This window comes from Mesorhizobium argentiipisi (SeqCode), assembly GCF_037179585.1.
Taxonomy (GTDB): domain Bacteria; phylum Pseudomonadota; class Alphaproteobacteria; order Rhizobiales; family Rhizobiaceae; genus Mesorhizobium; species Mesorhizobium argentiipisi.
The window spans coordinates 112,353-224,904 of sequence record NZ_JAPYKO010000002.1; the positions used below are offsets into that span (position 1 = coordinate 112,353).

At 63.7% G+C, this 112,552-nt stretch carries 107 protein-coding genes, 1 tRNA gene, 2 pseudogenes and 1 riboswitch (2 of these 111 only partly in view); of the genes and pseudogenes, 55 read left to right on the plus strand and 55 right to left on the minus strand.

Translation table 11 applies throughout. The features are described 5' to 3' along the window. Together O7A05_RS03465 and O7A05_RS03470 are read left to right on the plus strand one after the other, a co-directional pair. Positions 1–702: the 3' portion of an FIST N-terminal domain-containing protein gene (locus O7A05_RS03465; RefSeq protein WP_415926948.1), read on the plus strand. 525 nt of this gene lie to the left of the window's left edge; only the last 702 of its 1,227 coding nucleotides appear in the window; its start codon lies off the left edge, out of view; its stop codon occupies positions 700–702. A gap of 5 nt (positions 703–707) precedes the next feature. Further along, positions 708–2,042, plus strand: coding sequence for an ATP-binding response regulator (locus O7A05_RS03470; RefSeq protein WP_337091966.1), 1,335 nt, complete (start codon positions 708–710; stop codon positions 2,040–2,042). Positions 2,043–2,101: 59 nt separating this feature from the next. Here the strand turns inward: O7A05_RS03470 and O7A05_RS03475 are convergent. Then, a pseudogene (locus O7A05_RS03475) lies at positions 2,102–2,344 on the minus strand (transposase); the annotation flags it as partial. Between the two features lie 119 nt (positions 2,345–2,463). Between O7A05_RS03475 and O7A05_RS03480 the strand changes: the two are divergent. Continuing rightward, entirely contained in the window at positions 2,464–2,841 is a 378-nt protein-coding gene (locus O7A05_RS03480; RefSeq protein WP_337091557.1) for a hypothetical protein, read from the plus strand. An 82-nt stretch (positions 2,842–2,923) separates the two neighbouring features. Here the strand turns inward: O7A05_RS03480 and O7A05_RS03485 are convergent, their stop codons facing one another. Then, positions 2,924–3,607, minus strand: coding sequence for a response regulator transcription factor (locus tag O7A05_RS03485; protein ID WP_337091558.1), 684 nt, complete (start codon positions 3,605–3,607; stop codon positions 2,924–2,926). Positions 3,608–3,809: 202 nt separating this feature from the next. Between O7A05_RS03485 and O7A05_RS03490 the strand changes: the two genes are divergently transcribed. From O7A05_RS03490 to O7A05_RS03505, 4 genes are read left to right on the plus strand one after another with little or no spacing between them, the layout of a single operon-like run. Next, positions 3,810–4,508 (plus strand): fumarylacetoacetate hydrolase family protein, encoded by a 699-nt coding sequence (locus tag O7A05_RS03490; RefSeq protein WP_337091559.1) that lies wholly within the window; start codon positions 3,810–3,812, stop codon positions 4,506–4,508. Continuing rightward, positions 4,505–5,155 (plus strand): maleylacetoacetate isomerase, encoded by a 651-nt coding sequence (maiA, locus tag O7A05_RS03495; RefSeq protein WP_337091560.1) that lies wholly within the window; start codon positions 4,505–4,507, stop codon positions 5,153–5,155. Before O7A05_RS03490 ends, maiA begins: the two co-directional genes overlap by 4 nt. Continuing rightward, positions 5,145–5,624 carry a DUF4262 domain-containing protein gene (locus tag O7A05_RS03500; protein WP_337091561.1) on the plus strand — a complete coding sequence of 160 codons (480 nt, stop codon included), beginning with the start codon at positions 5,145–5,147 and terminating at the stop codon, positions 5,622–5,624. Before maiA ends, O7A05_RS03500 begins: the two co-directional genes overlap by 11 nt. 55 nt (positions 5,625–5,679) lie before the next feature. Further along, positions 5,680–6,720 carry a zinc-dependent alcohol dehydrogenase family protein gene (locus tag O7A05_RS03505; RefSeq protein WP_337091562.1) on the plus strand — a complete coding sequence of 347 codons (1,041 nt, stop codon included), beginning with the start codon at positions 5,680–5,682 and terminating at the stop codon, positions 6,718–6,720. A gap of 7 nt (positions 6,721–6,727) precedes the next feature. Here the strand turns inward: O7A05_RS03505 and O7A05_RS03510 are convergent, their stop codons facing one another. Continuing rightward, the gene (locus O7A05_RS03510) at positions 6,728–7,591 is read right to left on the minus strand and encodes a DMT family transporter (protein ID WP_337091563.1); all 864 of its coding nucleotides are present in this window, start codon (positions 7,589–7,591) and stop codon (positions 6,728–6,730) included. Positions 7,592–7,692: 101 nt separating this feature from the next. On the opposite strand from O7A05_RS03510, the gene O7A05_RS03515 reads away from it, so the two are divergent. Beyond that, positions 7,693–9,111: an aminotransferase-like domain-containing protein gene (locus O7A05_RS03515; RefSeq protein ID WP_337091564.1), complete on the plus strand. Its 1,419-nt coding sequence runs from the start codon at positions 7,693–7,695 to the stop codon at positions 9,109–9,111. Between the two features lie 23 nt (positions 9,112–9,134). On the opposite strand, the gene O7A05_RS03520 is transcribed toward O7A05_RS03515, so the two are convergent. From O7A05_RS03520 to O7A05_RS03530, 3 genes are all read right to left on the minus strand, one after another. Further along, on the minus strand, positions 9,135–9,632 hold the full coding sequence (locus tag O7A05_RS03520) for a MaoC family dehydratase (protein ID WP_337091565.1): 498 nt from the start codon (positions 9,630–9,632) through the stop codon (positions 9,135–9,137). 175 nt (positions 9,633–9,807) lie between these two features. Continuing rightward, a complete protein-coding gene (locus tag O7A05_RS03525; RefSeq protein WP_337091566.1) occupies positions 9,808–10,236 on the minus strand; it encodes a phasin family protein in 429 nt (142 codons plus the stop codon). Positions 10,237–10,363: 127 nt separating this feature from the next. Further along, positions 10,364–11,659 carry a DUF445 domain-containing protein gene (locus tag O7A05_RS03530; protein WP_337091568.1) on the minus strand — a complete coding sequence of 432 codons (1,296 nt, stop codon included), beginning with the start codon at positions 11,657–11,659 and terminating at the stop codon, positions 10,364–10,366. Between the two features lie 208 nt (positions 11,660–11,867). Between O7A05_RS03530 and rirA the strand changes: the two genes are divergently transcribed. Continuing rightward, the gene (gene rirA, locus O7A05_RS03535; protein ID WP_224511179.1) at positions 11,868–12,329 is read left to right on the plus strand and encodes an iron-responsive transcriptional regulator RirA; all 462 of its coding nucleotides are present in this window, start codon (positions 11,868–11,870) and stop codon (positions 12,327–12,329) included. Here the strand turns inward: rirA and O7A05_RS03540 are convergent. Genes O7A05_RS03540 through hemP form a run of 5 tightly spaced genes read right to left on the minus strand, consistent with a single transcriptional unit; the run spans position 12,326 to position 16,451 of the window. After that, the gene (locus tag O7A05_RS03540; RefSeq protein WP_337091569.1) at positions 12,326–13,114 is read right to left on the minus strand and encodes a heme ABC transporter ATP-binding protein; all 789 of its coding nucleotides are present in this window, start codon (positions 13,112–13,114) and stop codon (positions 12,326–12,328) included. The two genes, rirA and O7A05_RS03540, sit on opposite strands and share 4 nt — an antisense overlap. 7 nt (positions 13,115–13,121) lie before the next feature. Then, positions 13,122–14,222, minus strand: a complete 1,101-nt coding sequence (locus O7A05_RS03545; RefSeq protein WP_337091571.1) for a FecCD family ABC transporter permease — start codon at positions 14,220–14,222, stop codon at positions 13,122–13,124. A gap of 6 nt (positions 14,223–14,228) precedes the next feature. Beyond that, positions 14,229–15,119, minus strand: a complete 891-nt coding sequence (locus O7A05_RS03550; protein ID WP_337091572.1) for a heme/hemin ABC transporter substrate-binding protein — start codon at positions 15,117–15,119, stop codon at positions 14,229–14,231. Between the two features lie 11 nt (positions 15,120–15,130). Then, a complete protein-coding gene (locus O7A05_RS03555; RefSeq protein ID WP_337091573.1) occupies positions 15,131–16,192 on the minus strand; it encodes a hemin-degrading factor in 1,062 nt (353 codons plus the stop codon). Between the two features lie 52 nt (positions 16,193–16,244). Continuing rightward, entirely contained in the window at positions 16,245–16,451 is a 207-nt protein-coding gene (hemP, locus tag O7A05_RS03560) for a hemin uptake protein HemP (RefSeq protein ID WP_040981784.1), read from the minus strand. 198 nt (positions 16,452–16,649) lie between these two features. Between hemP and O7A05_RS03565 the strand changes: the two genes are divergently transcribed. From O7A05_RS03565 to O7A05_RS03580, 4 genes are all read left to right on the plus strand, one after another. Beyond that, positions 16,650–18,866 carry a TonB-dependent hemoglobin/transferrin/lactoferrin family receptor gene (locus tag O7A05_RS03565; protein WP_415926949.1) on the plus strand — a complete coding sequence of 739 codons (2,217 nt, stop codon included), beginning with the start codon at positions 16,650–16,652 and terminating at the stop codon, positions 18,864–18,866. Between the two features lie 7 nt (positions 18,867–18,873). After that, positions 18,874–19,308 (plus strand): hypothetical protein, encoded by a 435-nt coding sequence (locus O7A05_RS03570; RefSeq protein WP_337091577.1) that lies wholly within the window; start codon positions 18,874–18,876, stop codon positions 19,306–19,308. Positions 19,309–19,404: 96 nt separating this feature from the next. Further along, the gene (locus O7A05_RS03575; RefSeq protein ID WP_337091578.1) at positions 19,405–20,403 is read left to right on the plus strand and encodes an energy transducer TonB family protein; all 999 of its coding nucleotides are present in this window, start codon (positions 19,405–19,407) and stop codon (positions 20,401–20,403) included. 64 nt (positions 20,404–20,467) lie between these two features. Further along, positions 20,468–20,782 (plus strand): antibiotic biosynthesis monooxygenase family protein, encoded by a 315-nt coding sequence (locus tag O7A05_RS03580; protein WP_128258047.1) that lies wholly within the window; start codon positions 20,468–20,470, stop codon positions 20,780–20,782. Positions 20,783–20,818: 36 nt separating this feature from the next. Here the strand turns inward: O7A05_RS03580 and putA are convergent, their stop codons facing one another. Continuing rightward, on the minus strand, positions 20,819–24,427 hold the full coding sequence (gene putA, locus O7A05_RS03585; protein WP_337091580.1) for a bifunctional proline dehydrogenase/L-glutamate gamma-semialdehyde dehydrogenase PutA: 3,609 nt from the start codon (positions 24,425–24,427) through the stop codon (positions 20,819–20,821). A 164-nt stretch (positions 24,428–24,591) separates the two neighbouring features. Between putA and O7A05_RS03590 the strand changes: the two genes are divergently transcribed. Further along, the gene (locus O7A05_RS03590) at positions 24,592–25,044 is read left to right on the plus strand and encodes an Lrp/AsnC family transcriptional regulator (RefSeq protein ID WP_126060325.1); all 453 of its coding nucleotides are present in this window, start codon (positions 24,592–24,594) and stop codon (positions 25,042–25,044) included. Here O7A05_RS03590 and O7A05_RS03595 read toward each other — a convergent pair. Further along, complete coding sequence (locus tag O7A05_RS03595) at positions 25,041–26,249, minus strand: cytochrome-c peroxidase (protein WP_337091582.1); 1,209 nt, start codon at positions 26,247–26,249, stop codon at positions 25,041–25,043. The two genes, O7A05_RS03590 and O7A05_RS03595, sit on opposite strands and share 4 nt — an antisense overlap. A 7-nt stretch (positions 26,250–26,256) precedes the next feature. Then, positions 26,257–26,700 carry a FixH family protein gene (locus O7A05_RS03600; protein ID WP_337091583.1) on the minus strand — a complete coding sequence of 148 codons (444 nt, stop codon included), beginning with the start codon at positions 26,698–26,700 and terminating at the stop codon, positions 26,257–26,259. A 157-nt stretch (positions 26,701–26,857) separates the two neighbouring features. Here O7A05_RS03600 and O7A05_RS03605 point away from each other — a divergent pair, with 157 nt between their 5' ends. Further along, complete coding sequence (locus O7A05_RS03605) at positions 26,858–27,775, plus strand: sugar kinase (RefSeq protein ID WP_337091584.1); 918 nt, start codon at positions 26,858–26,860, stop codon at positions 27,773–27,775. Between the two features lie 47 nt (positions 27,776–27,822). Here O7A05_RS03605 and O7A05_RS03610 read toward each other — a convergent pair whose 3' ends face one another. From O7A05_RS03610 to O7A05_RS03620, 3 genes are all read right to left on the minus strand, one after another. After that, complete coding sequence (locus O7A05_RS03610; protein ID WP_337091585.1) at positions 27,823–28,848, minus strand: aldose epimerase family protein; 1,026 nt, start codon at positions 28,846–28,848, stop codon at positions 27,823–27,825. 180 nt (positions 28,849–29,028) lie between these two features. After that, positions 29,029–30,486 carry an NAD-dependent succinate-semialdehyde dehydrogenase gene (locus O7A05_RS03615; protein ID WP_337091586.1) on the minus strand — a complete coding sequence of 486 codons (1,458 nt, stop codon included), beginning with the start codon at positions 30,484–30,486 and terminating at the stop codon, positions 29,029–29,031. Between the two features lie 170 nt (positions 30,487–30,656). Beyond that, positions 30,657–31,607 carry an AEC family transporter gene (locus tag O7A05_RS03620; RefSeq protein WP_337091587.1) on the minus strand — a complete coding sequence of 317 codons (951 nt, stop codon included), beginning with the start codon at positions 31,605–31,607 and terminating at the stop codon, positions 30,657–30,659. 162 nt (positions 31,608–31,769) lie between these two features. Between O7A05_RS03620 and O7A05_RS03625 the strand changes: the two genes are divergently transcribed. The 8 genes from O7A05_RS03625 (at position 31,770) to O7A05_RS03660 (ending at position 39,504) form a co-directional block, all read left to right on the plus strand. Further along, complete coding sequence (locus O7A05_RS03625; RefSeq protein ID WP_224581251.1) at positions 31,770–32,318, plus strand: histidine phosphatase family protein; 549 nt, start codon at positions 31,770–31,772, stop codon at positions 32,316–32,318. Positions 32,319–32,600: 282 nt separating this feature from the next. Beyond that, a tRNA-Ile gene (locus O7A05_RS03630) sits at positions 32,601–32,666 on the plus strand. A gap of 371 nt (positions 32,667–33,037) precedes the next feature. Continuing rightward, complete coding sequence (locus O7A05_RS03635; protein ID WP_337091588.1) at positions 33,038–34,180, plus strand: slipin family protein; 1,143 nt, start codon at positions 33,038–33,040, stop codon at positions 34,178–34,180. A 235-nt stretch (positions 34,181–34,415) separates the two neighbouring features. Next, positions 34,416–34,697: an acyl carrier protein gene (locus tag O7A05_RS03640; RefSeq protein WP_040981809.1), complete on the plus strand. Its 282-nt coding sequence runs from the start codon at positions 34,416–34,418 to the stop codon at positions 34,695–34,697. A 115-nt stretch (positions 34,698–34,812) separates the two neighbouring features. After that, the gene (locus O7A05_RS03645) at positions 34,813–36,000 is read left to right on the plus strand and encodes a beta-ketoacyl-ACP synthase (protein WP_337091967.1); all 1,188 of its coding nucleotides are present in this window, start codon (positions 34,813–34,815) and stop codon (positions 35,998–36,000) included. Between the two features lie 77 nt (positions 36,001–36,077). After that, the gene (locus tag O7A05_RS03650) at positions 36,078–37,349 is read left to right on the plus strand and encodes a beta-ketoacyl-ACP synthase (protein WP_337091589.1); all 1,272 of its coding nucleotides are present in this window, start codon (positions 36,078–36,080) and stop codon (positions 37,347–37,349) included. A 114-nt stretch (positions 37,350–37,463) separates the two neighbouring features. Further along, a complete protein-coding gene (locus tag O7A05_RS03655; protein WP_337091591.1) occupies positions 37,464–38,492 on the plus strand; it encodes a zinc-binding dehydrogenase in 1,029 nt (342 codons plus the stop codon). A gap of 19 nt (positions 38,493–38,511) precedes the next feature. Then, entirely contained in the window at positions 38,512–39,504 is a 993-nt protein-coding gene (locus O7A05_RS03660) for a lipid A biosynthesis lauroyl acyltransferase (protein WP_337091592.1), read from the plus strand. A gap of 1 nt (position 39,505) precedes the next feature. On the opposite strand, the gene O7A05_RS03665 is transcribed toward O7A05_RS03660, so the two are convergent. Beyond that, complete coding sequence (locus O7A05_RS03665; RefSeq protein ID WP_337091968.1) at positions 39,506–39,937, minus strand: L,D-transpeptidase; 432 nt, start codon at positions 39,935–39,937, stop codon at positions 39,506–39,508. A 261-nt stretch (positions 39,938–40,198) separates the two neighbouring features. Here O7A05_RS03665 and O7A05_RS03670 point away from each other — a divergent pair, with 261 nt between their 5' ends. The 5 genes from O7A05_RS03670 (at position 40,199) to O7A05_RS03690 (ending at position 46,647) form a co-directional block, all read left to right on the plus strand. Then, positions 40,199–41,476, plus strand: a complete 1,278-nt coding sequence (locus O7A05_RS03670; protein WP_337091593.1) for an acetylornithine deacetylase/succinyl-diaminopimelate desuccinylase family protein — start codon at positions 40,199–40,201, stop codon at positions 41,474–41,476. A gap of 228 nt (positions 41,477–41,704) precedes the next feature. Then, positions 41,705–43,186 carry an ABC transporter substrate-binding protein gene (locus tag O7A05_RS03675; RefSeq protein ID WP_337091594.1) on the plus strand — a complete coding sequence of 494 codons (1,482 nt, stop codon included), beginning with the start codon at positions 41,705–41,707 and terminating at the stop codon, positions 43,184–43,186. A 28-nt stretch (positions 43,187–43,214) separates the two neighbouring features. Continuing rightward, on the plus strand, positions 43,215–44,162 hold the full coding sequence (locus O7A05_RS03680; protein ID WP_337091595.1) for an ABC transporter permease: 948 nt from the start codon (positions 43,215–43,217) through the stop codon (positions 44,160–44,162). Further along, the gene (locus tag O7A05_RS03685; RefSeq protein ID WP_337091596.1) at positions 44,159–45,028 is read left to right on the plus strand and encodes an ABC transporter permease; all 870 of its coding nucleotides are present in this window, start codon (positions 44,159–44,161) and stop codon (positions 45,026–45,028) included. The genes O7A05_RS03680 and O7A05_RS03685 overlap by 4 nt, the downstream gene beginning before the upstream one ends. Beyond that, positions 45,025–46,647, plus strand: a complete 1,623-nt coding sequence (locus O7A05_RS03690; protein WP_337091597.1) for an ABC transporter ATP-binding protein — start codon at positions 45,025–45,027, stop codon at positions 46,645–46,647. The genes O7A05_RS03685 and O7A05_RS03690 overlap by 4 nt, the downstream gene beginning before the upstream one ends. Positions 46,648–46,651: 4 nt before the next feature. Here O7A05_RS03690 and O7A05_RS03695 read toward each other — a convergent pair whose 3' ends face one another. Next, on the minus strand, positions 46,652–47,137 hold the full coding sequence (locus O7A05_RS03695; RefSeq protein WP_337091598.1) for an NUDIX domain-containing protein: 486 nt from the start codon (positions 47,135–47,137) through the stop codon (positions 46,652–46,654). Between the two features lie 38 nt (positions 47,138–47,175). Then, the gene (locus O7A05_RS03700; protein ID WP_337091600.1) at positions 47,176–47,601 is read right to left on the minus strand and encodes a TerB family tellurite resistance protein; all 426 of its coding nucleotides are present in this window, start codon (positions 47,599–47,601) and stop codon (positions 47,176–47,178) included. A gap of 107 nt (positions 47,602–47,708) precedes the next feature. Here O7A05_RS03700 and O7A05_RS03705 point away from each other — a divergent pair, with 107 nt between their 5' ends. From O7A05_RS03705 to O7A05_RS03720, 4 genes are all read left to right on the plus strand, one after another. Further along, positions 47,709–48,494, plus strand: coding sequence for a TSUP family transporter (locus tag O7A05_RS03705; RefSeq protein WP_337091601.1), 786 nt, complete (start codon positions 47,709–47,711; stop codon positions 48,492–48,494). 52 nt (positions 48,495–48,546) lie between these two features. After that, entirely contained in the window at positions 48,547–48,717 is a 171-nt protein-coding gene (locus tag O7A05_RS03710) for a hypothetical protein (RefSeq protein WP_224715183.1), read from the plus strand. An 83-nt stretch (positions 48,718–48,800) separates the two neighbouring features. Continuing rightward, positions 48,801–49,634 (plus strand): helix-turn-helix domain-containing protein, encoded by an 834-nt coding sequence (locus O7A05_RS03715; RefSeq protein ID WP_337091604.1) that lies wholly within the window; start codon positions 48,801–48,803, stop codon positions 49,632–49,634. An 85-nt stretch (positions 49,635–49,719) separates the two neighbouring features. After that, a complete protein-coding gene (locus O7A05_RS03720; RefSeq protein ID WP_337091605.1) occupies positions 49,720–50,139 on the plus strand; it encodes a VOC family protein in 420 nt (139 codons plus the stop codon). Here the strand turns inward: O7A05_RS03720 and O7A05_RS03725 are convergent, their stop codons facing one another. After that, entirely contained in the window at positions 50,140–51,615 is a 1,476-nt protein-coding gene (locus O7A05_RS03725) for a cobyric acid synthase (RefSeq protein ID WP_337091606.1), read from the minus strand. It abuts the gene before it with no gap. Further along, the gene (locus O7A05_RS03730; RefSeq protein WP_337091608.1) at positions 51,615–52,220 is read right to left on the minus strand and encodes a dimethylsulfonioproprionate lyase family protein; all 606 of its coding nucleotides are present in this window, start codon (positions 52,218–52,220) and stop codon (positions 51,615–51,617) included. The genes O7A05_RS03725 and O7A05_RS03730 overlap by 1 nt, the downstream gene beginning before the upstream one ends. 139 nt (positions 52,221–52,359) lie before the next feature. Between O7A05_RS03730 and O7A05_RS03735 the strand changes: the two genes are divergently transcribed. Together O7A05_RS03735 and mmsB are read left to right on the plus strand one after the other, a co-directional pair. After that, positions 52,360–53,526: an isobutyryl-CoA dehydrogenase gene (locus tag O7A05_RS03735; RefSeq protein WP_337091609.1), complete on the plus strand. Its 1,167-nt coding sequence runs from the start codon at positions 52,360–52,362 to the stop codon at positions 53,524–53,526. A 43-nt stretch (positions 53,527–53,569) separates the two neighbouring features. Then, positions 53,570–54,454 carry a 3-hydroxyisobutyrate dehydrogenase gene (mmsB, locus tag O7A05_RS03740; RefSeq protein ID WP_337091610.1) on the plus strand — a complete coding sequence of 295 codons (885 nt, stop codon included), beginning with the start codon at positions 53,570–53,572 and terminating at the stop codon, positions 54,452–54,454. 322 nt (positions 54,455–54,776) lie between these two features. On the opposite strand, the gene O7A05_RS03745 is transcribed toward mmsB, so the two are convergent. The 3 genes from O7A05_RS03745 to O7A05_RS03755 form a co-directional block, all read right to left on the minus strand. Beyond that, positions 54,777–56,156, minus strand: a complete 1,380-nt coding sequence (locus O7A05_RS03745) for an aspartate aminotransferase family protein (protein WP_337091611.1) — start codon at positions 56,154–56,156, stop codon at positions 54,777–54,779. 206 nt (positions 56,157–56,362) lie between these two features. Next, positions 56,363–58,432, minus strand: coding sequence for a prolyl oligopeptidase family serine peptidase (locus O7A05_RS03750; RefSeq protein ID WP_337091612.1), 2,070 nt, complete (start codon positions 58,430–58,432; stop codon positions 56,363–56,365). A gap of 70 nt (positions 58,433–58,502) precedes the next feature. Further along, the gene (locus O7A05_RS03755; RefSeq protein WP_337091613.1) at positions 58,503–59,663 is read right to left on the minus strand and encodes an MFS transporter; all 1,161 of its coding nucleotides are present in this window, start codon (positions 59,661–59,663) and stop codon (positions 58,503–58,505) included. A gap of 312 nt (positions 59,664–59,975) precedes the next feature. On the opposite strand from O7A05_RS03755, the gene O7A05_RS03760 reads away from it, so the two are divergent. The 5 genes from O7A05_RS03760 (at position 59,976) to O7A05_RS03780 (ending at position 67,720) form a co-directional block, all read left to right on the plus strand. Then, positions 59,976–61,553: a trimethylamine methyltransferase family protein gene (locus O7A05_RS03760; protein ID WP_337091615.1), complete on the plus strand. Its 1,578-nt coding sequence runs from the start codon at positions 59,976–59,978 to the stop codon at positions 61,551–61,553. A gap of 138 nt (positions 61,554–61,691) precedes the next feature. Continuing rightward, complete coding sequence (locus O7A05_RS03765; protein WP_415926950.1) at positions 61,692–62,171, plus strand: endonuclease domain-containing protein; 480 nt, start codon at positions 61,692–61,694, stop codon at positions 62,169–62,171. 15 nt (positions 62,172–62,186) lie between these two features. Then, the gene (locus tag O7A05_RS03770; protein ID WP_337091616.1) at positions 62,187–64,769 is read left to right on the plus strand and encodes a GcvT family protein; all 2,583 of its coding nucleotides are present in this window, start codon (positions 62,187–62,189) and stop codon (positions 64,767–64,769) included. 257 nt (positions 64,770–65,026) lie between these two features. Then, positions 65,027–66,364, plus strand: coding sequence for an ArnT family glycosyltransferase (locus O7A05_RS03775; protein WP_337091971.1), 1,338 nt, complete (start codon positions 65,027–65,029; stop codon positions 66,362–66,364). Positions 66,365–66,379: 15 nt separating this feature from the next. Then, positions 66,380–67,720 (plus strand): M24 family metallopeptidase, encoded by a 1,341-nt coding sequence (locus O7A05_RS03780; RefSeq protein WP_337091617.1) that lies wholly within the window; start codon positions 66,380–66,382, stop codon positions 67,718–67,720. Here the strand turns inward: O7A05_RS03780 and O7A05_RS03785 are convergent. After that, positions 67,688–68,527: a phosphate/phosphite/phosphonate ABC transporter substrate-binding protein gene (locus O7A05_RS03785; RefSeq protein ID WP_337091618.1), complete on the minus strand. Its 840-nt coding sequence runs from the start codon at positions 68,525–68,527 to the stop codon at positions 67,688–67,690. The genes O7A05_RS03780 and O7A05_RS03785 overlap by 33 nt on opposite strands. Before the next feature lie 76 nt (positions 68,528–68,603). Then, a complete protein-coding gene (locus O7A05_RS03790; protein ID WP_415926951.1) occupies positions 68,604–69,626 on the minus strand; it encodes a fatty acid desaturase in 1,023 nt (340 codons plus the stop codon). A 228-nt stretch (positions 69,627–69,854) separates the two neighbouring features. Between O7A05_RS03790 and O7A05_RS03795 the strand changes: the two genes are divergently transcribed. Both O7A05_RS03795 and bmt read left to right on the plus strand, forming a co-directional pair. Beyond that, positions 69,855–70,712, plus strand: a complete 858-nt coding sequence (locus O7A05_RS03795; RefSeq protein WP_224511095.1) for a helix-turn-helix domain-containing protein — start codon at positions 69,855–69,857, stop codon at positions 70,710–70,712. Positions 70,713–70,818: 106 nt separating this feature from the next. Next, a complete protein-coding gene (bmt, locus tag O7A05_RS03800) occupies positions 70,819–71,841 on the plus strand; it encodes a betaine--homocysteine S-methyltransferase (RefSeq protein ID WP_337091619.1) in 1,023 nt (340 codons plus the stop codon). Positions 71,842–71,850: 9 nt separating this feature from the next. Here the strand turns inward: bmt and O7A05_RS03805 are convergent, their stop codons facing one another. The 6 genes from O7A05_RS03805 to O7A05_RS03830 form a co-directional block, all read right to left on the minus strand. Further along, positions 71,851–72,120 (minus strand): hypothetical protein, encoded by a 270-nt coding sequence (locus O7A05_RS03805; RefSeq protein WP_337091620.1) that lies wholly within the window; start codon positions 72,118–72,120, stop codon positions 71,851–71,853. 138 nt (positions 72,121–72,258) lie between these two features. After that, entirely contained in the window at positions 72,259–74,448 is a 2,190-nt protein-coding gene (locus O7A05_RS03810) for a YfbK domain-containing protein (protein WP_337091621.1), read from the minus strand. A gap of 2 nt (positions 74,449–74,450) precedes the next feature. Next, positions 74,451–75,014, minus strand: coding sequence for an RNA polymerase sigma factor (locus O7A05_RS03815; RefSeq protein WP_337091622.1), 564 nt, complete (start codon positions 75,012–75,014; stop codon positions 74,451–74,453). A 290-nt stretch (positions 75,015–75,304) separates the two neighbouring features. Next, positions 75,305–76,036 carry a dienelactone hydrolase family protein gene (locus tag O7A05_RS03820; RefSeq protein WP_337091624.1) on the minus strand — a complete coding sequence of 244 codons (732 nt, stop codon included), beginning with the start codon at positions 76,034–76,036 and terminating at the stop codon, positions 75,305–75,307. Between the two features lie 75 nt (positions 76,037–76,111). Beyond that, positions 76,112–76,831 (minus strand): hypothetical protein, encoded by a 720-nt coding sequence (locus O7A05_RS03825; RefSeq protein WP_337091625.1) that lies wholly within the window; start codon positions 76,829–76,831, stop codon positions 76,112–76,114. An 89-nt stretch (positions 76,832–76,920) separates the two neighbouring features. Next, positions 76,921–78,495 carry a trimethylamine methyltransferase family protein gene (locus O7A05_RS03830; RefSeq protein ID WP_337091626.1) on the minus strand — a complete coding sequence of 525 codons (1,575 nt, stop codon included), beginning with the start codon at positions 78,493–78,495 and terminating at the stop codon, positions 76,921–76,923. A gap of 270 nt (positions 78,496–78,765) precedes the next feature. On the opposite strand from O7A05_RS03830, the gene O7A05_RS03835 reads away from it, so the two are divergent. Further along, positions 78,766–79,464, plus strand: coding sequence for a corrinoid protein (locus O7A05_RS03835; RefSeq protein ID WP_224511077.1), 699 nt, complete (start codon positions 78,766–78,768; stop codon positions 79,462–79,464). Between the two features lie 85 nt (positions 79,465–79,549). On the opposite strand, the gene O7A05_RS03840 is transcribed toward O7A05_RS03835, so the two are convergent. Beyond that, positions 79,550–79,684 (minus strand): entericidin A/B family lipoprotein, encoded by a 135-nt coding sequence (locus O7A05_RS03840; protein WP_041003961.1) that lies wholly within the window; start codon positions 79,682–79,684, stop codon positions 79,550–79,552. 53 nt (positions 79,685–79,737) lie between these two features. Between O7A05_RS03840 and O7A05_RS03845 the strand changes: the two genes are divergently transcribed. Continuing rightward, positions 79,738–80,379 (plus strand): DUF1638 domain-containing protein, encoded by a 642-nt coding sequence (locus O7A05_RS03845; RefSeq protein ID WP_337091627.1) that lies wholly within the window; start codon positions 79,738–79,740, stop codon positions 80,377–80,379. Positions 80,380–80,382: 3 nt separating this feature from the next. On the opposite strand, the gene O7A05_RS03850 is transcribed toward O7A05_RS03845, so the two are convergent. Beyond that, the gene (locus O7A05_RS03850; protein WP_337091628.1) at positions 80,383–81,294 is read right to left on the minus strand and encodes an NAD-dependent epimerase/dehydratase family protein; all 912 of its coding nucleotides are present in this window, start codon (positions 81,292–81,294) and stop codon (positions 80,383–80,385) included. A gap of 123 nt (positions 81,295–81,417) precedes the next feature. Here O7A05_RS03850 and O7A05_RS03855 point away from each other — a divergent pair, with 123 nt between their 5' ends. From O7A05_RS03855 to O7A05_RS03880, 6 genes are all read left to right on the plus strand, one after another. Next, positions 81,418–81,993, plus strand: coding sequence for a DUF4893 domain-containing protein (locus tag O7A05_RS03855; RefSeq protein WP_337091629.1), 576 nt, complete (start codon positions 81,418–81,420; stop codon positions 81,991–81,993). Positions 81,994–82,088: 95 nt separating this feature from the next. Beyond that, complete coding sequence (locus O7A05_RS03860) at positions 82,089–82,871, plus strand: formyl transferase (protein WP_337091630.1); 783 nt, start codon at positions 82,089–82,091, stop codon at positions 82,869–82,871. Between the two features lie 135 nt (positions 82,872–83,006). Then, on the plus strand, positions 83,007–83,309 hold the full coding sequence (locus tag O7A05_RS03865; protein ID WP_041003951.1) for a virulence factor: 303 nt from the start codon (positions 83,007–83,009) through the stop codon (positions 83,307–83,309). Then, complete coding sequence (locus tag O7A05_RS03870; RefSeq protein ID WP_337091631.1) at positions 83,302–83,901, plus strand: methylenetetrahydrofolate reductase C-terminal domain-containing protein; 600 nt, start codon at positions 83,302–83,304, stop codon at positions 83,899–83,901. The genes O7A05_RS03865 and O7A05_RS03870 overlap by 8 nt, the downstream gene beginning before the upstream one ends. Beyond that, positions 83,898–84,992 (plus strand): methylenetetrahydrofolate reductase, encoded by a 1,095-nt coding sequence (locus tag O7A05_RS03875; protein WP_224581293.1) that lies wholly within the window; start codon positions 83,898–83,900, stop codon positions 84,990–84,992. The genes O7A05_RS03870 and O7A05_RS03875 overlap by 4 nt, the downstream gene beginning before the upstream one ends. A gap of 135 nt (positions 84,993–85,127) precedes the next feature. After that, the gene (locus tag O7A05_RS03880) at positions 85,128–86,102 is read left to right on the plus strand and encodes a methyltetrahydrofolate cobalamin methyltransferase (RefSeq protein ID WP_337091632.1); all 975 of its coding nucleotides are present in this window, start codon (positions 85,128–85,130) and stop codon (positions 86,100–86,102) included. A gap of 79 nt (positions 86,103–86,181) precedes the next feature. Here the strand turns inward: O7A05_RS03880 and O7A05_RS03885 are convergent, their stop codons facing one another. Next, complete coding sequence (locus tag O7A05_RS03885) at positions 86,182–86,424, minus strand: hypothetical protein (RefSeq protein WP_337091634.1); 243 nt, start codon at positions 86,422–86,424, stop codon at positions 86,182–86,184. Between the two features lie 89 nt (positions 86,425–86,513). Here O7A05_RS03885 and O7A05_RS03890 point away from each other — a divergent pair, with 89 nt between their 5' ends. Then, positions 86,514–88,583, plus strand: coding sequence for an ASKHA domain-containing protein (locus O7A05_RS03890; protein WP_337091635.1), 2,070 nt, complete (start codon positions 86,514–86,516; stop codon positions 88,581–88,583). Positions 88,584–88,693: 110 nt separating this feature from the next. Here O7A05_RS03890 and O7A05_RS03895 read toward each other — a convergent pair whose 3' ends face one another. Further along, on the minus strand, positions 88,694–89,716 hold the full coding sequence (locus tag O7A05_RS03895) for an acyltransferase family protein (RefSeq protein ID WP_337091636.1): 1,023 nt from the start codon (positions 89,714–89,716) through the stop codon (positions 88,694–88,696). A 338-nt stretch (positions 89,717–90,054) separates the two neighbouring features. Here O7A05_RS03895 and O7A05_RS03900 point away from each other — a divergent pair, with 338 nt between their 5' ends. Both O7A05_RS03900 and O7A05_RS03905 read left to right on the plus strand, forming a co-directional pair. Continuing rightward, complete coding sequence (locus O7A05_RS03900; RefSeq protein ID WP_181174730.1) at positions 90,055–90,240, plus strand: hypothetical protein; 186 nt, start codon at positions 90,055–90,057, stop codon at positions 90,238–90,240. A gap of 309 nt (positions 90,241–90,549) precedes the next feature. After that, on the plus strand, positions 90,550–91,512 hold the full coding sequence (locus O7A05_RS03905; protein WP_337091637.1) for an alpha/beta hydrolase: 963 nt from the start codon (positions 90,550–90,552) through the stop codon (positions 91,510–91,512). A 1-nt stretch (position 91,513) separates the two neighbouring features. Here the strand turns inward: O7A05_RS03905 and O7A05_RS03910 are convergent, their stop codons facing one another. Then, positions 91,514–92,413 carry a LysR substrate-binding domain-containing protein gene (locus O7A05_RS03910; RefSeq protein WP_042645025.1) on the minus strand — a complete coding sequence of 300 codons (900 nt, stop codon included), beginning with the start codon at positions 92,411–92,413 and terminating at the stop codon, positions 91,514–91,516. Positions 92,414–92,634: 221 nt separating this feature from the next. Between O7A05_RS03910 and O7A05_RS03915 the strand changes: the two genes are divergently transcribed. From O7A05_RS03915 to O7A05_RS03925, 3 genes are all read left to right on the plus strand, one after another. After that, positions 92,635–92,820: a hypothetical protein gene (locus tag O7A05_RS03915; protein ID WP_095764923.1), complete on the plus strand. Its 186-nt coding sequence runs from the start codon at positions 92,635–92,637 to the stop codon at positions 92,818–92,820. Between the two features lie 345 nt (positions 92,821–93,165). Continuing rightward, a complete protein-coding gene (locus O7A05_RS03920; protein WP_263483928.1) occupies positions 93,166–93,300 on the plus strand; it encodes a hypothetical protein in 135 nt (44 codons plus the stop codon). 304 nt (positions 93,301–93,604) lie between these two features. Continuing rightward, complete coding sequence (locus O7A05_RS03925) at positions 93,605–94,543, plus strand: GlxA family transcriptional regulator (RefSeq protein WP_263482302.1); 939 nt, start codon at positions 93,605–93,607, stop codon at positions 94,541–94,543. A gap of 20 nt (positions 94,544–94,563) precedes the next feature. Here the strand turns inward: O7A05_RS03925 and O7A05_RS03930 are convergent, their stop codons facing one another. The 17 genes and pseudogenes from O7A05_RS03930 to O7A05_RS04010 form a co-directional block, all read right to left on the minus strand. Continuing rightward, positions 94,564–95,355, minus strand: coding sequence for an ABC transporter ATP-binding protein (locus O7A05_RS03930; protein ID WP_337091640.1), 792 nt, complete (start codon positions 95,353–95,355; stop codon positions 94,564–94,566). Beyond that, a complete protein-coding gene (locus O7A05_RS03935) occupies positions 95,352–96,128 on the minus strand; it encodes an ABC transporter permease (protein ID WP_337091641.1) in 777 nt (258 codons plus the stop codon). The genes O7A05_RS03930 and O7A05_RS03935 overlap by 4 nt, the downstream gene beginning before the upstream one ends. 61 nt (positions 96,129–96,189) lie before the next feature. After that, positions 96,190–97,140 carry an ABC transporter substrate-binding protein gene (locus O7A05_RS03940; protein WP_337091643.1) on the minus strand — a complete coding sequence of 317 codons (951 nt, stop codon included), beginning with the start codon at positions 97,138–97,140 and terminating at the stop codon, positions 96,190–96,192. A 133-nt stretch (positions 97,141–97,273) separates the two neighbouring features. Next, positions 97,274–98,116 (minus strand): DUF1194 domain-containing protein, encoded by an 843-nt coding sequence (locus O7A05_RS03945; RefSeq protein WP_337091645.1) that lies wholly within the window; start codon positions 98,114–98,116, stop codon positions 97,274–97,276. A gap of 75 nt (positions 98,117–98,191) precedes the next feature. Then, entirely contained in the window at positions 98,192–99,133 is a 942-nt protein-coding gene (locus O7A05_RS03950) for a phosphoribosylaminoimidazolesuccinocarboxamide synthase (protein ID WP_337091646.1), read from the minus strand. Between the two features lie 132 nt (positions 99,134–99,265). Next, the gene (locus O7A05_RS03955) at positions 99,266–101,827 is read right to left on the minus strand and encodes a GcvT family protein (RefSeq protein WP_337091649.1); all 2,562 of its coding nucleotides are present in this window, start codon (positions 101,825–101,827) and stop codon (positions 99,266–99,268) included. A 145-nt stretch (positions 101,828–101,972) separates the two neighbouring features. Next, positions 101,973–102,752, minus strand: coding sequence for a hydroxymethylpyrimidine/phosphomethylpyrimidine kinase (locus O7A05_RS03960; protein WP_337091651.1), 780 nt, complete (start codon positions 102,750–102,752; stop codon positions 101,973–101,975). After that, complete coding sequence (locus O7A05_RS03965) at positions 102,743–103,348, minus strand: thiamine phosphate synthase (RefSeq protein ID WP_337091652.1); 606 nt, start codon at positions 103,346–103,348, stop codon at positions 102,743–102,745. Before O7A05_RS03965 ends, O7A05_RS03960 begins: the two co-directional genes overlap by 10 nt. Then, positions 103,345–104,118 (minus strand): thiazole synthase, encoded by a 774-nt coding sequence (locus tag O7A05_RS03970; protein ID WP_337091653.1) that lies wholly within the window; start codon positions 104,116–104,118, stop codon positions 103,345–103,347. Before O7A05_RS03970 ends, O7A05_RS03965 begins: the two co-directional genes overlap by 4 nt. Before the next feature lie 2 nt (positions 104,119–104,120). Then, positions 104,121–104,318 carry a sulfur carrier protein ThiS gene (gene thiS / locus O7A05_RS03975; RefSeq protein ID WP_224511038.1) on the minus strand — a complete coding sequence of 66 codons (198 nt, stop codon included), beginning with the start codon at positions 104,316–104,318 and terminating at the stop codon, positions 104,121–104,123. Beyond that, on the minus strand, positions 104,287–105,291 hold the full coding sequence (gene thiO / locus O7A05_RS03980; protein WP_337091654.1) for a glycine oxidase ThiO: 1,005 nt from the start codon (positions 105,289–105,291) through the stop codon (positions 104,287–104,289). The genes thiS and thiO overlap by 32 nt, the downstream gene beginning before the upstream one ends. Positions 105,292–105,294: 3 nt before the next feature. Continuing rightward, positions 105,295–107,139: a phosphomethylpyrimidine synthase ThiC gene (thiC, locus tag O7A05_RS03985; protein WP_337091655.1), complete on the minus strand. Its 1,845-nt coding sequence runs from the start codon at positions 107,137–107,139 to the stop codon at positions 105,295–105,297. 104 nt (positions 107,140–107,243) lie between these two features. After that, positions 107,244–107,359, minus strand: a riboswitch (TPP riboswitch). Between the two features lie 685 nt (positions 107,360–108,044). Further along, a pseudogene (locus O7A05_RS03990) lies at positions 108,045–108,802 on the minus strand (FkbM family methyltransferase). Then, the gene (locus O7A05_RS03995; protein WP_337091656.1) at positions 108,799–110,031 is read right to left on the minus strand and encodes a hypothetical protein; all 1,233 of its coding nucleotides are present in this window, start codon (positions 110,029–110,031) and stop codon (positions 108,799–108,801) included. Before O7A05_RS03995 ends, O7A05_RS03990 begins: the two are co-directional and overlap by 4 nt. 12 nt (positions 110,032–110,043) lie before the next feature. After that, positions 110,044–111,519, minus strand: coding sequence for an aspartate aminotransferase family protein (locus tag O7A05_RS04000; protein WP_415926952.1), 1,476 nt, complete (start codon positions 111,517–111,519; stop codon positions 110,044–110,046). A gap of 23 nt (positions 111,520–111,542) precedes the next feature. Next, positions 111,543–112,550 carry an NAD-dependent epimerase/dehydratase family protein gene (locus tag O7A05_RS04005; protein WP_337091657.1) on the minus strand — a complete coding sequence of 336 codons (1,008 nt, stop codon included), beginning with the start codon at positions 112,548–112,550 and terminating at the stop codon, positions 111,543–111,545. Then, positions 112,547–112,552: the final stretch of an EamA family transporter gene (locus O7A05_RS04010; RefSeq protein WP_337091659.1), read on the minus strand. 444 nt of this gene lie beyond the right edge of the window; the window shows 6 of its 450 coding nt (coding positions 445–450); its start codon lies beyond the right edge, outside the window; its stop codon occupies positions 112,547–112,549. The genes O7A05_RS04005 and O7A05_RS04010 overlap by 4 nt, the downstream gene beginning before the upstream one ends.

Below are 112,552 nucleotides of genomic sequence, written 5' to 3' on the forward strand. Positions count from 1 at the left end.
GCCATCCACTGGGGGTTGGATGACATCCCGCTGATCGGCGGCTCGGCGGGCGACGACCTGAAATTCGAGACGACCAGTCTGATCTCGAACGGCAAGGTCACTTCCGACAGCGCCATCATCGTGCTGGTCGCGACAGAGATTCCTTTCCACGTCTTCAAGACCGACAATTTCATCCCGACCGACGAGAAGCTGGTGGTGACGGCATCCGACCCCGACCATCGCATCGTGCGCGAATTCAACGCCACCAACGCGGCGGAGGAATATGCGGCCTCCGTCGGCATCGTGCCGCAGACGCTGACGCCGCTGAGCTTTGCCTCGCACCCCGTGGTGGTGAAGGTCGGCGGCGAATATTACTGCCGCTCGATCCAGCGCATGCACCCTGACGGCTCGCTGTCCTTCTTCTGCGCCATCGACGATGGCGTGGTGCTTTCCATCGCCCAACCGAAGAACATGGTCGAAGCAACCCGCGCGGCGCTTGAGGATGTCGAGCACCGGCTCGGCGGCATTGACATGATCCTGGGCTTCGACTGCGTGCTGCGCCGGCTCGATGCCCGCAACCGCCAGGTCCACCGTGAAATTTCGGAACTCTACCAGACCAACAAGGTGATCGGCTTCGGCACCTATGGCGAGCAGTATCGCTCGATGCACCTCAACCAGACTTTCACCGGCATCGCCTTCGGCGAGCGCCAGGCGGCTGAGTGAGCGAGATGCCGCTTCGCGACATCGACGACCTCGAAAGGTTGAAGAAGATCAATGCCGCGTTGGTCAGCCGGGTCGAGCGCTCGATGGACCAGCAGGGCAATGCCTTCTCGCTGTTCCAAACCGCGATTTCGCTGGAAAACCGGGTGCGCAACCGCACCGAGGAATTGCACGCCACGCTGCGCCGGCTCGAGCAGTCGAACATCGACCTCAGCGCGGCGAAGGAGAGCGCGGAACTCGCGAACCTCTCCAAGACCAGATTTCTCGCCGCCGCCAGCCACGACGTGCTGCAGCCGCTGAACGCTGCGCATCTGTCGGTCTCGGCGTTGGCCGAGGTCCAGACCGGCGACGAAGGCAGGAAGCTGGTGCGCCAGGTCGAGCGCTCGCTGGAGACGATGGAAGATCTTTTGCGCACCCTGCTCGACATCTCCAAGCTCGACGCCGGTGTGGTGCAACCGGAAATCGTCGACATCAGCTTGGAGACGCTGTTTTCCTCGCTGCGCTCGGACTTTTTGCCCGAGGCGGACAAGAAAGGCTTGTCGCTGAAGTTCCGGCCGGTCAACGTCGTCGTGCGCTCCGACCGCACACTGCTTAGACGTATCCTGCAGAACATCCTTTCCAACGCGCTCCGTTATACCCGCTCCGGCGGCGTGCTGGTCGGCACCAGGCATCGCGGCGACACCATCCGCATCGACGTCGCCGATACCGGCTGCGGCATCCCCGAAGACCAGCGCGAGGCGGTCTTCGAGGAATTCCACCGCGGCACCTCGACGCTTGCCGATGCCGGGCTCGCCGGCGGGCTTGGCCTCGGCCTCGCCATCGTGCGCCGCATGGCGGCCGCGCTCGGCCACCCGGTAACCTTTTCCTCGAAGGTGGGACGCGGCACCATCTTCCACATCGACGTACCGATCGGCATGGCAGCCGAACCGGTGGCGGCCGTCGCCGACATGGACCGCCCGCGCGGCTACGGCCTGTTCGGCACCAAGGTGCTGTTGGTCGAAAACGACGCCGACGTGCTCTCAGCCATGACCTCGCTGCTGGAGCGCTGGCAGTGCCAGGTGCGTGCCGCCACCTCGACCGACGATGCGCTCGACCTGCTCGGCGACACCGCCTGGGTGCCCGACATCGTCATTGCCGACCAGCATCTCGACGGCGGCGACCTCGGCACCGCGACGATCGCCGAGGTGCGCGACTATCTCGGCCGCCCCGTACCGGCGCTGATCGTTACCGCCGACAGCTCCGAGTTCGTCGCCAAGGCCGCCCGCGCCGCCGGCATAGAGCTGATGCGCAAGCCGCTGAAGCCGGCGCAATTGAGGGCGCTGCTGGCGCATTTGTTGGCTTAGAGAGGCTATCCAATGAACCAGGCTTGTGGGAAGTCGATAGTCCTCTACAGCCTGTTGTCCCGCCAGGCATAGAAATAGCGTTGAACCCTCAAAATCGGCGGAAAGCGGTCCGGCAACGCCCGCCACTGACAGCCCGTTCAGGCGATATAGAGGAGCGCGTCCACAACCGCCCGCAGCTCGGTCGTACGCCTTAGCTCCGGACAGGAACGGCTCGATCAACGCCCATCCCGGTCCGTCATTGCATTTGCATCTCGATGCCCCGTGCGGCAATACTGCCGCCGGGTAGTCTCCGTCCGACGCATATTGTGATTCCGCTCAAATCTAGACAGCTCAAGCGAATCACAACGGACGAGGCCACTCAACAGCGTCCACCCCCAATCTCGAGTTTCGGGTCAGGCTCTTACAGAGATCGGATATTGTAATGGCGACGGAGAAAATCGACAAACCAGAGGATTTCATAAATTCCTTTTCATTCCACGATGTTAGTTTAGATAGAATAAGTATCGATTTCGATAGTCAGACCGCGAAGCTGGCCACACCGGACATGAATTGGAATTACGAAGGCAGCCACGGATATGTTAAGAGACCGTGCAGATTAATATTTGGTGGCACGACCGCGTACTTCATAGATGTTGTTGATTTGGACGGAGTAAGAATAGGAGACATAAGCGCAAACATCATGGGAGATTTGATTTCAGCAAATATTAACCTTAACCTTGGGGGCGGGAGCTCTAGCTGGGGGAGAGATCATGGCAGTATTAGTTTTATGTTTAAAACTCTTGAAATAGCCGACATGTAATTACCATTCTCTGCCGCCACGGGAGTCTATCTCACCGAATGGAACGGAGGAATTACGGTGACAGTGCACTTTTCATCCGCCCTCAAAACCCCGCTTGGTCCCTGAACAGCTCCGCATTGTCGAGCTTCGACACCTCGATCACCGCTTGCGTGCGGCTGTAGACGTTGAGCTTGCGCAAGATCTCCGAGACGTGCGCCTTCACCGTGGTCTCGCCCACCTGCAGCTCATAGGCGATCTGCTTGTTGAGCATGCCCTGGCGCAGCATCTGCAGGACTCTCAGCTGCTGCGGCGTCAGCCTGGCCAGGCGCTGCACCATGTCGGCGCGGTCGGTGCTGTCGGGGTCCGGCGGCTGGCCCTCGTAATTTTCCGGCACATAGACCGCGCCTTCCATCACCGAACGGATGGCGGCGGCGAGATCGCTCTTGCGGGCTGATTTCGGGATGAAGCCGGCGGCCCCGTAGGACAGCGCCTCGGAGATGATCTTCGGCTCCTCATAGCCCGACACGATCACCACCGGCAGCCGCGGGTAGCGGGTCCTCAGTTGCAACAGCCCCTCGAAGCCATGCACGTCGGGCATGCTCAAATCGAGCAGCGCGAGGTCGAACGGCTTGGCGTCGGCAAGAAGCTCGATCGCTTCGCCGATCGAACGCGCCTCGACCGTGTCGACGTCCGGATAGGCCATCTGCACGGCGCTGTGCAGCGCCTCGCGAAACAGCGGGTGGTCGTCGATGATCAGGAAGCGGGCGCGATCGTTGACGGCGGTCATTGCTCAGGATCAGGCATCGGTTCGGTTTCAGCCGGCACAGGATAGTCCCATGAACCATGGCCAGATTATTGGCAAATAGTATACGCCCAATGGTACAGCGCATTGTCACTGAAACGAAAGGCCGATGCGGGACGTCGAGTCTTGCCCGCCCGGCAAAATCGGCGGAAGGTGGGCACGATTCAAGCCAGCGCAGAGAAAAATCATGCCAGAATTCGTCCTTCCGCCGCCGGCGATTGCCTCGGTTGCCGTCACAGGCTCGGCGGAGCGGTTTGCCGTGCGCCGCATCTTCTGCGTCGGCCGCAATTACGCGGCGCATGCGCGCGAACTCGGCAATGACGAGCGCGACCCGCCCTTCTTCTTCACCAAGCCGGCCGACGCGGTGGTCGACAGCGGCGCCGAGATTCCCTATCCGCCTTTGACCTCGAACCTGCATCACGAGATCGAGCTGGTCGTTGCTGTCGGCAAAGCCGGCTTCCGCGTTCCGCGCGAAGACGCACTCGCCCATGTCTGGGGCTATGGCGTCGGCGTCGATCTGACCCGCCGCGACCTGCAGGATCAGGCCAAGAAAGCTGCCCGTCCCTGGGATTGGTCGAAGGCGTTCGACCAATCCGCGCCTTGCGGCGCGCTCGTTCCGGCCGCGAAAACGGGACATCCGGACAAAGGCCGCATCTGGCTTGCCGTTAACGGCGCGGTGAAGCAGGACGGCGACCTCGCCGAACTGATCTGGCCGATCGCCGACATCGTCTCGATCTGCAGCGAGGCGGTCGAGCTTCGGCCCGGCGACCTGATCTTCACCGGCACGCCGGCCGGCGTCGGCGCGGTCCAGGCGGGCGACAGGATCACCGGCGGCGTCGACGGCATCGGCGAGATCGCAGTGACCATCGGGCAGCCGAGGCCATGAGCGACCTCGTCCTTCACAACTACTACCGCTCCTCCACCTCCTACCGGGTGCGGATCGCGCTGGAGATGAAGGGCCTGAGCTACACTTATGTGCCGCACCACTTGCGCCATGGCGAGCATCTCGAGCCCGCCTATCGCGCCGTCAACCCGCAAGGGTTGGTGCCGGCGCTGGTTCTGGACGGCGGCACGCTTCTGACCCAGTCGCTGGCGATCATCGAATATCTCGACGAGATCCAGCCGGAGCCGCCGCTGCTGCCGAAAGATGCGCTGGGTCGGGCTCGCGTCAGGATGCTGGCGCAGATGATCGCCTGCGACATCCACCCGGTGAACAATTTGCGCGTGCTGACCTCGCTGCGCAGTTTGTTCGGCGCCGGCGACGAGGACGTCGTCAACTGGTTCCGGCACTGGGTGAACGAAGGTTTCCAGCCGCTTGAGAAGATTCTGGCTTCGTCGCCTGAGACCGGAACCTTTTGCCACGGGGATGCGCCGAGCCTTGCCGACATCTGCCTCGCCGCCCAGGTTACCAGCAATGCCCGCTTCGGCGTCGACATGGCGCCCTACCCGGTGATTGCGCGCATCAACGCCGCCTGCATGGCGCTGCCGGCGTTCCAGAAGGCTGCGCCGCAGAACCAGATCGATGCCGAATAGGGGAGCCAAAGACGCCGAGGAGGCCAAGGCACTCGCCGACATCGAAGAGTACGGCTGCCATATCCTCTATGTGCTGGAGGAGGACGAGCATCCGCCCTTCGCCTACTCCGTCGGGATCGAGCACAATTTTGGCGTCCCTGAATTGGTTGTGATTGGGCTCAAGCCGGAGCTTTCGCTGATCATCATCAATGAGTACTGCAGACGCGTGCGCGGCGGCGAGAGCTTCCGCGTCGGTGAGCGGGCATCGGGTTTCCTGGGAGGCGGCTTCGATTGTCAGTTCGGTGCGGTCCATCCGGACCACTATCCCGAATATTTCGGTTGGGATATCTGGTTCTACGACGGCCCGGATTTCCGGATTTTGCAGCTAATCTTTCCAACAACCTCCGGCGTTTGGCCATGGGATGCCGAAGCCGACGACTGGCTTCGCAAACGGCAGCGCCTTCTAGACCAACCACCGTTGCCCCCTTAGTTCGGATCGTCGTCCAACCACTTGCCATTGAACCGAGATATATGGAAGCAATCCTATGAAAGCCGTTGTCTTCGAGAAATTCGGCGAGGCGCCGACGATCCAGACCGTGCCCGATCCGAAGCCGGCCGCCGACGGCGTGGTCATAAAGGTCGAGGCTACGGGTCTTTGCCGCAGCGACTGGCATGGCTGGATGGGCCATGACGAGGGCATCACGCTGCCGCACGTCCCCGGACATGAGTTGGCTGGCGTCGTCGTCGCCGCCGGCAAGCAGGTCGGCCGCTGGAAGGCCGGCGATCGCGTCACGGTCCCCTTCGCCGTCGGTTGCGGCCGCTGCTTCGAATGCACGTCGGGCAACCATCAGGTCTGCGAGCATCAGACGCAGCCGGGCTTCACCGGCTGGGGCTCGTTTGCCGAATATGTCGGCATCGAGCACGCCGACACCAATCTGGTGCGCCTGCCCGAGGAGATGGAGTTCGCCACCGCGGCCAGCCTTGGCTGTCGCTTCGTCACCTCCTTCCGGGCCATCGTCGACCAGGGCCGGGTGACGCCGGGCGAATGGGTCGCGGTGCATGGCTGCGGCGGCGTTGGCCTCTCGGCGATCATGATCGCCAGCGCCATGGGCGCCAACGTGATTGCCATCGACCTCACCGACGAGAAGCTGGAATTCGCCAAAAAGATCGGCGCGGTGGCGACCATCAACGCCTCGACGACGCCGAACGTCGTCAAGGCCGTCAAGCAGATCACCAATGGCGGCGCGCATATGTCGATGGACGCGCTTGGACATCCGACCACTTCGTTCAACTCAATCTCGAATCTGCGCCGGCGCGGCCGCCATGTTCAGGTCGGGCTGATGCTTGGCGAGCATGCCCGCCCGCAAGTGCCGATGGACAAGGTGATCGCCTTCGAGCTCGAAATCCTCGGCAGCCACGGCATGCAGGCCTACCGCTATTCCGCGATGATGGACATGATCCGCACCGGCACGCTGAAGCCCGAATTGCTGGTGGGCAAGAAGATCAGTCTCGAGGAAGCGCCTGCCGCGCTGATGGCGATGGGCGGCTTCGAGGGCATCGGCATCGGGGTGGTGACGAAGTTTTAGTAGGCGCTTACCGCGCGAACTTTTTCGCCCCGAACACGCAGGCCACGACGCCAAGCGTCACGACCACCATCATCGGACTGACCTGCTCGTGCAACAGGCTCGCCGCCAGCGCCAGGCCGAAGAAAGGCTGCAGCAGCTGCAGTTGCCCGACGGCGGCGATGCCGCCTTGCGCGAGGCCGCGATACCAGAAGATGAAGCCGATCAGCATGCTGAACAGCGAGACATAGGCAAGGCCGATCCACGCGCCCGAACCGACGGCCGCGAAAGATGGCGGCAGCGTCGCGAAGCTCAACGCCAGCATGACCGGCAGCGACAGCGCCAGCGCCCAGCAGATCACCTGCCAGCCCCCGAGCTTGCGCGACAGCTTGGCCCCTTCGGCGTAGCCCAGCCCGCAGACGATGATGCCGCCGAGCATCAGGCCGTCGCCGACCGGCGAGGCGGTCACGCCTTGCGCCAGGGCAAAGCCGGCGACCAAGGCGCTCCCCAGGCACGAGAACAGCCAGAAGGCCGGGCGCGGATGGTCGCCGCCACGCAGCACGCCGAAGATCGCGGTCGCCAGCGGCAGCAGCCCGACAAAGATGATCGAATGCGCGGAAGTGACATGCTTCAGCGCCAGTGCGGTCAGCAGAGGGAAGCCGACCACGACACCCAGCGCAACGACGGCGAGCGAGATCAGGTCGCTGCGCTCCGGACGTTTCTCGCGGAACAGCAGCAGCATCGCAATCCCGAGCAGACCGGCGATCGCAGCCCTGGCCGCCGTCAGGAAGGTCGGGTCGAAATCCATCACCGCCACCCGCGTCGCCGGCAGCGACCCGCTGAAGATCAGCACGCCGATGAAGCCGCTGAGCCAGCCGTCGAAACTCTTGTCCATGATCTGCTCCGTTTGCGCTTCCGTACGGCGCAGGCCATGGTGTCGCCAGAGACAATGGAGTACAATTCCACAAAACTGTAATGGTCGACAGAGAAGTACAGATGGATGGATCGGGCCCAAATCCCAGCGGTGCCACCCTCGTCGAAACCGTCATGGCGGCAATCCGCCAGCGTATCGCGGCGCGCATGCTGACGCCCGGCGCCCGCCTGCCGTCAATACGGGCCATGGCCAAATCCATGCAGGTTTCGAAATCGACCGTGGTCGAAGCCTATGACCGCCTCGCGGCGGAAGGCACGATCCGTTCGCGCCCGGGCTCGGGTTTCTACGCCGCCGGCCAGCTTGCGCCATTGTCGCTGGCCGAGATCGGCCCTCGGCTCGACCGCGCCGTCGATCCGCTCTGGGTCTCGCGGCAGTCGCTCGAAGCGGGGGAGGAGATGCTGAAACCCGGCTGCGGCTGGCTGCCAGCGTCCTGGATGCCGCAGGCCGCCTTGCGCCGGGCGCTGCGCACCGCTGCCCGTGCCGACGACGTGGCGCTTGCCGATTACGGCACGCCGCTCGGCCTCCCGCCGTTGCGCCAATTGCTAGCAAGGCGCATGGCCGACCATGGCGTCGAGGTCTCGCCGGACCAGATCATGCTGACCGACTGCGGCACCCAGGCGATCGACCTTCTGTGCCGCTTCCTGATCGAACCCGGCGACGCGGTGCTGGTCGACGATCCTTGCTATTTCAACTTCCATGCGCTGTTGCGCGCCCATCAGGCCAAGGTTGTCGGCGTGCCTTACACGCCTTCGGGGCCGGATATCGAACTCTTCGCCGAGGCACTCGCCGAGCACCGGCCGCGCCTCTACATCACCAATTCCGGCATCCACAACCCGACCGGCGCGATCCTGTCGCCGGTCACCGCGCATCGGCTCCTGAAACTCGCCGACCAGGCCGACCTCACCATCGTCGAGGACGATATTTTCGCCGACTTCGAGCACAGCCCTGCCCCGAGGCTCGCGGCCTTCGACGGGCTGCAGCGCGTCATCCAGATCGGCTCCTTCTCCAAGACGCTGTCGGCCTCCGTGCGCTGCGGCTTCATCGCGGCACCAGCCGACTGGATGGAAGGCCTGACCGATCTCAAGATCGCCACTACATTCGGCGGTGCGCGGCTGTCCTCGGAGCTCGTGCTGACCCTGTTGAAGGACGGCAGTTACCGAAAACATGTCGAGCAGTTGCGCACGCGCCTGTCGCGCGCCATGGCCGAGACCGCCGGCAGGCTGAAGGCGATGGACATCACGCCCTGGATCGACCAGCCTGCCGGCATGTTCCTCTGGTGCCGCCTGCCCGACGGTATCGACGCTGCCGATGTCGCGCGCCATGCGCTTTCGGACAATGTCGTGCTGGCGCCCGGCAATGCCTTCAGCCTGTCGCACACCGCCGGCCACTTCATGCGCTTCAACGTGGCCCAGTGTGCCGACGAGCGTATTTTCAGGGTGCTCGAAAAGGCGATAGCCGCGTCTCGTCGCAAGGCCGCATAGTCTGGGCTGGGTCTCAGCAGGCCTTACGCCCCTGCCCGCTTGCGGCGCTCATACATCATCACCAGCGTCTCGGCGGTCAGCGCCGGCTTCTGCTCGCCTTCGATCTCGACGGTGTTGGCCGCCTTCATCAGATACTGGCCGGGGCCGAGATCCTCCATGGAAAGCAGCGTAGTGCGCAGCCTGATGCGCGCGCCGGCCTTGACCGGCGCCAGGAAGCGCACCTTGTCGAAGCCGTAATTGAAGGCGGCCTGGGTATTTTCCGGCACGATGCCCATCTCCAGCGCCAGCGCGCCGATGATCGACAAGGTCAGATAGCCATGCGCGATCGTGGTGCGGAACGGGCTCTGCCGTTTCGCCCTTTCGGGATCGACATGGATCCACTGGTGGTCGCCCGTGCACTCGGCGAACTGGTCGATGCGCTGCTGGTCGACCGTCGTCCAGTCGGACACGCCGAGCTCCTGCCCGGACATCGTACGCAACTGTTCGAAGGTCGGCGGCGTTCTCGGCCGTGTTTCCGTCATTCCGGCTTTCCCATCACTTTTTGCCTGTCTCCCGACCATGAAGCGGCGGCCTCTGTCAATTCGCCGCCCCGCGATTTTCGCCGGTAGAGTTGATGCTTTGGGGCGGGCCGAGAACGCTCGGACGCCTGCGCCGGTTGCATCGCATGTCGGTCGATGGCCCGAATCGCCAGGTAGCCTATTTCTTTTCGTAGCCGGCGCGGATTTCCGCCATCGCATCCCGGATCCGGTCGCGCAGGATCTCGATCGATTCGGTGCTGGATTTGCGCACAAGGTCAGCCACTTCGCTGGCATTCTTCAGCGTCGTCTCGAACGACCTTCGGGCAAATTCCGCCTGCCTGCTCATCAGCTCCTGCGGATTGCCGGGCGTCTGGTAGTTCTGCGCCATCCGCGCGATCTCATGCAGCGCATTCTGTACCATCTCATGCTGCCTCGCCAGCACCGAGGAAGCGCCGGCCGCACCAGCCCTCGCCGACTTTTCCAGGGCTTCGAGGTTCTTGCGGTGATGATCGAGGATCGCCTGGACATCGACATTCGGCAGCTTGAGGTCGCGGCCGAACCTGCTGAACATGTCGAGAAAGGAGTCTGACTCCGGTTGTTTTGCCATGCCCTGCCTCCCGTTTTGCCGCCTTTGCGGCGTCCCCAAGAGCAATTCCAGGAAAGTGTTACGGTTTTCCGCCCGGAATTGCGTAAAGCAAAGAGATAAAGGGAGAATAGTGCGTGCCGGGCCGGCGTCAATTGACGAGGAACAGCCGCTCCGCCGTATAGAGCGCCAGGCCGGCTAGCCCGCCGATGATCATGCCGTTGAAACGGATATATTGCAGGTCCCTGCCGATATTCGTCTCGATCAGCCGCGTCAGCTGCGCCAGGTCCCAGCGCTTGACCTGGTCGGCGATGAATGTCGACACCCCGCTCTTCTGGCTTTCCACGAAGGAAGCCAGCGCCACGACAAAACCCTGGTTCATGTCGGCCCTGATCTGGGCGTCGTCGGCCAGATGCCTGCCGACCTCGACGAACATGTTGGCGAGGTGCTCGCGGATCGTCGAATTCGGCGCATTGGCGTCCTGTTCGATGAACAGGCGCAGGCTTGTCCACGCGTCGCCGGCCAGCGCCCTCACTTCCGGACGGCCGAGGAAATCGCGCTTCAGCTTCTCGGCCCGCCTTGCATATTGCTTCGAGGTCCTGAGCCGTCCGATGAAGCCAAGCGCGAAACCGTCGAATTCGGCGCGCATCGGATGGTTGGGATCGGCCCTGACCTCATCGAGCAGCGAGCCTGCCGAAGCGACGATCTTCTTCAAGAGATAGGCGTCGGCGCGAAACAGGTTGAACAGCGACGGCAGTTCCTCGCGGATCTTTTCGCGCATCGTTGCGAGTGCCTGCTCGTCATTGAGGAAACGCCCGACGACCCTGATGAACTCGTCGAACAGTTTTTGGTGACGGCGATCGTCGGTCAGCGCCGACAAAAGCTCCGCCGCAAGCGGCGCCAGCGGCACCTTTTCGATCTGCTCCAGCATGCGGCTGGTGACGAAGTCGCGCAGGCCGGATTGCTCAACCGCAGTTAGCGTCTGCGGCACCAGCCGCGCGACGAATCGCGACAGGTCGGCGGCGCGTTCGGCATCGGCGAGCCAGTCGGCGACCAAAGCGGCGAAATCGACCTCGGCGAGCTTTTCGCGCACCGGCTCCGGCGCCAGGAAATTGACTTCGATAAAACGACCGAGATTGTCGGCGATGCGGTGCTGGTTCTCCGGAATGATCGCGGTGTGCGGGATTGGCAGTCCGAGCGGCCGCCGGAACAGCGCCACCACGGCATACCAGTCGGCGATGCCGCCTATGGTCGCCGCCTCGGCGAAAGCCGCGACGAAACCGAGCCATGGGTAGCTGCCCTCGAAGGACTTGGCGAGCGCAAAGACGAGGATGGACAGCGCAAGCGCTGCGGCGGCGATGGACTTGGTCCGCCGCAATGCCGAGAGCTTTGCTTGCGCATCGGCGTCGAATCGAACCGGCGCAAGGGCCGGGGCTGACTGTGACATGGAAAGGCCGTTTCCTGTTTGCACCCGCCTTTATCTAGTGGCTGCCCCGCCAAAACGCTTGCTCGAAGCTTGGGAGGCATCGCTGGCCGCCAAAGCGCAGGTATGCACGAAAAGTTGACACGATTGTTCAGCTATGTACCGGTCCAGTCTGGAATTGTTCCAAACTATGGGCCATATTCGGCTCAAGCTAATATTTCGCGAGGATACCATGCGGCTCACGCGCCAGACCAATTATGCGATGCGCATCCTGATGTATTGCGCCGCAAACACCGACAGGCTGAGCCGCATCCCCGAGATCGCCGCCGCCTATTCCGTGTCGGAATTGTTCCTGTTCAAGATCCTGCAGCCGCTGGTCGAGGCCGGCCTGGTCGAGACCGTGCGCGGCAGGAATGGCGGCGTCAGGCTTGGCCGTCCGGCCGAGCAGATCAGCCTGTTCGATGTCGTGCGCGTCACCGAAGAGAGCTTCGCCATGGCCGAGTGCTTCGAGAACGACGCAGCCGAATGCCCGCTGGTCGACAGCTGCGCCCTGAATTCGGCGCTGCGCGAGGCGCTCAACGCCTTCTTCGCCGTGCTTTCCCGCTACACAATCGCCGACCTCGTCGCTGCACGCCCGAATGTGCGCAGCCTGCTCGGCATCGACCTCCTGGAGCAGCGCGCGCCTGCGGCCTAAGCCGCCGATTGCGGCAGTACGAACGGGATATTCCCTGACGGCAGAGCGCCGACCTTCAGCCTGCAGTCGAACACCTTTTCGATCATCTCGTCATTGAGCACATCCACCGGCGAGCCGGCGGCGGCAAGCTCGCCGTTACGCAGCACGAAAATCCGGTCGGCATACATGGCCGTCAAGTTAAGGTCGTGCAGGATCGCCACCACGCCGCCGCCACGCCGGGCGAAATCGCGCGCGATGTTCATGATGATGAGCTGGTGCTTGACGTCGAGGCTTGAGACCGGTTCGTCGAGGAACAGGTAGCGCGGCCGCCCTTCGAGCACCGGCGACCAAACCTGGCAGACCACGCGGGCAAGCTGCACGCGCTGCTGCTCGCCACCCGAAAGCTCCTGGTAGAAACGGCCGGCGAAACCGTCGAGGTCGACGCGCGCCAGCGCCTGCTCGGGCAAACGCGCATCCTCGCCGGGCAGCACGCCGGAGCGCCCGCCGATCAGGCCGAGGCGCACGATCTCGCGCACGGTGAACGGGAAGGACAGCGCCGTGGCCTGCGGCAGCACCGCGCGCAGCGTGGCTGCCTCGACCGGCTTCATCGCCGACAGGTCGCGGTCGTTGAGGGTGACGGTGCCGGTATAGGCAAACTCGCCGGTCAGCGCCTTCAGCAAAGTCGTCTTGCCGGATCCGTTTGGCCCGACGATGGCCGTCACCTCGCCGGGCTGCGCGGTGAAATCGACATGGGACACGATGCGCTTGCCGCCGATCGCCACCGAAATGTCGCGCGCTTCGATCATGGCGAACTCACAGATCAACGACGCCGCGCTTGCGCAGCAGGATCCACAGGAAGAACGGCGCGCCGGCGACCGCGGTGACGATGCCGATCGGCAGCTCGGCCGGCGCGACGATGGTGCGGGCGGCCGAGTCGGCGATGAGCAGCAGCGATGCGCCGAGCAGGGCCGAGGCCGGCAGCAAATAGCGGTTGTCTGGGCCGATCGCGAGCCGCAGCACATGCGGCACGACGATGCCGATGAAACCGATGCCGCCGCTGACCGCGACCGAAGCGCCGACCGCTGCCGACACGCCGACGATGGCCGTATATTTCAGCCGCTGCACCGGAATGCCGAGATGACCCGCGGTCGCTTCGCCCAGCGCCAGCGCGTTGAGGCCTCGCGACAGGAACGGCATCGCCGATAGCGCCAGCAAGATCACCGGCCCAACGGTGCCGATCTTCGGCCATGTCGCGCCGGCAAGCGAGCCGAGCTGCCAGAAGGTCAGGTCGCGCAGCTGCCGGTCGTCGGCCATGAAGATGAGGACGCCCGTGAGCGCCATGGCCAGAGCGCTGATGGCGATGCCGGCAAGCAGCATCGTGGCGACCGACGTCCGCCCCTGGCGCGTAGCGATGGCGTAGAGCAGCAACGTCACCGCGAGCCCGCCGAAGAATGCCGCGAGCGGCAAAGCGAGCGTGCCCAGCGCAAGCGTGACAGGCGCGAGCCAAGTCGTGCCGAGCACGATGATCGCCACGGCACCGAGACTGGAGCCGGCGGAAACGCCGATCAGGCCGGGATCGGCAAGCGGATTGCGGAACAGCCCCTGCATCACCGCGCCGCAGACGGCCAGCGCTGCGCCGATCAGCACGCCGAGCAACACGCGGGGCATACGGATGTCATAGACGATCAGCCGGTCGCGCGCCGCAAGCGCGCCATCCGACGGCGCGGCGCCGGTGAACCAGTCACGGATGATGCGGACGGCCGATGCGTCGGAAGCGCCCGCCGTCAGCGACAGGAATACGGAAAGGACCAGCGCCAGGCACAAAAGCGCGATGACGAACCTTGCTCGCGCCGAGCGATCGCCATCGGCTGCCATCGCCCGGCCCGGCGTGCCTGCTATCGACTGTTCGGCCATGGCCGCTCAGTCCAGGCCCTGGTTGCCATAGAGCTCGACCGCGAGATCGTGGATGGCTTCGGCGGTGCGCGGGCCGAAGCCGAGCAGATAGCCACCCCACATGCTGATCATCTTGCGGTTCGTGCCCGCCGGGGTCGACGCGACGGCCGGGTTGGCAAACAGCTCCTCCTCCGAGATCGGCGGTCCGCCGCCCTTCATCGTCAGGATCACATCCGGTCTGGCGCTGACGATCGCCTCATCCGTCATCGACTTGTAGCCGGAAAAACGCTCGACCGCGTTGACCGCGCCGGCCAGCCTGATAATGCCGTCGGCCGCCGTCTCGCTGCCCGCGGCAAGGATCTTGCCGCCCTGCGTCGACAGCACGAACAGCACCCGCTTGCGCTCGTTGATCGAGGCCGTCTGCTTTTCGGCCGCCATCAGCTTCGCATCCGTCTCCGCGGCCAGCTCTTCCGCCTTGGCCTCGACCCCCAGCGCCTTTCCGACGATGCGGATCTTTTCCAGGATGCCCTCATGATTATAGTGGTCCGGCACCTCGATGAAGGGCACGCTCGACTTCTTCAGCACGTCGACCGCTTCTTTCGGGCCGCTGCCCTGCAGGGCCAGGATTCCGGTCGGATTGACAGACAGGACACCCTCGGGCGACAGCGCGCGCATATAGCCGACATCCGGCAACTTCGCCGCCGCCTCGGGATAGCTGCTGGTCGAATCGCGGGCGACGAGATGCCCCTCCTCACCGAGCGCATAGACGATCTCGGTGATCGAGCCGCCTATGGAGGCGATCCGCGAGCTGTCCGAAAAGACCGTCGTGCCTTCGTCCGCCTTGGCTGGCTGGCTGACGGCAAGCAGGACGCCGAGCATCGGCGCAAGCGCCGCGCGGAAACTGAGAACAAGGCGCATTGGGTGCCACCTCATGCCGCGGTCGGATTGGGAATGCGGGGCAGGTTCTCGGCGAGAAAGCGCCAATCTTCCCGCTCGCCTTCGCGCTCATGGCGCTTGCCGAAGAACTGAATGATCATGCCGCCATTGGCGTCATATGCCTCCAGCGAGGTGACATGGCCGTCCTTGGTGGGCTTGCGCACCGCCCAGACCTCGTGGATGTGGTCGGCCCTCAGATGCAGGTGGAAGGTCTCATCGACCACGTTGATCCACGGGCCCATCGTCTTGACCGATTTGATCGGGCCGGAATGGATCTGAATGCAGCCGCGATTGCCCACGAAGCACATGATCGGCATCTCGCCTGCCGCAGCGTGGTGGAACATGGCGCTGACCGCGTCCTTGTCGAGCAGCCAGGCATAGTCCTGGCCCACCATGCGCACCGCCTCGCGGCGGCTGAGCTTCAGCGTCTTCACCATCCCGAAGAACTGATGCACGTCGGTGAGCCGGCTCCAGCGGTCGCGCAGATCGTCGATCGAGGCACCCCGACCCTGCGTCTCATCCTCCCTTTCCGTTCCGCTTTGGAGGATCGCGACGGTCGGTTCCTGGTTCGACGATTCGAGGCTCGCCACCAGTTTCTGGTAGGCATAGAGGTTGGATGCGGGCCTTAGATGTACCTTGTGGACCGCCTCGCCGGCTGCGTCGAAGAACTGCAGGCTGCGGCGGATTTCGTCGCCGTCGCGCTTTTCGACGGCAAAGCCATGCGCCCAGACTTTCGGGAAGATGCGCAGGTCGATGTTTTCGCCAAGCACCATGGCGTTGTGGTTGCCGGTCACGACCTTGTCGTAGACGCCGATCTTTTCGTGCACGGCGCTTTCATTGCGCGTCAGCGCCATCACCTCGCCGACCGCCTCGAGGCCGGTCAAAAGATCGTTCACACGCGGCTCGACACGGAGAGTGCCGACGCCGCAATGCGCCGCGACCAGCTCCGCTTCCGAAATAGCCAATTGCGCTGAGAGATCGCGCTCCCGCATTTTCGGATTTTCTTCTCGCGCCCGCCGGATTTCCTCCGGCGACGGCTTAACGCGCTGGTCCATATCGTTCACCTGCATTGCCTGATGTCTGCCCGTCTACCGCCCGCGATTGCAGTCACTTGTTGAGGATCAGCTTGCCCTGACGGGTGATCTTCAGGCGGTAGAGGGCACCATGATGCTCGATGCCGATCTCGTGCTCGCCCTGGAAAAGCGTGTTGCTGGAGAGCGTCCTCACCGCCAACGGCACACGTTCGTAACGCATCTGCGTGTCTTCCGGACGGCGAACGCGATAGCGGAAATCGTTGGGATTGTGGGTGTTCATCGGTTGTCCCTTTCCTCTCCGGCCACCTTGGCCGCAGCCTCATAAAATGCCGATTCAATTCTTGACTATAATAGTCATGTTTACTAGTCAGTGCATTACCGGACTAAATGAGTCAACATTTAAGACGCCGGATGTGATTAAAAATGCGAGCGAGCCAACGGCCAGCCAGCTGCGAGCCTGAAAATCTGGAGTTGGGGCATGGAGTTGGTGACTTGGGGACGAACGGGCCTGGCTGGCGATAGCGCGGGGCCGGGCTTCCGATCGATGGCACAGACAATCGCCGCATTGATGGCCGGAGCGGCGGCGATCGCGCTCAGCGCGCCCGCCGCGCAAGCGCAGCAAGCCGCGCAGCCGGCCACCCAGCAGCAGGCCGATCAGAAAAAGAAAGCCGACGAGCAGGCCGCGGCCGAAGCAACCCTGCTCGACAAGATTCTCGTCATCAGCCGCACGGGCGAAACCGCGATCCAGTCGCTTGCCTCGGCCAGTCATGTCGACCAGGAGCAGCTCGACCGCCGCATGGCGACGACGCCGAACGAGATGCTGCTCGGCGTACCCGGTGTCACCGTCCAGGCCGACGCGCGGCGCATCTCTTCGAGCATCAACATCCGCGGCCTGCAGGATTTCGGCCGCGTCGCGGTCATCGTCGACGGCGCAAGGCAGGACTTCCAGCGCTCCGACCACGGCACGCAATCGACCTTCTATGTCGATCCCGAGCTGATCAAATCCGTCGACGTCATCCGCGGCCCGACCGCCAACACCTACGGCTCCGGCGCCATCGGCGGCGTCGTCTTCTTCGACACCAAGGAAGCGGCGGATTTCCTCAAGCCGGGGGAGACATGGGCCGGCTCGCTGACCGGGCGCTATGAAAGCAACGGCAAGGGCTGGACCACCAGCGCCACCGGCGCTTACCGGATCAACGAGAACTGGGACGTTCTCGGCAACATCGTCTACCGCGACTACGGCGACTACAAGAACGGTGGCGGCGACACCGTTGCCGGCACCGGTTTCGACGTGCTGAGCGGTCTGCTCAAGACCACGATACGCCCGACCGAGAACAGCGAACTGAAGCTCGGCTGGGTCGGCTCGAAGGACGGATGGACGGAAACCAGCGGCGGCGTGCCGGCGAACGACGTCGATTTGAAGTCGAACACTTTCACCGCACGCTACAACATCACTGACGACGCCAAGAGCTGGCTCGATCTCCACATCAACACCTCCTACAACAGGACCCTTCTCGACCTGACGACGCTTACCGCGCAGAACCGCTTCGATCCGACCACCGGCCTGCCCGTGCTGCTGCCGGCCGGCTCGCTGTCGACCTTCGATGTCGGCACCACCGGCATCGACATATGGAACACGTCGCGCTTCGAGACGGCGAGCGTCGCCCACGAACTGACCTATGGAGGTGACTGGGTCGGCGACGATGTCGAGACCGGCGGCAGCGCCGGTGGCGACAGCTTCTATACGCCATCGGGCAAGCGCAACGTCTCCGGCGCCTACATCCAGGACAAGCTGACCTGGGAGTGGCTCGAGGTCATTGGCGGCCTGCGCTACGACAATTACAGCCTGAAGGACGACACGAACGAGACGTCCGGCGATAGGGTTTCGCCGCGCATCACCGTCGGCGTCTCGCCCTTCGAAAGCGCCGGCCTGGCCGGCCTGCAATTCTACGGCACCTATGCGGAAGGTTATCGCTCGCCCTCGCTGACCGAGACGCTGATCAGCGGCAACCATCCGGCCGGCGTCAGCTTCCCGTTCCTGCCCAACCCGAACCTGAAGCCCGAGACGGGGAAAACCGTCGAGTCCGGCGTCAACTACAAGCAGAACGACATCATCGAGGGCGGCGACGCGCTGCGGCTCAAGGCAGCCTACTTCCACAATAACGTCGACGATTACATCGAAGGCGTGACGCTCTCGCCGTTCGATCCGACCAGCGGCTGCCCGTTCGGCCCGGGCATTCCGATCTGCTTCCAGTACCAGAACTTCGCCAAGGCCAAGATCAATGGCTTCGAACTGGAAAGCGTCTACGACGCCGGCTGGGGCTATGCCGGCCTGTCGGCCTCCATCGTCGACGGCCACACCATCTCCTATGAAGGTGAGCGCGCTGACCTGGCCACCATCCCCTCCTCGCAGGTGACGGCCCAGCTCGGCCTGCGCTTCCTTGAGGACAAGCTGACCGTCGGCGGCGAAGTGCAGTACAACGGCAAGCCCAAGGGCAATCCGGTGGCCAAGGACTTCACGCTGGTCAACGCCTTCGCCAGCTACCAGGCGACTGATAATCTCAAGCTCGACTTCCGCGCCGACAATCTGTTCGACGTCAAATACACCAACCCGCTCAACGGAAGCACGACCGCCGTCCTCTACGAGCCCGGCGTCACGCTGAAGCTGGCGGCAACCATGCGCTTTGGCGGCTGAGCTAGGCATGAAACGCTTGACGGCATCCCTTCGTCTGCTGACCTCGGCGTTTGCGATGTCGCTTGCAGCGGTGCCGACGTGGGCCCAGTCCGCGCCGGCTCCGGCACTCAGCCTCGAGCTCAACACCGCGCAGCCTTCGGAAAAAGGCTGCCGGCTGACTTTCGTCGTCAACAATGCGCTCGGCGCCGATCTGTCCAAGGCGGCTTTCGAGATCGCGCTGTTCAACGAGGCCGGCGTCGTCGACCGCCTCACCGTGCTCGATTTCAAGGACCTGCCGGCCGGCAAGACCAAGGTCACGCGCTTCGACCTCGCCGGCGCCAACTGCGGCAAGCTGAGCCGCGTGCTGATCAACAGCGCGACCGAATGCGCCGGCATCGAGCCGGCGGCCTGCATGCGCGCGCTGAAGACCTCGACCAAAACCGCCGTCGCTTTCGGGGTCTGACAAGCGGTGTGCTTGGAGCGGGCACGCAACGCCTTTGCACAGGCCCCGGCCGGTATAGGCTTGGCGATGCTTGCGGCAATCGATGTTGATTTGACAATGTCGGGTCGCTTGCCGCAGGTCTCCTCGCGAGCCATGCAGGACATCAACTCCCTCCCAGACGCCGACAGCGACCCGACGATCCCGCAGGCCGATCCGCTCGCGCGGGGTCGGCAGTCGGCGCAAGACCGCAAATGGCCGGTGGCGATCATCGCCTCCGGCTTGCTCCATGCCGCCGCCGCGGCGGCGTTTTTCATCGCGCCCGCCGGCATGCTCGACTCCACGGATGCGATCCAGGCGCAGGGCTCCGATCGGTCGGGCGCCGAAGTGGCCGGCAGCGTCCTCGACAACCAGCCTTCCGGCGCGGTGGATGTCACCCTGGTTCCGGATCCGCGGCCGCCCGAACCCGAAACTGCTAAGCCCGTAGCGCCAGCCCAGGCGGCTCAATCCGCAGCGGACCAGCCGACGTCGCAAGCGGCGCAGGAAGCCGTCAGGCAGCCGCCCGCCGCTCCCAAAATACTGGAGGCGGACTCCCCGCGCCCGGACGATCAGACCGTCGCCGCGAGCAGTGATACCGCAGCGCCTGCAAATCCGGCGCCAAGCGCCGAAGCGCCTCCCGCCGAAGCCGCCCAGCCACCGATCCCGAGCGCAAAGCCGAGTCCAGCCACCGGATCGCCACGGCCGATCGCGGCGCTTGGCGCAATCACCGATGGCGATGAGGCTGACTTTGCGAAGATTGCCAGCAAGGGCGGAAAGCAAGCCGCGACCGGCAATGCGATCGAATCCCGCTACAGCGGTGAAATCCAGAAGAAGCTTGCCCGCGCCAACCGTCGCGTTTCGAAATCGATCCAGGCCAAGGCTCGCAACAATGCCAGGGTGGTTTTCGTCGTCGCGGCTGACGGCAGCGTCAGCGACCTGCAGCTCGCCGAAAGTTCAGGCTCCGACGACCTCGATCAATTCGCCTTGAAGCTGGTGCGCCAGCAAGCTCCCTTCCCTCCCATCCCACCCGAGACCGGAAGGTCAAGTTGGGTGTTCAGGGCGCGGGTCGGCCCGTTTTGAGGCCTGCGCCAAGCAAATAGAACCGTCCTCAAACGCCGGAATTCGTCCATTCGAAAGGAACCCAATGTACATCGCCATGAACCGCTTCAAGGTCCAGAACGGCTCTGAAGAAGCCTTTGAGGACGTCTGGAAGAACCGCGATTCCAGCCTCTCCGAAATGAAGGGTTTCAAGGAATTCCACCTGCTGCGCGGTCCGGTCAACGAGACCGAAGGCTATACGCTGTTTGCCTCGCACACGGTCTGGGCAAGCCAGGAGGATTTCGTCGCCTGGACGAAATCGGAAAACTTCCGCGCCGCCCATCGCAACGCCGGCGGCTCGAAGGTGCACTATCTCGGCCATCCGCAGTTCGAAGGATTCTCCGTCGTCGAAGGCGCCTGAAACGCGCCTCCGCCAAAAGGGCTCGTCTCGAGCTGACTATGCTGCCGCCAGCAGGCTGGCGTTCCCGCCCGCCGCGGTCGTGTCGACGCAGACCGCGCGCTCATGGGCGTAGGCCACCGGATTGAGCACTTCGCTGACCAGCGGCACGATCGGCCCGGCGCGCTCGGCAATCACCTTGCGCACGATCCGCGCCGCCTCCGGCGTGCCGGAGAAGGCGACGACATCGACCCGCAGCGAACGCGCCTCGACCGGATCAGGCCGGCCGTCGATCGCCGCGAGCGGCAGACCCTTGCCGGTCAACGCCGACAGTGCAGCCGGCGCGCCCGGCGCCACCGCAAGCACCGCATTGCCGGCCGCAAGCGCCTGGATCGTCTGGGCCAGCAGCGTCTCGGCATCCGGGCCCAGGCACAACACCCGGCCACGCGGTGCCAGCGACAGCGTGTTGGCCTCGCCGGTCGGTCCCGGCAGATCGACCTGGCCGAAATCGAGGCTGGCGGCTGCGGCGATCGCCGCCGCACCCTTGCCGCGCAGATGCTTGCGCAGAATTGCAACGCGATCCGGCCGCGTCGACCAGCCGCCCAGCGCCGGATCCGGCAGATTGTCGGCAAGCTCGGTCGCGGTCACCTTGTGGCCCTCGCCAAGCTCGGTGCCGGCCTCAGGCCCCTTGCGGAAGCGGCGCAGGTAATGCGGTCCGCCGGCCTTCGGGCCGGTGCCCGAAAGCCCCTCGCCGCCGAAGGGCTGCGAGCCGACGACGGCGCCGATCTGATTGCGATTGACATAGATGTTGCCGGCATGGATGCCATCGACGAAATGCTGGACGCGGCCTTCGATGCGGGTGTGCAGGCCGAAGGTCAGGCCGTAGCCCTTGCGGTTGATGGCGGCGATCACTGCATCGATCTCATCGGCATCGAAAGTCGCGACATGCAGCACCGGGCCGAACACCTCGCGCTCCATCTCCTCTATGCCTTTGACGCGGAATACATGCGGGGCGACGAAACGGCCGGCTGCTGGCGCTTCCAATTTCGCGATCAGCCTGCCTTCCAGCCCCTTCTTCTTGCAATAATCGCTGATGGACGCTTGCGCCTCGTCGTCGATGACAGGGCCGACATCGGTCGAGATTGCCCAGGGATTGCCGACATTGAGCGCTCCCATCGCGCCCTTCAGCATTTCCAGCATCTTCTTCTCGACGTCCTTCTGGACATAGAGCACGCGCAATGCCGAGCAGCGCTGGCCGGCGCTCTGGAAGGCGGAGGCGAGGATGTCGCGCACCGCCTGTTCCGGCAGCGCCGTGGAATCGACGATCATCGCATTCAAGCCGCCGGTCTCGGCGATCAGCATGGCGTCGGGGGCGGCCGTCTCGGCCAGTTGCTTCTCGATCAGCTTGGCGACCTCGGTCGAGCCGGTGAAGCAGACGCCGGCAATGCGCGGATCGGCCGTCAGTGGCGCACCGACCGTCGGGCCGTCGCCCGGCAGAAGCTGGATGACATCTTCCGGCACGCCGGCCTCGCGCAGCATTTCCACGGCGCGGAAAGCGATCAGCGGCGTCTGCTCGGCCGGCTTGGCGATGACCGAATTGCCGGTGACCAAAGCCGCCGCGATCTGGCCGGTGAAGATCGCCAGCGGAAAATTCCACGGCGAGATACAAACGATTGCGCCGCGCGCTTCGGTGCCGGCTTCGGCATTGGCCGCCTCGGCGGCGTAATAGCGCAGGAAGTCGACCGCCTCGCGCACCTCGGCCACCCCGTCGGCCAGCGACTTGCCGGCCTCGCGGGTGGCGAGAGCGAAGAACTCGGCGGCGTTGGCCTCGTAGAGGTCGGCGGCGCGATTGAGGATCGCGGCGCGCTCGGCAGCCGGACGCTTCGCCCAGGCGGGTTGCGCGTCGACGGCGATGCGCACGGCGGTCGCCACCTGCTTGGCCGCCGCCTCATGCACGGTGCCGACGATCTCGTCGGGCTTTGCCGGATTGACGATCTGGCGCTGCTTGCCGTAGCCGGCGGCACGCGTCACCGGCTTGGCGTGCCAGCGATCCGTTCCGGCGAATTCCGCCCTCGCCTTGTCGATGGCCGCGAGCGTCACCGGATCAGTGATGTCGAAGCCCTTGGAATTGCGCCGGCCGGCGCCGAAGATCGCGGCCGGGCGCGCGATCGCCGGATTGGCAGCCGGCCCCTGCGTCTCGACAACCGCTAGCGGATCGCGCGCGATCTCCTCGGGCTCGACTTCCTCGTCGGTCAACTGGTGGACGAAGGAGGAGTTGGCGCCGTTTTCCAGCAGACGGCGCACCAGATAGGCAAGCAGGTCGGAATGCGCGCCGACCGGCGCATAGATGCGGCAGCGCGTGCCTTCGGCCTGCCGCACGGTCTCGTGCAGGGCCTCGCCCATGCCGTGCAGGCGCTGGAACTCGAAGCTGTCGCGGTCCGTCGCCATCGACAGGATGGCGGCAACCGTGTGCGCGTTATGCGTGGCGAACTGCGGATAGATCTGGTCGGTCATCGACAGCAGCTTTTTCGCGCAGGCCAGATACGAAACATCAGTATTGGCCTTCCGGGTGAAGACCGGATAACCAGCCAAGCCAAGCGTCTGCGCCCGCTTGATCTCCGTGTCCCAATAGGCGCCCTTCACCAGCCGCACCATAATTTTGCGGTCGTACTTCCTGGCGAGCGCATAGAGCCAGTCGATGACGAAGGCCGCGCGCGGGCCGTAGGCCTGGACAACGACGCCGAAACCGTCCCAGCCGGCAAGTTCCGGCTCGGCTAGCACGCGTTCGATGACGTCGAGCGACAGGTCGAGGCGGTCCGCCTCCTCCGCGTCGATGTTGAGGCCCATGCGCGAATGCCGGGCGGCAAGCGCCAACGACAGAAGCCGTTCGGCCATCACCGGCAGCATGGTCTCGCGCTGCGCCGCCTCGTAGCGCGGATGCAGCGCCGAGAGCTTGACCGAAATGCCGTGATTGTAACGGATGTCGGGACCGTTCGACCCGGAATCGAGCGAGGAGATCGCATCAGCATAGGCGCGGTGGTAGCGCAGCGCGTCGGCCTCGGTGCGGGCCGCTTCGCCCAGCATGTCGAAGGAATAGAGATAGCCCTTCTGCGTCATCGTCCGGCCGCGCTTGACGGCCTCGGCGATGGTGCGGCCAAGGACGAACTGCTCGCCCATCTCCCGCATCGCAGCGGCGACCGCCTTGCGGATCACCGGCTCGCCCAGCCTGCGCACCATGGCGCGCAGCGTACCCTCGATGCCGCCCTCGCCTTCGTCGAGCACGCGGCCGGTCAGCATCAGCGCCCAGGTCGATGCGTTGACGAAGATCGAGCTCGAACCACCCGAATGCGCCGACCAGTCATGCGGCGCGATCTTGTCGGCGATGAGATCATCCATCGTCTCGGCATCGGGCACGCGCAGCAGCGCTTCGGCCAGACACATCAGCGCCACGCCTTCCTTGGTCGACAGGCCGTAGGCAGAGAGGAAGACCTCCATCAGCCTCGGATCGGTCGAGCCGCGCACCGCCCGCACCAGATCGGCCGCGCGCGCCGAGATCGCCTTGCGCTCCTGCGCCGAAAGCCCCGCCGTCGCCGACAGGCGCTTCATCGCCTCGTCTTCGTCGGGTAAATAATTGGCGCGGATCTGCTGGCGGATGGCGTCGAGCGGCATGTCGGGTCCATGAAAGCGAGCGTGAGCGAACGGTCTGGCGGCCGCCGGACCGAATGGCGCAAGCTAGCACAGCTGCGATTTCCAGTCGGTCCAAAGAAATCGACAAGATAGACCAATCGATCTATCATATAGGGAGTAATCCCATCATTTCGACCGTGATTCCAATGATCGAAGACCAATTGGACCGCATTGACCGCAACATCCTGTCCGCGCTCGGGCGCGATGGCCGGCTTTCGATGTCTGAACTGGCTTTGAAGGTCGGCCTGTCGAAGACGCCGGTGCAGGCGCGCGTGAAGCGGCTGGAGAAGGACGGCTACATAAGAGGCTACCGCGCGGTCATCGATCGCGAGCGCATGGGCGAAGGTCATGTCGCCTTCGTCCAGGTGAAGCTGTCGGACACGCGCTCGGCAGCGCTCGACGCTTTCAACCGCGCTGTTCAGGGGGTGCCGGAGATCGAGCAATGCCACATGATGGCATCGAGCTTCGATTATCTGCTGAAGGTCCGCACCACCGACATCGCCGCCTATCGCCGCGTGCTCGGCGAGCGCATCTCCGCCCTGCCCCATGTCGCCCAGACGTCGACCTTTGTCGCGATGGAGACGGTGAAGGACCGCTAATCAGACAGCGTCTTCAGGAACGCCACCAGCGCGGCCCGCTCGCGCTCGGACAGCTCGAGCGGGTGCACTTCGGAGACGCCTTCCACGCTGGGCGGTGCTTTCAAATAATGCCCCACCACCTCATCGAGCGTCGCGAACTGGCCGGCATGCATGTAGGGCGGCCGACTTGCGGCGCCCCTGAGCGACGGAGTCTTGTAGGCGCGCATGATTTGCGGCCCGTCCTTCACCATGAAACGCAGCTCGCGGCAGGCGCTTTCGTCGCCGTCGCGGAACTTGCCGAGACAGTTGAAAGGATCGGTCTCGACCTGCGCCACGGCATCGACGCGCCCGCGGTCTGGCGGCAGGCCGTCGATCGCAGGCACGCCGGTGTTGTGGAAGGAGTTGTCGGTGAAGCGCGGGCCATTGTGGCAGGTCACGCAATTGGCTTTGCCGATGAACAGCTTCAGCCCGAGGATCTCTTCCGGCGAGAACGCCGCATTCCCTTCCGGCTTGGCGCCGGTGGCCAGATCGATGGCGAAGCGGTCGAAGCGCGTCTGCTCAGGCTCGATCGAGCGCTCGAAGGCGGCGATCGCCTTGCCGATATTGGCAAAGACGCGGTTGACGTCGTCTTGCTGGCCGGTGGGCATGGCGTTCCACGCCGCCTTTTCGGCATCGCTGCCGAGCGGGCTGGCATTGGCCGGCACAGTGGAAAGGTCGGGCAGCGGTCCGAAGATCCGCTCATAGCGCTCGCCGAACCGCTTCTTGATGTAATGCGCGAAGGCGGCCCGGTTGCCGGCCTGCTCGAGCGGGTTTTCAAGCGGCGTCAGCGCCTGCGCCCACAGGCTGTCGCGCCTTCCGTCCCAGAAGAACCACGGATTGCGCGCCACGCCCGCCAACGGGATCGTGCGCCGGTTGGTGTGGCCGATGCCGACCGCCTGCGGCAGGTCGTCCTGGAACTGGCGGTCGATCTTGTGGCAGGTCGAGCAGGACACCGTGCCGTCGCGGCTCATGCCGCCATCGAAGAACAGCGTGGAGCCGAGCGCCGCGGCCGCTGGCACATCCGCATACTGATTGGTGGTGTCGACTTTGAGCGAAGGCAGCGTGTTCAGCGCCAGCGACGCAATGGTCTTCTTCTCGGCATCGCTGAATTGCGGCTCGCCGCAGCCGCCCAGCAAGGCGAGAGCGGCTAAAGCCAGCAGGCTCGCAACGCTGATCAGCCGCCTCATCGCCCGCTCACAACACGACGTTGAAGACGACGGAATCGGAACCCGCCGCCGCCGAAATATCGAAATGCATCTGCCACCAGCCGCTCATCGTGAACTTCACGCCATCGATGCGATAGCGCCCCTGGCCCAGATAGTCGGTCGCCTGCGGACTGGTCGGCAGGCCATGATCGTGCTGCGGCATGCCGCCGGAAACGGTGATGGCGGCGCCCTCCACCGGCGCGCCGGCGGCGGTCTTCAGCGTCAGCAGCCAGGACTGCAGCTCGCCCTGCCCGACGACGCCGCGCTCCGGCTCGAAGCTCGCGACGAACAGGCCGTTCGTCGTCTTTTTCGAGCGCGACACGTCCGGGCCCGGCGCCGATTGCGGCAACGTCAGATAGACGGCGGCCACGATGCCGACCAGCAGAGCGGCCAGACCGAGGCCCGCAAGGATGTAACGCCATATCGATGCCAAGCCCATTCCTCTTCGGCTGCTAACGTCGCGGGACGCTTGCCGCGTCCCGGCCCGCTTGTGGAAATCGCTTCTGGCGCAAAATTCGCCGATAGCCAAGCATGGCGCTGCCGGTCGCAAAAAGCTACAGCAACAACATCTTAGGAAGGGACAAGCTCGCATGGCCAATGGTATCGCGTCGATCGGCGAATGCATGCTGGAACTGTCGGGCCGGAGTGGTTCGGACTGGCGCTTGGGCTTCGCCGGGGACACCTTCAACACGCTCTGGGCGTTGCACGCCTTGAGCCCGGAACGGCCCGCGACCTATGTGACGGCCTTCGGCGACGACCCATTCTCGCGCGACCAGATCGCTTTCTTTGCCGAGAATGGCATAGGCGTGGGCAACAGCCCGGTCATTGCCGGCGCGCGCCCCGGCCTTTACGCCATAACGCTCACCGGGGCCGAGCGCGCCTTCACCTACTGGCGAAGCGACGCGGCCGCGCGCCAGCTCGCCTCGGATCCGACAGCACTCGCAAAAAGCCTTGAAGATCAGGCGCTTGTCTATTTTTCCGGAATCACCCTGGCAATTCTGGACGAGGCCGCGCGGAAAACTTTGCTGACGGCCATAGTTGCGGCCCGCAAGGCCGGCTCGCTCGTCGCCTTCGACCCGAACTACCGCCCGCGTCTGTGGCCGAGCCGCGAGACGGCCCAGGCCGCGATCCTGGAAGCGCTTGCCGTGGCCGACATCGCGCTTCCGACTTTTCCGGACGAGCAGATGCTATTCGGCGACGCGACGCCGCAGGCAACGGCGGAACGCCTTTGCAAGCTGACCGGCGAGGTCGTGGTCAAGAATGGCGAGCAGCCGGCCCTGATTGCGCTGAACGGCGCTTCGCAAGTCATTGAAGCCGTGCACGTGGCCGCCCCTGTCGACACGACGGGCGCCGGCGATTCCTTCAACGGCGGCTATCTCGCCGCGCGGCTCGCCGGCCTTGCGCCCGCCGCCGCCGCTCGCCGCGCGCACAAAGTCGCTGCCGCGGTTGTGCAGGTTCGCGGCGCGTTGGCTCCATTCGAGACGTTGAGAGCTGCATTCGATAGTTAAACAGCATCGAAGCTTAGGCCGGGCCATCACTTCAATACCGTCAAACCTTAAGGCAGACGGAACCGGTACTCCGTCACCTGATGATAGATCTGCCCCGGCCACAGCGTCGCCTGCGGGAAATAGGGCCGGTTCGGCGCATCCGGCCAGGTCTGCGCTTCGAGGCAGAGGCCTGAAAACGCCTTGTAGCGGCGGCCGTCGAGTCCTGGCGACGTCGGCGCGACGAACTGACCGCTATAGAGCTGCAGTCCCGGTTCGGTGGTCCACACTTCCATCTCGACGCCGGAATTGGCGCCTTGCACCCAGGCAGCCTGGTGCAGCGGACCACGGCTGGAGGCCAGGCAGTAATTCAGGTCATAGCGAAGCTGCTCGCCTTCTATTTCCATGCGCAGCGCCCGCGCCTGCCGGAAATCGAAAGGCGTGCCGTCGACCGGCTTCACCAAGCCGGTCGGGATCATCTCGTCATCGACCGGCGTGTAGGCACTGGCGTTGAGCATCAGCCGGTGGTCGAGGATGTCGCCGGCCCCGCCATCATCGAGATTGAAATAGGAGTGCTGCGCGAGGTTGCACAGCGTCGGCTCCTCGCAGGTCGCGGTCAGTTCCATGCTGAGCGTGCCCGGGATCTTCAGCCGGTAGGTGCAGGTGACGTCGAGCGCGCCGGGAAAGCCCATGGCGCCGTCCGGATCGTGCAGCGTCAGCGTCACAAAATCGCGGCCATGCAGCGAGACGGTCCATGGCCGGCGGAAATAGCCTTCCGAGCCGCCATGCAGCGTGTGCTTGCCGAGAAAATTCTGCTCGGTCTGGTAGCGGTTGCCGGCGATCGTGAAGCGGCCCCCACCGATGCGGTTGGCAAAGCGGCCGACCACCGCCCCGAAGAAGGCGCGGTCGGTCTCGTAGGGTTCGAAACTGTCGTAGCCAAGCACCAGGGGCGCGTCATGGCCGCTCAGCCTGAGATCCTGGATGATGGCGCCGAGCCCGATGATGTTGGCCGTGATGCCGCCGCCACGGATGGTGAACCGGCGCACGGCCTCGCCCGCCTGCGTCGTGCCGAAGACCTCGCCGTCCTTCATCGCCATGCCCAAATGTCATTTCCGATCCGTGGATTTAGGCCGGCTGCCTATCATCCGGCAAGGTCAGGCTAAAGCAATTCCACGAAAAGTGCGCAGCGGTTTTGCGCCAAAACAAGGCGATAGAGCAGTCCACCGTTTTTCTGAAACGGTGGACTGCTGGCGCCTGCCCTGTTCCAGAGATCGATGTCAGAGTCCGAGGCCACCGAAGCAGGCATATTTGGTGTCGAGATAGTCCTCGATGCCTTGATGCCCGCCTTCACGGCCAAGACCGGATTCCTTGACGCCGCCGAACGGCGCCTCGGGCGTGGTGATCAGGCCTTCATTGACGCCGACCATGCCGTATTTCAGGCCTTCCATCACCCGGAAGGCGCGGCCGAGATCGCCGGTATAGAAATAGGCAGCGAGACCGAACTCGGTATCATTGGCCAAGGCGACCGCCTCTTCCTCGGTCTCGAACTTGAACACCGGCGCGATAGGCCCAAAAATCTCTTCCTTCATGAAGCGCATGTTCGGTGTGGCGCCGGAGATCACCGTCGGTTGGAAGAACGAGCCGCCCAGCGCATGGCGTTTGCCGCCTGCGACGACCTTGCCGCCCTTCGACGTCGCGTCGGCGATGAATTCTTCGACCTTTTCGACCGCCTTCTCGTCGATCAGCGGCCCCTGCTGCACGCCTTCCTCGAGGCCCGAGCCGACCTTCAGGTTGTTGCTGGCGGCGGCGAGCTTCTCGACGAATTTGTCATAGATGCCGGCCTGCACGAGGAAGCGGTTGGTGCACACGCAGGTCTGGCCGGAATTGCGGTACTTGGCCGTGATGGCGCCGGCAACCGCGCGATCGACATCGGCGTCGTCGAAGACCAGGAACGGCGCGTTGCCGCCAAGCTCCATCGATACTTTCTTCACCGTCGAGGCCGACTTCTGGATCAGGATCTTGCCGACCTCCGTCGAGCCGGTAAAGGTGATCTTCTTGACCAGCGGATTGGCGCAGATCTCGTCGCCGATCTCGCCCGCCGAACCGGTGACGACATTGACGACGCCTTTCGGGAAGCCGACTTCCTCGACGAGCGCGCCCCAGGCGAGGCCCGAATAGGGCGTCTGCGAGGCCGGCTTGACCACCGCGGTGCAGCCGGCGGCCAAAGCCGGACCAATCTTGCGGGCAAGCATCGAGGACGGGAAATTCCACGGCGTGATGGCGGCGATGACGCCGACCGGCTCCTTGGTCACCAGGATGCGGCGGTCACCCCATGGCGACGGAACGATGTCGCCATAGACGCGGCGGCCTTCCTCGGCGAACCAGAGGATATAGCTGGCGGCCGAGCCGATCTCGCCCTTGGATTCGGTGAGCGACTTGCCCTGCTCGATGGTCAGCAATTCGGCGAGCACGTCCTGATTGTCCATCATCGCGTCATGCAGCTTGCGCAGGAGCTTCGAGCGCTCGAGCGCGGTGGTCTTGCGCCAGCTCTTGAAGGCTTCATCCGCGGCCTCGATGGCGCGGCGGGTCTCGGCCTTGCCGGACTTCGGCACGGTGCCGATCTTCAGGCCCGTCGCCGGATTGTTGACGTCGATGGTCTGGCCGCTGTCGGCCTGAACCCATTCACCATTGATGAGATTGGCCTGGCGCATGAAATGGCTGGTTTTCTGAAGCATGGTCTGGCCTCCGTTCGGCGCGCTGATCGGCCGTTTTTCTGGATATCCGTTGAAGCGTGCTTCAAGAGCCGCACGCGGGCGCATTGCTCTTACCTAGGGAAAAGCGGGCAAGCAATCACAAGATGGCATATAGGGGTTGGGCCAGCAAAAGCGAGCCGCGTTCAGCGGCTCTATCCGAATATGTGAATGACCACCGTCAGCCAGAACGACGTGGTCACCACCGCGCTTGCGGTGGCAAGCGTCATCTGGTTCGAGGCCAGCGCCTGGCCGGTGTTGAACTGGACGGCGATCAGATAGGAGTTGATGCCTGAAGGCAGTGCCGCAACCACCACCGCGACCTTGGCCGTCAGCGGCGGCAGACCGAGAAGCCAGACGAAGGCCAGAACCAGCGCCGGCATCAGGAACAGTTTCAGCACCGACAGCGCCAGCGCCGGCCTGATATTCCCGGAGATGCCGAAGCGGCGCAGGCTGAGCCCCATGGCGAACAGCGCCACCGGACCGGCCGTGTCGGCAAGCGTGTCGACCAGCCGCTCGACCAGGTTCGGCATCGGTGCGCCGGTGAGGCGCCAGGCGAGCCCCGCCAGAATGCCGATGATCAGCGGATTGATGAACAGGCGCCGGAGGAAGCTTTTGACGACGCGCAGAGGATGCACCGTCTCGCCGCTGCCGCGCCCGAACATCTCGAACAGCACGATCGAGGCCATCATCATGATCGGCAGGTGGACCGAGACCAGCAGCGACAGCACTTCGAAGCCGCTGGCGCCGAATATGCCCAGGATGAAGGGCGCGCCGAGCAGCACGACATTGGAATAGGCCGAGGATACGCCGCCGACGATGCCGGCGCGGGCATCTCGCCCGAACAGCCGCGTCACCACCAGATGGCCCACGGCCCAGGTGATGGCCGCGGCCGCGAAATACGCGCCCCACAGCGACCAAGGCGTGACGCCGTGGAAATCCGATTTGACCATGGTCTGGAAGAGCAGCAGCGGCATCGCCACGTTGACGGCGAATTCGGAAATGCCCTCCCCGCTCACCGGCTTCAAATAGTTAGTGAGCCCGGCAATATAGCCGAGCGCCACAAGGCTGAAGACGAAGAGGACGGTTTCGGTGAGTGGAGTCATTTTGCGGGCGGAGACATTTTTCCCGTGATAGGCGAGCCCTGACCGCGGCGCAATCGGCGCGGCGGGCCGATCTCCGGCGCCTCTGCTTGTTTTCCGGACGGCTTTGCGGTCCCTATATGCCAATCACGACCTTGGTTCGCCCGGGCCGCCATAGGACTTCCGATGCTTCGACTTGTTCTGGTGCTTTTTCTCCTAGCTGTTCCGAGCCTTGCCCACGCGACCGATGCCGGCTGGGCGCTGCTGCGCGACGGCGGCCATGTCGTGCTGCTTCGCCACGCCTTCGTGACCGGGGCGACGGACCCCGCCAATTTCGACATTGGCAATTGCGCCACGCAGCTCAATCTGTCCGAGCGCGGCAAGCAGCAGGCAAGCCGCATCGGCGCGCTGTTCGCGGCGCGCGCGGCGCCGATCGATCATGTGCTCTCCAGCCGCTACTGCCGCTGCCTGGACACCGCCCGCATCGCTTTTGAATCCGAGCCGCAGCCCTTCGCGCCGCTCGACCTGCTCAAAACCGACCCGGCCGAAAAGGCCGCGCAAATGGCCGCGATCATCAAGGAGATCCGCGGCTATTCCGGCTCCGACAATCTGGTCCTGGTAACGCATGTGGAAAACATCGAGGCGCTCACCGGCGTCGCGCCACGCGAGGGCGAAGCCGTGGTGGTGGCGCCGGATGGTGATGGCCTCAAGGTGCTTGGACGGGTCACGTTCTAAGGCGGCGCCAACCGGTGTTGCCGAAATGCAACTCCCGGGAGAAGCCGCAAATTCGCCGCGAGAATGCCGCTTGCGACAACCCGTCGCAGGGTCTATAGGCGCGCTCCCGGTCACGAAAACCGAAGCGAGCACAGCGGTTTGGAGCTTTCGCCTCCGCCCGCGCAGCCGGCTTTGCCGCGCTGTGTACGGTGCCGTTTCGGAGTGTTGGGACTTGCGGGTGTAGCTCATGGAGAGCGCCGGAGTTGGTCCGGAGACAGGGTTCGATTCCCACACCCACGACACGGATAGCTCAGTTGGGTAGAGCATCAGACTCATAATCTGACGGCCGAAGGTTCGAGTCCTTCTCCATTTGGCCTGATAAGCCAAGGCACCCTTTTACGGTGTTATTCGAAAATGGTCCGGGGACCGGAATGCGAGGACTTCACGGACGGCAAGGTTTCGGCCTCGCCGGGCGGCGATGTCCTGCGCCATCGGCTCGCGGCCAGGCCCGCGGTGACGATCAAGGCGCGGCGCGGCCGGCAAAGGAAGCTTCGGCTTCCGGCGCCCGCTTCGTCGCCCCGCGATCCGCTCCCGAATGCCCGCGGCGGATCGATGCTATCGGTCCCCGGATCATTCGTGCCCGGGAGATGAAGCACGACGACGTGAAACGAGAAACGAAAGGATGCTTCGACGCATGACGTGACGCCTCGCATGGGGCCATGCCCGACAGGAGTAAGACAATGAAGACCATTCTCGCAAAGCTTCTTGGACGCCAGCGCGTCCTCGTGAAGGAAAATGAACGTGCCGTCGCCCTCTACAAGGGCGAGATCCAGGCGATCCTGATGCCGGGCGAACATTGGCTCGCCAACCAGCGCGGAAACCTGGAAATCTCCAGGCACGACCTGAAGAACCCGGAATTCGTTTCGGCATACGAGAAGGCGTTGTTCGACAAGCTCCCGGACGTGGCCGCGCGTCACTTCACCGTCGTCCGCACCGGACGCACGGAGGTTGCGGTCATCGAGCGCGACGGTGCCTTGCATGCTGTTCTGATTCCGGACCGCAAGCTCGTGCTTTGGACCGAGGCGGGACCGTGGAAGGTGACGTCCGTCGACACGGCGGCCGATCTGGCTGTCGATCCGGCCCTGATGCGCCGGATCGGCCAGGCCCGCAAGACGGAGCATGTGTTCCTCTATCCGGTCGTGGACGGCCAGGTCGGGTTGCTGTTCGTGGATGGCGTCTTCGCCCGCACACTTGCCGCGGGCGTGCATGCCTTCTGGAATGTCGGGCGCATGGTCCAGGTGAAGGTCGTCGACACCAAGCGCCAGTCGCTCGATGTCGCCGGGCAGGAAGTGTTGACCAGGGATCGCGTGACGATCCGCGTCAACATCGCCGCCGAATACCGGGTCGTCGATCCGGTGACGGCGGTGAGCACGGTCAAGGACTTCTCGGAAGCCCTCTACCGCGCCCTGCAGTATGCCTTCCGCAAGACGCTTGGCGCGCTCACGCTCGACCAGATCCTCGACAAGAAGGTGACGGTCGACGAGGACGCGGCAGCCAAGGTGCGCGACGACATGGCCGCGATCGGCGTCGAGGTCAGCGATATCGCTCTCAAGGATGTCATCCTGCCGGGCGATATGCGCGAGATCCTCAACCAGGTGGTTTCGGCCGAGAAGCAGGCCGAGGCCAACGTCATCCGCCGCCGCGAGGAGACGAACGCCACGCGTTCGCTGCTCAACACGGCCAAGGTGATGGCGGAGAATCCGGTGATGCTGCGGCTGAAGGAGCTCGAGGCTCTCGAAGCCATCGCCGGTAAGGTCGAGCGGTTCACCGTCCACAACGGGACGGGCGGGCTGCTCAACGACCTGGTCAAGCTCCGCGACTGATGCATGTCGCCCAAAGCGGTTCCGGCTTTGGGAGAACAACATGCATCGACATGGAAAGCTTACGCAGCATAAAATGGGAAGGGCCGCCGGTTCGATCGGCGGCCCTTCTTGCCTTTCCTCAACCCTGTACCCATCTGCCCCCGGCGCATCAGGCCTTTTCCTGCCGGGAAAAACCGATTAGACAGCGCCCAAACAAGATGCGGACAGATTCCGCCCGCAACCGAAGGAAGAGCCCTTGTCCACCACTTTCGAGAAAGTCGCCAAGATCATTGCCGACACCAGCGAGATCGACATCGACACCATCACGCCCGAGAGCCACACCATCGACGATCTCGGCATCGATAGCCTCGATTTCCTCGACATCGTTTTCGCCATCGACAAGGAATTCGGCATCAAGGTGCCGCTCGAGAAGTGGACGCAGGAAGTCAATGACGGCAAGGCTTCGACCGACGATTATTTCGTCATGAAGAACCTGTGCGCCAAGATCGATGCTCTGGTCGCGGCCAAGAACGCCTGATGTCCACAGAGCGCGCGAACTTGACGCGCTCAGCGCATGAGCCGGAAATCGGCATCGATTTTCGGAAAGGATCATGCGCAAAATCAAAAAGTCGCCTGACCCACAACAGCCACCCATGAGTTCCCACGACGTCGTCATCACCGGGATTGGCCTTGTCTCTTCATTGGGAGAAGGTCCCGACGCGCACTGGCAAAAGCTGACGCAGCCCGGTTTCCAGCCGGTGCTCGATGCGGCGCGCTTCGCGCCCTATACGATCCATCCCCTGCCGGAGATCGACTGGAACCTGCAGATCGCCAAGCGCGGCGACCAGCGCCAGATGGAAACCTGGCAGCGGCTCGGCACCTATGCGGCCGGCCTGGCGCTGGATGACGCCGGCATCAAGGGCAATGACGAGCTTTGCACCACCATGGACATGGTGGTGGCGGCCGGCGGCGGGGAGCGCGACGAAGCCGTCGATGCCGTGATCCTTGCGGCCTCCGAGAGCCGTAACGACCGCGACGTGCTGCTCAACGAGAAGCTGACGACGGAACTGCGGCCGACTTTGTTCCTCGCCCAGCTCTCCAACCTGCTCGCCGGCAACATCTCGATCGTCCACAAGGTCACCGGTTCGTCGCGCACCTTCATGGGCGAGGAAGGCGCCGGCGTCTCTGCCGTCGAGACGGCGGCCGCGCGCATCCGCTCGGGACAGTCGACCCATGTTCTGGTCGGCGGCGCCTTCCAGACCGAGCATTCCGACATGCTGCTCGGCTACGAGCTTGCCGGCTACCTGCATCGTGGCCCGTGGAAACCGGTCTGGCAACGCCAGGGTTCAGAAGGCGGCGGCGTGGTCACGGGCTCCGGCGGCGCTTTCCTGGTGCTCGAACAGCGCGAACACGCAAAAAACCGTGGCCGCAAGATCTACGCCGAGCTTGGCCCCGTCGTCTCCGGCCGCGCCAGGCGCCGGCAAGGCGAGTTGAATTCGGAGATTGCTGCGCTGTTGAAGCAGGCCAACCTTCCCGACGGCGACCTGCTTACGATTTCCGCCGCTTCCGGCGGCCACGCCGCCACCGCGGCCGAAAAGGCGGTGCTCGACGCCAACCCGGCTTTGGCCGTGCGTGCCTTTTCAACGCTGACCGGCCATATGAAGGAAGCGCAATTCCCCTTTGCGGTTGCGCTCGCGGCGATGGCCGTCGATCGCGGCGCCGGCTATCCTGTCTTCGATGCCACAGTGGAGCGCCCATTCGAAGGCGCTCCCAATTCCGTCCTTGCAACCGCGATCGGCTACCACCAATTCGAGGGCCTGGGGCTGGTTAAAGCCGCTTAGATCGGTTTTTCGCAATTCCGGGCGGAAAACCGCTGCACACTTTTCCTAGAATTGCTCGATAACGAGGCAGACAAAGCATGGCCAATCTTCGCGATCACATGGGCAGGCCGATCGTCGCCGTTACCGGCATCGGCGTGGTGACCTCGCTCGGCATCGGCAAGGCCGACAATTGGGCGGCGCTGACCTCGGGCAAATCCGGCATCCATCCGATCACCCGCTTTCCGGTCGACCACCTCAACACCCGCATTTCCGGCATGGTCGACTTCCTGCCCTCGAGCTCGAAGGGCGCGAGCCACCTCACTTACGAACTGGCCGAGACGGCAGCCCAGGAGGCTGTCTCGGAAGCAGGCCTCGATTCCGGCGATTTCGGCGGCCCGCTGTTCCTGGCCTCGCCGCCGGTCGAGCTCGACTGGGCCGACCGCTTCTCGCTCTATAATTCCGACAAGCAGGAGGCAGGCGCCGAAAGGTTGCTGCGCGTGGCGCGCGGGTTGAAGGAGCTGGATGTCTTCGAAACCACCCAGTTCGGCTCGATCGCCGACCGGCTGGCCGACCGCTTCGGCACGCGGGGCCTGCCGATCACGCTGTCGACCGCCTGCGCCTCGGGCGCCACCGCCATCCAGCTCGGGGTCGAGGCGATCCGGCGCGGCGAGTGCGACAAGGCGCTGTCGATCGGCGCCGACGGCTCGGCGACCGCCGAAGCGCTGATCCGTTTCTCGCTGCTCTCGGCGCTGTCCACCCACAACGACATTCCCGAGAAGGCCTCAAAGCCATTCTCCAAGGACCGCGATGGCTTCGTGCTGGCCGAAGGCTCCGGCGCACTGGTGCTGGAATCGCTGGAAGCCGCCCTTGCGCGCGGCGCGACGATCCTGGGCATCATGCGCGGCTGCGGCGAGAAAGCCGACGATTTCCATCGCACCCGCTCCAAGCCCGACGGCTCGCCGGCGATCGCGGCCGTGCGCGCTGCCCTTGCCGATGCGGGCCTCGGCGAAGACGAGATCGACTACGTCAATGCGCACGGCACCTCGACGCCCGAGAACGACAAGATGGAGCACCTGTCGCTGTCCACCGTCTTCGGCGAGCGCATCGGCTCGATGCCGATCTCGTCGAACAAATCGATGATCGGTCACACACTGTCGGCCGCCGGCGCGGTGGAGGCCGCCTTCTCGCTGATGACCATGCGCGAAAGCGTCATTCCGCCGACCATCAATTACGACAATCCCGATCCGGCTATTGTCCTCGACGTCGTCCCGAACAAGAAGCGTGACGCCGAGGTCGGCACGGTTTTGTCGAACTCCTTCGGCTTTGGCGGCCAGAACACCTGCCTTGTCATGGCGCGGGAACCGGTCTAAGCGGATTTTTTCCGCAATGCATGTCGCGCAAAACTGAAATCGGTTTTGCGACAACGACGTGCGTAACAAAGAAACTAAAGCGCATTGCGCTTTAGAACCGAACTGACAGGCCCAATGCGCGCATTGCAACTTATCGAGGACCGCCGTCTCGAAACGGTGGACCTGCCGCCTCCCCCGCCGCCTTCGCTGGGCGAAGTGACGCTCCGTATCAAGGCGGTGGCGCTCAACCATATCGATGTCTGGGGCTGGCGCGGTATGGCCTTTGCCAAGCGCAAGCTGCCGCTGGTCGTCGGCGCCGAAGCCGCCGGCGAGGTCGAGGCAGTCGGCCCCGGCGTCTCCGGCCTGCAGCCCGGACAATTGGTCTCGATCTATGGCGCGCGCACCTGCGGGCTGTGCCGCGCCTGCCGCGAAGGCCGCGACAATCTCTGCGAGCATGTCTCCGGCGTGCACGGCTTCCATCTCGACGGCTTCGCCCAGGAGAAGATCAACCTGCCGGCGCGCCTCGTGGTGCCCGCTCCTCCCGGCGTTAGCGAAATCGGCGCCGCGGTCGCGCCCGTCACCTTCGGAACGGTCGAGCACATGCTGTTCGACAACGCGAAGCTGGAACCGGGCGAAACCATCCTCGTCCATGCCGGAGGCTCCGGCATCGGCACCGCAGCCATCCAACTCGCCAAGAAGATGGGCTGCACGGTCATCACCACGGTCGGCTCGAACGACAAGATCGACAAGGCCAAGGCGCTTGGCGCCGACCATGTCATCAACTACCGCGAGGACCGTTTTGAAGGCGTCGTGCGCAAGCTGACGAAGAAGAAGGGTGTCGATGTCGTCTTCGAGCATGTCGGCGCCGACACATTCGCCGGCTCGATGCTGTGCTTGAAGCGCGGCGGCCGCCTGGTCACCTGCGGCTCGACCTCGGGCGTGTCGACGCAGATCAACCTGATGCAGCTCTTCCAGCAGCAGCTGAAGCTGCTCGGCTCCTTCGGCTGCCGCATGGAGAACATGGCCAATGCCATGCAGAAGATGGCCGCCGGCCTCGTCGTCCCCGTCACCGATACCGAAGTCGGCTTCGACGACATCGATGCCGCGCTGAAGCGCATGGAAGGCCGCGACGTCTTCGGCAAGATCATCCTGCGCGTTTCCTAAGCAGTTCCAGGAAAGGCGGATGGTCGGCACGGTGTTCAGGAAAGCCCGCCGGGACTTGATGTTCCGCTACGGGCGGCGGCTGCGCCAGTTGGAGCACTGGCTGGTCGCCAAGCTTGCTATCGTCTTGCTCTCGCTGCTGCGCCTGTTGCCGCCGGACAGCGCGCTCAACTTCGCCGACCGCGTCGCCCGCCGGGTCGGTCCGCTGGTCGGGCGCCATCGCGTTGCGGTCAACAATCTGCGCCTTGCCTATCCGCAAAAGAGCGACGCCGAGATCGAAGCCATCGCGCGCGACATGTGGGGCAACATGGCCCGCCTCGCGGCCGAATACATCTTCCTCGATGCGCTGTTCGACTTCGATCCGAACGCTTCGAAGCCGGGCCGGGTCGAGGTGCGCGGCGTCGAACATTTCCACGAGATCGCCGGCGAGAAGAAGCCGCATATCTTGTTCACCGGCCATCTCGGCAATTTCGAGCTGCTGCCGGTGGCCGCCGCCACCTTCGGCATGAACATCACGGCGCTGTTTCGCCCGCCGAACAACCCCTATCTCGCCGACTACATCCACTCGACGCGCCGCTCCTCGATGGGCGCGCTGCTGCCCTCCGCCGCCGGAGCGTCCTTCGCCCTTGCCGCCATCCTGGAAAAGGGCGGCAATATCGGCGTGCTGGTCGATCAGAAATTCTCGGGCGGCGTAGACACGACCTTCTTCGGCCGCCCGTGCCAGAGCAATCCGATGCTCGGCATGCTCGCCCGCCACTATGACTGCGATGTCTACCCCGCCCGTTGCATCCGGCTGCCGGGCAACCGCTTCCGTCTGGAAATCCAGGACAGGCTGACCTTGCCGCGCACCGAAGGCGGCAGCGTCGATGTCAGCGCCACCACCCAGCTGCTCACCGATGTGGTCGAGCGCTGGGTGCGTGAGGATCCCGGCCAGTGGATGTGGTTCCACAAGCGCTGGGAAATCAGCGGCCGCCGCCGTAAGCGCGGACAGTCGAAGGCGACAGTCGGCCTTTAGGTCAGTTGGTGACGACAATCCGCGTGTTGCCGAAGCCGACTTCCTTGACCATCGAATAAAAGGCTGCGGCGTTAGCCGGATGCAGGCGCACGCAGCCATGCGACGCCGGTCGTCCGAGATTTCTCACCGACCCGGTGCCGTGAATGGCGTAGCCGCCGTGAAAGAACACCGAATACGGCATCGGCGAGTTGTCGTATTTGCGCGAATACCACATCCGGGCGGTCCATTGCGGCCGGTAGCTGCCGCGCGGCGTGAAATAGCCCTTGCGCGCGGTCGACACACTCCAGCGATAGACGACTTGGCCATATTTGCTGACGGTCATGGTCTGTGATGAGACGTCGATATTGGCGACCAGCGTGGCCGCCCGGCTTGCGATAGACATGCCGAACAACGCGGTTGCCAGCACGGTTGCCGTGAGAACGAACTTTTTCATGCGATCAAACCCCTTTGATTGCCCCCTGCCATCCATGCGGTTTTCCATCTTTTTTGCCGGCAGGTGCGTTAAGTACCACACACTGATTGACGAAACCGCCAATCCAATGCGGTGAATTTGAATGATTTTCCCGGTATAGTTGCCGCTGCGACACGCACCCTCTGGAGTTTAGGCGAGGGCGTTGGGCCATGCCTGGATCGTCGTGTGGCAATGAGTGACTGCTGCTTGCAAAAGTGCTGCGTTCCTTCTTCAATCCACCGCATGGACGAACAACTTCTCAAGGCGGTCGAGGACCGGGCCGACGACCTCGTTGCGCTGACCGCCGACCTGATCCGCTTCCCGACCGTCAACCCGCCAGGCGAGGCCTACCGGCCATGCGCCGAGTTTCTTGGCGCGCGCCTGAAGAAACGCGGCTTCGAAACCGAATTCATCCGTGCCGAGGACGCGCCCGGCGACAGCGACCGCTATCCGCGCGTCAATATCGTCGCCCGTTTCGACGGCCGCTCGCCCGGCGCCTGCGTGCATTTCAACTCACATATCGACGTGGTCGAGGCGGGCGACGGCTGGACCGTCGATCCCTTTGCCGGCGTGGTGAAGGACGGCAGGGTCTATGGCCGCGGCGCCTGCGACATGAAGGGCGGTCTGGCCGCCTCGGTCATCGCCGCGGAAGCCTTCATGGCAACCTATCCGGATTTCCCCGGCGCCATCGAGATATCGGGCACGGCGGACGAGGAATCGGGCGGTTTCGGCGGCGTCGCGCATCTGGCCAGGCTCGGCTATTTCTCCAAGCCGAAGGTAGACCACGTCATCATCCCCGAGCCGCTGAACAAGGATCGCATCTGCCTTGGCCATCGCGGCGTCTGGTGGGCCGAGATCGAAACCAAGGGGGAGATCGCGCATGGCTCGATGCCGTTCCTCGGCGACAATGCAGTACGCCACATGGGCGCCGTCCTGCAGGCCTTCGAGGAGGAATTGTTCCCGGCGCTCGACCGCAAGATGACGCGCATGCCGGTGGTGCCGGAAGGCGCCCGGCGCTCGACCATGAACATCAATTCCATCCATGGCGGCCAGACCGAGGATTTCCGGCCGGGGCTTCCCTCGCCCAACGTGCCGGATTCCTGCCGGCTTACCATCGACCGGCGCTTCCTGCTCGAAGAGGACATCGTCACCGTAAAAGCCGAAGTCATCGGCATCCTCGACCGGCTGAAGCGCGAGCGCAAAAAATTCGACTACGAGATCCGCGACCTCATGGAGGTGCTGCCGCTGATGACCGAGCGCGACGCGCCAGTGGTGAAGGCTGTCGCGAAAGGCATCATGGAGGTGTTCGACCGCGAACCCGACTATGTGATCTCGCCGGGCACATACGACCAGAAGCATGTCGCGCGCATCGGCCACCTCTACGATTGCATCGCCTACGGCCCGGGCATTCTCGACCTCGCCCACCGGCCGGACGAATGGGTCGGCATCGCCGACATGGTGGAATCGGCCAAGGTGATGGCGATCGGCCTCAACATCTTGCTGACAGGTACGACGGACTAAGAGCAATTCCAGGAAAAGTGTGTAACGGTTTTCCGTCTGGAATTGCGCAAGAACAAGAGAGCGAGCGGTTCTCCGTTTCCGTGAAACGGTGAAACGCCCTAATCGCGCCGTTAATGGGAAAAACATTTCCCGCGGCGGGACACGGCAGCACGAAACGCAATTTACTCGCGCGCGAAATCACGCTTCTATCCGCCAGCCTGAGCACGTTTGAGCAATGGGAGTTCAGCGATGAAACTGTGGAAGACCATCCTGGCCGCGGCTGTGCTGTCGCTTGCTGCCGCCACGTCGGCCTTTGCCGCACGCACCGACCTCACGCTTGGCATCGTGCTTGAGCCGCCACATCTCGATCCGACCGCCGGCGCGGCCGCGGCCATCGGCGAAGTCACCTATGCCAATGTCTTTGAAGGGCTAACGCGCATCGACGACAACGGTCAAGTTCAACCCGCTCTCGCCGAGAGCTGGGCAGTCTCCGACGACGGCAAGGTCTACACGTTCAAGCTGCGTTCCGGCGTGAAGTTCCACGATGGCTCGGCCTTCAGCGCCGACGACGTGAAATTCTCGCTGGACCGAGCGCGTGCTAAGGATTCGCTCAATCCGCAAAAGCAGCTCTTTGCCCACATCACCGATGTCACAGCGGTCAATCCGACGACCGTCAAGGTCACTCTCGACGGGCCGCAGGGCAGTTTCCTCTACGACATGGGCCAGGTTGCGGCAGTGATCGTGGCGAAGGCGTCCGCCGAAGGCAATAAGGACAAGCCGATCGGCACCGGTCCATTCAAGCTCGATCACTGGGCCAAAGGTTCCGAGATCACGCTCGTCAAGAACTCGGACTATTGGGGTACAGCCGCCGCGCTCGACAAGGCGACGTTCCGCATCGTGCCGGACGCGGCCGCGGCTGTCCCCGCATTGCTCTCGGGCGACATCCAGGCTTTCGCCAACATGCCCGCACAAGACGCGCTCGCGCAGGTCCAGTCCGATCCCCGCTTCAGCGTCGTAATCGGCTCGACCGAGGGCGAGACAATCCTGTCGATCAACAACAAAAAGCCACCCTTCGATAAGCTTCCGGTGCGGCAGGCGCTCGCCTCGGCGATCGATCGCAGTGCCGTCATCGCCGCGGCCTCGAACGGTCTTGGAAAGCCGATCGGCTCTCATTTTTCGCCAGGCGATGCGGGCTATGTCGATCTCACTGGCGTCTATCCGCACGACATCGCCAAGGCCAAGGAATATCTGAAGGAAGCGGGGCTCGAGAACGGCTTTTCCGCCACGATCAAGCTGCCGCCCGTACCCTACGCACGCGACGGCGGCCAGGTGATTCAGTCACAACTGAAGGAGATCGGGGTCAATCTGCAGATCATTCCGGTCGAATGGGCGGAGTGGCTGAGCCAGGTCTTCACCAACAAGGACTACGACCTGACGATTGTTTCCCATGTCGAGCCAAACGACATCGATATCTATTCGCGGCCCGGCTACTATTTCCAGTATGACAATCCGAAGTTCAACGATCTCATCAAGGAACTCGGCACCACCGTCGACAAGGACAAGAGGCTGGAGCTGCTGGGCGAGACGCAGAGGATTCTCGCGCACGACGTACCCGCCGTCTACCTGTTCGAGCTGCCTAAGATTGGCGTCTGGGACGCCAAGCTGCAGGGCATGTGGACGAACTGGCCGATCGAGGCGGACGATCTCACCAAGGTGAAGTGGACGGATTGAGGCCGGCGCGATCGCCCGATCGCCTCCCATGACCGCCTACCTGCTCAAGCGCCTCATCATCGCCGCCCTCACCCTGGTGCTGGCCTCGATCGTGGTGTTTGCGGTCATGGAGATCCTGCCCGGCGATCCGGCACGCCTGATGCTGGGCATGAATGCCAGCGCCGATCAGGTCGAAATGCTGCGCAACCAGATGGGGCTGAACGCGCCGCTGGTGCTGCGCTACCTGCACTGGGCGGCGGGCTTGCTCAGCCTCGATTTCGGCCGCTCCTACACCTATTCGGTGCCTGTCATCGACCTGGTGCGCGAACGCATTGCCGTTTCCCTCCCGCTGGCGCTGATCGCGCTGGCGCTCTCGACCATCATCGCCATCCCGGTCGGCGTCTTCTCCGCCAGCCGGCAGGGCCGCGCCGGCGACACGCTCGCCATGGGTGCCGCGCAGCTCGGCGTCGCCGTGCCGAATTTCTGGTTCGCGCTGATGCTGATCTATCTGTTCGCCGTCTGGCTGCATCTGGTGCCGGCCGGCGGCTTTCCGGGCTGGAGCGCCGGCATCTGGGCTGCGTTGAAATCCCTGATCTTGCCGGCCGTCGCACTAGCATTGCCGCAGGCAGCGATCCTGGCGCGCGTCGCCCGCTCGGCGCTGATCGAGGTGCTCAACGAAGACTATATCCGCACCGCGCGCGCCAAGGGCCTGCCCTATCGCGCCGTGCTCTGGCGCCATGCGCTGCGCAACGCCATGATCCCGGTGCTCACCATCCTCGGCCTGCAATTCGCCTTCCTGCTTGCCGGAACCATCATCATCGAGAATGTCTTCTACCTGCCTGGCCTCGGCCGGCTGATCTTTCAGGCGATCACCCAGCGCGACCTGATCGTCGTCGAGAGCATCGTCATGCTGCTGGTCGCCGCCGTGATCCTGATCAACCTCCTCGTCGATTTCTCCTACGCCATCGTCGACCCCCGCCTCAGAGGCCGGCAATGACCATACGCGTCGACCTGCCCGAGGAAACGCTTGCCGGCGTGCTGGCCAAGGCCTTCGGCAACCGCTCCTTTCTGATCGGCTTGATCATCACGCTGCTGGTCGTGGCCGTCGCGCTCGTCTCGTTCCTGTGGACGCCTTACGACGTCACGAGGTTGGTGATTGCCGACAAGACGCAGGCGCCCTCCTGGGCGCACTGGTTCGGCACCGACCATTTCGGCCGCGACATCCTGTCGATGATCATGGTCGGCGCCCGCAACTCGATCGCCGTGGCGTTGGTCGCGGTCGGCATCGGCATGGGCATCGGTGTGCCGCTCGGCGCCTTCGCCGCGGCGCGCGGCGGGATAGTCGACGAGGCGCTGATGCGCCTCAACGATCTCGTCTTCGCCTTTCCGGCGCTGCTTTCGGCAATCATGATCACCGCGATCTTCGGTCCCGGGGCCGTCAACGCCATCATCGCCATCGGCATCTTCAACATCCCGGTCTTTGCCCGCGTCACCCGCGCCGGCGCTTTAGCCATCTGGCCGCGCGAATTCATCCTTGCCGCGCGCGCTGCCGGCAAGGGCATGACACGGATCACCGTCGAGCACATCCTGCCCAACATCGCGACGCTGGTGCTCGTCCAGGGCACGATCCAGTTCGCGCTGGGCATCCTAGCCGAAGCCGGGCTTTCCTATGTCGGCCTCGGCGCGCAGCCTCCGATGCCGAGTTGGGGCCGCATGCTGTTCGACGCCCAGACGCGCATGGTGACCGCGCCCTGGATGGTGATCTTCCCCGGCATGGCGATCGTCATCACCGTGCTCGGGCTGAACCTGCTCGGCGACGGCATCGCCGACATCCTCGATCCGAAATCGCGGCGGCGCCGATGAGCCTGCTCGAGATCGAGAACCTGTCGCTGACGATCGGCGCCACACCGATCCTGAAAGGCGTCGATCTGACCATCGCGCCCGGCGAGGTCGTCGGCCTCGTCGGCGAATCCGGCTCCGGCAAGTCGATGACGGCGCTGACGGTCATGCGGCTGCTGCCACATCTGGCACGCGCCGACGGACGCGTCGCCTTCGACGGCATCGACATCCTCGGCGCGAGCGAGGACCAGATGTGCGCCCTGCGCGGCGACGATATCGGCATGGTCTTCCAGGAGCCGATGACGGCGCTCAATCCGGTCAAGACCATCGGCGAACAGGTCGCCGAAGGCATACGCTGGCACACCAGGGCAGGTCGCGCCGAAGCCGAGGAGCGCGCGCGAAAAATCCTCGACCGTGTCGGCCTGCCCGAGGCCAAATTCCCGCTGTCGCGCTACCCGCACGAACTGTCCGGCGGCCAGCGCCAGCGCGTCGTCATCGCAATCGCCTGCGCGTTGAAGCCGAAGCTGCTCATCGCCGACGAGCCGACGACAGCGCTCGATGTGGTGCTGCAGGCGCAGATCCTCGATCTCCTCCGCGATCTGGTCAGCGAGAACCGCATGGGGCTGCTGCTCATCTCGCACGACCTCGCAGTGGTGACCGAGATGGCCGACCGCCTGACCATCCTGCGCCGTGGCGAGGTGACGGAAGCCGGCGACACCGCCCGCACGCTGTCGGAACAACAGCATCCCTACACACGCGAGCTGGCGCTGGCTTCCATGCATGTGCCGGCGCGCCCGAGGCCGCACCCTGCCGGCTCGGCAAAACCCTTGCTCGAAGTCGAAGGTATCGGCCGGGACTATCCGGGGCGGCGCGAGACCCTGTTCCGGCCGGCGCAGCCGATCCGCGCCGTCGACGATGTCTCGCTCACCATCGAGCCCGCGCAATCGGTGGCGCTGGTCGGCCGCTCGGGCTGCGGCAAGTCCACGCTTGCCCGCATGATCCTCGCTTTGGACAAGCCGACGGCGGGCACGATCCGCTTTCGCGGCGAGCCCATCACGGGCAGGCCGCAATCGGCGCTGAGGCCGGCAAGGCGCGACATGCAGGTCGTGTTCCAGGATCCTTACGGCTCCTTCGACCCGCGCCAGAAGGTGGAAAAGCTGGTGGCCGAGCCGCTGCATCTTCTGGAAAAGCAGCCGGCAAAGGCCGAGCGCCGCGAGATGGTCGCGCATGCGCTGCATGAAGTCGGGCTCGGATCGCGCGACATGGACAAATACCCGCATGAATTCTCGGGCGGCCAGCGCCAGCGCCTGTCGATCGCCCGCGCCATCATCACCCGCCCGAAGCTGGTGGTCGCCGACGAGCCGGTCTCGGCGCTGGATGTCTCGATCCGCGCCCAGATCCTCGATCTTTTCGCCGAGCTCAACCAGAAGCTCGGCATCGCCTATCTCTTCATCACCCATGACCTGACAGTCGCCCGCGCTATGGCGGACGAGGTGCTGGTCATGCATGAGGGCAAAGTCGTCGAGCGCGGCGGCACCGCCGATGTGCTCGACCATCCGCGCTCGGAAGCGGCACAAGCGCTTGTTGCCGCTGCCCCTGACCTGCATCGGGCCATCGCTCGGCGGTTGCAGGAGCAAGGTTAGCCTCTCAGATCATCTGGAATTTTCCAGAGACCTTGAACCGGAGATAAGCCTCTATGCTGCGCGCCATGTTGGGCAGCATTTCGGGCAAGCGGTCGGGCGCAAACCAGCCGACCGCTGTGCTTTCATCATCTGTGACGGCCGGCTCGCCTTCAAAGGAACGCGTGTAAAACACCAGCGCGAAAAACTGGGTGCGATCGCCATTCGGAAACTGGAAGGTTTCATATTGTGGATCGCAGCCGAACCCGAACGGTTCGATATCGCTGACGATCAACCCGGTTTCCTCGACGACCTCCCTGATCACCACCGCTTCCAAGCCTTCGCCTTCCTCGGCATTGCCGCCAGGCAGACCCCACAAGCCGAAATCGGTTCGCTTCTGCAGCAGGATGCGCCCGTCGGCGTGCTCGATGACGATGCGTGCGCCTGGCATGAGCACCAAACGGTTCCCGATCAACGCCCGCAATTGCCCAAGATAGCTGTCGGCAAAGGCCATTCAAACGCTCCCAGCGCCAGCGAACAGTTTGCTCACTCTTACGGCTTCACCAAATCGACGGGGCTGATGTCGAGCAGGTCGAGCGTGCGGCGCAGAAGCTTCACCTCGCTCTGCGCCAGCCTGGCATCGGCCTTGGCGATCTCGGCCATGTGGCGTGCAAGCAGCTTCCGGCGCTCGACATCGAGATCGCGGAACAGCGCGATCGCCTGCGAGCCGTTGGTCTCGTAGCCAAAATCGTTGAGATATTCGATGACGCTGTCGATCGAGCCCTCAGGGATGCCGAAGGCTTCCTTGCAGATGCGCCGGAACACGACCATCTCGCTCTCCGAGACCGAGCCGTCGGCCAGGATCATGCGGAACAACATCAGAAGTTCGGCCGACAGCACCGGGTCGTCTGCGACCTTGCGCACGCCCGGGTCACCGTCGAAGATCGAACGTATCTGGTCGAGCAGCGCCATCGCCATCAAGCTCCCCTTTGTGATTCCGTCGAGATTGTTAGCGTGGAATTGGTCTTGCGCAAACTGGTGGAGCGTGATGGAAGCTGCGGCTTGCTTCCAAGCACCCCTTCGCGATGATCGACCTTACCCTGCAGACCGTTCTCATCCTCATCGCCGCCGCCTTTGCCGCGGGCTTCGTCGACTCGATCGCCGGCGGCGGCGGGCTGATTACGATCCCCGCGCTGCTGCTTGCCGGTTTTTCGCCGGTCGCAGCACTCGGCACGAACAAGCTGCAAGGGATGTTCGGTTCGGGCTCGGCGACGATTCACTATGCCGCCAACGGCCAGGTCGATTTGCGCCGCCAGCTGCCGTCGGCGCTGCTGGCGCTTGTCGGCGGCGCGGTCGGGGCGCTTTTGGCGACCGTCGTGCCCGGCGATTTCCTGCGCGCGCTGTTGCCGCTGCTTCTGATCGCCATCGCGTTCTACTTCGCGCTGAAGCCGAACATGGACGACGTCGACCGCGCCGAGCGGCTGTCGCCTTTCCTGTTCGGGCTGATCGTCCCGCCGCTGGTCGGCTTCTATGACGGCGTCTTCGGTCCCGGCGCCGGCTCCTTCTATATGCTCGCCTTCGTCACGCTCGCCGGCTATGGCGTGCTTAAGGCGACGGCGCACACCAAGCTGCTCAATTTTGCGTCCAACATCGGCGGCTTCGTCGTCTTCGCCGCCGTCGGCGTCATCGACTGGAAGATCGGCCTGATGATGGGCGTGGCGCAGTTCATCGGCGCCCGCGTCGGCGCGAGCCTGGCGATCCGCATCGGCGCAAAGCTGATCAAGCCGCTGCTGGTGGTGGTCTGTCTGGCGCTGGCGATCAAGCTATTGGCCGACCCCGCCAATCCGCTGCGCCAACTGGTTGGTGTGTGAGGGCTCCTGCTGGTAGAGTTCTGGTGTTGCGAATCATGTTGGAGGGACAGACATGAATCTCAGTGCACCCACCCAGATCGTGTTCATTATTTCGTTAGTTATCGCCGTCATCGGCCTTCTCGCCGCCCTTGGCATTCTTGCATTCATTCCGCTTGCGTCCGTTTGGATCATGCTCATCGCCTACATCGTGCTCGCCGCCGGCTGTTTGATGCGCGGCGCCTGAAATTCGCAGATCTTAGGCAACCCGGAGCGCCCGGCCTTGCCGGGCGCTTTTGATTTGAGGACGCGGTCTGCTAGGCTCGCGCCATGTCCGACGAGCCAGAGCACCATCGCCAGGACAATCGGTCCCCGGCCCTCCATTTTGAGATGGTGCGGCGCAAGCCTGCTGCCTTGCTTACGGGCATCGTCACGGATATCTGCGGCTACCGCGAGACCCGCCCCGGCCATTTCCGCATCGTCGAATATGCTTCGCTAACCGTGCCGCTGGTGATCAGCTTCGCTGAACCCTTCGCCATCGGGCTCGGCCACAGCCCAGGTGACAATGACCGCCACGCCAGCTTCGCCGCCGGCCTCTATGCCGGGGCGGTGATGATCGAATCCTTCGGCGGCGCCTGCTGCGTCCAGGTCAATTTCACGCCGCTCGGCGCCAGGCAATTCTTCGGTCTGCCGATGAGCGAGCTGCGGGATCGCATGGTCGGGTTGGACGATGCGCTGGGCTTTGCCGGCATCGCGCTGCGCGAAAAGCTCGGCGAGACGACGGATTGGAACGCGCGCTTCGACATTGCCGAAGGATTCATTACAAGCCGCCTTGCCGAGGCGAATGCCCTTTCGCCCGAAATCTCCTGGGCGTACAGGACGGTCATCATGTCGGGCGGCCGCACCCGCATTTCGGCGCTCGCCGGCGAGATCGGCTGGAGTCGCAAGCATCTGGCCGCCAAATTCACCGACGCAATCGGCATCGGCCCGAAGACCTTGTCACGCATCGTACGCTTCAACCGCGCGCTGTCCCTGTCGAAGCGGCAGGACGAAGACTGGGCCGGCATCGCCGCCGATTGCGGCTATGCCGACCAGGCGCATCTGGTGCGCGAGTTCCGTCAGTTGGCCGGCGAAACACCGACCGGGCTCGCGGCAATGATCTAGCCCTCAGGCGAGGTAACATTTCTTCAAGACGCCGAGATCGCCTTCGCACAGACTGGCATTCATCAACCGATCCAGGGAGATTGTCATGCCGACAGCAAACGAAGCACCCCGTCTCTATCCGGCCCTGCGCTACAGGAACGCCGCCAAAATGATCGACTGGCTCAGCGAGGCCTTCGGCTTCGAACTTCACGCCCGCTATGGCGAGGGCGACATCGTCCACCACGCCGAGCTGACTTTCGGCTCCTCAATGATCATGCTGGGCACAGCACGCGACGACGACTACGGCAAGATGGTGGGCGAGCCCGGCAGTGGCGGCGGTAAGTCGATCTACGTCGCTGTCGGTGATGCCGATACCGCCTACGTGCGTGCCAAGAAGGCCGGCGCGAAAATCCTCCACGAACTGGTCGACCGCGACTATGGCAGCCGCGAGTTCATCTGCCTCGACCCGGAAGGCAATGTCTGGTCCTTCGGCACCTATTGGCCGAAGGCGGGTGAGAAGGCGTAGTCAGCGCGCCAGCCCAAAAATCGCATCGCAGTCGAGATGCCTTTCCAACTCCCCAGCGACCTCGTCCAGCGCCTTCTCGACGTCCGCGCGATAATCGATGCCGCCTCCCTTGACGCCAAGGCTCTCCAGATAGGCGGCGCGAAAAGCGTCCGCGGAAAACAGCCCGTGCAGGTAGGTGCCGATCACCTTGCCGTCGGCAGAGACCGCGCCGTCCTCGACGTCGTGGAGGATCGCCGAGGGCCGCGCCGTATCCGGGCCGGTGGTGCGGCCGAGATGGATTTCATAGCCCTCGAGCGGCAGGCCGAACTGCACCGAATGCGCGCTTGAATTGCGCACGGTCTTCTCAGGCTCCATCACCGTTTCTATGTCGAGCAGGCCGAGGCCTTCGGCCTCGGTGACGCTGCCTTCGATGCCGTCGGGATCGCGCACCATGCGGCCGAGCATCTGGTAGCCGCCACAGATGCCGACGACATGGCCGCCGCGCTTGCGATGGGCGAGAAGATCGCGATCCCAGCCGTTCTCGCGGAATTTTATGAGGTCGCCGATCGTCGATTTGGAGCCGGGGATGACCACCAGCCCGGCATCTTCCGGCAGCTTCTTGCCCGGCGGCACGAACACCACCTCGACCTGCGGCTCGGCTTTCAGCGGATCGAGATCGTCGAAATTGGCAATGCGCGCCAGCATCGGCACCGCCACCTTCAGCGCTCGTTTCTCGCCGGAAGCCAAGCGCTCGAGCACCACGGAATCCTCGGACGGCAGCCGCCCGGCCGCCTTCAGCCACGGCACGACGCCGAAGCAGCGCCAGCCGGTGAACCTTTCGATCGCGCTTATCCCCTCGTCGAACAACGAGACATCGCCGCGGAACTTATTGATGAGATAGCCGGCGATCATGCGCCGGTCTTCCTCCGGCAGGATCAGATGCGTGCCGGCCACGGACGCAATGACGCCGCCGCGGTCGATGTCGCCGACCAGGATCACCGGCACATTGGCCCGCGTGGCGAAGCCCATATTGGCGATGTCGCGGCTTCTGAGATTGATCTCGGCGGGCGAGCCCGCACCCTCGACGATGACCAGGTCCGCGCCCTCGCCCACCTTGGCCCAGGAATCCAGCACCGCGTCCATCAGCCCGGCTTTCATCGCCTGGTAGTCGCGCGCCCGCGCCTCGCCATAGACCTTGCCCTGCACCACCACTTGCGAGCCGATATCGCTCTGCGGCTTGAGCAGCACCGGGTTCATATGGACGGTCGGCCTCACCCCGCAAGCCAGCGCCTGCAGCCATTGCCCGCGGCCGATCTCGCCTTCGCCGGCTTTGTCGTCGCCCGGAATGTCGGCGACCGCGGCATTGTTCGACATGTTCTGCGGCTTGAACGGCCGCACCTTCAGCCCGCGATTCTTCGCAGCACGGCAAAGCCCCGCCACCAGCACGGTCTTGCCGACATCCGAACCGGTGCCTTGCAGCATGATCGCCCTGGCCATCAGCTCTTGCCTCCCGAGCCGATTGTCGATTTCTGCGCCAGCGGTCCGCCGCGCCAGAGATAGAGCGCCATCAGCGGTTCCTTGCCCGTGCGCATGGCATGGCTGACGTTGGAAGCGTGGTGAATGACCTCGCCGGCGTCGCGAACATGGAAATCGCCCTCGCCCATTCGCCATTCCGTGCCGCCGGTCAGCGGGATGTAGATCTCCTCGGCAATGTGATGATGGTCGGGATAGACGATGTCGGGCCCGAGGATCAGCAGGCCGGCCGCGACCTCTTCGTTGACGAAATGCCCGCGTGTGCCGAACACTTCCAGCCAGCCGTAATTGTCGATGAAGCTCTGCTCGAAATCGGCGGGGGTATAGGTCTGCCCCCAGCGCAACTCGTCCCGCTGGTCGGCAACAAATCGCGTCAATGGCCTGGCATCGGCCGGTGCAAGCTCGGCGATGCGATCGAGATGGCTAAGGCAGCCAAGCGCGCGGGGTTCGAGAGAACGTACAGGCATGTCCCAGCCGATGCGCGCGACTTCGTCCGCGACCAGATCGTTGTCGACGCCGGCGAGATAGGCTTGGAATCGCTCCAGCAACTCATCGAAAATTGTCGGCACGCACGAGCTCCGTTCGTCATTCCATGCACAGCCGGTTCTCAACGGTCCGGGTTGCGCGGCGGCATCATTGGTCTAGATTGAACGGCGCGCAAAGCCAAAAACGACAGGCCAGAAGGCCTGAAGCGACAGGGAGCACGCCATGGACGCGGCAGTCGATGCGGGCACTGGCCAATTCGAACTCAACGAGGAACAGCGCGCCATCCAGGAGATGGCCCGAGCCTTCGCGTCGGACCGCGTCGCGCCCAATGCGCTCGACTGGGATAAGGCAAAGCACTTCCCCGCCGATGTGATCCGCGAGACCGGGCCGCTCGGCCTGGGCGGCATCTATGTGCGCGACGATGTCGGCGGCTCGGCGCTTGGGCGGCTGGACGCGGTTCTGATCTTCGAGGCGCTTGCCCATGCCGATCCGGCCTTCTCCTCCTTCATTTCCATCCACAACATGGCGGCCTCGATGATCGACCGGTTCGGCAGCGACGAGCAGCGCCAGCGCTTCCTGCCGAAACTGACCTCGATGGAGTGGCTGGCGAGCTATTGCCTGACCGAGCCCGGCTCAGGCTCGGATGCGGCTGCGCTGAAGACGCGCGCGGTGAAGAGCGGCGGCGATTACGTGCTCAACGGCGCCAAGCAGTTCATCTCCGGCGCCGGCGACAGCGACCTCTATGTCGTGATGGCGCGCACCGGCGCCGATGGCCCGAAAGGGATCTCGACCTTCGTCGTGTCCAAGGATGCGCCGGGCCTGTCCTTCGGCGCCAACGAGCACAAGATGGGCTGGCACATGCAGTCGACCCGCCAGGTCATCTTCGAGAACTGCAAGGTGCCGGCCGAGAACCTGCTCGCCGCGGAAGGCGCCGGCTTCGGCATCGCCATGGCCGGGCTCGACGGCGGGCGGCTCAACATCGCCGCCTGTTCGCTGGGCGGTGCGCAGTCGGCGCTCGACAAAGCGCTAGCCTATACGGCCGAGCGCAAGGCCTTTGGCTCCAAGATCAACCAGTTCCAGGCGCTGCAGTTCAGGCTGGCCGACATGGAGACGGAACTGCAGGCGGCCCGCATCTTCCTCTACGCCGCCGCTTCCAAGCTCGACCGCAAGGCGTCCGACGCCGGCAAATGGTCTGCGATGGCCAAGCGCTTCGTCACCGATATCGGCTTCGACATCGCCAACCAGGCGCTGCAATTGCATGGCGGCTACGGCTACCTGCATGACTATGGCATCGAGAAGCTGGTGCGGGATCTGCGCGTCCACCAGATCCTCGAAGGCACCAACGAGATCATGCGCGTCATCATCGCGCGGACGCTGATTGGGCGCTGACGCCGACGCGCATTGCCGAAGCAAAGATTCCGGAGGAACAAGAATGACAACGATCGCCTTCATCGGCCTCGGCAACATGGGTAATCCCATGGCCGCCAACCTCGTAAAGGCGGGTCATACGGTGCTGGGCTTCGACCTCGTGCCCGAGAACCTAGCGACCGCCAAGGAACATGGCATTACTGTCATGGCGAACGCCGTCGCCGCTGTGAAGGGCGCGGACGTCGTCATCACCATGCTGCCCGCCGGCAAGCATGTGCTGTCGGTCTATGAGGACATCGCGCCCAACGCCAGGAAAGGCGCGCTGTTCATCGATTCCTCCACCATCGATGTCGAATCGGCGCGCAAGGCGCATGCGATTGCCGCGAAGCATGGGCTGCAATCGATCGATGCCCCGGTCTCCGGCGGCACGGGCGGTGCTGCGGCCGGCACGCTGACCTTCATGGCCGGCGGCTCGGATGAAGCGTTTGCCGCCGCCGAGCCGATCCTGCAGCCGATGGCCGGGCGCGTCGTTCATTGCGGCGGCGCCGGCGCCGGACAGGCAGCCAAGATCTGCAACAACATGATTCTCGGCATCTCGATGATCGGCGTGGCCGAAGGCTTCGTCCTGGCCGAAAGGCTCGGCCTGTCGCATCAGGCGCTGTATGACGTCGCCTCCACTTCCTCGGGCCAATGCTGGTCGCTCACCACCTATTGCCCGGTGCCCGGCCCCGTTCCCGCTTCGCCGGCCAATCGCGACTACAAGCCGGGCTTTGCCGCCGCGCTCATGCTGAAGGACCTGAAATTGTCGCAGGAAGCCGCGCAGAGCGCGGGCGCCGTGACCCCGCTCGGCGCCGAAGCCACGCAGCTTTATGCCTTGTTCAACGCGCAAGGCCACGCCGGCGCCGATTTTTCCGGCATCATAAATTTCCTGCGCGGAAACAAAAGCTAAACGGCTGCTTTCGAACGGTTATTAGCGGATTTTTTCGACGCAAAGCCGGCAAATTTAGATTTGCTTAAGGTCTTGCTAACTCACCGGTAACGATGTGCCTTTAAAACGGATTGCGAGGCGGACATCGCGTCTGCCCGGCGCTCCGGATCAGGTCTCGCGTACCGGAGCCCGTAAGTTTCGCAAGTATCCTGTAGCGAAGCGCCATGCGTATCTGGCAGAGCCGCGTTCCCCGGGACGCGGTTTTTGCATTTCGGAGACGCCTTCCGCGAGCCGTCCAGGAATGGACCGGGCGCTCGGCCAGGAGCGCCCGGAGAATATCCGCTTAGCGCTTACGCAAATCGGCATCCGCGAGGTCGAGTGCTTTGGCGATGCGTTCGCAAGCCATGTCGATCGTGTCGCGCGTCCAGATCATCGGCGGCGAGAGAATCATCGTGTCGCCGGTGGCCCGCAACATCATGCCGTTCGCGACCGCATGGTCGCGCACGACGACGGCAGCGCTTCCCGACGGCAGATAGCGCTCCTTGGTCGCCTTGTCCTTGACGATCTCGATCGCGCCCATCAGGCCGATCGAGCGCACCTCGCCGACCAGCCTGTGCCCGGCGATCCGCTCCTGCAGCGCCTGCGCGAAATAGGGACCGGTGTCGTTCTTGACGCGCTCGACCAGGCCTTCTTTCTCGATGATCTCGAGATTCTTCAACGCCACCGCGCAAGCCACCGGATGACCGGAATAGGTGTAGCCGTGATAGAACTCGCCGCCCATCTCGACCAACGTCTTGGCGATACGGTCGCCGACCAGCAGCGCCGACAGCGGCTGGTAGCCCGAGGTCAGCGCCTTGGCGGTGGTAATCGTATCGGGCTCGATGCCGAACGTCTGCGCAGCGAACCATTCGCCGGTGCGGCCATAGCCGGTGATGACCTCGTCCAGCATCAGCAGCACGTCGTATTTGCGGCAGATGCGCTCCACTTCCGGCCAATAGCTCATCGGCGGGATCTTGACCCCGCCGGCGCCCATCACCGGTTCGCCGATGAAGGCGGCGACCTTGTCGGCGCCGGCCTCGAGGATCGCGTCCTCGACCGCCTTTGCCGCGCGAATGCCGAAATCATGGTCGCTTTCGCCAGGCAGCGCGAGCTCATAGGCATAGGGCATCATCACATGGACGATGTTGGGCACCGCGCCGCCGAGCTGCTTGTGCATCGGCTCCATGCCGCCCAGCGACGTGCCGGCTATCGTCGAGCCGTGATAGGCCGACTTGCGCGAGATGACGCGGTTCTTCTCGGGCTTGCCTTCAAGCGCCCAGTAGTGGCGCACGAGCCTGAGCGCCGTGTCGTTGGCCTCCGACCCGGACGAACCGTAGAAAACCTGGCTGACATGCGTCGGCGCCAGCTCCGCCAGCTTCTTCGACAACAGCACCGGCGTCGGCGTCGAGCATTTGAAGAAGGAGTTGTAGTAAGGCAGTTCCTTCATCTGCGCGTAGGCCGCCTCGGCCAGTTCGTCGCGGCCATAGCCGACATTGACGCACCACAGGCCCGCCATGCCGTCGAGGATTTCGGTGCCCTCGGCATCGTAGATGAACGGGCCTTTGGCATGGGTGATGATGCGCGATCCCGCCTCGCGCAGTTCCTTGTGGTCGGTGAAGGGATGAAGGTGATGCGCGGCGTCGATCTGCTGAAGCTGCTTCAGCGAATAATTCTGATAGGTCATGGGTTTGATCTTTCCTCTTGAATCAATCCGGCAGCGGCCGGGGCGGATTCGTCAGAGGAAGGCGGGCGGCGAGTAGCCGATGCGGGCGCACAGCCGCAACAGCTCGGCGCGAAGGGTCCGCGGTGACGGCGTCACCGCGACCCCGAAGGCGCCTGATGTGCTGAAGCGGATCATGGCGGCAGCTTATGCCGCCTGATGCCTAGAATTCAAGCTGTTCCGGTCAGCGCCCGCTGCAGGAATATGTAGCGCATCGCCGTCTGCGCCGCTTGCGGCCGGCGGTCGCCGCGCCCGCCATGGCCGCCTTCGGTCTCCTCGAAGAACAGCGTCCGGCCATGGCCTGCCTCCTGCAGCCGCGCCGCCATCTTGCGGGCATGCCCGGGATGGACGCGGTCGTCGGCGGTGGACGTCATCAGGAGCACGGGCGGATAGGCGACATTCGCCGCGACATGCTGATAGGGCGAATAGGCGCCGAGCCAGGACGCCTCCTCCGGCTTCGACGGATCGCCATATTCGGCTATCCACGAGGCGCCGGGCGGCAATTCGGTGTAGCGCAGCATGTCGAGCAGCGGCACGTCGATGATGACGGCGCCGAACAGCTCCGGCCGCTGCGTCAGCGACGTGCCGGTGAGCAGGCCGCCATTCGAACCGCCCTGGATGCCGAGCTGCGCCGCCGTGGTGATGCCGCGCTTGACCACATCCTCGGCCACCGCCGCGAAATCGTCGAAGGCATTCTGGCGCTTGCTCTTGAGCGCCGCCTGATGCCAGGCCGGGCCGAACTCGCCGCCGCCGCGGATGTTGGCCTGGACATAGGCGTTGCCCTTGTCCAGCCAGAGCCTGCCGCGGATGCCGGCATAGCCGGGCAGCAGCGGCACTTCGAAGCCGCCATAGCCGTAGAGCAGCGCCGGCACCGGCCCTTTCTGGTCGCGCCGCCGCACCACGAAATACGGGATCATCGTGCCGTCCTTCGAGCGCGCCTCGAACTGCTCCGAAACATAAGGCGAGGTGTCGAAGCGGGCCGGCTGCGACTTCACCGTTTCAAGCGTCTCGCCATTGTCGTCCGACCAGATGATCGAGCTCGGCGTCAGGAAATCGGTGAAGGAGAAGGAGACGCTCGAGCCGAAATGCTCGACATGGCTGATGCCGACATTGCCGTTGTCGGGCAGCGCAATTCGTTTCAGCGACCAGCCATCGGCGGTGCGGTCGCAGGCGATGACCTTGCCGCGCACATTGTCCATCAGGTTGATGAACAACCGGTCCTTGGTCCTGGCGAGCCCGGCGATCGAGACGCGATGCGCCGGGGCAAGCACCGTTTCGAACGGCCCGAATGTGCCGCTCTCGATCCAGCGGTCGAAATCGACGGAATAAAGCCCGTCGGGCAGGCATTGCGTGCCGTCGGGGGCCCTCCATGGGCTGCGCAAGCCGAAGATCAGCTGTCCCTTGAAGACCGCCGTGTCGGTGGCATCGTCGGGCAGCGGAATGCGCCGGTTCTCGCCCGAAGCGAGACACAGGAAACTGTACGAGGTGAAGAAGTCGAGCGTCTTGCCGAGCAGCACATGCCGCTTGTCGCCGTCATATTCGACGCTGCTGCCGACCGCGAGATGCTGCTTCTCGCCTTCGAAGATCGGGGTCGCGTCCTCAAGCTTCGTGCCGCGACGCCAGAGTTTGATGACGCGCGGATAGCCGGACTGGGTCTTGTCGCTTTCCTCGAAAGCCGCCGAGACAATGACCGTATCCTGGTCCAGCCAGGAAAAGCCCGACTTGGAGGCGCGCGCGGAAAACCCCCCGTCGACAAAGGACCTCGTCGCGATGTCGAATTCGCGCATCTCGCTGGCATCGCCGCCATCGGGCGACATGTAGAGCAGGCAGCGGTTGAAATCGGGATAGAGCCGGCTCGCGCCGCCGAACACCCATTTGACGCCTTCCTTCGCCGAGAGCTGATCGAAATCGATGATCGTCTCCCATTCCGGTTTGTCGGTCTTGTAGGAAGCGACAGGCGTGCGCCGCCACAGCCCCAGCGCATTGGTTTTGTCCTGCCAGAAATTATAGACGTAGCCGGCAAGTGCGGCCCCGACCGGCATATTGTCCTCCGCGGTCATCAGGTCGAGCGCGGTCTCGAAAGCCGCCTGATAGGAAGGATCGCCCTGCAATTCGGCGACCGTCAACGCATTCTGGCGATGAACCCAGTCCAGCGCTTCCTTGCCGTTGCGATCCTCCAGCCAGAGAAAGGGATCGTCAGCCGCCAATTCGGGCTGGGTTTTGGTCATCATGCTGGTCATGCGGGTCTCCATCCGGCGGCTCCGCCTACATCGCGTCCGCTGCGCCGATATTCAAGAGCAACGGGACCGATTACAAAACCCGCCGGCGCACCACCGTCGCCGCCGCCAGCGCCGCGCAGATTGCGCCCAGCGTGACCGGCAGGCCGGCGGCGCCGATGACATCCATGACGCTGCCGGTGAGCGGCGGCACGATGATGCCGCCAAAACCCCACATCAGAGAGAAGGCGGCATTGCCGGCAACCAGCGCCGAGCCGCTGAAGCGCTCGCCGAGCTCGATGATCGACATCGTGTAGATGCCGTAGGAAACCGCGCCCCAGATAAAGACGCACGCCCAGATCAACGGCGTCTCGATCAGCGCCGGCAAGAGCACGCATCCGAGGCTGGTCACCGCCACGCAGCCGAAGCGAACCAGGCGCGCCGTCAACCTTTCGGCGAGCAGGCCGAGCGGCACCTGCATGGCGATGTTGCCGGCGATCATCACGGAAAGCAGCGCCGACATGCGCGCCTCGGGAATGCCGTGATGCGTCCCATAGACCGGCAGCAGCGCCAATATCGCCTGCTCGAATCCTGCAGCGACGATCACCGCCGACAGCAGCAGCCAGGCCATTGGTATGAAGCCCAGCACCGAGACCTTGTTTTCGGCCTCGTCGACTTTTGGCAGCCGCTTCACCACCACGGCCAGGCAGCCGCCGCAGAAGATGAAGGCAAGAATGCCGACAAGGAAAGGCGGCCAGCCTTCGGTGCCGACGCCAAGCAGGCAGAGCGGCCCGGCCGCGAAGCCCGCCGAGATGATGGTGGAATAGATGCCCATGACGCGGCCGCGGCGCGACGGCGGCGCCAGCGCAATCACCCAGATTTCGCTCAGGACATAAAGCGGGTTGGTCACCACGCCGATCAGGAAGCGCAGCGGAAACCACAGATAGACATTCTGCGTCCAGCCGACCAGCGCCAGCACCAGCGCCGACAGCGCCGCGCAGGTCAGCGCGGTGCGCCCTGCCCCGAACCGCCGCGCCAATCCCGGGATCAGTGGCGAGGACAGGATGAAGCCGACCGGCGTCATCGCCGCCGACAGCCCGATCATCGCCGGCGAAACGCCCTGACGCTGCAGAATGAAGCTGAGCAGCGGGTAGGAAAGCCCTTGCGCGATGGCGAACACCGAAACGGTCGCGATCACGCCGGTGATCGCGGCCCATTGCACCCTCTCGCCGGCCTCTGATTTCGCCAGAGCCATCATTCCTGCTCCAATCGTCCGGAGCCTTAGCCGCTACCGGCGACAGCCGTAAGGGCCAACGGCGGCGAAAGCGCATGTTCCAGCCAGTCCCTGTCAGGAGGGCCTGCGTTGCAGCGAACGATACAGGGCGAACGCCACCAGCAGAATGTCGAGCCCGACGATGACGGCGGGCAGCCCGAGCGGTCCGATCGCCTGCGGCCGGTTGCCCTTCCGTCATGTCGCTTCCCTCGCCCTAGTGGTCGCCGCCTCCTCATCGGCTGCATTGCGGCCAGTCCATTATGCCGGCCAAATTCGCATCCTCACGAGGCTTTCATGACCGCCGCCCTTCGTCCCGCCGAACCGGCACTGGCAACCGATCGCGCCCGCCGTGGCGGCCGCGCGGGCAAGCGCGCCGGCGGCTCGGCCGCCTTCGAGCAGCCCGCCTTCCGGCAGTTGAGGAACCCGCTGACGCCGACCAAGCTGGTGTCCGACGACGAGCTGGAATCGATCCATCTCGCCTCGCTGCGGGTGCTGAAGGAGATCGGCGTCGACGTCCTGCACGACGAAGCCCGCCGCATCATGAAAGCGCATGGCGCGGATGTGCGCGAAGGCTCAGAGCGCGTGCGCTTCGACAGCGACATGATCCTTGAGCTTGTCTCGCAGTGCCCGTCGGAATTCACGCTGCACGCCCGCAACCCGGCGCACAATCTGCGTTTCGGCGGCAACAACGTCATCCTGTCGATGATGGCTTCGGCGCCGAACTGCTCCGACCTCGACCGCGGCCGCAGGCCCGGCAACCAGGCCGACTACCGCAACTTCCTGCGCCTCGCGCAGATGCACAACATCCTGCACTGCACCGGCGGCTATCCGGTCGAGCCGATCGACATCCATCCATCGGTCCGGCACCTGGACTGCATCCGCGACCTCGCCATGCTGACCGACAAGGTCTTCCACATCTATTCGCTCGGCAAGGAACGCAATGTCGACGGCATCGAGATCACCCGCATCGCCCGCGGCATCAGCCGCGAGCAGCTGATGCAGGAACCGTCGGTCTTCACCATCATCAACACCAATTCGCCGCTCAAGCTCGACGTGCCGATGATGGAGGGCATCATCCAGATGGCGAGCATGGGCCAGGCCGTGATCGTCACGCCGTTCACGCTCTCGGGCGCCATGGCGCCCGTCACCGTCGCCGGCGCGCTGGTGCAGCAGAACGCCGAGGCGCTGTCCGGCATCGCCTTCGCGCAGATGGTCAAGAAAGGCGCGCCGGTCGGCTATGGCGGCTTCACCTCCAATGTCGACATGAAATCCGGCGCGCCGGCCTTCGGCACGCCCGAATATATGAAGGCGCAGCTCGTCGGCGGCCAGCTCGCCCGCCGCTATCAAATTCCCTACCGCACCTCCAACACCTGCGCCGCCAACACGGTCGACGCGCAGGCCGCCTATGAAAGCGTGTTCTCGCTGTGGGGCGCCATCCAGGGCGGCGGCAATCTGATGATGCATGGCGCCGGCTGGCTGGAAGGCGGCCTGCGCTGCTCCTACGAAAAGACCATCCTCGACATCGACCTTTTGCAGATGGTGGCCGAATTCCTCACCCCGCTCGACCTCTCCGAGGATGCGCTCGGCTTCGACGCCATCCAATCGGTCGGTCCTGGCGGCCATTTCTTCGGCACCCAGCACACGCAGGAGCGCTACAAGACCGCCTTCTATTCGCCGATCGTCTCCGACTGGCGCAACTTCGAGACCTGGACCGAAGCAGGCTCGCCGACGGCGATGGAGCGGACCAACAAGGTCTGGAAGGAGCGCCATGCTTCCTACGAGGAGCCTTACATGGATCCGGCCATTCGCGAGGAACTCAACGATTTCGTCGAAAAACGCCGCGCCGAAGGCGGCGCGCCGACGGATTTCTGATCATCTGTGTTGAGGATGAATAGTCGACCCCCAATCCGTCGAGCTGCGCTCGACACCTCTCCCCCGATCGACGGGGGAGAGGAAAGGCGCGAGGCGATTCCAGCCGGCGCCCTTCCTCTCCCTCCGGGGGGGGGAGAGGTGGCGCTGCGAAGCAGCGACGGAGTGGGGGAAGGCGCTGCTCAAACGCGAAGCCGCCGCAAACAGGGCGCTACCCAGCGGGCGCGAAATCTCCGGCAGGCCGGCAATCAAGCGGAAGCATTGCTTTGGCTTGAACTGAAAGCACGCAAGCTCTGCGGCTATCGCTTTACGCGCCAGTTTTCCATCGGGCCATTCTTCGCCGACTTCGCTTACCGCGAGCGTTGGCTCGTCGTCGAGGTCGATGGATCCCAACACGCCGACAGCTCATATGACCGCCGCCGCGACGACTTCATGCGCGCTCAGGGCTATTCGATCCTGCGTTTCTGGAGCCATGACGTCCTGAAGCATCGCACTTCCGTCTGTGAAACAATCCTTGCCGCGCTTGATGGCAAACTGGCCGAGAACATCGCGGTGGCCGATCTGCGCTTTGTTTTCACGCCTCGCCCAATCAATTCAGCTCTTAAAACTCAGTCTTTGTAAAACGGATCTATCTGTATGAAATCCCACGTAAAAGCGGTTGTCATCGGCGGCGGCGTCGTCGGCTGTTCGGTGCTCTATCACCTCGCCAAGGCCGGCTGGACCGACATCATGCTGATCGAGCGCTCGGAGCTTACCTCCGGCTCGTCCTGGCATGCGGCGGGCGGCTTCCATACGCTGAACGGCGACCCGAACGTCGCCAAGCTGCAGGCCTATACGGTCCAGCTCTACAAGGAGATCGAGGAACTCTCCGGTCAATCCTGCTCGCTGCATCTGACCGGCGGCGTAATGATGGCCGACACGCCGGAGCGCATGGACTTCCTGCGGCTCGCACACGCCAAGGGCCGTTATCTCGGCATGGACACCGAGCTGATCACGCCTTCGGAAGCCAAGGCGATGTTCCCGCTGATGGACGAGACGAACTTCGTCGGCGCCATGTGGGATCCGGTCGAAGGCCATCTCGACCCGTCGGGCACCACCATCGCCTATTCCAAGGCGGCCAAGAAACTCGGCGCCGAGATCGTGCTGCGCAACCGCGTCGTCGACCTGACGCAGCAGCCGGATGGAACTTGGAACGTCGGCACCGAGCAGGGCACGGTCCATGCCGAGCATGTCGTCAATTGCGGCGGGCTGTGGGCGCGCGAGATCGGCCGCATGGTCGGCGTCGAGCTGCCGGTGCTGGCCATGGAGCATATGTACCTGCTCACCGAACCGATGCCGGAGGTCGAGGAATTCAACAAGTCGACCGGCCGTGAGATGATCGGCGTGCTCGACTTCAAGGGCGAGATCTACACCCGCCAGGAGCGCAACGGCGTCCTGCTTGGCACCTATGAGAAAGCCTGCAAGCCGTGGTCGCCGGTCAACACGCCGTGGGATTTCGGCCATGAGTTGCTGCAGCCCGACATCGACCGCATCGCGCCCTCGCTGGAGATAGGCTTCAAGCATTTCCCCGGCATCGAGAAGGCCGGAATCAAGCAGATCATCAACGGCCCCTTCACCTTCGCGCTCGACGGCAACCCGCTGGTCGGCCCGGTGCAGGGCCTGACCAATTTCTGGTGCGCCTGCGCCGTCATGGCCGGCTTCAGCCAGGGCGGCGGTGTTGGCCTCGCGCTCTCCAACTGGATGGTGCATGGCGATCCGGGCTTCGACGTCTGGGGCATGGACGTCGCCCGCTTCGGCGAATGGGCGACGCTGCGCTACACCAACGCCAAGGTGCGCGAAAACTATTCGCGCCGCTTCTCGATCCGCTTCCCGAACGAAGAACTGCCCGCCGCCCGTCCGGCGCAGACGACGCCACTCTACGACATCATGCTCGCCAACAACGCCGTCATGGGCGATTCGTGGGGCCTCGAGACGCCGCTCTGGTTCGCACCGAAGGGCACGGAGCCGAAGGACATCGTCTCCTTCCATCGCTCCAACGATTTCGGCCCGATCGGCGAGGAAGTGCGCGCCACGCGCGAGAAGGTCGGCGTCACCGAGATCGCCAACTTCGCTAAATACGAGGTGTCCGGTCCGGGCGCGGAGGATTTCCTCAACCGGCTGATGACCAACCGCATGCCGAAGACCGGCCGCATCGTGCTGACCCCGATGGTCAACGAGTTCGGCAAGCTGATCGGCGACTTCACCATCGCCAAGGCCGGCCCAAGGAATGGAGAAGACCGCTTCATGATCTGGGGCTCGTCGGCCGCGCAGAAGTACCATATGCGCTGGTTCGAGAAGCACCTGCCGAAGGATGGGTCGGTGCGCATCCACCGCTTCGACCAGACGCTGGTCGGCCTGTCGATCGCCGGGCCGAAATCGCGCGACCTGCTCGAGAAGCTCGTCGATGTCGACGTCTCGACCCAGGCCTTCCGCTTCATGGATTTCCGTGAGATGGCGGTCGGCGGCGCGCCCTGCATGGTTAACCGCATCACCTATACCGGCGACCTCGGCTACGAGATCTGGATGGCGCCGGCCTATCAGCGCCTCGTCTATAAGGCGATCAAGGAAGCCGGCGCGGAATTCGGCATTGTCGATTTCGGCATGCGCGCGCTGCTCTCCATGCGCCTGGAGAAGAACTTCCCGACCTGGTTCCGCGAGTTGCGGCCCATCTACGGACCGTTCGAAGGCTCGATGGATCGCTTCATCAAGCTGGAGAAGAACGACTTCATCGGCCGCGAGGCGTCAGCCAAGGAACAGGCCGAAGGGCCGAAGCTGCGCCGCGTCTCCTTCATCGTCGACGCTGCCGATGCCGACGTTATGGGCGACGAGCCGATCTGGGCCAAGGTCAGCAAGGACTACGGCACGGTCGAGAAGCCGCATGGCTATGGCGCGCCGCGCTTCGACGAGAGCGGCAAGGAAGTGCGCGGATCGAAAGCCGCCGAAGGCGCTTCCGCAGTGCGCGGCATCGTCGATGGCGAATGGCGCGTCGTCGGCTGGGTGACCTCAGGCGGCTATGCGCATTACGTGCAAAAGTCGATGGCGCAGGGCTATGTGCCAGCCGCCCTTGCCGAGGACGAAAGCGCCGGCCTGTTCGAGATCGAGATTCTCGGCCACCGCCGCCCGGCCCGCATCAATGTCGAGCCGCCCTTCGACCCGAGCGGCGAGAAGATGCGGACCTGACCACCCGGATTTGTTGGATCGCGCCGGTTGCTGTGGCATGGTCGATGCCCCGCTACCGGCGCATCAGCATGAGAAGACCACCCTTGCAGCAGCTAGAGAAATGGACCGATTGGCTCTGCAATGGACGGGTCGGTCCATTCAGCGCCGCGATCGCGTCGGTCCTCATCTATTGCCTGACCCAGATCGCAGTGATGGCGCTGTTGTCTCACATTGCGGGCACGGGCGTCGGCGTCGACGATTCCGAGCAGCTGATGGAAATGCGCTTCCTTGCCGCCGGCTACGGCAGCTCGCAGCCGCCTCTATACACCTGGCTGGCGATGCTTGCGGCCTCGGTGGTCGGAACCAGCGTCCTTGCCCTCAAGATCGTCAAATACGGTTTGTTGGCCGCGGGGCTGGCTGCTTATTTCACCGCCATACGCCGCCTCGGCTACTCGAACCGCGCCGGTGCCGCCGGCATGTTCGGATTGCTGCTGTTTCCCCAGATCTTCTGGGAGATGCAGCACGCCCTCACCCACTCGGTCGCCATATTCTGTTTCACCTCGCTGCTGCTTCTGGCGCTGGTCGAGGTGGAGAAGCGGCGCTCGGCCGTCGCTTATGCGTTTTTCGGCCTGGCGACGGCGGCCGCGATGCTGTCGAAATACAACATCGTCATCTTCCTTGCCGCCCTGTTCCTGGCATCTCTCTCGCTTCACGAAACGCGTAAGGCGATCTTCGACCGACGTTTCGCAATCAGCGTGGCGGTGGCGGTCGTTGCCTGCCTGCCGACGCTTCACTGGAACATCACGCACCCGGATGACTTCCTGGCGCATAGCGGTGGCTTCGGCGCTGGCAACGGCGATGGGCTGGTGGAGACCACAGTGCTCGCTCTGCGGGGGCTGGGCAACGCGATGCTCAATTTCGCGGGCCTGCCGGCTATTATCATTGCCGTCGCCTTTTTCCTGGCGGCATGGAAAACCGCAACAACGCCGCAGCCGGTGCGGTGGCCCGAGAAGCTGCTGTGGCGCACGATCGCCTTGGCGTTGCTCATCACGCTGGTGGTGGTTGTGGCGGGCGGCATCACCCAGTTTCGCGATCGGTGGGTCCTGCCCGTGTTCGTACCGCTGCCCGCAGCCCTGGCCATGCGCTTCGATGCCATCGGGCAGAGAGGCGGAAAAACGCAAGGTACCATCGTCTTCGTCGGCGCGACCCTCGCCATTCTTGTGCTGCCCGTAAGCTGGTACATGCACGTGAATGGCGGCGACAGCCGCGGCAGCATCGTGCGGATGGACTACCGGTCGCTTTATGACCAGATCAACGCCGATGGACCGGTCAAGACCGTGGTCTCGAGTTGGTTCTGGGTCGGCATTCTGCGCCTGGTCGATGCCGATCTGATCGTGCTCGACGACGAGATACCGGACTTCGCCCGGTCGATTCGCGAGCCGGCTGTGCTTGTCCTGACCAACGACAGGGAATCGTCCTCGGATGTCTTCGAAGAGATGGCGAAGGCCGGCTACACAATGGACACTGTCCACCGCACGATTGAAGTGCCGCAGGCACTCGGCTTCCCGTCGCGCAAGGTCACGATTACTAAACTGCTCAAGAAGACCGCGCAGTAGGTTCAGGGAGGACGAATGGACAAGCTAGGCTTTGGCCGCCATCGCAAGATCATGCCCTTCGAACCCGGCTCCGTCGAAGCGTTGCGCGAGGCCTCCCGCGAGAAAGCGGCCTCGCTCAGCCAGCATGTGCTGGGCTATGGCGCGACAGCCGAAGCGGAATGGGCGGCGGCAGGCATCGCCGCGCCCGACCTGCCCGCCATGCGCAGATACCGGCTGGAGCGCATTCGCGCCGAGCTGAAGCGCCGCGACTATGCCGGCGCCCTGCTCTATGACCCTGTCAACATCCGTTATGCGACGGACTCGACCAACATGCAGCTCTGGGTCGCGCACAACCCGACACGCCACTGTTTCGTCGCCACCGAAGGCCCCGTGTTGCTCTTCGATTACTTCTCCTGCGAGCATCTGTCCGACCATTCGGGTGTCGTCGACGAGGTGCGCCCGGCCGTGTCGTGGATATATCTCTATAGCGGCGAGCTCACCGAGCAGAAGGTCCGGCGCTGGGGCGCCGGCATCGCCGAGCTCGTAGCCGAGCACGGCGGCGGCAATCGCCGCGTCGCCGTCGACCACATCGATCCCGAAGGTGTCGAGGAGCTCGCCCGCCGCGGCATATCCGTCGGCAATGGCGAGGCGGTGATGGAGAATGCGCGCCTCATCAAATCGCCGGACGAAATCCTCGCCATGCGCCGCGCCATCGTCGCCTGCGAGGCAGCGATGGGCGAAATGGAAGCGGTGCTCAAGCCCGGCATCTCCGAAAACGAGCTCTGGGCGGAACTGCATCGCGGCAACATCGCGCGCGGCGGCGAATGGATCGAAACGCGGCTTCTGTCGTCCGGCCCGCGCACCAATCCCTGGTTCCAGGAATGCTCCTCGCGCGTCATCGAGGGTGGCGACCTCGTCGCCTTCGATACGGACCTGATCGGCCCTTATGGTTTCTGCGCCGATCTCTCGCGCACATGGCTTTGCGGCGACATTGAGCCGTCGAACGAACAGCGCGACCTCTTCCGCATCGCCGCCGATCAGATCGCCCATAACACCGATCTGATGCGGCCGGGCGTCTCCTTCCGCGATCTTGTCGAGCGCTCGGCGGTGCCGCCGGACGATTGCTATCCCACGCGCTACGGCGTGCTCTACCATGGCGTCGGCCTGGCGGATGAATATCCGACGCTGCCGCATGCCGGCGATTGGACCGACGACACACCCGACGGCGTGCTCGAACCAGGCATGGTGCTCTGCGTCGAAAGCTATATCGGCAGGCTTGGCGGGCACGAAGGCGTCAAGATCGAGGAGCAAATCCTGATCACCGAAACCGGAAACGAGAAGCTTTCAGCCTACCCGCTGGACGAGCGACTGCTCTGACGCGCCGCTTTCGACGGCCGCGATAGCGTCGCGCATCACGGCAATGGTTTTTTCCGGCGTCGTTCTGGCGGTGATATAGGGCAGGCCTTTGCGCCGCGCCGTCCAGCCGACGACCTTCACGCCTTTCGCAGCCGGCTCGAAACGCTGCGCCAGCGCCCAGCTTGCGCAGTCGATTGCGGCGATATCCGCCCTGCCCTCGGCGATGGCGATGATCGACGACCGGTGGCCGCCGCTTTCGCTGCGCGAGCCGAAAATATCGAGGCTCTCTCCCAACCCCACCAGATCGCGCGTCAACGCGATCAGCCCAGACATCGAATCCGGATTGTTGAAGGTGAAGCGTCTGCCGCGCATGAGATCGAGCGGAATGACCGCCCTGCCATCCGCAGGCGCAGGCACCGATGCCTTGCCGTCTGCTAGCATCACCAGCGCGCTGGAATAGAACTCTCCCTTGCCTCCTTCGAAGGCATCATAGCTTGGCTGGGCGACCACTTGCACATGCTCGGCTAGGCCGAGTTCCATCGGCCCCCAACAGGTTTGCCCGAAGAGCAGCGCCGGACTGAGCCAGAGCTGGTGAAAATCAAGCTCATACGCCGGCAGCGTCGCTGGGTCGGGCGCGATCAGCTTGCCGGCCTTATCCAGGATGCCGCCAGGCACTGGCAGCAGATCGCCATTGCTGCGCACAATCGTTTCCGGCGCCTCGATGCCCCCTTGCCGGAAAGCATCGCGCAGCCGTGCCCATCGTGCGTCGACTTCGCCACGCGCCTCGGGCCAGTCATACATCGGCAGGGCCGCAACGAACTTGCTCATGTCAAACAGCTTTCAAAGACAGCCGACCTTCGGCGCCTGTGTTCCGCCGCGAAAAAGCGGACGCGGAAAGTCGAAATTACTCTTTCGGCGGCTCGGCCGGAACCGGCGCCGTGCCAAGCCCGCTGACATTGCGCGCCCTGACGCGCGGCTTGAAGGCGCGGCCCGGCTCCGGCGCGCGACGCAGCATCGGATGGATGACCGGCTCCTTGGCCTTGAAGGCATAGGATTTGATCAGCGCCAGATAGTTCGGATAGACATAGCCGTTGTTCATCTGCAGCCATTCTTCGCGCCGGTCGCGAAACAGTTTGGGCAAACTGTACCAGGCAACCGTCGGGCTCTTGTGATGCACGAAATGCAGGTTGTTGTTCAGGAACAGGAACGACAACGGCGAGCGTTCGACGATGATGGTGCGCCCTTCCGGATGCTCGGACCACTGATGCTCGGCATAGGTGCGCACCGAAATCAGCGACTGTCCGAGCCAGACCGGCACCAGCACATAGAGCCAGAGCGGGATGCCGAAGCCGAAGGTGACGATCGGCGCCACGACGGCAATGCCGATGGCATGCAGCAGCCAAGCCTTGCGGATCGCCTTGTCGCCGGCGGCGATCTGCTTGGCGTCGTCGATGAAGAAGCCGACCGACGACAGCCACGGCCCGAGGATGAGGCGGCCGACCATGGTGTTGTTGATCTTGAGCAGGAACTTCATCGCCTGGGGCAGTTCCTCATGCATCCAGAGCGCCTGGTAATAACTCTCGGGATCGTCCAGCGGGTCGGTCAGCCGCTCGTCGGCATGGTGGCGCAGGTGGATGGTCTTGAAACGCCGGAACGGCCAGACAAGCCCGATCGGCAGGAAGACAAAGGCTTCATTGATCCTGGCGCTGCGGGTCGGGTGGCCATGCAGCACCTCGTGCATCAGCGACGATTGGAGCGCCAGGATCAGCGCCAGCGCGATCAAACCGATCAAGGGATAGGATGGCCAGAGCAACAAGCCGATTGCGAACCATGCGCCGTAGCAGACGAGTGCGAGGAATACCGTCGGCCATTCGATTGCCGGTGCACTGCTGCGTCTCTTGCTGATGCCGGTATTCATGCTTGCCATGCTATCGACCACTGCCCTCCAGTCGCCGGAACCAATTCGATTCCTGACAACATTGTGTCAGGAGCCTGCCGTTACATCAACGCGACAAAGAGCACAAACTGTTGCGAATGCGCATTTTCAGCCGCATATGTTATACATTGTAAACAAACACGGGGATTCATTTCCGCCTGAGCCACGTTCAAACCGGCTCTGGCGCAAATTTTTCCTCTCCGAAGCAGGAGCAGCGTTATGGACAAGCGCGATCTTTCGACCCTGTTCAGGGAGCGGCTGAAATTGCTCTTGACACGCTCCGATTTGAACCAGTCGGCCTTCGCGACCGCCGTCGGCATCGACCGCTCGGCGCTGTCGCAACTGCTTTCCGGCGCCTCGACCCGCCTGCCGCGCGCCGAGACGCTTCTCAACATCGCGGCCGAGTTCAAGGTGTCGCTCGACTGGCTGCTGGGCCTCTCCCACGACGAGGGCGTCACCGGCGAAATTAGAGAGAGCCTCGAGATCGAGGAAGCGCCGGACGGTTTCGACCGCACCTTGCTCGCCAAGTGGCATGCCGAGGCGGCAGGCACCAAAATCCGCTACGTGCCGGCGGGCATCCCTGACCTTCTGCGCACCGAGGCACTGGTCGAATACGAAGCCGGCATCACCAACAAGAGCCGCGAGGCGCAGGCCGGCGAAACGCAATACCGCATCGACTATACAAGGCGGCCGGAGACCGACATGGAGGTGTGCATGCCACGCCACACGCTGGAGATTTTCGCGCGCGGCCTGGGCGTCTGGGACCGTTTCCCGGAAGCCGAAAGGCGCAAGCAATTGCTGCACATGTCAGCCCTGCTCGACGACCTTTACCCCACTTTCCGGCTGTTCCTTTACGATGGCCGCATGCGTTATTCGATCCCCTACACCATCTTCGGCCCCTACCGCGCTGCGATCTACGTCGGCGACATGTATCTGGTGTTGAATGCCACCCAGCCGATCCGCACGCTCACCAGCCATTTCGACAATCTGATCCGCGCCGCCGACATCAACGCGCATGAGGCGGCAAGCTTCGCGCAGAAGCTGGCCGCAATGTCCTTCCCGTCAGGCTCGGTCTGATCACCTGCATCGATATCATGGTGTCGTCGCGCATCGTGTCGGCGTTGACTAGACATAAAGACTTCTTTATATCGTTATTTGAATTCCAAATACGAAAGCTATGGCCATGACCGCGACCAACCCCCTCCACGCATTGCTGGCCGAAAAGGGCGTGCTTCTGGCCGACGGCGCCACCGGCACCAATCTGTTCGCGATGGGCCTGCCGGCCGGCGAGGCGCCCGAGCTGCTCAACGAGACGGCGCCCGAGACCATTGCCAGCCTGCATCAGAACTTCGTCGATGCCGGCGCCGATATCATTCTCACCAACTCCTTCGGCGGCACCCGCCACCGGCTCAAGCTGCATCACGCGCAGGACCGCGTGCACGAGCTGAACAAGCGCGCCGCCGAGATCGCCCGTTCGGTCGCGGACAAGGCCGGCCGCAAGGTGATCGTCGCCGGCTCCGTCGGCCCGACCGGCGAGCTGCTGGTGCCGCTCGGCGCCCTGACCTATGACGACGCCGTCGATGCCTTTGCCGAGCAGATCGAGGGCTTGAAAGCGGGCGGCGCCGAAGTTGCCTGGATCGAGACGATGTCGGCGCCCGACGAGATTCGCGCCGCTGCCGAGGCCGCCATCCTCGTCGGTCTCCCCTATACCTATACCGGATCGTTCGACACCGCCGGCCGCACCATGATGGGGCTGCTGCCGAAGGACATCCACGCCGTCGCCGACGGACTGTCGCAGGCCCCGCTCGGCGTGGGCGCCAATTGTGGCGTTGGCGCTTCCGATATACTCGCCTCGCTGCTCGACATGACCGAGGCGAAGCCGGAGGCGACCGTGATCGTCAAGGGCAATTGCGGCATTCCGGAATTCCGCGGCACCGAGATCCACTATTCCGGCACGCCCGAGCTGATGTCCGATTATGTGCGGCTGGCGGTCGATGCCGGCGCGAAGATCGTCGGCGGCTGCTGCGGCACGTCGTTTGCCCACCTTGCCGCCATGCGCAAGGCGCTCGACGCCCACACCAAGGCTGAGCGCCCGACCGTGGAGACGATCGTCGAGCGCATCGGCCCGATGCGCAACAAGGTGGCGACGGCAAACATTGCCGAAACCAGCGAAGGCCGCCGCGAACGCAGGCGCAGCCGCGCCTGACAGGCCCGCTTATTTGCCGTTTTCGGCGTAGCGGGACAGCGCCGTATTGAAATCGACGACGTTCTGGTCGTCGGAGTTCATCGTCGCCAGCGCGCCCGATGCGCCTGGATCGCTGATCTGCTCCAGCATCACGCGAAACCGGTCGTTGTTGAGCGCCGAAAGCGCTGTGTTGCGGGCCGCATCGACATCGCTCCTGATGCGAGTGGATTCCGCGGACGATCCCCGCGCCGGCGCATTGACCGCCGTCGAGTTCGCGTTCCCGATTGTCGTGATATGCACTGCTGATCCCTCAAATCTCTATCAGCATTGACTAACAGAAGCTCGGTTGCGGCGAAGTTCCCGAAAAGCCGCACAATTTAACGATCGCAAAAAGGCCGCCGGGATTTGCCCCGCCGGCCCTCAGTCAATCGCAATGGCCTACTTGTTGCCGTCCAGCGACGAGGCCAGTCGCACCAGCGAGAGGAATTCTGCCCGATATCCGAATGGATCGGCGCCGCGTGCGGCATTGGCGATCTCCGCGATGCGGTCGTAGCTGAAATTCGCGGTCTGATCCTCGTCGCGCAGCTTCTGCCCGAAAGCCGCAACGGCGACTGAGAAACGCTGGTCGGCGCCGGCCGCATCGAAGGACGAGACCTCGTTGGCGGCGGTCACCGGCGTGGTGATCAGCTTCGAGACATTCTCGTCCGGCAGCTTGTAGCGGATCTTGACGAAGGCATATTCGCCCGCATTGGCGACTCCGCCATTGTCGACCTTGGCCTGGCCGTAGCGCAGCGGATCGACCTGCTCGCCGCCGCTGCCTTTAGGCGTGATCTCATAGACCGCGGTCACCGAATGGCCCGAGCCGATATCGCCGGCATCGACGCGGTCATTGTTGAAATCCTCGCGCTTCAGGGCGCGGGTCTCATAACCGACGAGACGGTATTCGGAGACCGTGGCTGGGTTGAACTCGACCTGAATCTTGACGTCCTTGGCGATGGTGAACAGCGTCGAGGAGGCATCCTCGACCAGCACCTTCTCGGCTTCGGCCAGCGTGTCGATATAGGCCGCCGTGCCATTGCCGTTCTGCGCGATGGTCTGCATCATCTGATCGTTCAGATTGCCGCGGCCGAAGCCGAACACCGAGAGGAACACACCCGTCTTGCGCTCCTTCTCGATCAGCCGCTTGAGGTCGTCGTCATCGGTCTGGCCGACATTGAAGTCGCCGTCGGTGGCAAGCATCACCCGGTTGACGCCGTCCTTGACGAAGGATTGCTGCGCAAGCTTATAGGCTTCGCGGATGCCTTCTTCGCCGGCCGTCGAGCCGCCGGGCGCCAGATTGTCGATGGCCGCAAGGATCTTCTGCTTTTCCGCCGCCTTGGTCGGCATCAGCACCGTGCCGGCATTGCCCGCATAGGTGACGATCGAGACGGTGTCGTCGGGCTTCAGTTTGCTGACCAGCAAGCGGAAGGCGGATTTCAGCAGCGGCAGCTTGTCGGGCTCGTCCATCGAGCCCGAGACGTCGATCAGGAAAACCAGATTGGCCTTCGGCTGCTCGGCCGGCGTCACGTCGAAACCCTTGATCGCGACATGCATGAGCTTGGTGTGCTCGTTCCACGGCGTCGGCATAATGGTGACGGTCGAGTTGAACGGCGTTGAAGCCGATTCCGGACCCTTCCAGTCATAGGGGAAGTAGTTGATCATCTCCTCGATACGGACCGTGTCCGGTTCGGGCAGACTGCCTTCCTTCAGCGAGCGCCGCACGAAGGAATAGGAGGCCGTGTCGACATCGATCGAGAAAGTCGAGACCGGATCCTGGGCTGTTTCATGCACCGGATTGGTTTTGAAATTCTCGACGCGGTCGCGGTTTTCCTCCTGCGGCTGCATCTGGTCGGCCGGCATCGGCGCGGGCTGCACCATGAGCTTGGAATCGGCGATCGCAGGCGGAGACGCCGGAATAGCGGCCGGGCTGCCTGCCGGCGCCTTGTCGGCCCGCTCCAACTGGTCGGCGCTCCGCTTCGGGGAATAGCCCGCAATTACCCCGACCCCGTCTTTGCCGCCGGCCGCAAGCTGGCCGCTCTCTGCTGGCGCCGGTTGCAGGGCAGGCTCAGCTTCGGGCGCAGCCTCCTGCTTGAGCAGGCCGTCGACCTCTGTCGCCGGCTTCGGCGCCGCCGGCGCCGTTTGTGAATTGGCCCGGGTCTCGGCGTCCGCGTCGATCTTCTTTTCTTTGGCAGGCGCCGCTGCCAGCGGCTCGTTGATCGCGGGCTGTTCCGGCGCAGGCGTCTGCGCCGCCGGCTTGTCGGCCAGGCTCTCGATGACCGTGCCGTTGCCGCCGATGACCGGCGGCTGTTCCTTCAGCATCTCGAAAGCGGCATAGCCGGCGATAGGCAGCGCGATCAGCGCGGTGATGGCCGGCGTGGCAATGAGTTTCCGTTGCATGATGTCTCTCCAGAGCATTCTTGCTCGCTCGGTGAGACGAAGGCCAGCCGGTGATCCTTGGGTGGCGGTGGAAAATTTTTCGTCCAAGTCGAAGGCCTGCATTGCGGCGGCCAGCGCGCGCGTCTTCGCCTCGCCGCCAGGCGCCGGTACCGCGATGTCGCGCAGCCTTTCGAGTTCGTTGTCGTCGACCATGGTCACACTTCCCCGGCTGAACGCATCAGCAGCTTCAGCCGTTTCTTCGCTTCATGGATGTGCCAGGAAACTGTCGCCTCCGAGATCGCCATCACCTCCGCCGCTGCTGCGTGGTTGAAACCTTCGCCATAGACCAGCAGCACCGCGTCGCGCTGCTTGTCGGGCAGCATCCGCACCGCCGCCCACAGCGCCTCGGCCGGATCGTCGCTCTGCGCCGACGCTTCGCCCGCGATCAGCGCATAGGCGCCATAGGCATCGGTCTTGGCTACGTCGCGGGCGCGCTTGCGTATCACGTCGCGCGCCGCATTCAGCGTCATGGCATAGAGCCATGTCGTGAAGGCGCCGTTGCCCTGATAGTCGCGGATCGCGCGGCCGAGCCGCACACAGACATCCTGGGCTATGTCCTCGGCGTCGGCCTTGCGCCCGCACCAGCGATAGGCGGCGCGATAGACGAAGCCATAGTGCCTTTCGAGCAGTTTGCCGAAAGCCCCCCTGTCTCCGCCCCTCGCCCGCCCGATCAGTTCGGCATCGGAGGCTTCGCCGTCGTCCAGCATCATCGCCGTCATTTGCCTGTTGGACGAAGGCTAATGACCAATCCTTGGGGCGATGGAAAGATTTTTTTGTGGAGGCACTTTTTCCTTCTCCCCGTTTTACGGGGAGAAGGTGCCCGAAGCGGATGAGGGGCGGCGCGAACATTCGAAGGCTCGCGCTGCACGGCGCCCCTCCGCGATCTGCGAAAGAAGGCTAACCCAGCGTCTCTTTAAAGAACGTCGTCAGCCGCTTCCAATGTACGTGAGCACCGGAAGCGCAGGAAGCCGCCATTTGTAGGCCGGCCTCACCCGAATATCGGCACACCTTATCCCAGCGTCTCTTTGAAGAACGTCGTCAGCCGCTTCCAATGCCTCTCGGCGCCCGCCTCGTCATAGACGCTGTGGTCCTTGACGCACCAGCCGTGGCCGACGCCGACATAGTTTTCGATGACGTGGTCGACCGCTGCTACCCTGAGCGCCTCCGCCAGCCGCGCCGACTGCTCGGGCGGGAAGCTGCGGTCGACGCCGGCGACGCCGACATAGACGCGCGCCTTGATCGAGGCCGCCTTGCGGTGCGGGCTGTCGGGCGCGTCGCTGGCGAGATTGCCGCCATGGAAGCTCGCCGCGGCGGCGATACGGTCGGGATAGCTCGCCGCCGCGTTCAGCGCGCGCGCGCCGCCCATGCAATAGCCGACGACGCCAACAGGTCCGGCGATCCCCTCGGCGGCCAGAGCATCGAGGAAGGCGCTGCCGTCGCGGATGGTCATGCCCTGCGTCGTGCCGCCGCTCAGGATCAACAGCAGGGCCTTGGTCTTTTCCTCGGCAAAGGCGGTTTTGGGATCGAACGGACCATAGGGCGCATAGCGGTAGAAGAGATCAGGCACCAGTACGGCATAGCCATGTTCCGCGAGGCGCTCGGCCATCTGGTCGAGCGCCGGGCGCGGACCGAAAATATCCATGTAGAGGATGACGCCAGCCTTGGCCGGCGCGGCTGGACGAAACAGCCGTGCCTTCGCCGTGCCGTCCAGGGTCTTGATCTTGATGTCCTGCTTCGTCATTGCGCGCTCCGCCGGTTGCCAGGCGATAGATATCCGCACCGCCCGGCAGGGCAAGCCGCAACCTCTCGATCGCGGTCAAGTTTCCGTGCGGTTCGGAAGAATGCCTACAGTCCCGGCGAACGCCGCCATATGGAAAGCCTGGACGTCGGCCCGATAGCGATACTCAGCGCCATAGGGACAGGCGTTGCGGTCGAGGCAGCCGCCGGCGCGGCAGGGCGCACCATCCGTGCCACGCACATGCACCAGGCACGCCTCGTGCGCAAAGCCAGCCACCGAATATGCGCCGACCGGACAGGATTTCAGGCACGGTTTTTCGACACACGTGTCGCACAGATGAATCGCTTCGTGAGCTTCGGGGGGAGAAATCTCGTCCTCGAACAGCAAGGCCCCTCGATAGGCATGCCAGAGCCCATAGGCAGGATGCATGAGAATGCCGAGCGGCGACGGTTTCAGCCCTTCCGCCCGCATCGCCCATTGCTGGAACGGCAGATAGGGCCGGTCTGAAGGCGACACGGCGCGGACGCCGAATTCTTGCGCCACCGCGCCAATCACCTCGCACGACCAGCTGTCGAGTGGGTTGGCGATGTCTCTCGCCTGTCGTTCCCGCCAGCGCTGGAAATGCGACCAGGGCGCCGCGCCGGCCTGTCCGATGAGCAGCACCGATTTGGCTGGAGCGCCGGAAAGTCCGGCTGGCGCCATCTCATCGTCGCCGAAGCTGAAACCGCCGCGCAGGATCAGGCCGTTGGCCGCGAGCGCAGCCGCAATCTCCTCGACCGTGCCGCGGGAAAAAGTCATCCCTTCCGGTCCGGATCGGAGAACGCGCTCCGCCAGACTTCCTTGTGAATGATGTTGGCGACTTTAGCCCGGCCTGACTCGGGCTCCTTTCACGTGAAGGCGTCGGGCATCGAACCCTTCTTCTTGGCGATGAAGTCCTTCAGCGCCTCGTCGATGGCCGGATCGAGATGCGGCGCCTCGTAGGTTTCGAGCCAGCGGCGGGCAAGCTCATTGGCCCGCTGCGGCGCGGTCTTCTCGCCTTCGGCCAGCCACTGCTCGTAGGAATTGTTGTCGGCGATGCTGGAGCGGTAGAAGGCCGTCTGGAAATTCGCCTGGGTGTGGTCGCAGCCGAGATAATGGCTGCCCGGGCCGACCTGGCGGATGGCGTCCATCGCCTGGCCGTTTTCCGACAGGTCGACGCCCTCGGCAAACTTCTGCTGCATGCCGAGCTGGTCGATGTCCATCATGAATTTTTCGTAGCAGGAGGCAAGACCGCCCTCGAGCCAACCTGCCGAATGCAGCACGAAATTGGTGCCGGCAAGGATCGTCGAGTTGAGCGTGTTGGCGCTCTCAAAGGCTGCCTGCGCGTCCGGGACTTTCGAGGCGCAGAGCGAACCGCCGGTGCGGAACGGCAGGCCGAGCCGCCGCGCGAGCTGTGCCGCGCCATAAGAGACCAGCGACGGCTCGGGCGTGCCGAAGGTCGGCGCGCCGGACTGCATCGAGATCGACGAGGCAAAGGTGCCGAACAGCACCGGCGCGCCGGGCCTGATCAGCTGCGTGAACGAGGCGCCGGCGAGCACTTCGGCCAGCACCTGCGTCAGCGTGCCGGCAACGGTCACCGGGCTCATCGCGCCGGCCAGGATGAAGGGCGTGACGATGCAGGCCTGGTTGTGGCGCGAATAGACTTTCAGCGCCCCCAGCATGGTCTCGTCGAACACCATCGGCGAGTTGGCGTTGATCAGGCTGGTCAGCACCGTGTTGTTCTCGACGAAGTCGTCGCCGAACACGAGCTTGGCCATCGCCACCGTGTCCTCGGCCCGCTCCGGCGCCGTCACCGACCCCATGAACGGCTTGTCCGAGTAACGGATATGCGCGTAGATCATGTCGAGGTGGCGCTTGTTGACCGGCACGTCGACCGGCTCGCACACTGTGCCGCCCGAGTGGTGGATCGACGGCGCCATATAGGCGAGCTTCACGAAATTCTGGAAATCCTCGATCGTCGCGTAGCGGCGGTTGCCATCGAGGTCGCGGACGAAGGGCGGGCCGTAGACCGGCGCGAACACGGTCGCGTTGCCGCCGATCTGCACCGAGCGCTCCGGATTGCGCGCATGCTGGGTGTAGATCGAAGGGGCCGTCTTCAACAGCGAGCGGCAAAGGCCCTTGGGAAAGTGCACGCGCTCGCCCTTGACGTCGGCGCCTGCCTCTTTCCACAGCGCCAGCGCCTCGGCGTCGTCGCGGAAGATGATGCCGATTTCTTCCAGCACGGTGTCGGTGTTCTTCTCGATCAGCGCCAGGCCCTCCTCGTTGAGGACCTCATAGACGTTGATCTTGCGCTTGATGTAGGTGAGCTGGGTGCCCGGGCCGCCGCCCGAACGGGCCGCCCGGCGTGCCGCCGCACCGCCGCTGGCGCCGCGTCCGCGCCGTCCACCTGACGCTTCCTGCTCGACTGCCGCGTTATCGCTCATGATCGTCTTCCTATAACTTGGCCTGAATTGGCTGGGGCGGCCCTTCGTCGCCGCTTCTTGCCGGATCGTAGCCATGCACCCTATTGGAAACGGCCAGCCAGCGCCAACGCCTGTCGCAAAATCGACAAGAAAAGCGCCAATTTTTCAGTCGCTTTCCTTTTGCGGGAAGTCGCAAATCAGCTATGGCTAGCTTGCCCTCGCGGGTTAGGTATTGGCGCATCGATTTTTAGGCTGCCGCAGTCATTCCGAGCAGCAAGGAGCCCGAGAAAAATGTCCGACGACGAGATCATCCTTTCCGAGCTTTCCGATGAGGAGCTTGTGCAGCAGATGCATGACGACCTCTATGACGGGCTTAAGGAAGAAATCGAGGAAGGCACCAACATCCTTCTCGAGCGCAATTGGGCGCCTTACAAGGTGCTGACCGAAGCGCTGGTCGAAGGCATGCGCATCGTCGGCGAAGACTTCCGCGACGGCATTCTGTTCGTGCCGGAAGTGCTGCTCTCGGCCAACGCCATGAAGGCCGGCATGGCCATCCTGCGTCCGCTGCTCGCCGCCACCGGCGCGCCGAAGCAGGGCAAGATGGTGATCGGCACCGTCAAGGGCGACATCCACGACATCGGCAAAAACCTCGTCGGCATGATGATGGAAGGCGCCGGGTTCGACGTCATCGACCTCGGCATCAACAACGCGGTCGAGAAATATCTGGACGCCATCGAGCAGCACCAGCCCGACATCATCGGCATGTCGGCGCTGCTCACCACCACCATGCCCTATATGAAGGTCGTCATCGACACGATGAAGGAAAAGGGCATCCGCGACGATTATGTCGTGCTGGTTGGCGGCGCGCCGCTCAACGAGGAATTCGGCAAGGCCGTCGGCGCCGACGCCTATTGCCGCGACGCCGCGGTGGCGGTGGAGACGGCCAAGGATTACATGAAGCGCAAGCACAACGTTCGCGCTTCCGCCTGATCCAAGGCATCAGGATGGATCGACAGAAAAAGCCGCGCCTTGCAGCGCGGCTTTTTTGTTCCCAGATGATAGGCGAGGCTGCCGATCAGTTGACGGTGTCTTTGACCGCCCTTGCCGTCGATTTGACATCCTTGCCGACGCCCCGGATGGTGTTGGCGCAGGCGGTGAGTGCAAGCGCGCAGGCCAGGATGGCGATCGGCGCGATGCGTAGCAGTTTCATGGAAGGTGTCTCCCTCGACAGATATTAAGCCCCGCAGCGAAAGCCGGCCCGACTTGGTCAAAACGCAAAAAACGGAACCGAATCAAACAGACAGGCTGCTCGTCATCGCCTGCGGGATGATTGCGCGCGAAGTTTTGGCCGTCAAGCAACGGCTAAACCTCGACCATCTCGAACTGACCTGCCTGCCGGCCGACTTCCATTTCTATCCGGACCACATCGCCCCTGCGATGGACAAGGCGATCGAGAAAGCCAAGGCGGAAGGCTACCAGCACATCTTCGTCGGCTACGCCGATTGCGGCACCGGCGGCCTGCTCGACCGCGTCATCGAGAAGCACGGCGTCGAGCGCATGGCCGGGCCGCATTGCTTTGCCTTCTACCAGGGCATGGACGCCTACGCCAAGGTCGCCGATGACGACATGATGTCGTTCTACATGACCGATTTCCTCTGCCGCCAGTTCGACGCCTTCTTCATCAAGCCGCTCGGCCTCGACCGGCATCCGGAGTTGATCAAGGATTATTTCGGCAACTACCAGAAGCTGATCTATCTTGCCCAGACCGACGACCCGGAGCTCGACAAGGTCGCCGAGAAAGCGGCCGCCATGCTCGGCCTCACCTATGAGCGCCGCTCGACCGGCTATGGCGACCTGACGAGCGAACTGGCACGGGCGGCACAGGGCGCTGCCCAAGACGCCTAGCCTTCACGCCTGCTTCAGCGCGGCAAGCACGTCGGCGAAGCTGGTCCTGCAGACGAAGCCCAGCCTCTCCCTCGCCCGCGACGGATCGTAGACGCGGTCGATCGACGGAAACATCGTCCAGTCCTGCTTGGCAAAAAGGCGCGGATATTCCGGGAAATAACGCGCCACCACGGCCGGCGCGTCGGCGATCAGCTCGGCGCAATCCTGCGGCCGGAACGGTGTCGGCGCCGAGATGATGAAGACATCGAAGCCCAGGCCCGGCGCCTTCTGCAACGCCGCAACATGGGCTTCCGCCGCATCCTCAACTGTCAGCCGGCGGAACAGCAACTCGTTGGCCTTGGTGTTGGCGTCCGATTGCTCGATCGCATGCGCCATGTCGTCCGCTTCGGGAAAGAAGCGCGCCGTGCGCAGCACCACGACCGGCAGTCCGTGTTCAAGGTGGTAGAGGCGGCACAGATGCTCGGCGGAAAGCTTCGTCACGCCGTAGATGTTGCGCGGCTCCGGCGACATCTCTTCCGTAAGCCAGGCGGCCTTGCGCGCGCCCCCCTGGAAACCGGCGCGGATCGCCTGCGAGATCATCAGCGACGTCGTCGAGGTAAAGACGAAGCGATGGATGCCGCAGGCAACCGCCGCGTCGAGCAGGTTCAGCGTCCCCTGGACGTTGGTCGCGACGAAATCCGTGTTCTCGAAATGCTCGATGTTCGGCTTGTGCAGCGCGCCGCTGTGAATGATGGCCTCGATTTGATTGTCGCGGACAGTTCCGAAGACCAGCTCTCGATCCGCGATCGAGCCGACGACTTGCGTGCGCGCCGAGGCAACCGGATCGAGACCGACCACCTCATGGCCGAGCGCTTCCAGTCGTGGCTGAAGCGCACCGCCCAGCCAGCCGGACGATCCCGTGAGCAATATCCGCATCGATCAAACCGCCATTTTCGAGCTCACGCTGTTAAGCATGGATGACAGGCGATGGCGAACCGGTAAGTTGTGCGCCAGTGATGGAAAAAATTGTTCCAGCCATCGATTGAGGAAAGACATTTCATGACCCCTCGCCTGCTTTTTGCCGCCCTCGGCCTCGTCGCCCTCACCTTGCCTGCCCATGCCGACGGCGAAGTGCAGAAGCTGATCACCGCCGCCGACAAGACGCGACTGGATAGATACGGCGAAACGCGCAAGGCGGCCCTCGAGGAGGCAAAAGCCGGCAATCCGTCGGAGGTCAAGCAGTTGAATGACCTGCTCGCCAAGCCACTTGTCGCCTTCTCCGACAAGGACCTCACCGGAAACTGGAAGTGCCGCACCATCAAGGCAGGCGGCCTGAGCCCGCTCATCATCTATGGCTGGTTCAAGTGCAAGGTCACAGACGACGGCTCGGGCTGGCGGCTTACCAAGGTCAGCGGCTCGCAGCGCACAACAGGCCGCTTCTTCGACGACAACGAGAAACGCGCCATCTATCTCGGCTCGTTCTCGGTCAATGACGACAAGGCCAAGCCCTATGGCAGCGGCCCCGAAAGCGACCAGGTCGGCTACGCCTTCCGCAACAGCGCCACCGAATGGCGCATCGAATTCCCAGCGCCCTATTACGAATCGAAGCTCGACATCATGGAATTCAAGCGCTGAACCGGGCGCTGAAACGCCTGACTGGGTCTCGGGCACACCAAGGATTAACCCCGCTCCGCATAGCATGCGCCCGATTTTCATAGCGGGTGCTTGCCGTGGCAGCGTCGGAATCGAGTACGCGACCGATCGTGGTCGTCACCGAAGGTGGCCCGCATATCTGGGCCATCGTCAATGCGCTTGCCGACCGCCTCGGTCCTGTCAGCGTCATCCTCGAATCCGCTGAATCCAAAAAGCGCCTGCTCATCGGCCGCGCGCGACGCCAGGGCTGGATCTCGGCCATCGGCCAGCTCGGCACGATGGTGCTGACCAGGCTCGGCAAGCGGTTCCTGGCCGGTCATGCCGAGAGACTGATCGCCGAGGAGAAGCTCGCGACCGAGCCGCGGCAGGGCCAGACGATCATCCATGTGCCTTCAGCCAACGCGCCGGAATGCCTGAAAGAAATCAACAGCATCAAACCTGGCGTCGTGCTGCTTGCCGGCTGCAGGCTGCTGTCGAAGGATACGCTGGCAAAGATGCCTTGCCCGGTGCTCAACTATCACGCCGGCATCGCGCCGAAATATCGCGGCATGAATGGCGGCTACTGGGCGCTGGCCTGCGGCGATCAAGGGAACTTCGGCACCACCGTGCATCTGGTTGATGCCGGCGTCGACACCGGCGGCGTGCTGAAGCAGGCGCGCAGCAGGCCCAAGACCGGCGACACGATTGCCAGCTACGCGCTGCGGCAGGCCGCCTTTTCGCGCGATATATGCGTCGAGGCGGTCGGCAATGCGCTAGCCGGCAGACTGGAAACGATCGATCCGGATCTACCGTCCAAGCAATGGTATCACCCGACGATCTGGTTCTACCTCTGGACCGGCCTGACCAAGCACGTCTGGTGATCAGCCGGCAACCGATTCCAGCATTCGCTTTGCGTCATGGCCAGCGTCGCTTTTGAAGGCGCGCGCGTCGTCCCATAACAAGCGGCTCAACCACGCATGCGGCAATGCTCCATGACTTCGAGGAGTTGAGAATTCATGGCCGATCTGATCGTCGTCTACTGGCGCGACATCCCAGCCCAGGTCATCGTCAAGAAGGGCCGGCAGAACGCCAAGCGCGAATTGCCGCTGCGCTTCACCGAGGCGATCGACATGTGCGCCATGCGCACCGGCGCCGGCGGCACCGACGACTATCTGGCGGAATGGCGCAAGGCCGACCCGGTTCCGGTCGGCGACGACATCGAGGCCGAGGTCGAGAAAGCCTATCAGGAACTCGACGCGAAATATGACCGCGAGCGGCTGGTCGCTCTGGTCAAGGCTGGCGGGAAAGAAAATGTCTGAGCAACAGCCGACGGTTACGCAGGCCACCTTGGTCAAAAAGGCAGCGCCGAAATCCGACTACAAGCCTGCCGACGTGTCGCCGCAGCGACGCGTCCAGCGCACTTTTGCCGTCAGACTCTGGTCCATCCGCCACTCGCGATTGCTCGAATGGTTCTACAGCCGCTTCGCCGACGCCTTCCTGCTCCTGCATCCTCTGTGGAAGGGCATCGGCTACAGCCGGGTCGAAGCCCCGGTGAAATTCATCGAGAAGCGCGTCAAGGGCTTCATGTTCGACTGCCGCATGTGCGGCCAGTGCGTGCTCTCCTCCACCGGCATGTCGTGTCCGATGAATTGCCCGAAACAGCTTCGCAATGGCCCTTGCGGCGGCGTGCGCGCCAACGGCAATTGCGAGGTCGAGCCCGACATGCCTTGCGTCTGGGTCAAGGCCTGGGAGGGCTCGCGCAACATGGTGCATGGCGACAAGATCCTGACCGTGCAGAAGCCGGTCGATCAGTCGCTACGCGAAACCTCGGCATGGCTCAGGGTAACGGCGCAGGCCGCCGCAGCGCGTGAAGCCGCCCAGAACCAGCAGAACACCGGAGCTTCAGCATGAGCGTCCGCCACCAGCGCGACGAGAACCCGGCCGGCATCCATCTGCCGCTCGATCCCCTGCCCGGTCATACTTCGCGCGGCCGGCTGGAGCGCGTGCTGCGCCGCGGCGAGTTCGCGGTAACGACCGAGCTCAACCCGCCAGACAGCGCCGATCCGGAAGACGTCTATAACCGCGCCAAGATCTTCGACGGCTGGGTCGACGCCATCAACGCGGTCGATGCCTCAGGCGCGAACTGCCACATGTCCTCGGTCGGCATCTGTGCGCTGCTCACCCGCATGGGCTATGCGCCGATCATGCAGATCGCCTGCCGCGACAAGAACCGCATCGCCATCCAGGGTGACGTGCTGGGCGGCGCCGCGATGGGCGTCGCCAATATGCTCTGCCTCACCGGCGACGGCGTGCAGGCCGGCGATCAGCCCGGCGCCAAGCCGGTATTCGACCTCGATTCCATGTCGCTGCTCGAAACCATCCGCATCATGCGCGACAACGGCAAGTTCCTGTCCGGCCGCAAGCTGACGACGCCGCCGCAGGTTTTCCTCGGCTGCGCGGTCAATCCCTTCGCGCCGCCCTACGACTTCCGCCCGATCCATCTCGGCAAGAAGATCGCCGCCGGCGCGCAGTTCGCGCAGACCCAGTACTGCTTCGACGTGCCGATGTTCAAAGCCTTCATGCAGAAGGCGCGCGATCTCGGCCACACCGAAAAGCTCTTCCTGCTCTGCGGCGTCGGCCCGCTCGCTTCCGCCAAGACCGCGAAATGGATCCGCTCCAACGTGCCGGGCATCCACATCCCCGATGCGGTGATCAAGCGGCTGGAAGGCGCGCAGGATCAGAAGAAGGAAGGCAAGCAGCTCTGCATCGACATCATCAACGAGGTGAAGGAAATCCCGGGCGTCGCCGGCGTCCATGTGATGGCCTATCGCCAGGAGGAATATGTCGCCGAGATCGTCGATGAATCCGGCGTGCTGAAAGGCCGCCAGCCCTGGAAACGGGAGATCCGCCGCGACGATCAGATCGTCGCCGAACGGCTCGACCACATACTGCATGACGAGATTACCGAAACCCAGGTGGACATGGTGAAGACCGCGCACTGATGTATGTCGCCCAAAAGTGGGAACCGGTTTTGGGGCAACGACACACATGAACTTAGAGCGCGGACGGCACGCATTCACTTGAACCAAATCAGATAACGATATAAAGAACTCTTTATATCCCGACGGAGAGATTCCATGACCCGCACCATCGTCGCCTCGGCGACCCGAGAAATCGTCATCGGCTTCGATCAGCCCTTCTGCGTGATCGGCGAGCGCATCAACCCGACCGGCCGCAAGAAGCTGGCCGCCGAAATGGTGGCCGGCAATTTCGAGACCGTCATGAAGGACGCGCTGGAGCAGGCCGCCTGCGGCGCCACCATGCTCGACGTCAATGCCGGCGTCACCGCCGTCGACCCCAACGCGACCGAACCGGCGCTTCTCGTGCAGACGCTGGAAATCGTGCAGGGCCTGGTCGATCTGCCGCTGTCGATCGACTCCTCGGTCAGCGCCGCGATCGAGGCCGCGCTGAAGGTCGCCAAGGGCCGTCCGCTGGTCAACTCCGTCACCGGCGAGGAAGAAAAGCTCGAGGCCATCCTGCCGCTGGTCAAGAAATACAACGTCCCGGTCGTCGCCATCTCCAACGACGAGACCGGCATCTCGATGGATCCGGATGTCCGCTTCGCCGTCGCCAAGAAGATCGTCGAGCGCTGCGCCGATTTCGGCATCCCGGCGCATGACGTCGTCGTCGACCCGCTGGTGATGCCGATCGGCGCGCTGGGCGATGCCGGACGCCAGGTATTCGCGCTGCTGCGCCGGCTGCGAGAGGAGCTCAAGGTCAACACCACCTGCGGCCTCTCCAACATCTCCTTCGGCCTGCCGCACCGCCACGGCATCAACGCCGCCTTCATACCGATGGTGATCGGCGCCGGCATGACCTCGGCAATCATGAACCCGGTCCGGCCGCAGGAAATGGAAGCCGTGCGCGGCGCCAATGTCCTCAACGGCACCGACGAGAACTGCACCAACTGGATCCGCACCTACAAGGATTACAAGCCGGCCGAAGGCGGCCAAGCGGTTGCGGCTCCAACAGCCGTCAATGCGCCGGGCGAAGGCAACGGCAATGGCGGACGTCGCCGCGGCGGCCGCGAAGCCCGCATGGCCAGGGGATAAGCGCGCAACCGTGAGCCGCACCGCAAACAATGCTGGTCCGATCGCATCGCGGATGCGCTCGGACAGCTCTGCTTTGCGTTCAGGCCACGCCCAATATGGCGTCGAACAACGCCATTCCCGCCCAGGATCCGAAGATGCCCGTTACGCCGCCGACGATGAAATCATCGTCATGGGCGGGCCAGTACGCGTGCAGCAGCAGCGCACCCACGATCGCGCCGATAATCCCGGTAGCGAGGTATTGCGGATTGCGCAGCCACGAGCCCTTGATCACGCGCACCATGGTGAACGCGGTGAAGATGGCGGAGAGCAGCAGATCCGACATGGTTGGCCCCTGGACCAACGGACTCTCCGCCCAATAGGAAAACGATCCGTTAAACGGCATCGGCAATTGCCATCGAGACACGTGCCAGCATGAATCCTCCCCCCAACATCACCGATCCGCTCGTCCTGTTCATGCCGTCGGGCAAGCGCGGCCGGTTCCCGGTCGGCACGCCGGTGCTCGATGCGGCGCGCCAGCTCGGCGTCTATGTCGAAAGCGTGTGCGGCGGCCGCGCCACCTGCGGGCGCTGCCAGGTCGAAGTGCAGGAAGGCAATTTCGCCAAGCACAAGATCGTCTCGTCCAACGACCACATCTCGCCCAAGGGGGCCAAGGAAGAGCGCTATGAGCGCGTGCGCGGCCTGCCCGAGCGGCGTCGCCTCTCCTGCTCGACGCAAATCCTCGGCGACCTCGTCATCGATGTGCCGCAGGACACGGTCATCAACGCGCAGACCATCCGCAAGGACGCCGACACCAGGGTAATCGCCCGCGATACGGCGATCCGCATGTGCTATGTCGAGATCGAAGAGCCCGACATGCACAAGCCCCTCGGCGATCTCGACCGGCTCAAGATCGCCCTGATGAAGGACTGGGGCCTCAAGAATCTTGAATTCGATTTCTATCTGCTGCCGCAGGTGCAGGGCATCCTGCGCAAGGGCAACTGGACCGCCACCGCTGCCATCCACAAGGATGCCGACAGCGATATCGCGCGCGTCATCGCGCTGTGGCCCGGCCTAAAGAACGAAGCCTACGGCCTTGCCTGCGACATCGGCTCGACCACCATTGCCATGCATCTGGTGTCGCTGCTGTCGGGCCGCGTCGCCGCATCTTCCGGCACGTCCAATCCGCAGATCCGCTTCGGTGAGGATCTGATGAGCCGCGTCTCCTATGTGATGATGAATCCGGACGGCCGCGAAGGCATGACGGTCGCCGTGCGCGAGGCGGTTTCCGGCCTCGTCGACAAGGTCTGCGCCGAAGGCAACGTCCAGCGCGCCGACATCCTGGATTCCGTCTTTGTCGGCAATCCGATCATGCATCATCTGTTCCTCGGCATCGATCCGACCGAGCTCGGCGGCGCGCCCTTCGCGCTTGCCGTCTCCGGCGCCGTGCGCATCAAGGCCTCCGACATCGGCCTGAAGCTCAACCAGGGCGCGCGCCTCTATATGCTGCCCTGCATTGCCGGCCATGTCGGCGCCGATGCCGCCGCCGTAACTCTTTCGGAGGGGCCGCATCGCCAGGACGAGATGATGCTGATCGTCGATGTCGGCACCAATGCCGAGATCGTGCTCGGCAACTCGGCGCGCGTCGTCGCGGCTTCCTCGCCTACCGGCCCAGCCTTCGAGGGTGCGGAAATCTCCGGCGGCCAGCGCGCGGCCCCCGGCGCCATCGAGCGCGTGCGCATCGATCCGGACACGCTCGAGCCGCGCTACCGCGTCATCGGCTCGGAACTGTGGTCGGATCAGCCGGGCTTCGCCGAGAGCGTGCAGGCGACCGGCGTCACCGGCATTTGCGGTTCGGGCATCATCGAAGTGATCGCCGAGATGTATCTGTCGGGCATCATTTCCGAGGACGGCGTCGTCGACGGATCGCTCGGCATGCGTTCGCCGCGCATCGTGCCGAACGGCCGCACGTTCTCCTACGTGCTGAAGGAGGGCGAGCCGAAGATCACCATCACCCAGAACGACGTGCGCGCCATCCAGCTTGCCAAGGCGGCCCTCTATGCCGGCACCAAGCTGTTGATGGAAAAGCAGCACACCGACCATGTCGACCGCATCCATTTCGCCGGTGCCTTCGGCTCCTTCATCGATCCGAAATACGCCATGGTGCTCGGCCTGATCCCCGATTGCGACCTCGACAAGGTCTCGGCCGTCGGCAATGCGGCCGGCGCCGGCGCGCGCATGGCGCTGCTCAATCGCGGCTACCGGCGCGAGATCGAGGAGACGGTGAGCAGGATCGAGAAGATCGAGACGGCGCTTGAGCCAAAATTCCAGGAGCACTTCGTCTACGCCATGGCGCTGCCGAACAAGGTCGACCCCTTCCCCAAGCTGGCGGCCGCGGTGAAGCTGCCGCCGCGCAAGACGGTGGGCGAGGACGGCGCCGCTGGCGACGCCACCCCTCGCCGGCGTTCGCGCGAGGAACGCGCGGCACGGCGCGGCCGCGGCTAGAGCATGATCCCGAAAAGTGGGAACCGGTTTTCGGAGAAGATCATGCTCCAACAAAGAGTTAGATCAGGATGGCGAGTCAACGAAACGTCATCCTGATCTAACGTTTCAACTCATTCCGCGGCCCCTGCGGCCGCGGCATTGGCTGCCTTCACGGCGCCCTTGGGACGTTGCGGATGCAGCAGCCCGATCAAAGGTTTTTCGATGATCAGATAAAGCATTGCCGAAAGCGCCAGCGTGGCGACCAGGATCGTCGCCGGCTGCAATGCTGCCGGCAGGCCAATCCTCAGGACGACGCCGGTCGCCAGGACGCCGACCACGACATGCCACAGATAGATCGAATAGGACGCATGGCCGAGAAATGTGGGCAAGGCAGCCGGCTTGAACGGCCGCGCCCGCTCGGCAGAAACCGCGCCCGCCACGATCAATGCGGCCGGAAGTCCCCAGCGCAAGGCGCGCGGCAAATCGGCATCGAATAGCGAGCCGGCCGCAAGCAGAAGAAATCCTGCGCCAGCCATCGCCAGCCCCACCCCGAGCGGTAGCCTGGCGCCCTGGAGCCACAAGCGCCCCACGATGACGCCGGCCGCGAACTCGATCACGACGGGATCGGTGAAGGCATGCGCATATCCGGCGGGAAGGACGAAATGCAGCGCGACGATGGCGACAAGCGCGCCGGTGAGGACGCCGAACCGCCACCGCTCGCCCAGAAACAGGACAAGCGTGAAAACGAGATAGAACATCATTTCATAGGAAAGGGTCCAACCCTGTATGACGATGGGATGCAGCGCGCCCTCCTGCAGGACCGGCAGGAAGAACAGTGAGCCCAGGAAATTCGGGGTACTGAAGAAATGGCCGTAGAAGAATTGCGGCTTGAGCAGGATGCCCGCCGCGGTCAGCAGCGTGACGATCCAGTAGAGAGGCACGATGCGGGTGATCCGGCGCCCCATGAAGCGCCAGGGATCGGCCGGCCTGCCGGCCGTCGTCACCCACATGATGAAGCCGCTGATGACGAAGAAGATGTCGACGCCGGCTGCCCCGACGTCGAACGGACCGCCGAACTGCTCGCTGACGTGAAAGCAAACGACCGCGAACGCGGCAAGGCCGCGCAGATACTGGATACTATGTATGCTCGTCATGATGCCCTGACCAGTATCGCATCATGCTGCGATGCACATACCCCACGCCGCATTGCACAATAACAATGCAGCCGCTCGCCTCTGTCAACCGCCGATGGCAGCTATCGGATCGAAACGGGCCCGCCGGCATGTTCAATTCATTTGTATGCAAATGTTTCCGGATTCGCGCGATCCGGAAACCGAAACGCTGTTTTCGCGAAATCGACCCGATACATGCGTGACGCATTTAACGGCCATCCAACGGCGGCTGAAGATTATGCATGTCGCCCAAAAGCGCTTCGCGGCTTTGGGACAAAGACATGCAGCTTCGGCTGCCACGCTCTTCAAGGGAGATGAAAATGTCGATGTTTGGAAATCTCAGCCGCTTCGGTGTCACCATCAGGCAGGCTCATGCCAGGAACAAGGCGATCCGCGCGCTCAACGATCTGCCGGCGCATGTCCAGAAGGATATCGGCTGGCCGGCCTCGCCGCCGAGCGACCCGCAGGCAGCCCTTCACGCGCTGCTTCTGGGCACGCCACGCTGATGACCTTTGCCGACAAATGCAAGCTGCTCGGCAAGCGCCGGGGCCGCAATGCGGCTCCGGCTGCCGCCCACAACAAACTGCGCGCGGCGCTGCTGTCGAAGCGGCGCTAGGCCAATGCCAGGAGAAATGCGCAGCGGTTAGGCTCGCCGACTTCGCAGTAGCGTTCTGTTCGAATTGCGCAAACAAAGAACAGGCACCATCACAACGCCGATGCGCCAGCGGCTAAACCTTGACATTTTTAACTGAGGTACAATCTTGGAATAGCGGGGGAACTCTCTTAGTCGGCTCTGCCGAAATGCGTGTATCCGCATGCCCAGTTTGAAAAGCCATCTCGTTTCCTTCATCCTCAGGCACAGCCGCAAGAAGGCGTTTTCCAGTCCCGAGAACCTGCACCGTTGGATCGCCTACGCCCGCAAGACCGAGGACTATCGTCCGCCGGCCTTGCTCAAGGCGCGGCTGGACATCACCGAGGCCGAAATCGACGGCTTTCCCGTCTATGAGATCGCCCCGAAGGCGGGCGAGTGCCGACGCATCCTCTACATGCATGGCGGCGCCTACGTCTTTCAGATCACCTCCTACCATTGGGGGCTGATCGCCGAGATGGCCGAGCGTCTCGGTTTCGGCATCACCGTGCCGATCTATCCCATCGCGCCCGAGTACGATTTCCATGACATGTTCGGCATGGTCGGCGACGTTTACCGGCGTATGCTCGAAGAGACCGACGCCGAGGACATCGTCTTCATGGGCGATTCCGCCGGCGGCAACATGGCGGTCGTGCTGACCATGATGGCGGCCGAGGAAAGCCTGCCGGCACCGTCACGTCATGTGCTGATCTCGCCCGGCCTCGACGTTTCGCTCGCAAATCCCGAAGTCTTCGAGGCCGAGCGGCAGGATCCGTGGCTGGGTATTCCGGGTGGGCTGGAAGCGGTGCGGCTCTACAGCGCCGGTTTCGACCGCAACGACTGGCACATCAGCCCGCTTTACGGCGACTTGTCCGTGCTGCCGAAGACGCTGCTGCTGACCGGTTCACGCGACATGCTGACACCAGATAATCTCATCTTCGCCGAACGCGCGCGCGCTGCCGGCGTCGAGGTCGACGTGGTCTACGAGGAAGGCATGTTCCACGTCTGGCCGCTGATCGAGATGCCCGAGGCGCGCCGCGCGCGCGACAGCATCGTCGACTTTCTCAGCGTTCCCGCAGCCCGCCGAGTTCTTGCCCGGCGCAGGACAAAGGCTGATTTCGCAGCCCGCCCCGCGCCAGCGGCTGAATAGCTCAGAACTTGCCGGTTTCGCGAAACAATTCGAACGTCGCCCGGATATGGTCGGCCACGGCCTTCACCGGTGCGCTCGCATCGGGCGCCACCACCATGGCAAGATTGTAGGTGCCGATCTCGGGCATGCCGTCCTTGGCGCCCAGCGAGACCATCTCGTCGCCGAGGAAGGACTTCGGCAGCGGCGCCACCGCAAGGTCGGCCATGATAGCGGCACGCTGGCCGGCCGTGTGGGCGCTCATATAGGCGATGCGGTAATTGCGGCCCTCGCGTCCAAGCGCTTCCAGGGCGCCGGCCCGCCAGGCGCAGCCTTCTTCCCACAGCGATACCGGCAGCGGTTCGCGCAGATGCGCGCAGCCGCCCTTGGCCCCGGCCCACACGATCGGCTCGGTCAAAAGCACCTCTGCGCCGACCGCGCTTGTCTTGTAGGAATTGGTGAGCAGCGTGATGTCGAGCGCGCGGTCGTCCATGCGCCGGCGCAGATTGATGCTCTGGTCGATGGTGACGTCGACGGCGATCGAGGGATGCGACTGGGCGAAGCGCTTCAGCACATGCGGCAGCACGCGCTCGCCATAATCGTCGGGGGAACCGAGCCGTACTACGCCGACGATGTCGGGGATGATGAACTTCGACACCACCTCGCGGTTGATCGACAAAAGCCGGCGCGCATAGCCGAGCAGCATCTCGCCATCCGTGGTCAGCGTCACCGAACGCGCGTCGCGCGCGAACACGGAACGGCCGAGGATATCCTCCAGCTTCTTGATCTGCATGGAGACGGCCGATGGCGTGCGGAACACCGCATTGGCGGCGGTGGTGAAGCTGCCGGTCTCGGCAATCGCCACGAAGGTGCGCAGCACATCGAGGTCAAGCAGCGGCAAAGGATGATTGAGCGGGGCGTTCATGGCAGCCTGCCTTCAATTTTTCTGATGCAATCCATCATTCCATTTCGTTTGATTGAACATCACTCCAAGCGCATAGTCAACTCGATCGATACAGGATGCTGCCAAAAGCAGCCATGAAACGACCCTGACACAGTCCTGCAATCGACGTGAAATGAAGCTGAAACAGACCTGGTTTAACGCAATGACGGGCGCCCCTCCCTGCCCGCATAGAGGAGAAAGAAATGTCTATCCTGTCATCCATCGGTCGGCTTGCGACCGAATTCAGCGCGGCCCGCGCCCGCTACCAGACCGAACGCGCCATCCATGCGCTGCCGATCGAACTGCAGAAGGATATCGGCTGGCCGGAAGCCGCCGATGCCAAGACCGGCTTGCGCCTCGGTGTTGGAAGCTGGGCCGGAGCGAAGTAACCGAGTGTGTATGAAGTTCTGAAGGCCTGCCGCGTCAGCTCGGCAGGCCTTTTTGTTTGGTCTTTTGTTTGCGTTCAAACGACTTTTCCAGCCATGCGGCCGCCGCATGACGCATATGAGCCACCCGCATAGCGGATTAACAAACCAATTAACCCACCGAAAATAATGGAAAATTTTGGGCACGCTGCCCAAGAATGTCGCAAACCATGTCGCTTTTCATATCAAGCGCTTCGCTTTTGCGATTCAGTTTTTGCTGAACTGAGCCTATATCACCGTCAGCCAAAACGAGCTGCCCCACTCCATTAAGCGAAGGCGACCCGTCTGAGCAACCAAATGGAGATGACGATGAAGCTCTTTGCCCGCCTGTTCACCCGCCGTGAAATGAACCTGACAACCGCTATGGAACGTCAGCGTCTTGCCAAGACCATGCCCGGCCAGACCGGCGCCATGGCTGCTGCCCGTCTCGGCTTCGTGGCCTGAGACAATTCGGCATGCTGAATTCAACGCCGCCCCGCTTGGCGAGGCGGCGTTTTCATTGGGGCGTTGACACCTGACGTCGGCGAAGAGACGCCCTGCAGTTGCACGAATTGCCCATTTGCGACCCGTGTCGCAAATTTAATCTTCACTTAGCCGCCTACCCGATTGACAGGAATGATTTTTCCTGTTGTCGCTATGCTGTTCGCGACATCCTGTTCGCGTCATGGCTGCGTGAGGTTTCCCCGTGAATGCCGTAAAGCATCCGATCAAGAGATCGTTTGTATTCTTCCTCATTCCCGATTTTACGATGATTGCCTTCGCGACGGCGCTCGATCCGCTGCGCTCGGCCAACCGGATGCTCGGCTACGAAGCCTATCGCTGGCGGCTGGCCAGCATAGACGGCAAGCCGGTGCGCGCCTCGAACGGCGTCGAATGCGCCGTCAACACCTCGCTTGAGGAAGAGCGCAAGAAGATGGCCGGGCCGGATCGGCCGAACATGGCGATCGTCTGCAGCGGCATCAATGTCGAGCGCTACCACAACAAATCGGCCTTCGCCTGGCTGCGCGAGGAATACAACCGCGGCGTCGCCGTCGGCGGCCTGTGCACCGGCGCCCACATCCTGGCCGCCGCCGGCCTGTTATCCAACAAGCGCTGCGCCATCCATTGGGAGAACCTGCCGGGCTTTTCCGAGGCATTCCCGAAGGCCAATGTCTTTGCCGACCTCTTCGAGGTCGACCAGAACGTCTACACCTGCGCCGGCGGCACCGCCGCGCTCGACATGATGCTGAAGCTCATCGGCGACGATTTCGACGAAAGCCTCGTCAACCGCGTTTGCGAGCAGGTGCTGACCGACCGCGTGCGCAGCCCGACCGATCGCCAGCGCCTGCCGCTGCGCGCCCGCCTCGGCGTTCAGAACTCGAAGGTGCTCACCATCATCGAGCTGATGGAAGCCAACCTTGCCGAGCCGCTGTCGCTGATCGAGATCGCCGACCATGTCGATCTTTCCCGCCGGCAGATCGAGCGCCTGTTCCGCACCGAGATGGGCCGGTCGCCCGCACGCTACTATCTGGAGATCCGGCTCGACCGCGCCAGGCACCTGCTCATCCAGTCGTCGCTGCCGGTGGTCGAAGTGGCGGTGGCCTGCGGCTTCGTCTCCGCCTCGCATTTCTCCAAATGCTACCGCGAGCTCTACGCCCGCTCGCCGCAGCAGGAGCGCGTCGACCGCAAGCAGTTGCTGGCAGCTTAAGCAGGCAGAGGCGAAGTCGTCTAGGCGGACTGCGTCTGCGCGGTCCGCATCGCCTCGATGCGGATGTCTTCGGTGAGTTGCGCCTTCAGCGCGGAAAATTCCGGGCTGGTCTTCAGCGTGTAGAGGCGCGGATGCGGCAGGTCGACCGGCACGTCCGATTTGATGCGGCCGGGCCGGGCGCTCATCACGATCACCCGCGACGCCATGAAGATCGCCTCCTCGATGTCATGGGTGACGAACAGCACCGTCTTCTTGCGCCGCTCCCAGATGCCGAGCAGCAGTTCCTGCATCAGCCCGCGCGTCTGGTTGTCCAGCGCGCCGAACGGTTCGTCGAGCAGCAGGATTTCGGGATCGTTGGCAAGAGCGCGAGCGATCGCCGTGCGCTGCTGCATGCCGCCCGACAGCTGTTTCGGCCAATGGTTCTCGAAACCCCTCAGACCGACGAGATCGATATAGGAGGCGACGATCTCGTTGCGCTCGCGCTCGGGCCGGCCTTGCTCGCGCAGGCCGAAACCGATGTTTTCGGCAACCGTCAGCCAGGGAAACAGCGTGTAGGACTGGAACACCATGCCGCGATCCGGTCCCGGTCTTGTGACCGCCTTGCCGTCGAGCAGCACGCGGCCGGTACTCGGCGCTTCCAGTCCGGCGACGATCCTGAGCAGCGTCGACTTTCCGCAGCCGGATGGCCCGAGGATGGTGATGAAATCATTGGCCGCGACCGCGAGATCGACCGGCTGCAGCGCCCGCACCGGCTGCCCGCCTCCGACCCCGGCAAAGGTCCGCGAGACGCCTTCGATGAGAAGCTTGCTCACGCCACGCTCCATGGATAGAGCCAGCGGTTGAGCGCCTTGAAGGCGAAATCGGACAGAAGCCCGATCAGCCCGATGACGATGATGCCGAAGATGATCTGTCCCGTCGCCAGCCGCGATTGGCTATTGATGATCATGTAGCCGATACCTGACGACGAGCCGATTAGCTCGGCGACGATCACATAGGTCCAGGCCCAGCCCAGCACCAGCCGCAGCGTTTCGGCGATCTCCGGCGCGTTGGCCGGCATGATGACGCGCTTGACGATGCCGTTGTCGGTCGCACCCAGCGTATAGGCTGCGTCGACCAGGTCTCGCCTTGTGCTGCCGACCTTGACCGCGACGATCAGGATGATCTGGAACACCGAGCCCACGAAGATAACCAGGAGTTTTTCGAGTTCCCCAATGCCGGCCCACAGGATGAGTAGCGGAATGAAGGCCGACGCCGGCAGGTAGCGCGCAAAGGACACGAACGGTTCGAGGAAGGCTTCGACCGGCTTCCAGGCACCCATGGCGATGCCGATCGGCACCGCGACGATCGACGCCAGCACGAAGCCGCCGAAGACGCGCCAGATGGTGATCAGGATATCGAGCCAGAACCGGTCTTCGACGAGCAGCCGCCAGCCGTCTCTCAGCATCGACAGCGGATCGGCGAGAAAGATCCGGTTCACGTGGCCGCCGAGCGTGATCCACGCCCAGAACGCCACGAACAGCACGAAGAAGGCGATGCCGAGCACGGTTCGCGTGCCCGGCGCAACGGGATGCAAGGGACGCAGCATCAGGAAAAGTCCATGAGAGGAGGGATCGGCGGCCGGGCGCCGCCGGTCCGGCAATGCGCGATCAGTTGGCGACCGCGCTGGTGTCGGCGAGCGTCGTCACGTCCGGCGCTTCCTTGATCAGCCCCATCTGCAGCAGCAGCTCGGCGGCCGTTTTGGAGAAGTCCTGGAACTCCTTGGTGAAGAACTGCTTGTTCTCCGCCTTGTCGGCCCATTTCAGATACTTAGCCGAGTCCTCGAACTCCTTGGCAGACTGCTTCACGTCCGCACCCATGATCTCGTAGGATTTCTGCGGATCCTTCTTGATCATGTCGAGCGCGTCGAAATAGCTGTCGGCGAGCGCCTTGGCGGCATCGGGATTGGCCTTGAGAAAGTCCGGCGTGCAGCCGACCGTATCCATCACCATCGGATAATCGAGCGTGGTCGCCAGGATGTGGCCCTGGTCGGCCTTGTCGCGCACGGCGGAGATGAAGGGCTCGTAGGTAACGGCGGCATCGTTCTGGCCGGCGAGGAAGGCTTGCGCCGCCGCATCCGGCTCCAGGTTGACGACGGTGACGTCCTTGGTCGACATGCCGTTCTTGTTGAGCACCCAGGCGAGCAGGAAATAGGGCGAGGTTCCGGGCGCGGACGAAGCGACGTTCTTTCCCTTGAGATCGGCGACGCTCTTGATGTCGTTGCGCACGACGATGCCGTCGGCGCCGTAGGATTTATCGAGCTGGAAAATCTGCTTGGTGGTGACGCCGCTGGCGTTCCACACCATCCAGGTCTCGACCGTGGTCGCCGCGCATTGCAGGTCGCCGCTGGCGATGGCCAGCGGGCGGCTCGCCTGCGGCACTTTCTTGAGCGTGACGTCGAGCCCGTGCTTTTCGAAAAGCCCGGCCTGCTTGGCCAAAGTCAGCGGCGCGAAACCGGTCCAGCCGCTGATGCCGATGGTGATAGACGTCGCCGCCATCGCCGGCGCGCCAAGCACGGCGGCCGACGTCAGCGCCGCCGCGAAAATGGAGGTTCTTTTCATTGTGGTTCCCCTTTTTGTGGTGAGCCCGAATTGTCTCACAGACCCCAAAAGGCTTGTCAATGAAGCAGAAGCCGCACTCGACGATGGTCCAATCTGGCGCACGCAGGCGGACCTTGAGGGGCTTCTCGATTGCTCACGGCGTGCCCCAACCGCGGTTGCGCCACATCTTCTCGCCCGCCAGGCAGTCGGCGGCCGGCTTGTCGTCAGCCAAGACGATCGGCGGATGCGCCGCCTCTTCTGCCGCCCATTGCGGTGAAGCCGGGCCGGCAAGCTCGAGCACCAGCTTGCGGCGGATCGCTTCGGGGAACTGCGTCCAGTCATTGACCGGGATCATGAAGGCGCCCGGTCCGCCGATGACGCAGTCGCTGTAATAGCGGTCGAGATTGTCGACGTCGAAGGCGCCGCTGAACCCGCCACGCGTCATCAACGGCAGTCCGTTGATGGTGATGCCTTGCTTGACCACTTCGTCGCGCGTGAGATTGACCGGCGCGCCCTGGTTGTTGGGCCCGTCGCCGGAAACGTCGATGACGCGCTTCGTGCCCTGGAAACCGCTCTCGGCGAACAGGTCGCTGCCGAAGCTCAGCGCGCCCGAGATCGAGGTCCGCCGGGCGCTGTCCGGCGGGCGGGCACTGAGCTGAGCCACCACCTTCTCGGCATCGTCGCGATTGGCGATCACCGTCCACGGCACGATGACGCGCTGCCAGGTCGTCCCCGCCCATTCGACATAGGTAACGGCGATCTTGCCATAGGCGCCGTCGGCGATGGCCTTCAGCACATTGTCATGCGTCAGTGCCGCGGCGTAGCCGTGACGCTGGATCTCCAGCTCGGCCGGCGACATCGAAAGTGAAACATCGACCGCCAGCACCAGTTCGACATCGACGGGCTCGGCGGGAGAAGCTGCCGGCGTCAGCCAAAGCGCCAGCGCCATGGCGGCACCGGCTGAGACGGTATGCCTTGCGCGGGCATAAGCGGACATGGAGGAAGATTAGGCGAAAATCGCCGCGCGCAAAAGCCGGGAATATCCGGCATTGGATTTCCGCCGGCGTGGACCTTAAAAATATCGCGCGAGATTCGAACGGATGCGCTCCAGCACCGTATCTCCTGAAAGATCGGGGACGAATTTCGCGCCAGTGATCGCTTCATAGGCCTGCATGTAGACCGCCGAGGCCTGGTTGACGATCTCGTCCGGAATTTGCGGGATCGGATCCTTGTAGGGATCGCACCGCGCCGACACCCATGAGCGGACGAAATCCTTGTCGAAACTCTGCGGCCGCTCGCCGCTTGCGTACGCCTCGTTATAGCTCTGCGCGATCCAGTAGCGGCTGCTGTCGGGCGTGTGGATTTCGTCCGCCAGTACGATGGCGCCGTCCGGCGCGGTGCCGAATTCATATTTGGTGTCGGCCAGGATCAGGCCGCGTTCGGCGGCGCGCTGCTGGCCGCGGGCGAACAGCTGCAGCGCATAGCGAGATACGGTGTCCCACTGCGCCTGCGTAAGCAGCCCCTGTTCGATGACCTCGGCTTCGGACAGCGGCTCGTCATGGCCGCCGCTGGCGGCCTTGCTGGTCGGGGTGATGATCGCTTGCGGCAGCTTTTCATTGTCGCGCAGCCCATCGGGAAAGGTGTGACCGTAGAAGCTCCGTTCGCCTTTCCTGTATTTGGTCAGGATCGAGGTGCTGGTGGTCCCCGCCAGATAACCGCGCACCACAATCTCGACCGGCAGCATGTCGAGCCGCCTGCCGACGACGACGTTGGGGTCCGGATACTCCAGCACGTGATTGGGGCAGATGTCGGCGGTTTCCTCGAACCAGTAGCGCGCCGTCTGCGTGAGGACCTGCCCCTTGAACGGGATCGAGGCCAGGATCGTATCGAACGCGCTCAGACGATCGGTGGCGATGATGATGCGGCGCCCGTCCGGCAGATCGTAATTTTCGCGCACCTTGCCATTGTAGCGATTGGGCAGTTCGGGAATGAAGGCGTCGGAGAGGATGCGCATGGGACATGTAGCTTTCGCGGGCTTCTGATCGGGCCACATAAGCCGCTGGCCCCCTGCGCATCAAGCCAAGCATGAAGGCCTTCCGAGGAAGGCCAAAGCTTTTCCGATCAGTTGCCGCTATCGCGCCGGTCGTCAACTCCTCGGCTTGAGGTTCTCCGGGTCGTAGAGCGGCTTGTAACCGACACCGGCCACCTCAACCGGATAGGTCTCACCAAAATACTCGACCTGCAGCTTGCGGCCTTCCTGGCAGAAGGCCCAGGGCAGATAGGCAAGCGCGATATTCTTGCCGATAGTTGGGCCGTAGGCGACCGAAGTGGTGAAGGAGCGGCGGCCGAGCTCGTCGACCAGCGTCTCGCCCGTCGCGGGATCCTGCACCGGCATAGTGCCGACCGGATAGCGCGCGACGCCCTTGTAATCGGTGTTCTCGGTCATCACCAGCGTGCACAGCATCGCCGGCTGATGCGCGCGGGCACGATATTCCAGGTGCTTGGCCTTGCCGCAGAAATCGTTCTCCTTGACCTTCGGACGGGCGAGGTCGGCCTCGAGCAGGTTGTACTCGGTCAAGAGATCGGCGTTCTGCAGCCTGAGGCTCTTTTCCATGCGGCGCGTGTTGGCGTAGGTCTCGACGCCGAACGGCATGACGCCGGTGGAGCGCAGCGCGTCCCAGACGGCGAGCCCATCCTCGTAGCGCATATGCAATTCCCAGCCCTGTTCGCCGACATAGGAGATGCGGAACGCAGTGACGTCCTTGCCGCCGATCTTGATCGGCTTGATCGCGGCGAACGGGAAATTCTCCGGCGTCAGCCCGTTCGGGTCCTCAACCACCTTCTGCAGGGTCGTGCGCGCATTCGGCCCCCAGATGCCGATAGTAGCGTATTTCTCGGTCACGTCGGTGACGGTGACATCGAAACCCTTGTCCTGCGCGGTGCGCTGCATGTAGCGGAAATCGCGCGGGCCGGCGTCGGCGCCGTCGATCACCCGGCAGCGATCGGCCATGCGGATCACCGTGAAGTCGGCGCGCACCATGCCCTCCTCGTCGAGGAAGTGGGTGTAGATGCCCTTGCCGATATTGTTGTCGCCGCCGATCTTGGCCGCGCACAGCCATTCCAGCAACGCGACATGGTCGGGTCCTTCAACGTCGTACATCGAGAAATGTGAGAGGTTGACGATGCCGCAATCCTCGCTCATCGCCAGGTGCTCGGCATTGGAGACGCGCCAGAAATGGCGGTTGTCCCACTCGTTCTCGCGCACCGGCACGCGGTTGCCGTACTTCTCCAGCAGATGCTCGTTGGCCGCGTAGCCATGCGCGCGCTCCCAGCCGCCCAGTTCCATGAAATAGCCGCCGAGCTCCTTCTCGCGCTCATAGAACGGCGAGCGGCGGACATTGCGGCCCTTGGAGAAGGGCTCGCGCGGATGCACCGCCGGATTGTAGACCTTCATCGCCGTCTCGGTGCAGCGGTCCCAGATGAACTGTTCCTGCATCTGGTGCGGATAGAAGCGCGAATAGTCGATCGCGTGATGGTCGATCGACGTGCGGCCGTCGGTCATCCAGTCGGCGATCAGCTTGCCCATGCCGGGGCCATCCTTGACCCAGATGGCGACGGCGTACCACAGGCCCCTCACCTTCTGGCTCTCGCCCATGGACGGGCCGCCATCGGTGGTCACCTGCAGCAGGCCGTTGAAGGAATGGCCCTCATTGTAGCCGAGTTCGCCGAGGATCGGCGTCAGCTCCATGGCGCGCTCCAGCGGCGCCATGATCTGTTCCATGTCGAGGTCGCGCTGCGAGGGCGACAGCCGCGCCTGGTCTTTTTCCAGAAGATCGCGCGGGTGGCACAGACGCGGATTGGTCTCCTCGTAATAACCCCACTCGATCTGACCGCCCTCGGCGGTCTTCGGGTCGCCGGTGTCGCGCATATAGGCCGAGTTGCCCTGGTCGCGCAGCAGCGGCCAGCCGATCTCCTTGCCGGTGCCGGCAAACTCGTTGTACGGCCCGAAGAAGGTCAGCGGATGGTCGATCGGCATGACCGGCAGGTCCTCGCCGACCAGCGCCGCGGTGAGCCGGCCCCAGATACCGGTGCAGACGACCACATAATCGGCCTCGATCGTGCCACGCTCGGTCACCACGCCCTTGATGCGGCCGTTCTCGACGATCAGCTCCTTGGCCGAGGTGTTCGCGAAAGCCTGCAGCTTGCCGGCGGCAACCCCCTGGTCGACCAGCTTGCCGGCCACCGTCTGCGAGCGCGGGATGACGAGGCCGGCGTCGGGGTCCCACAGGCCGCCTTGCACCAGATGCTCCTCGATCAGCGGGAACTTTTCCTTGATCTCGGCCGGCTCGATCAGCCGCGCGCGGGTGCCGAAGGATTTTGCCGAGGCGATCTTGCGCTTGATCTCGTCCATGCGGGCGTCGTCGCCGACGCGAGCGACCTCAAGGCCTCCGACGCGGGCGTAATGGCCCATCTTCTCGTAGAAATCGATCGAGTAGAGCGTCGTCCAGCACGACAGGAAATCGTGGCTGGTCGTGTAGCAGAAGTCAGAGGCATGTGCCGTCGAGCCGATATCGGTCGGGATGCCCGACTTGTCGATGCCGACGATGTCCTCCCAACCGCGCTCGATCAGGTGGTGGGCGACGGACGCGCCGACAATACCACCCAGACCGACGATGACGACCTTCGCCTTTTTCGGAAACTCTGCCATTGCCCGCGACTCCAAAGGGATAAAGCGGGCGGGACTATAGGGCGGAGCGGCAGGGTGATTGAAGCCTGTTTGCGACATTAGAAAAATGCCGAGCGACCCTGACAGCCGAACGCGCCTGGCTCGGGCTGTTACAGTGAGGAATTCCTCATGCGTCGGGACTGGCTTCGTGCTGGGTACATCGCAGGAGTTCCTCGAAGACAAGCCGCTTGCCTTCGCGCACGCTGTCCTCGAGCGGCTTCGCACCGGCCAGATACGCGGCGATCGCGCTCGCCAGCATGCAGCCGGTTCCGCGCATCGATCCCGCAAGCCTCGGCATGTCGAGGCGCACAGGCTCTTGTCCGCCGCTCAACAGAATATCTGTCGATCTGGGTCCCACTGCATGGCCGCCCTTGATGAGCAGCGCCTGCAGCCCTCCCGCAAGCAATCGCCTTCCCTGCCGCAGCGCATCATCGTCGTCCGAAGCCAAATCCGATCCGGTCAGCATCGCCAGCTCGACAAGATTCGGCGTCATGAGACGGCAAAGCGGCATGAGATCGTGCTTCAGGGCCCCGAGCGCCTCCGGTTCCAGCAATTGCCTGCCCGACGAGGAGGCCAACACCGGGTCGAGGACCGCCGGTATCCGCGGATTTTCGCGCAGCACGGCGGCAACCGCCTCGACAACGTGTGCCGTTGAAAGCATGCCCATCTTTATCGCCAGCACTTTGTTGGCGCGCAGCGCTGCACGCATCTGATCGGCGACCAGGCCGGGTTGGATATGGTGGACTGCCGTAACGGATTGGTGTGTCTGCACCGTCACCGCGGTAACGGCGAGACAGGTCCGCAGGCCGATGGAGGAGATCGTCTCGATGTCGCGCGCAATCCCGGCACCCCCGCTGGAATCCGATCCGCCGACAACAAGCACATGCGGGTCCCGGTTCAGCGCCATTGATCCGTCTTTTCGATCCATTCTCTGGTGCGCGCTTCGGGATCGGAATTCAAAGTTATATCCGTCACCACCGCCGCACTGTCGGCGCCGGCTTCGAAAACACCATTGAGCCGCTCGGGGTTGAGGCCGCCGATAGCGACCAGCGGCAGACGCGCGATCCGTTCTTTCCATACTCGGACCCGTTCCAGCCCCTGCGGAGCCCATTTCATCTTCTTCAGGATGGTGGGATAGACCGGGCCGAGCGCAACGTAGTGGGGCTTCGCCGCAACAGCCGTTTCCAGCTCGGCATCGTCGTGGGTGCTCAGTCCGAGCCTGACGCCGGCGGCCTGTATCGCCCGAAGATCGGCATTTTGCAGATCCTCCTGACCGAGATGGGCGAAGTCGCAGCCCTCCTCGATCGCCAGGCGCCAATGATCGTTGATGACAAGCTGGCAATGGTGTCGAGCGCACAAGGCTTTTGCCTTGCGGATCTCCATGCGCAGCCCGTCCTCGTCCATGTCCTTGATGCGGAGCTGCACCAGCCTGACGCCAAGCGGCACCAGCCGCTCGATCCAGGCGGCGCTGTCGACGATCAGGTAAAAGGGATCGAGCTTCATGAGAAAACCGCCCTGCCGATCATAGGCGTCGACGGCACGGCGACGTCGCGCGGATCGAGCAGGCCGGAACCATACGCTTCGCGGCCGGCATCGACTGCCTTGCTGAAAGCGCGCGCCATTCCGACCGGATCGGCAGCCTTGGCGACCGCCGTGTTGAGGAGCACGGCGTCGAAACCGAGCTCCATCACGGTTGCCGCGTGCGACGGCCGTCCGAGCCCCGCATCGACGATCAACGGAACGTCGGGGAAATGCCCGCGCATCGAGCGCAGCGCCATGATGTTGACCGGTCCCAAGGCCGAACCGATCGGCGCGCACCACGGCATCAGAACCTTGCAGCCCGCCTCAAGCAGCCGCTCGGCGACGACAAGGTCGTCGGTGGTGTAGGGGAACACGATGAAACCGTCCTCGCACAGGATGCGGGCGGCTTCGACCAAGCCGAACACGTCCGGCTGAAGCGTGTCATGGTTGCCGATGACCTCTAGCTTGATCCAGGACGTGCCAAAAACCTCGCGTGCCATCTTCGCGGTCGTGACGGCTTCCTTCACGGAGTGACAGCCGGCGGTGTTGGGCAGGATCCTCACGCCGAGCGAATTGACCAACGACCAGAATTGTTGGCCGCCCCTGCCGCCGGCCATTTCCCGGCGCAGCGAGACCGTCACCACCGAGGTGCCCGACGCCTTGACCGCTTCCGCCAGTACGGCCGGCGATGGATATTGGGCGGTGCCGAGGAGCAGCCGTGAGGCAAGCTTCGTTCCGAGAAGATCGAACATGGCTAGCCTCCCTGCATGGGCGAAAGGATTTCGATCCGGTCGCCATCGGCCAATCGAAATTCCGCCCGGTTGGCCGCGGGTACGACATCGCCGTTGAGCGCGGTGGCGAGCCAGTTGCCCTCATAGTCGAGCTCCTTCAAAAGGGCGTCGAGCGTTGCCGCCCTGGCCTCAAGCGCTTCGCCGTTGACGATCAGCTTCATTTTCAGACTCCAGCTTGGTCGTTGAATTGAAAAGGCCGGCAGCCTGCTCCGCCATGGCCGGTGAAAGCAGGAAACCGTGCCGATAGAGGCCGTTGACCGTGATCGCGCCGTCCTTCTGCCGTTTCACTCGTGGCAGATTGTCGGGATAGGCAGGGCGAACGCCCACCCCTGTCTCGACGGTTTCGGCCTCACCGAACGCCGGATGAAGTGCGTAGGCTGCGTTGAGGAGCTCCATCAGCGAACGGGCGGTAATCGGCCCGTCATGATCGCTTTCGATCATGGTCGCGCCGACCATGAAGTGATGATCGGCCCGCGGCACGATGTAGATCGGATGGCGTGGATGGAGGAGACGCACGGGCCGAGCGAGCGAGACCTCGCGCGTGTGGAGGATCAGCATTTCACCGCGCACACCGCGCAAATCGTCGTCGGCCCGCGCCATGCCTGTGCAATCGATCACCCGATCAAAGCCGGAAGGAGCGATCTCGCCCGCCTCGAAGAGGAAGACGACGCCCATTGCGCGCAATTTGCTGGCCAGCGCTTCGAGAACCCGGCGGGGATCAAGATGAGCTTCGCCCGCAAAGAACAGGCCCTTGCGGAACCGGCCGGCAAGGTCGGGTTCAAGGGCCGCAATCGCCTCTTCGTCGACGGACTGGTGGTTACGCGTTCGAGCCGCAAAGCGGGCAAGCTCCAGGGCGTCCCGCGCATGGGCGACGACGAGAGTGCCGGCCTTCGTCACGAGCCCGGGCAGTGTCCTTTCCCACCACTCGGCCGAAGTTTTGCCGAGAGTGACAACCGCCTCTTCGGTGCTTTCGCGCTCGCACCAGGGGGCCAGCATGCCGCCGGCAAGCCAGGAGGCCTTGCCGCCTATCTGGCTGCGAATTTCGGCAACCGTTACGGACGCACCCCGCGCGGCTAATTCATGGGCGACGGTGAGGCCTGCCACACCGGCGCCTTTGACAAGGACACGGCGCATGACTCAGCGCGCGCCCCGATCATCCTGCGCCGAAGCCTGTTCTTCCGCTCCGGGCGTTTCGACCGGCATATAGAGATCGCCGCCGGCGCGATATTTCTCCGCCATCGCCGCCATCCCCTCTTTTTGCGCTTCCGCGCGCATGTCGTGGGAGATGCGCATGGAGCAGAATTTCGGTCCGCACATCGAGCAGAAATGCGCGACCTTATGCGCCTCCTTGGGCAAAGTCTCGTCGTGGAACGAGCGCGCCGTCTCGGGATCGAGCGACAGGTTGAACTGGTCTTCCCAGCGGAACTCGAACCGCGCCCGCGACAGCGCATCGTCGCGGATCTTCGCGGCCGGATGACCCTTGGCGAGGTCTGCGGCATGAGCGGCGATCTTGTAGGTGATCACGCCGGTCTTGACGTCGTTGCGGTCCGGCAAGCCGAGATGTTCCTTCGGCGTGACGTAGCAAAGCATCGCCGTTCCGAACCAGCCGATCATGGCAGCGCCGATGCCGGAGGTGATGTGGTCGTAGCCCGGTGCGATGTCCGTGGTCAGCGGCCCGAGCGTGTAGAACGGCGCCTCGCCGCAGACGGCAAGCTGTTTGTCCATGTTCTGCTTGATCTTGTGCATGGGAACATGGCCGGGACCCTCGATCATCACCTGGCAGTCTTTCGCCCAGGCGATTTTGGTCAATTCGCCGAGCGTCTCCAGCTCGGCGAATTGCGCTTTGTCGTTGGCATCGGCGATCGAGCCGGGGCGAAGGCCGTCGCCGAGCGAGAAGGATACGTCATAGGCTCTGGCGATGTCGCAGATCTCATCGAAATGCTCATAGAGGAAGCTCTCGCGATGACGGTGCAAGCACCATTTGGCCATGATCGAGCCGCCGCGGGAGACGATGCCGGTGACCCGGTCGACGGTCAGCGGGATGTAATGCAGCCGCACGCCGGCGTGGATGGTGAAATAGTCGACGCCCTGCTCGGCCTGCTCGATCAGCGTGTCGCGATAGACCTCCCAACTCAGATCCTCGGCGATGCCGCCCACCTTCTCGAGCGCCTGGTAGAGCGGCACGGTGCCGATCGGCACCGGCGCGTTGCGTACGATCCATTCTCGGATGTTGTGGATGTTGCGGCCAGTCGACAGGTCCATCACGGTATCGGCGCCCCAGCGGATCGCCCAGACCATCTTTTCGACCTCTTCGGCCATCGATGAGGTGACGGCGGAATTGCCGATATTGGCGTTGATTTTCACCAGAAAATTGCGGCCGATAATCATCGGCTCGCTCTCGGGATGGTTGATGTTGGCGGGGATGATCGCGCGGCCGCGCGCCACCTCGTCGCGCACGAATTCCGGCGTGACGAAGTCCGGTATCGATGCGCCGAACGCTTCCCCATCCTGTTGCAACCTGCTTCGTAGCATCTCGCGGCCAAGGTTCTCGCGGATGGCTACGAATTCCATCTCCGGCGTGATTATGCCGGCGCGCGCATAGGCAAGCTGTGTCACCGCCTTGCCGGCTTTTGCCCGCACCGGACGATTTCGGACTGGAAATTCAGGCGTCAGCCGTTCGCCCGTCGCAAATCCGTTGTCCTCGGGCCTGACGTGGCGGCCGTCATAGGCTTCGACATCGCCGCGCGCGGCGATCCAGTCTTGCCGAAGGCGGGCAAGACCCTTTTCGATATCCGTTTCGATCGCGGGGTCGGTATAGGGGCCTGACGGATCGTAGACCGTCACCGGCGGTTCCCCGGCTGTCGGGTGCACGCTGATCTCGCGCATCGGCACCCTGATCTGCGGATGGATGATGCCGTTCTTTTGGATTTTGCGCGACGCCGGCAACGGCCCGGTCGATACGGTGGGGGTCAAGGCATTCATTTGAGGCTCCTTTGCTCGTTGCATTGGAGACCCAGTTCTGTGCCGGAAGGATGAAAAGACGCTTTGTCTGCCTGCTTGAGACAGGTCTTCGGGCATCAAGTCCCGCAAAAGCGCTTGCACCGTCCCTACGCCAGTATGAACTGGATCAGGTTCAACGGGTCACTGCGCCGCAAAGCCAGCAGTATCTCAGCCCCTTGCCGGGACTCCCCTGGTGAATGGCTCAAGTTGAGCGAGGCGCCGCCGTTTTGTCAAGCACGTCCGGCCCGGGTAGTGGGTCACGCTGGCGTGACTGACAAGCTTTGGGGGATCGCGGACATCGTTGCGCTTATCGAAGCGAAGAAGCAGAGAAGCCGACGGTGCGCGGCTCTTACAAAACGGATCGCTTGATGCGCAGGAACATGAGCGGCCCGACCAGCTTATCAAGGTGACACAGGATTTCTGGCCGGGCCGCCCAGTAAGGCCGGGGTTGCCTATCCCAGCCTACCCCGCCCAAGTTCTTCCGAAAGCTGGTCAGGGTCAATTACGCCCCGCCTGAAAAGCCACATGACCTTCATGGCTATCTCTTCGCGCTCATTCTCGCGAACAATTCGATGTTTTGCGCAGTAATCGTTGAGAGCTTTTGTGAGGATTGTGAGTTCGTCGGAATCCGCCACCCCGCATGACAACATGCCTGCCTCCTCATATATGGGCGGAAGCATACCGCTTCCAACGTCCGCCTGCCTCTACCCCGTTACGAACGACTTGAAAAAGATACACCCGGGAAAAGTCAGCTTCGAGTCAATTCGATGGGACTGAGGTCGGACGCCGATTAGGGCTTCTTGAGGAGACGCGCCTCGCGAATGTGCGAATTGGCCGGACGGCAATTGGGTTGGGTTGCCGCTGCAGCGATTGATTGGTGATGCAGCTTAGGCGAAGGCCCAGATATCCTCGGCCTGGAAGCCGACCTGGTAGCCGGCGGTCTTGAGCTTGACCACGACCTGGCCGATCTCGGCGGCCGGAAGCGCGCCGACCTCGATCTTGATCATGCCGGGGCGGTAGCGCTCAAGGTCGAGCTGCTCGAACACCATCCAGTCGGCGCCTTCGCAGTCGACCAGGAACGCGTCTATGTGGGTGATGCCGTGCGGTCGAGCAGCGTCTGCAAGGTCTCCGACGGCACGTCGATGTCCTTCAGATGCGGCACGAATTTGTTGAAGTTGGCGTCGGCCTCGCCCCAGGCGTTCTTGCCCGACATCAGATTGGTGTCGGTGACCGACGAGCAGCCGATGAACTCGATCGGCAACGTGCCGGCTTCAAGCGCCGCGGCATCGAAGGTGTGGACCGTGATCGTGCCCTTGGTCCTTGTCACCGCCACCGGCTCCATGACGAAGCGGCTGGCATCCGGGTAGTTGGCGCGAAGCCGCTTCTGATTGTAGGGGATCGGCTCGACCAGCATCGCGCGTGCTCCGGGGATCCGGTGCAGCCAGGGCGTCACGTCGTCGAACAGCGCGCCGTCGCAGGCGCCGACATTGACCAGCTGGAACGGCTGGCCGTTGCCGCCGAAGCGTGCCCGGAGCGCCGCCTTGGCCAGGAACTTCGTGCCGTGCAACGCCGGCCCGCGATCGAGCAGACCCTCAGGCAGGCTGAGCGACAGGAGAACGCGCGCAAAGCTGGACACAGAGCTCATGACTTGTCTCCGGGAATGACCTGCAGCGCGGCACGGCCGCCGCCCTGGCTTGCCGCCGCCCATAGCGCCATCAGCGGCGCGGCCAGCAGCAGGAAGGGCGGCAGAAGATTGGGGAAATAGATGCGGGTGTCGTGGATCGGGAAGACGGCGAATTTCGCCAGCACGCCAAGCACCAGCGCCGCCAGCAGGATCCCGGCGCGGCGGTCGAGCCGAAAACCGGCGCGGCTCAAGCCGAACCAGCCGGCCAGTGCCAGCACCGACACGCCGACCCAGCTGTTGACGTTGATGGCGCGCACCACAGAGGCCGCGAAGGCCTTGAGATAGGCCGTCAGCGAAAACGGCGGCTCGAACCCGTCCATATTGTAGTGCTGCTCGATGCTGGAGAACCAAAGATGCGGCCACCAGCCGGGATGCTGCGCCCAGTGCGAGATGGCGAAATAGGCGATAAAGGAGGCCGCGAAGCCTGCCAGCGCGCCCCATGCCCTCTCGCGGAAAGCGATAAGCAGTACGGCGAAGATGGCGAGAAAGACGATGTTGTCCGGCCTGGCTATGAATGCGAGGAAGAGCAAGACCGCCGTCGCCGCCTCGCGCTTGCGCACATAGGCGAAGACACCGCCAAGAAACAGCGCCGAGCACAGAAGGTCCGGCGTCGAGGCCCGCGCCGAATCGCCGAAATCGGCCATGATCAGCAAGGCGCCGACGACAGGCGCCAGCGCCAGCGCGCCTACCGCGCGCAGCCAGGCGAGCGTGATGGCGCCGAACAGAAGCACCGAGAATACTTGCACCAGCCGCATCGCCTCGACCGGCGAGACGACATGGCTGAGGCCGGAAAGAATTTCGGCATAGAGGAACTTGATCCGGTACATGCCGAGCAGCGAACGGAAGTCGGCGGCATTCTCCGTCATATGGCTGCGGAAACCGCCGCCATCGTCCGTCAGCGTCTTGTAGTCACCCGCCGACATGCCGGCCTTCACCGTGCCGTAGGCATAGTCATGCAGCGCCTGGGGATCCGGATAGGCGCTTTCCTCGGCGATCGCGAGATAGGGCAGCATGTCCCAGTTGGCGTCGGGCATGAACCAGGCGGTCGCGGCGGTCAGCAGGATATAGAGCGAGAAGGCGATCGCCCCGATCGATGCTGCCCATTTCGCGTAAGCCCCCTCGCCCCACGCCAGGCCGGCACCGGTCAAGCGTTCCAGCGGATTGGTCGGCGCGGACGGCCTGGTCAGCATCCTCAGCGGCCCCTATTTACCGACCTGGCTTTTCACGAAATCCTTCACGATCGACACGATGCCGCGCGACAAAAGGCTGTCGAAGGCATCGACGAAGCGGTCGACATGCTCGGGCTGGCAGATCAGCGGCGGCTCGAGCCGGATGACGTTGCGGTTGTATTCGGTAAAGGCGACGAGCACGTCGTAGTCGCGCAGCAGCAGCGAACCGACGAAGCCCGACAGCGAGCCCTTCAGCTTGTCGTCGAGCACGCTCACCACCGGACGCAGCACCATCGGCAAGGTCTGCGAGAAATCGTGGAACTCGAGCCCGATCATGAAGCCCTTGCCGCGCACATCCTTGATGATCTTCGGATATTTTTCCTTGAGCGCCTGCAGCCGCTGCAGAAGGTACTCGCCGGTCGAGGCGGCATTGTCTATCAGCCCCTCGTCATAGAGCACGTTGATGCCCTCGATCGCGGTGACGCAGGCCTCGCCCATGCCGCCGAAGGTCGCCATGGCGTGGATCATCGCCGTCTTCGGCGTGCCATAGGCTTTCATATAGACGTCGCGCCTGGCGATCATCGCCCCGACCGCCGCCTTGCCGGCGCCCAACGATTTCGCCAGCGCCGTCACGTCGGGTACCACGCCGTAATGCTCGAAAGCATAGAAGCGGCCCGATCGGCCATAACCGCACTGCACTTCGTCGGCGACCCACAGCACGCCATATTGGTCGCAAAGCGCGCGCAGCTTCTGCCAGTACTCGGCCTTTGCCTGGATGATGCCGCCGCCGCCCTGGATGGTTTCCAAGACGATGACGCCGATCTCCGGATCGCTCTTGAACAGGTGCTCGACAGCGTCGATGTCGGCGAAGGGAACGCGCACGACATTGTCGGCGACCTTGAAGTCGGCGCGGTAGAGCTGGCCGTCGGTGATCGCCAATACGCCCTTGGTCTTGCCGTGGAAGGAATTCTCGGCATAGACGATTTTCGGCCTCTTCGGGCCGGCGGCGCGTTCGACGAGCTTCACCGCCGCTTCCATGGCCTCAGAACCCGACGAGCCCAGGAACACCATGTCGAGATCGCCGGGCGAGCACTTGGCGATGTTGTGCGCAAGCGCCGCCGCATATTGCGACATGAAGGCGATGGCGATCTCCTGGCGCTTCTCCTCCTGGAATTTCTTCCGAGCGTCCAGGATGCGCGGATGGTTGTGGCCGAAGGCGAGCGACCCGAAGCCACCGAAGAAGTCGAGGATCTTGCGGCCGTTCTGGTCGATATAGAACATGCCCTCGGCGCGCTCGATCTTGACCTTGTGGAAGCCGAGCAGCTTCATGAAATGCAGCTGTCCGGGGTTGAGATGCTCCTTGAACAGGTCGGTGATGCGGGCGAGGTCCATCGCCTTGGCTTGCTCGACGCTGATCAGGTCGGGCTTGGCGATTGCTGCGGGCGAAAGCGCCGGCGCATCGACCAGCGTGCGCGAGCTTGTTTGTTCCGGCTTGGCCATGACGGTCATCTGAAAAATCTCCCCTTCGCGCCTTATTCCGCAGGCACATGTCTAGTGGCGACGGCCTGGCCGTCCTTCTTGGCGCGGTATTCACTGTAGGCGGCAATTAGCATGTCCTCGTCGCGATATTGCGGCACCCAGCCGAGCTGCCGCTCGGCCTTGGATACGTCGAGCACGCACTCTTCGTCGGCGATCAGATACTGCTCCGGATCCATGATCGGCATGTTCAACAGATCGAGCAGATCGAGCGTACGCTTGACCGCCCAGCCCGGCGTCGGCAGCAGGAGCGACTTCGAGCCGGCATGGCGGATCAGGTCGCCGAGCAGTTTTTTGACCGGCGGCGGATTGAGCGAGCCGAGATTGTAAGCCTCGTTCGGCACGCCGGCTTTCCAGGCCGCGCGGGCGGCTTCGGCGCAATCGAACACAGAGATGAACTGGTAGGGATTCCGGCCCGAACCGATCATCGGCACCGGCAGGTTCCAGTCGATCAGCTTGAAAAGCTTTTCCAGGATGCCGAGGCGACCGGGGCCGATGATCAGGCGCGGCCTGAACAGGGAGATCGACATGCCGCGCTTGCGCCATTCGGCGGCAAGCTCCTCGGTCTTGAGCTTCGACAACCCGTACTCGCCGAGCGGCGAGACGGGATGGTCTTCGGTCATCGGCAGGATAACCGTGTGGCCGTAGATCATGTCGGTCGTATAGTGGACGAGCCTCTGCGCGCCGGCCTTGTCCATCGCCTGGATGATATTCTCGGTGCCGTGGAAGTTCACCGGGAAGAAGAAATCGTGCCGCTTGGCGCGCACCTGGATCGGCGACAGCATCTTGGCCGACAGATTATAGACCATGTCGTCGGCCTTGAGCCCCACCGCAGCGACCGAGGCCGGATCGGTGACATCGCAGGTGATGAAGCGCACCGAGCGGTAATGCGGCAGGTCGTTCTTGACGATGTCGGCGACGACGACGGTCTCGCCATCGGCGACGAGCTTGGCGGCAAGGTGACGGCCGACGAAACCGTCGCCGCCGAAAATCACATGTCTCATCG

Excerpts from the sequence above, each read along its gene's own strand:
- O7A05_RS03950 (WP_337091646.1), bottom strand. The coding sequence starts at position 99,133 with ATGCGCATCCTCTCCGACGCCTTCATTCCCGAACTGCCCAATCGCTAC.
- O7A05_RS03875 (WP_224581293.1), top strand. The coding sequence starts at position 83,898 with ATGAGCGTCCGCCACCAGCGCGACGAGAACCCGGCCGGCATCCATCTG.
- O7A05_RS03545 (WP_337091571.1), bottom strand. The coding sequence starts at position 14,222 with ATGGCCGAACAGTCGATAGCAGGCACGCCGGGCCGGGCGATGGCAGCC.
- O7A05_RS03865 (WP_041003951.1), top strand. The coding sequence starts at position 83,007 with ATGGCCGATCTGATCGTCGTCTACTGGCGCGACATCCCAGCCCAGGTC.
- putA (WP_337091580.1), bottom strand. The coding sequence starts at position 24,427 with ATGCCGCTCGACGCCATCCGCCAGCAGATCCGCGCCAATTATTTACCC.
- O7A05_RS03540 (WP_337091569.1), bottom strand. The coding sequence starts at position 13,114 with ATGATCGAAGCGCGCGACATTTCGGTGGCGATCGGCGGCAAGCGCATC.
- O7A05_RS03520 (WP_337091565.1), bottom strand. The coding sequence starts at position 9,632 with ATGACGGAAACACGGCCGAGAACGCCGCCGACCTTCGAACAGTTGCGT.
- O7A05_RS03775 (WP_337091971.1), top strand. The coding sequence starts at position 65,027 with ATGCGCTTCCTTGCCGCCGGCTACGGCAGCTCGCAGCCGCCTCTATAC.
- O7A05_RS03915 (WP_095764923.1), top strand. The coding sequence starts at position 92,635 with ATGTCTATCCTGTCATCCATCGGTCGGCTTGCGACCGAATTCAGCGCG.
- O7A05_RS03770 (WP_337091616.1), top strand. The coding sequence starts at position 62,187 with ATGAAATCCCACGTAAAAGCGGTTGTCATCGGCGGCGGCGTCGTCGGC.
- O7A05_RS03760 (WP_337091615.1), top strand. The coding sequence starts at position 59,976 with ATGACCGCCGCCCTTCGTCCCGCCGAACCGGCACTGGCAACCGATCGC.
- O7A05_RS03910 (WP_042645025.1), bottom strand. The coding sequence starts at position 92,413 with ATGAACGCCCCGCTCAATCATCCTTTGCCGCTGCTTGACCTCGATGTG.
- O7A05_RS03960 (WP_337091651.1), bottom strand. The coding sequence starts at position 102,752 with ATGGCGCTGAACCGGGACCCGCATGTGCTTGTTGTCGGCGGATCGGAT.
- bmt (WP_337091619.1), top strand. The coding sequence starts at position 70,819 with ATGACCGCGACCAACCCCCTCCACGCATTGCTGGCCGAAAAGGGCGTG.
- thiC (WP_337091655.1), bottom strand. The coding sequence starts at position 107,139 with ATGAATGCCTTGACCCCCACCGTATCGACCGGGCCGTTGCCGGCGTCG.
- O7A05_RS04000 (WP_415926952.1), bottom strand. The coding sequence starts at position 111,519 with ATGACCGTCATGGCCAAGCCGGAACAAACAAGCTCGCGCACGCTGGTC.
- O7A05_RS03680 (WP_337091595.1), top strand. The coding sequence starts at position 43,215 with ATGACCGCCTACCTGCTCAAGCGCCTCATCATCGCCGCCCTCACCCTG.
- O7A05_RS03655 (WP_337091591.1), top strand. The coding sequence starts at position 37,464 with ATGCGCGCATTGCAACTTATCGAGGACCGCCGTCTCGAAACGGTGGAC.
- O7A05_RS03905 (WP_337091637.1), top strand. The coding sequence starts at position 90,550 with ATGCCCAGTTTGAAAAGCCATCTCGTTTCCTTCATCCTCAGGCACAGC.
- O7A05_RS03885 (WP_337091634.1), bottom strand. The coding sequence starts at position 86,424 with ATGTCGGATCTGCTGCTCTCCGCCATCTTCACCGCGTTCACCATGGTG.
- O7A05_RS03470 (WP_337091966.1), top strand. The coding sequence starts at position 708 with ATGCCGCTTCGCGACATCGACGACCTCGAAAGGTTGAAGAAGATCAAT.
- O7A05_RS03715 (WP_337091604.1), top strand. The coding sequence starts at position 48,801 with ATGTCCGACGAGCCAGAGCACCATCGCCAGGACAATCGGTCCCCGGCC.
- O7A05_RS03660 (WP_337091592.1), top strand. The coding sequence starts at position 38,512 with ATGGTCGGCACGGTGTTCAGGAAAGCCCGCCGGGACTTGATGTTCCGC.
- O7A05_RS03645 (WP_337091967.1), top strand. The coding sequence starts at position 34,813 with ATGAGTTCCCACGACGTCGTCATCACCGGGATTGGCCTTGTCTCTTCA.
- O7A05_RS04005 (WP_337091657.1), bottom strand. The coding sequence starts at position 112,550 with ATGAGACATGTGATTTTCGGCGGCGACGGTTTCGTCGGCCGTCACCTT.
- mmsB (WP_337091610.1), top strand. The coding sequence starts at position 53,570 with ATGACAACGATCGCCTTCATCGGCCTCGGCAACATGGGTAATCCCATG.
- thiS (WP_224511038.1), bottom strand. The coding sequence starts at position 104,318 with ATGAAGCTGATCGTCAACGGCGAAGCGCTTGAGGCCAGGGCGGCAACG.
- O7A05_RS03850 (WP_337091628.1), bottom strand. The coding sequence starts at position 81,294 with ATGCGGATATTGCTCACGGGATCGTCCGGCTGGCTGGGCGGTGCGCTT.
- O7A05_RS03555 (WP_337091573.1), bottom strand. The coding sequence starts at position 16,192 with ATGGACCAGCGCGTTAAGCCGTCGCCGGAGGAAATCCGGCGGGCGCGA.
- O7A05_RS03790 (WP_415926951.1), bottom strand. The coding sequence starts at position 69,626 with ATGGCAAGCATGAATACCGGCATCAGCAAGAGACGCAGCAGTGCACCG.
- O7A05_RS03490 (WP_337091559.1), top strand. The coding sequence starts at position 3,810 with ATGCCAGAATTCGTCCTTCCGCCGCCGGCGATTGCCTCGGTTGCCGTC.
- O7A05_RS03580 (WP_128258047.1), top strand. The coding sequence starts at position 20,468 with ATGTACATCGCCATGAACCGCTTCAAGGTCCAGAACGGCTCTGAAGAA.
- O7A05_RS03920 (WP_263483928.1), top strand. The coding sequence starts at position 93,166 with ATGAAGCTCTTTGCCCGCCTGTTCACCCGCCGTGAAATGAACCTGACA.
- O7A05_RS03965 (WP_337091652.1), bottom strand. The coding sequence starts at position 103,348 with ATGAAGCTCGATCCCTTTTACCTGATCGTCGACAGCGCCGCCTGGATC.
- O7A05_RS03570 (WP_337091577.1), top strand. The coding sequence starts at position 18,874 with ATGAAACGCTTGACGGCATCCCTTCGTCTGCTGACCTCGGCGTTTGCG.
- O7A05_RS03590 (WP_126060325.1), top strand. The coding sequence starts at position 24,592 with ATGATCGAAGACCAATTGGACCGCATTGACCGCAACATCCTGTCCGCG.
- O7A05_RS03750 (WP_337091612.1), bottom strand. The coding sequence starts at position 58,432 with ATGACCAGCATGATGACCAAAACCCAGCCCGAATTGGCGGCTGACGAT.
- O7A05_RS03625 (WP_224581251.1), top strand. The coding sequence starts at position 31,770 with ATGCTTCGACTTGTTCTGGTGCTTTTTCTCCTAGCTGTTCCGAGCCTT.
- O7A05_RS03940 (WP_337091643.1), bottom strand. The coding sequence starts at position 97,140 with ATGAAAAGAACCTCCATTTTCGCGGCGGCGCTGACGTCGGCCGCCGTG.
- O7A05_RS03610 (WP_337091585.1), bottom strand. The coding sequence starts at position 28,848 with ATGGCGATGAAGGACGGCGAGGTCTTCGGCACGACGCAGGCGGGCGAG.
- O7A05_RS03695 (WP_337091598.1), bottom strand. The coding sequence starts at position 47,137 with ATGGCCTTTGCCGACAGCTATCTTGGGCAATTGCGGGCGTTGATCGGG.
- O7A05_RS03690 (WP_337091597.1), top strand. The coding sequence starts at position 45,025 with ATGAGCCTGCTCGAGATCGAGAACCTGTCGCTGACGATCGGCGCCACA.
- O7A05_RS03825 (WP_337091625.1), bottom strand. The coding sequence starts at position 76,831 with ATGACTTTTTCCCGCGGCACGGTCGAGGAGATTGCGGCTGCGCTCGCG.
- O7A05_RS03970 (WP_337091653.1), bottom strand. The coding sequence starts at position 104,118 with ATGTTCGATCTTCTCGGAACGAAGCTTGCCTCACGGCTGCTCCTCGGC.
- O7A05_RS03780 (WP_337091617.1), top strand. The coding sequence starts at position 66,380 with ATGGACAAGCTAGGCTTTGGCCGCCATCGCAAGATCATGCCCTTCGAA.
- O7A05_RS03900 (WP_181174730.1), top strand. The coding sequence starts at position 90,055 with ATGTCGATGTTTGGAAATCTCAGCCGCTTCGGTGTCACCATCAGGCAG.
- O7A05_RS03635 (WP_337091588.1), top strand. The coding sequence starts at position 33,038 with ATGAAGACCATTCTCGCAAAGCTTCTTGGACGCCAGCGCGTCCTCGTG.
- O7A05_RS03670 (WP_337091593.1), top strand. The coding sequence starts at position 40,199 with ATGGACGAACAACTTCTCAAGGCGGTCGAGGACCGGGCCGACGACCTC.
- O7A05_RS03890 (WP_337091635.1), top strand. The coding sequence starts at position 86,514 with ATGAATCCTCCCCCCAACATCACCGATCCGCTCGTCCTGTTCATGCCG.
- O7A05_RS03595 (WP_337091582.1), bottom strand. The coding sequence starts at position 26,249 with ATGAGGCGGCTGATCAGCGTTGCGAGCCTGCTGGCTTTAGCCGCTCTC.
- O7A05_RS03855 (WP_337091629.1), top strand. The coding sequence starts at position 81,418 with ATGACCCCTCGCCTGCTTTTTGCCGCCCTCGGCCTCGTCGCCCTCACC.
- O7A05_RS03870 (WP_337091631.1), top strand. The coding sequence starts at position 83,302 with ATGTCTGAGCAACAGCCGACGGTTACGCAGGCCACCTTGGTCAAAAAG.
- O7A05_RS03675 (WP_337091594.1), top strand. The coding sequence starts at position 41,705 with ATGAAACTGTGGAAGACCATCCTGGCCGCGGCTGTGCTGTCGCTTGCT.
- O7A05_RS03480 (WP_337091557.1), top strand. The coding sequence starts at position 2,464 with ATGGCGACGGAGAAAATCGACAAACCAGAGGATTTCATAAATTCCTTT.
- O7A05_RS03665 (WP_337091968.1), bottom strand. The coding sequence starts at position 39,937 with ATGAAAAAGTTCGTTCTCACGGCAACCGTGCTGGCAACCGCGTTGTTC.
- O7A05_RS03685 (WP_337091596.1), top strand. The coding sequence starts at position 44,159 with ATGACCATACGCGTCGACCTGCCCGAGGAAACGCTTGCCGGCGTGCTG.
- O7A05_RS03525 (WP_337091566.1), bottom strand. The coding sequence starts at position 10,236 with ATGGCAAAACAACCGGAGTCAGACTCCTTTCTCGACATGTTCAGCAGG.
- O7A05_RS03500 (WP_337091561.1), top strand. The coding sequence starts at position 5,145 with ATGCCGAATAGGGGAGCCAAAGACGCCGAGGAGGCCAAGGCACTCGCC.
- thiO (WP_337091654.1), bottom strand. The coding sequence starts at position 105,291 with ATGCGCCGTGTCCTTGTCAAAGGCGCCGGTGTGGCAGGCCTCACCGTC.
- O7A05_RS03880 (WP_337091632.1), top strand. The coding sequence starts at position 85,128 with ATGACCCGCACCATCGTCGCCTCGGCGACCCGAGAAATCGTCATCGGC.
- O7A05_RS03735 (WP_337091609.1), top strand. The coding sequence starts at position 52,360 with ATGGACGCGGCAGTCGATGCGGGCACTGGCCAATTCGAACTCAACGAG.
- O7A05_RS03565 (WP_415926949.1), top strand. The coding sequence starts at position 16,650 with ATGGAGTTGGTGACTTGGGGACGAACGGGCCTGGCTGGCGATAGCGCG.
- O7A05_RS03650 (WP_337091589.1), top strand. The coding sequence starts at position 36,078 with ATGGCCAATCTTCGCGATCACATGGGCAGGCCGATCGTCGCCGTTACC.
- O7A05_RS03925 (WP_263482302.1), top strand. The coding sequence starts at position 93,605 with ATGATTGCCTTCGCGACGGCGCTCGATCCGCTGCGCTCGGCCAACCGG.
- O7A05_RS03820 (WP_337091624.1), bottom strand. The coding sequence starts at position 76,036 with ATGACGAAGCAGGACATCAAGATCAAGACCCTGGACGGCACGGCGAAG.
- O7A05_RS03710 (WP_224715183.1), top strand. The coding sequence starts at position 48,547 with ATGAATCTCAGTGCACCCACCCAGATCGTGTTCATTATTTCGTTAGTT.
- O7A05_RS03575 (WP_337091578.1), top strand. The coding sequence starts at position 19,405 with ATGTCGGGTCGCTTGCCGCAGGTCTCCTCGCGAGCCATGCAGGACATC.
- O7A05_RS03745 (WP_337091611.1), bottom strand. The coding sequence starts at position 56,156 with ATGACCTATCAGAATTATTCGCTGAAGCAGCTTCAGCAGATCGACGCC.
- O7A05_RS03755 (WP_337091613.1), bottom strand. The coding sequence starts at position 59,663 with ATGGCTCTGGCGAAATCAGAGGCCGGCGAGAGGGTGCAATGGGCCGCG.
- O7A05_RS03725 (WP_337091606.1), bottom strand. The coding sequence starts at position 51,615 with ATGGCCAGGGCGATCATGCTGCAAGGCACCGGTTCGGATGTCGGCAAG.
- O7A05_RS03815 (WP_337091622.1), bottom strand. The coding sequence starts at position 75,014 with ATGACGGCGATGATGCTGGACGACGGCGAAGCCTCCGATGCCGAACTG.
- rirA (WP_224511179.1), top strand. The coding sequence starts at position 11,868 with ATGCGGCTCACGCGCCAGACCAATTATGCGATGCGCATCCTGATGTAT.
- O7A05_RS03720 (WP_337091605.1), top strand. The coding sequence starts at position 49,720 with ATGCCGACAGCAAACGAAGCACCCCGTCTCTATCCGGCCCTGCGCTAC.
- O7A05_RS03530 (WP_337091568.1), bottom strand. The coding sequence starts at position 11,659 with ATGTCACAGTCAGCCCCGGCCCTTGCGCCGGTTCGATTCGACGCCGAT.
- maiA (WP_337091560.1), top strand. The coding sequence starts at position 4,505 with ATGAGCGACCTCGTCCTTCACAACTACTACCGCTCCTCCACCTCCTAC.
- O7A05_RS03795 (WP_224511095.1), top strand. The coding sequence starts at position 69,855 with ATGGACAAGCGCGATCTTTCGACCCTGTTCAGGGAGCGGCTGAAATTG.
- hemP (WP_040981784.1), bottom strand. The coding sequence starts at position 16,451 with ATGAACACCCACAATCCCAACGATTTCCGCTATCGCGTTCGCCGTCCG.
- O7A05_RS03505 (WP_337091562.1), top strand. The coding sequence starts at position 5,680 with ATGAAAGCCGTTGTCTTCGAGAAATTCGGCGAGGCGCCGACGATCCAG.
- O7A05_RS03830 (WP_337091626.1), bottom strand. The coding sequence starts at position 78,495 with ATGAGCGATAACGCGGCAGTCGAGCAGGAAGCGTCAGGTGGACGGCGC.
- O7A05_RS03510 (WP_337091563.1), bottom strand. The coding sequence starts at position 7,591 with ATGGACAAGAGTTTCGACGGCTGGCTCAGCGGCTTCATCGGCGTGCTG.
- O7A05_RS03935 (WP_337091641.1), bottom strand. The coding sequence starts at position 96,128 with ATGCTGCGTCCCTTGCATCCCGTTGCGCCGGGCACGCGAACCGTGCTC.
- O7A05_RS03615 (WP_337091586.1), bottom strand. The coding sequence starts at position 30,486 with ATGCTTCAGAAAACCAGCCATTTCATGCGCCAGGCCAATCTCATCAAT.
- O7A05_RS03705 (WP_337091601.1), top strand. The coding sequence starts at position 47,709 with ATGATCGACCTTACCCTGCAGACCGTTCTCATCCTCATCGCCGCCGCC.
- O7A05_RS03810 (WP_337091621.1), bottom strand. The coding sequence starts at position 74,448 with ATGGTCGACGACAACGAACTCGAAAGGCTGCGCGACATCGCGGTACCG.
- O7A05_RS03835 (WP_224511077.1), top strand. The coding sequence starts at position 78,766 with ATGTCCGACGACGAGATCATCCTTTCCGAGCTTTCCGATGAGGAGCTT.
- O7A05_RS03620 (WP_337091587.1), bottom strand. The coding sequence starts at position 31,607 with ATGACTCCACTCACCGAAACCGTCCTCTTCGTCTTCAGCCTTGTGGCG.
- O7A05_RS03605 (WP_337091584.1), top strand. The coding sequence starts at position 26,858 with ATGGCCAATGGTATCGCGTCGATCGGCGAATGCATGCTGGAACTGTCG.
- O7A05_RS03955 (WP_337091649.1), bottom strand. The coding sequence starts at position 101,827 with ATGGCAGAGTTTCCGAAAAAGGCGAAGGTCGTCATCGTCGGTCTGGGT.
- O7A05_RS03895 (WP_337091636.1), bottom strand. The coding sequence starts at position 89,716 with ATGACGAGCATACATAGTATCCAGTATCTGCGCGGCCTTGCCGCGTTC.
- O7A05_RS03840 (WP_041003961.1), bottom strand. The coding sequence starts at position 79,684 with ATGAAACTGCTACGCATCGCGCCGATCGCCATCCTGGCCTGCGCGCTT.
- O7A05_RS03700 (WP_337091600.1), bottom strand. The coding sequence starts at position 47,601 with ATGGCGATGGCGCTGCTCGACCAGATACGTTCGATCTTCGACGGTGAC.
- O7A05_RS03945 (WP_337091645.1), bottom strand. The coding sequence starts at position 98,116 with ATGTCCGCTTATGCCCGCGCAAGGCATACCGTCTCAGCCGGTGCCGCC.
- O7A05_RS03550 (WP_337091572.1), bottom strand. The coding sequence starts at position 15,119 with ATGCGCCTTGTTCTCAGTTTCCGCGCGGCGCTTGCGCCGATGCTCGGC.
- O7A05_RS03785 (WP_337091618.1), bottom strand. The coding sequence starts at position 68,527 with ATGAGCAAGTTCGTTGCGGCCCTGCCGATGTATGACTGGCCCGAGGCG.
- O7A05_RS03515 (WP_337091564.1), top strand. The coding sequence starts at position 7,693 with ATGGATGGATCGGGCCCAAATCCCAGCGGTGCCACCCTCGTCGAAACC.
- O7A05_RS03995 (WP_337091656.1), bottom strand. The coding sequence starts at position 110,031 with ATGCTGACCAGGCCGTCCGCGCCGACCAATCCGCTGGAACGCTTGACC.
- O7A05_RS03485 (WP_337091558.1), bottom strand. The coding sequence starts at position 3,607 with ATGACCGCCGTCAACGATCGCGCCCGCTTCCTGATCATCGACGACCAC.